This window comes from Streptomyces sp. NBC_00400 (assembly GCF_036048035.1).
In the GTDB taxonomy this organism is placed as follows: Bacteria; Actinomycetota; Actinomycetes; order Streptomycetales; family Streptomycetaceae; genus Streptomyces.
Window position 1 is genome coordinate 7128175 of the sequence record NZ_CP107940.1, and the last position, 110944, is coordinate 7239118.

The 110944-nt window shown below is 71.7% G+C and carries 110 protein-coding genes and 4 pseudogenes (2 of these 114 running past the window's edge); 58 read left to right on the top strand and 56 right to left on the bottom strand.

Annotated elements, in window-relative coordinates; all coding sequences use genetic code 11:
* The 5 genes from OHS81_RS31275 to OHS81_RS31295 all read left to right on the top strand — a co-directional run.
* Positions 1 to 80, top strand: the end of a protein-coding gene (locus OHS81_RS31275) for a DUF6421 family protein (RefSeq protein ID WP_328388792.1). Its footprint begins 1318 nt before the window's first position; the window shows 80 of its 1398 coding nt (coding positions 1319–1398); its start codon lies beyond the left edge, outside the window; the stop codon is at positions 78 to 80.
* Between the two features lie 59 nt (positions 81 to 139).
* A complete protein-coding gene (locus tag OHS81_RS31280; RefSeq protein ID WP_328391539.1) occupies positions 140 to 901 on the top strand; it encodes an SDR family NAD(P)-dependent oxidoreductase in 762 nt (253 codons plus the stop codon).
* Complete coding sequence (locus OHS81_RS31285; protein ID WP_443033716.1) at positions 898 to 1968, top strand: threonine aldolase family protein; 1071 nt, start codon at positions 898 to 900, stop codon at positions 1966 to 1968. The genes OHS81_RS31280 and OHS81_RS31285 overlap by 4 nt, the downstream gene beginning before the upstream one ends.
* An 87-nt stretch (positions 1969 to 2055) precedes the next feature.
* Positions 2056 to 2634 carry a transglutaminase-like domain-containing protein gene (locus OHS81_RS31290; protein WP_328388796.1) on the top strand — a complete coding sequence of 193 codons (579 nt, stop codon included), beginning with the start codon at positions 2056 to 2058 and terminating at the stop codon, positions 2632 to 2634.
* 12 nt (positions 2635 to 2646) lie between these two features.
* A complete protein-coding gene (locus OHS81_RS31295; protein ID WP_328388798.1) occupies positions 2647 to 3372 on the top strand; it encodes a B3/B4 domain-containing protein in 726 nt (241 codons plus the stop codon).
* Positions 3373 to 3438: 66 nt separating this feature from the next.
* On the opposite strand, the gene OHS81_RS31300 is transcribed toward OHS81_RS31295, so the two are convergent.
* Both OHS81_RS31300 and OHS81_RS31305 read right to left on the bottom strand, forming a co-directional pair.
* Positions 3439 to 4155, bottom strand: a complete 717-nt coding sequence (locus OHS81_RS31300; protein ID WP_328388799.1) for a lysophospholipid acyltransferase family protein — start codon at positions 4153 to 4155, stop codon at positions 3439 to 3441.
* A gap of 158 nt (positions 4156 to 4313) precedes the next feature.
* A pseudogene (locus OHS81_RS31305) lies at positions 4314 to 4538 on the bottom strand (DUF4395 family protein); the annotation flags it as partial.
* Between the two features lie 48 nt (positions 4539 to 4586).
* Here OHS81_RS31305 and OHS81_RS31310 point away from each other — a divergent pair.
* The 4 genes from OHS81_RS31310 (at position 4587) to OHS81_RS31325 (ending at position 7748) form a co-directional block, all read left to right on the top strand.
* The gene (locus OHS81_RS31310) at positions 4587 to 5006 is read left to right on the top strand and encodes a TlpA family protein disulfide reductase (RefSeq protein ID WP_328388801.1); all 420 of its coding nucleotides are present in this window, start codon (positions 4587 to 4589) and stop codon (positions 5004 to 5006) included.
* Between the two features lie 225 nt (positions 5007 to 5231).
* The gene (locus tag OHS81_RS31315) at positions 5232 to 5738 is read left to right on the top strand and encodes a flavin reductase family protein (protein ID WP_328388803.1); all 507 of its coding nucleotides are present in this window, start codon (positions 5232 to 5234) and stop codon (positions 5736 to 5738) included.
* A 212-nt stretch (positions 5739 to 5950) separates the two neighbouring features.
* Positions 5951 to 6736, top strand: a complete 786-nt coding sequence (locus tag OHS81_RS31320; RefSeq protein ID WP_086716699.1) for an electron transfer flavoprotein subunit beta/FixA family protein — start codon at positions 5951 to 5953, stop codon at positions 6734 to 6736.
* Positions 6737 to 6785: 49 nt separating this feature from the next.
* Complete coding sequence (locus OHS81_RS31325) at positions 6786 to 7748, top strand: electron transfer flavoprotein subunit alpha/FixB family protein (RefSeq protein ID WP_328388806.1); 963 nt, start codon at positions 6786 to 6788, stop codon at positions 7746 to 7748.
* A gap of 106 nt (positions 7749 to 7854) precedes the next feature.
* Here the strand turns inward: OHS81_RS31325 and OHS81_RS31330 are convergent, their stop codons facing one another.
* On the bottom strand, positions 7855 to 8373 hold the full coding sequence (locus tag OHS81_RS31330; protein WP_328388808.1) for a DinB family protein: 519 nt from the start codon (positions 8371 to 8373) through the stop codon (positions 7855 to 7857).
* 196 nt (positions 8374 to 8569) lie between these two features.
* Between OHS81_RS31330 and OHS81_RS31335 the strand changes: the two genes are divergently transcribed.
* A complete protein-coding gene (locus tag OHS81_RS31335; RefSeq protein ID WP_328388810.1) occupies positions 8570 to 9853 on the top strand; it encodes a DUF6986 family protein in 1284 nt (427 codons plus the stop codon).
* A 134-nt stretch (positions 9854 to 9987) separates the two neighbouring features.
* Here the strand turns inward: OHS81_RS31335 and OHS81_RS31340 are convergent, their stop codons facing one another.
* Positions 9988 to 10614 (bottom strand): TetR/AcrR family transcriptional regulator, encoded by a 627-nt coding sequence (locus tag OHS81_RS31340; RefSeq protein WP_328388812.1) that lies wholly within the window; start codon positions 10612 to 10614, stop codon positions 9988 to 9990.
* Between the two features lie 72 nt (positions 10615 to 10686).
* Between OHS81_RS31340 and OHS81_RS31345 the strand changes: the two genes are divergently transcribed.
* Positions 10687 to 11010 (top strand): hypothetical protein, encoded by a 324-nt coding sequence (locus OHS81_RS31345; RefSeq protein WP_328388814.1) that lies wholly within the window; start codon positions 10687 to 10689, stop codon positions 11008 to 11010.
* Positions 11007 to 11291 (top strand): hypothetical protein, encoded by a 285-nt coding sequence (locus OHS81_RS31350; RefSeq protein WP_328388816.1) that lies wholly within the window; start codon positions 11007 to 11009, stop codon positions 11289 to 11291. The genes OHS81_RS31345 and OHS81_RS31350 overlap by 4 nt, the downstream gene beginning before the upstream one ends.
* Before the next feature lie 170 nt (positions 11292 to 11461).
* Here OHS81_RS31350 and OHS81_RS31355 read toward each other — a convergent pair whose 3' ends face one another.
* The gene (locus OHS81_RS31355; protein WP_328388818.1) at positions 11462 to 12502 is read right to left on the bottom strand and encodes a LacI family DNA-binding transcriptional regulator; all 1041 of its coding nucleotides are present in this window, start codon (positions 12500 to 12502) and stop codon (positions 11462 to 11464) included.
* A gap of 141 nt (positions 12503 to 12643) precedes the next feature.
* Between OHS81_RS31355 and OHS81_RS31360 the strand changes: the two genes are divergently transcribed.
* Complete coding sequence (locus tag OHS81_RS31360; protein ID WP_328388820.1) at positions 12644 to 13600, top strand: ROK family protein; 957 nt, start codon at positions 12644 to 12646, stop codon at positions 13598 to 13600.
* Between the two features lie 99 nt (positions 13601 to 13699).
* On the opposite strand, the gene OHS81_RS31365 is transcribed toward OHS81_RS31360, so the two are convergent.
* The gene (locus tag OHS81_RS31365; protein WP_328388822.1) at positions 13700 to 15757 is read right to left on the bottom strand and encodes an NPCBM/NEW2 domain-containing protein; all 2058 of its coding nucleotides are present in this window, start codon (positions 15755 to 15757) and stop codon (positions 13700 to 13702) included.
* A 292-nt stretch (positions 15758 to 16049) separates the two neighbouring features.
* Here OHS81_RS31365 and OHS81_RS31370 point away from each other — a divergent pair.
* Positions 16050 to 16187: pseudogene (locus tag OHS81_RS31370) on the top strand (carbohydrate ABC transporter substrate-binding protein); the annotation flags it as partial.
* A gap of 720 nt (positions 16188 to 16907) precedes the next feature.
* Positions 16908 to 17942 carry an NUDIX hydrolase gene (locus OHS81_RS31380; protein WP_328388824.1) on the top strand — a complete coding sequence of 345 codons (1035 nt, stop codon included), beginning with the start codon at positions 16908 to 16910 and terminating at the stop codon, positions 17940 to 17942.
* Positions 17943 to 18604: 662 nt separating this feature from the next.
* Here OHS81_RS31380 and OHS81_RS31385 read toward each other — a convergent pair.
* Positions 18605 to 19957 carry a dipeptidase gene (locus OHS81_RS31385; RefSeq protein ID WP_328388826.1) on the bottom strand — a complete coding sequence of 451 codons (1353 nt, stop codon included), beginning with the start codon at positions 19955 to 19957 and terminating at the stop codon, positions 18605 to 18607.
* 178 nt (positions 19958 to 20135) lie between these two features.
* Here OHS81_RS31385 and OHS81_RS31390 point away from each other — a divergent pair, with 178 nt between their 5' ends.
* Together OHS81_RS31390 and OHS81_RS31395 are read left to right on the top strand one after the other, a co-directional pair.
* Positions 20136 to 21341 (top strand): geranylgeranyl reductase family protein, encoded by a 1206-nt coding sequence (locus OHS81_RS31390; protein WP_328388827.1) that lies wholly within the window; start codon positions 20136 to 20138, stop codon positions 21339 to 21341.
* A 107-nt stretch (positions 21342 to 21448) separates the two neighbouring features.
* A pseudogene (locus OHS81_RS31395) lies at positions 21449 to 21838 on the top strand (LuxR C-terminal-related transcriptional regulator); the annotation flags it as partial.
* Here OHS81_RS31395 and OHS81_RS31400 read toward each other — a convergent pair.
* The 3 genes from OHS81_RS31400 to OHS81_RS31410 form a co-directional block, all read right to left on the bottom strand.
* Positions 21799 to 22110, bottom strand: coding sequence for a DUF6332 family protein (locus OHS81_RS31400; RefSeq protein WP_328388828.1), 312 nt, complete (start codon positions 22108 to 22110; stop codon positions 21799 to 21801). The pseudogene OHS81_RS31395 and the gene OHS81_RS31400 sit on opposite strands and share 40 nt — an antisense overlap.
* Before the next feature lie 372 nt (positions 22111 to 22482).
* A complete protein-coding gene (locus OHS81_RS31405; protein WP_328388830.1) occupies positions 22483 to 23250 on the bottom strand; it encodes a maleylpyruvate isomerase family mycothiol-dependent enzyme in 768 nt (255 codons plus the stop codon).
* A 117-nt stretch (positions 23251 to 23367) separates the two neighbouring features.
* Complete coding sequence (locus OHS81_RS31410; RefSeq protein ID WP_328388831.1) at positions 23368 to 24603, bottom strand: MFS transporter; 1236 nt, start codon at positions 24601 to 24603, stop codon at positions 23368 to 23370.
* 17 nt (positions 24604 to 24620) lie between these two features.
* On the opposite strand from OHS81_RS31410, the gene OHS81_RS31415 reads away from it, so the two are divergent.
* Positions 24621 to 25841 (top strand): ROK family protein, encoded by a 1221-nt coding sequence (locus OHS81_RS31415; RefSeq protein WP_328388833.1) that lies wholly within the window; start codon positions 24621 to 24623, stop codon positions 25839 to 25841.
* Between the two features lie 803 nt (positions 25842 to 26644).
* Entirely contained in the window at positions 26645 to 27640 is a 996-nt protein-coding gene (locus tag OHS81_RS31420) for a serine hydrolase (protein ID WP_328388835.1), read from the top strand.
* A gap of 296 nt (positions 27641 to 27936) precedes the next feature.
* Here OHS81_RS31420 and OHS81_RS31425 read toward each other — a convergent pair whose 3' ends face one another.
* The 5 genes from OHS81_RS31425 to OHS81_RS31445 all read right to left on the bottom strand — a co-directional run bounded on the left by OHS81_RS31425 (position 27937) and on the right by OHS81_RS31445 (position 31505).
* A complete protein-coding gene (locus tag OHS81_RS31425) occupies positions 27937 to 28935 on the bottom strand; it encodes a phosphotriesterase family protein (protein ID WP_328388837.1) in 999 nt (332 codons plus the stop codon).
* Complete coding sequence (locus OHS81_RS31430) at positions 28932 to 29543, bottom strand: DUF4865 family protein (protein ID WP_328388838.1); 612 nt, start codon at positions 29541 to 29543, stop codon at positions 28932 to 28934. The genes OHS81_RS31425 and OHS81_RS31430 overlap by 4 nt, the downstream gene beginning before the upstream one ends.
* 32 nt (positions 29544 to 29575) lie before the next feature.
* Positions 29576 to 30286, bottom strand: a complete 711-nt coding sequence (locus tag OHS81_RS31435) for a TetR/AcrR family transcriptional regulator (RefSeq protein ID WP_443058791.1) — start codon at positions 30284 to 30286, stop codon at positions 29576 to 29578.
* Positions 30287 to 30511: 225 nt separating this feature from the next.
* Positions 30512 to 31042 (bottom strand): ATP-binding protein, encoded by a 531-nt coding sequence (locus OHS81_RS31440; RefSeq protein ID WP_328388840.1) that lies wholly within the window; start codon positions 31040 to 31042, stop codon positions 30512 to 30514.
* Positions 31043 to 31217: 175 nt separating this feature from the next.
* On the bottom strand, positions 31218 to 31505 hold the full coding sequence (locus OHS81_RS31445) for a hypothetical protein (RefSeq protein WP_088796612.1): 288 nt from the start codon (positions 31503 to 31505) through the stop codon (positions 31218 to 31220).
* Positions 31506 to 31897: 392 nt separating this feature from the next.
* On the opposite strand from OHS81_RS31445, the gene OHS81_RS31450 reads away from it, so the two are divergent.
* Positions 31898 to 32995 carry a PLP-dependent cysteine synthase family protein gene (locus OHS81_RS31450; RefSeq protein WP_328391543.1) on the top strand — a complete coding sequence of 366 codons (1098 nt, stop codon included), beginning with the start codon at positions 31898 to 31900 and terminating at the stop codon, positions 32993 to 32995.
* 109 nt (positions 32996 to 33104) lie between these two features.
* Here OHS81_RS31450 and OHS81_RS31455 read toward each other — a convergent pair whose 3' ends face one another.
* Positions 33105 to 33578: an SRPBCC family protein gene (locus OHS81_RS31455; protein ID WP_328388844.1), complete on the bottom strand. Its 474-nt coding sequence runs from the start codon at positions 33576 to 33578 to the stop codon at positions 33105 to 33107.
* Positions 33579 to 33641: 63 nt separating this feature from the next.
* Positions 33642 to 34487 (bottom strand): DeoR/GlpR family DNA-binding transcription regulator, encoded by an 846-nt coding sequence (locus OHS81_RS31460; protein ID WP_328388846.1) that lies wholly within the window; start codon positions 34485 to 34487, stop codon positions 33642 to 33644.
* 321 nt (positions 34488 to 34808) lie between these two features.
* Here OHS81_RS31460 and OHS81_RS31465 point away from each other — a divergent pair, with 321 nt between their 5' ends.
* Positions 34809 to 37367 carry a hypothetical protein gene (locus OHS81_RS31465; RefSeq protein ID WP_443058792.1) on the top strand — a complete coding sequence of 853 codons (2559 nt, stop codon included), beginning with the start codon at positions 34809 to 34811 and terminating at the stop codon, positions 37365 to 37367.
* Here the strand turns inward: OHS81_RS31465 and OHS81_RS31470 are convergent.
* The 4 genes from OHS81_RS31470 to OHS81_RS31485 form a co-directional block, all read right to left on the bottom strand.
* A complete protein-coding gene (locus tag OHS81_RS31470) occupies positions 37337 to 39772 on the bottom strand; it encodes a right-handed parallel beta-helix repeat-containing protein (RefSeq protein ID WP_328388848.1) in 2436 nt (811 codons plus the stop codon). The genes OHS81_RS31465 and OHS81_RS31470 overlap by 31 nt on opposite strands.
* Positions 39773 to 39940: 168 nt before the next feature.
* Positions 39941 to 40534, bottom strand: a complete 594-nt coding sequence (locus OHS81_RS31475; RefSeq protein WP_328388850.1) for an Rv1733c family protein — start codon at positions 40532 to 40534, stop codon at positions 39941 to 39943.
* Positions 40535 to 40706: 172 nt separating this feature from the next.
* The gene (locus OHS81_RS31480; RefSeq protein ID WP_328388852.1) at positions 40707 to 41531 is read right to left on the bottom strand and encodes an MOSC domain-containing protein; all 825 of its coding nucleotides are present in this window, start codon (positions 41529 to 41531) and stop codon (positions 40707 to 40709) included.
* A gap of 47 nt (positions 41532 to 41578) precedes the next feature.
* Positions 41579 to 42061 carry a DUF6643 family protein gene (locus OHS81_RS31485; protein WP_328388854.1) on the bottom strand — a complete coding sequence of 161 codons (483 nt, stop codon included), beginning with the start codon at positions 42059 to 42061 and terminating at the stop codon, positions 41579 to 41581.
* A 246-nt stretch (positions 42062 to 42307) separates the two neighbouring features.
* Between OHS81_RS31485 and OHS81_RS31490 the strand changes: the two genes are divergently transcribed.
* Entirely contained in the window at positions 42308 to 43123 is an 816-nt protein-coding gene (locus OHS81_RS31490) for a TerD family protein (protein WP_328388856.1), read from the top strand.
* A gap of 21 nt (positions 43124 to 43144) precedes the next feature.
* On the opposite strand, the gene OHS81_RS31495 is transcribed toward OHS81_RS31490, so the two are convergent.
* Complete coding sequence (locus tag OHS81_RS31495) at positions 43145 to 44293, bottom strand: glycosyltransferase (protein WP_328391547.1); 1149 nt, start codon at positions 44291 to 44293, stop codon at positions 43145 to 43147.
* A 191-nt stretch (positions 44294 to 44484) separates the two neighbouring features.
* Between OHS81_RS31495 and OHS81_RS31500 the strand changes: the two genes are divergently transcribed.
* The 3 genes from OHS81_RS31500 (at position 44485) to OHS81_RS31510 (ending at position 46701) form a co-directional block, all read left to right on the top strand.
* The gene (locus OHS81_RS31500) at positions 44485 to 45333 is read left to right on the top strand and encodes a glutamate racemase (protein ID WP_328388858.1); all 849 of its coding nucleotides are present in this window, start codon (positions 44485 to 44487) and stop codon (positions 45331 to 45333) included.
* A gap of 104 nt (positions 45334 to 45437) precedes the next feature.
* Positions 45438 to 46055: a hypothetical protein gene (locus OHS81_RS31505; RefSeq protein WP_328388860.1), complete on the top strand. Its 618-nt coding sequence runs from the start codon at positions 45438 to 45440 to the stop codon at positions 46053 to 46055.
* Positions 46056 to 46179: 124 nt separating this feature from the next.
* Positions 46180 to 46701, top strand: coding sequence for an NUDIX hydrolase (locus tag OHS81_RS31510; RefSeq protein WP_328388862.1), 522 nt, complete (start codon positions 46180 to 46182; stop codon positions 46699 to 46701).
* Between the two features lie 94 nt (positions 46702 to 46795).
* Here OHS81_RS31510 and OHS81_RS31515 read toward each other — a convergent pair whose 3' ends face one another.
* Positions 46796 to 47374, bottom strand: a complete 579-nt coding sequence (locus OHS81_RS31515; RefSeq protein ID WP_328388864.1) for a hypothetical protein — start codon at positions 47372 to 47374, stop codon at positions 46796 to 46798.
* A 278-nt stretch (positions 47375 to 47652) separates the two neighbouring features.
* Between OHS81_RS31515 and OHS81_RS31520 the strand changes: the two genes are divergently transcribed.
* From OHS81_RS31520 to OHS81_RS31530, 3 genes are all read left to right on the top strand, one after another.
* Complete coding sequence (locus OHS81_RS31520; RefSeq protein WP_328388866.1) at positions 47653 to 48447, top strand: 3-hydroxybutyrate dehydrogenase; 795 nt, start codon at positions 47653 to 47655, stop codon at positions 48445 to 48447.
* Between the two features lie 115 nt (positions 48448 to 48562).
* On the top strand, positions 48563 to 50755 hold the full coding sequence (locus OHS81_RS31525) for a helix-turn-helix domain-containing protein (RefSeq protein WP_328388868.1): 2193 nt from the start codon (positions 48563 to 48565) through the stop codon (positions 50753 to 50755).
* Between the two features lie 132 nt (positions 50756 to 50887).
* Entirely contained in the window at positions 50888 to 51082 is a 195-nt protein-coding gene (locus OHS81_RS31530) for a CsbD family protein (RefSeq protein ID WP_328388870.1), read from the top strand.
* Positions 51083 to 51253: 171 nt separating this feature from the next.
* On the opposite strand, the gene OHS81_RS31535 is transcribed toward OHS81_RS31530, so the two are convergent.
* The gene (locus tag OHS81_RS31535; RefSeq protein WP_443058793.1) at positions 51254 to 52666 is read right to left on the bottom strand and encodes an MFS transporter; all 1413 of its coding nucleotides are present in this window, start codon (positions 52664 to 52666) and stop codon (positions 51254 to 51256) included.
* 877 nt (positions 52667 to 53543) lie between these two features.
* On the opposite strand from OHS81_RS31535, the gene OHS81_RS31540 reads away from it, so the two are divergent.
* The 3 genes and pseudogenes from OHS81_RS31540 to OHS81_RS37520 all read left to right on the top strand — a co-directional run.
* Entirely contained in the window at positions 53544 to 53798 is a 255-nt protein-coding gene (locus OHS81_RS31540) for a hypothetical protein (protein ID WP_328388874.1), read from the top strand.
* A 335-nt stretch (positions 53799 to 54133) separates the two neighbouring features.
* Positions 54134 to 55147: a DUF4331 family protein gene (locus tag OHS81_RS31545; RefSeq protein ID WP_328388876.1), complete on the top strand. Its 1014-nt coding sequence runs from the start codon at positions 54134 to 54136 to the stop codon at positions 55145 to 55147.
* A 36-nt stretch (positions 55148 to 55183) separates the two neighbouring features.
* Positions 55184 to 55465: pseudogene (locus tag OHS81_RS37520) on the top strand (hypothetical protein); the annotation flags it as partial.
* On the opposite strand, the gene OHS81_RS31550 reads toward OHS81_RS37520, so the two are convergent.
* Positions 55387 to 55824 carry a hypothetical protein gene (locus OHS81_RS31550; RefSeq protein ID WP_328388878.1) on the bottom strand — a complete coding sequence of 146 codons (438 nt, stop codon included), beginning with the start codon at positions 55822 to 55824 and terminating at the stop codon, positions 55387 to 55389. The pseudogene OHS81_RS37520 and the gene OHS81_RS31550 sit on opposite strands and share 79 nt — an antisense overlap.
* 411 nt (positions 55825 to 56235) lie before the next feature.
* Here OHS81_RS31550 and OHS81_RS31555 point away from each other — a divergent pair, with 411 nt between their 5' ends.
* From OHS81_RS31555 to OHS81_RS37525, 5 genes are all read left to right on the top strand, one after another.
* Positions 56236 to 56745 carry a hypothetical protein gene (locus OHS81_RS31555; protein ID WP_328388880.1) on the top strand — a complete coding sequence of 170 codons (510 nt, stop codon included), beginning with the start codon at positions 56236 to 56238 and terminating at the stop codon, positions 56743 to 56745.
* Between the two features lie 286 nt (positions 56746 to 57031).
* Positions 57032 to 57856 carry a hypothetical protein gene (locus tag OHS81_RS31560; RefSeq protein WP_328388882.1) on the top strand — a complete coding sequence of 275 codons (825 nt, stop codon included), beginning with the start codon at positions 57032 to 57034 and terminating at the stop codon, positions 57854 to 57856.
* Positions 57857 to 58098: 242 nt separating this feature from the next.
* On the top strand, positions 58099 to 58554 hold the full coding sequence (locus tag OHS81_RS31565) for a class F sortase (RefSeq protein ID WP_328388884.1): 456 nt from the start codon (positions 58099 to 58101) through the stop codon (positions 58552 to 58554).
* Positions 58555 to 58683: 129 nt separating this feature from the next.
* Entirely contained in the window at positions 58684 to 59892 is a 1209-nt protein-coding gene (locus tag OHS81_RS31570; protein ID WP_328388886.1) for a 4-hydroxybenzoate 3-monooxygenase, read from the top strand.
* 250 nt (positions 59893 to 60142) lie between these two features.
* Positions 60143 to 60220, top strand: coding sequence for a 50S ribosomal protein bL37 (locus OHS81_RS37525; RefSeq protein ID WP_370454205.1), 78 nt, complete (start codon positions 60143 to 60145; stop codon positions 60218 to 60220).
* Positions 60221 to 60323: 103 nt separating this feature from the next.
* On the opposite strand, the gene OHS81_RS31575 is transcribed toward OHS81_RS37525, so the two are convergent.
* Positions 60324 to 61361 (bottom strand): serine hydrolase domain-containing protein, encoded by a 1038-nt coding sequence (locus OHS81_RS31575; RefSeq protein ID WP_328388888.1) that lies wholly within the window; start codon positions 61359 to 61361, stop codon positions 60324 to 60326.
* Positions 61362 to 61692: 331 nt separating this feature from the next.
* Here OHS81_RS31575 and OHS81_RS31580 point away from each other — a divergent pair, with 331 nt between their 5' ends.
* Complete coding sequence (locus OHS81_RS31580; RefSeq protein ID WP_328388890.1) at positions 61693 to 62052, top strand: hypothetical protein; 360 nt, start codon at positions 61693 to 61695, stop codon at positions 62050 to 62052.
* 98 nt (positions 62053 to 62150) lie between these two features.
* Here the strand turns inward: OHS81_RS31580 and OHS81_RS31585 are convergent, their stop codons facing one another.
* On the bottom strand, positions 62151 to 62966 hold the full coding sequence (locus tag OHS81_RS31585; RefSeq protein WP_328388892.1) for a DUF899 family protein: 816 nt from the start codon (positions 62964 to 62966) through the stop codon (positions 62151 to 62153).
* Between the two features lie 173 nt (positions 62967 to 63139).
* On the opposite strand from OHS81_RS31585, the gene OHS81_RS31590 reads away from it, so the two are divergent.
* A complete protein-coding gene (locus OHS81_RS31590) occupies positions 63140 to 63463 on the top strand; it encodes a putative quinol monooxygenase (RefSeq protein ID WP_328388894.1) in 324 nt (107 codons plus the stop codon).
* Between the two features lie 38 nt (positions 63464 to 63501).
* On the opposite strand, the gene OHS81_RS31595 is transcribed toward OHS81_RS31590, so the two are convergent.
* Complete coding sequence (locus OHS81_RS31595) at positions 63502 to 64887, bottom strand: phosphoribosyltransferase family protein (RefSeq protein ID WP_328388896.1); 1386 nt, start codon at positions 64885 to 64887, stop codon at positions 63502 to 63504.
* Positions 64888 to 65144: 257 nt separating this feature from the next.
* On the opposite strand from OHS81_RS31595, the gene OHS81_RS31600 reads away from it, so the two are divergent.
* The gene (locus OHS81_RS31600) at positions 65145 to 65945 is read left to right on the top strand and encodes a TIGR01458 family HAD-type hydrolase (RefSeq protein WP_328388898.1); all 801 of its coding nucleotides are present in this window, start codon (positions 65145 to 65147) and stop codon (positions 65943 to 65945) included.
* Between the two features lie 141 nt (positions 65946 to 66086).
* Here the strand turns inward: OHS81_RS31600 and OHS81_RS31605 are convergent, their stop codons facing one another.
* Both OHS81_RS31605 and OHS81_RS31610 read right to left on the bottom strand, forming a co-directional pair.
* Positions 66087 to 66671, bottom strand: coding sequence for a dihydrofolate reductase family protein (locus OHS81_RS31605; protein WP_328388900.1), 585 nt, complete (start codon positions 66669 to 66671; stop codon positions 66087 to 66089).
* Between the two features lie 153 nt (positions 66672 to 66824).
* The gene (locus tag OHS81_RS31610) at positions 66825 to 67535 is read right to left on the bottom strand and encodes a histone deacetylase (protein ID WP_328388901.1); all 711 of its coding nucleotides are present in this window, start codon (positions 67533 to 67535) and stop codon (positions 66825 to 66827) included.
* Positions 67536 to 68139: 604 nt separating this feature from the next.
* Between OHS81_RS31610 and OHS81_RS31615 the strand changes: the two genes are divergently transcribed.
* Positions 68140 to 68907 (top strand): hypothetical protein, encoded by a 768-nt coding sequence (locus OHS81_RS31615; RefSeq protein WP_328388903.1) that lies wholly within the window; start codon positions 68140 to 68142, stop codon positions 68905 to 68907.
* A 197-nt stretch (positions 68908 to 69104) separates the two neighbouring features.
* Here OHS81_RS31615 and OHS81_RS31620 read toward each other — a convergent pair whose 3' ends face one another.
* Positions 69105 to 69671 carry a nucleoside deaminase gene (locus OHS81_RS31620; RefSeq protein ID WP_129297513.1) on the bottom strand — a complete coding sequence of 189 codons (567 nt, stop codon included), beginning with the start codon at positions 69669 to 69671 and terminating at the stop codon, positions 69105 to 69107.
* A 94-nt stretch (positions 69672 to 69765) separates the two neighbouring features.
* Between OHS81_RS31620 and OHS81_RS31625 the strand changes: the two genes are divergently transcribed.
* The 5 genes from OHS81_RS31625 to OHS81_RS31645 all read left to right on the top strand — a co-directional run bounded on the left by OHS81_RS31625 (position 69766) and on the right by OHS81_RS31645 (position 75504).
* On the top strand, positions 69766 to 70746 hold the full coding sequence (locus OHS81_RS31625) for an antibiotic biosynthesis monooxygenase (protein ID WP_328388906.1): 981 nt from the start codon (positions 69766 to 69768) through the stop codon (positions 70744 to 70746).
* A gap of 10 nt (positions 70747 to 70756) precedes the next feature.
* On the top strand, positions 70757 to 72157 hold the full coding sequence (locus tag OHS81_RS31630) for an FAD-binding oxidoreductase (protein WP_328388908.1): 1401 nt from the start codon (positions 70757 to 70759) through the stop codon (positions 72155 to 72157).
* Positions 72158 to 72250: 93 nt separating this feature from the next.
* Entirely contained in the window at positions 72251 to 73798 is a 1548-nt protein-coding gene (locus OHS81_RS31635) for an ATP-dependent DNA ligase (RefSeq protein WP_328388910.1), read from the top strand.
* Between the two features lie 5 nt (positions 73799 to 73803).
* On the top strand, positions 73804 to 74280 hold the full coding sequence (locus OHS81_RS31640) for an NUDIX domain-containing protein (RefSeq protein ID WP_328388914.1): 477 nt from the start codon (positions 73804 to 73806) through the stop codon (positions 74278 to 74280).
* Between the two features lie 210 nt (positions 74281 to 74490).
* Complete coding sequence (locus OHS81_RS31645) at positions 74491 to 75504, top strand: winged helix-turn-helix domain-containing protein (protein ID WP_328388916.1); 1014 nt, start codon at positions 74491 to 74493, stop codon at positions 75502 to 75504.
* 27 nt (positions 75505 to 75531) lie between these two features.
* On the opposite strand, the gene OHS81_RS31650 is transcribed toward OHS81_RS31645, so the two are convergent.
* The 5 genes from OHS81_RS31650 to OHS81_RS31670 all read right to left on the bottom strand — a co-directional run bounded on the left by OHS81_RS31650 (position 75532) and on the right by OHS81_RS31670 (position 80761).
* Positions 75532 to 76524, bottom strand: coding sequence for a zinc-dependent alcohol dehydrogenase family protein (locus OHS81_RS31650; RefSeq protein WP_328388918.1), 993 nt, complete (start codon positions 76522 to 76524; stop codon positions 75532 to 75534).
* Entirely contained in the window at positions 76521 to 77399 is an 879-nt protein-coding gene (locus tag OHS81_RS31655; RefSeq protein WP_328388920.1) for a carbohydrate ABC transporter permease, read from the bottom strand. The genes OHS81_RS31650 and OHS81_RS31655 overlap by 4 nt, the downstream gene beginning before the upstream one ends.
* Positions 77396 to 78379, bottom strand: a complete 984-nt coding sequence (locus OHS81_RS31660) for a carbohydrate ABC transporter permease (protein ID WP_328388922.1) — start codon at positions 78377 to 78379, stop codon at positions 77396 to 77398. Before OHS81_RS31660 ends, OHS81_RS31655 begins: the two co-directional genes overlap by 4 nt.
* Positions 78360 to 79739 (bottom strand): ABC transporter substrate-binding protein, encoded by a 1380-nt coding sequence (locus tag OHS81_RS31665; RefSeq protein ID WP_443058794.1) that lies wholly within the window; start codon positions 79737 to 79739, stop codon positions 78360 to 78362. Before OHS81_RS31665 ends, OHS81_RS31660 begins: the two co-directional genes overlap by 20 nt.
* 260 nt (positions 79740 to 79999) lie before the next feature.
* Positions 80000 to 80761 carry a DeoR/GlpR family DNA-binding transcription regulator gene (locus OHS81_RS31670; RefSeq protein WP_328388923.1) on the bottom strand — a complete coding sequence of 254 codons (762 nt, stop codon included), beginning with the start codon at positions 80759 to 80761 and terminating at the stop codon, positions 80000 to 80002.
* 320 nt (positions 80762 to 81081) lie between these two features.
* Here OHS81_RS31670 and OHS81_RS31675 point away from each other — a divergent pair, with 320 nt between their 5' ends.
* Complete coding sequence (locus tag OHS81_RS31675; RefSeq protein WP_328388925.1) at positions 81082 to 81507, top strand: STAS domain-containing protein; 426 nt, start codon at positions 81082 to 81084, stop codon at positions 81505 to 81507.
* A gap of 58 nt (positions 81508 to 81565) precedes the next feature.
* Here OHS81_RS31675 and OHS81_RS31680 read toward each other — a convergent pair whose 3' ends face one another.
* Together OHS81_RS31680 and OHS81_RS31685 are read right to left on the bottom strand one after the other, a co-directional pair.
* Positions 81566 to 82318 (bottom strand): hypothetical protein, encoded by a 753-nt coding sequence (locus OHS81_RS31680; RefSeq protein WP_328388927.1) that lies wholly within the window; start codon positions 82316 to 82318, stop codon positions 81566 to 81568.
* 2 nt (positions 82319 to 82320) lie between these two features.
* Positions 82321 to 82965 (bottom strand): RNA polymerase sigma factor, encoded by a 645-nt coding sequence (locus OHS81_RS31685; protein WP_328388929.1) that lies wholly within the window; start codon positions 82963 to 82965, stop codon positions 82321 to 82323.
* 478 nt (positions 82966 to 83443) lie between these two features.
* Here OHS81_RS31685 and OHS81_RS31690 point away from each other — a divergent pair, with 478 nt between their 5' ends.
* On the top strand, positions 83444 to 84262 hold the full coding sequence (locus tag OHS81_RS31690; RefSeq protein ID WP_328388931.1) for an SAM-dependent methyltransferase: 819 nt from the start codon (positions 83444 to 83446) through the stop codon (positions 84260 to 84262).
* A 208-nt stretch (positions 84263 to 84470) separates the two neighbouring features.
* On the opposite strand, the gene OHS81_RS31695 is transcribed toward OHS81_RS31690, so the two are convergent.
* From OHS81_RS31695 to OHS81_RS31715, 5 genes are all read right to left on the bottom strand, one after another.
* Positions 84471 to 85901, bottom strand: a complete 1431-nt coding sequence (locus tag OHS81_RS31695) for a cellulase family glycosylhydrolase (RefSeq protein ID WP_328388933.1) — start codon at positions 85899 to 85901, stop codon at positions 84471 to 84473.
* A 532-nt stretch (positions 85902 to 86433) separates the two neighbouring features.
* Positions 86434 to 86874, bottom strand: a complete 441-nt coding sequence (locus OHS81_RS31700; RefSeq protein WP_328388935.1) for a PTS-dependent dihydroxyacetone kinase phosphotransferase subunit DhaM — start codon at positions 86872 to 86874, stop codon at positions 86434 to 86436.
* Entirely contained in the window at positions 86871 to 87467 is a 597-nt protein-coding gene (gene dhaL, locus OHS81_RS31705) for a dihydroxyacetone kinase subunit DhaL (protein WP_328391551.1), read from the bottom strand. The genes OHS81_RS31700 and dhaL overlap by 4 nt, the downstream gene beginning before the upstream one ends.
* 170 nt (positions 87468 to 87637) lie before the next feature.
* Positions 87638 to 88630 carry a dihydroxyacetone kinase subunit DhaK gene (gene dhaK / locus OHS81_RS31710; RefSeq protein ID WP_328388937.1) on the bottom strand — a complete coding sequence of 331 codons (993 nt, stop codon included), beginning with the start codon at positions 88628 to 88630 and terminating at the stop codon, positions 87638 to 87640.
* Positions 88631 to 89071: 441 nt separating this feature from the next.
* On the bottom strand, positions 89072 to 90580 hold the full coding sequence (locus OHS81_RS31715; RefSeq protein ID WP_328388939.1) for a glutamate synthase subunit beta: 1509 nt from the start codon (positions 90578 to 90580) through the stop codon (positions 89072 to 89074).
* Positions 90581 to 90895: 315 nt separating this feature from the next.
* Here OHS81_RS31715 and OHS81_RS31720 point away from each other — a divergent pair, with 315 nt between their 5' ends.
* A complete protein-coding gene (locus OHS81_RS31720; protein ID WP_443058795.1) occupies positions 90896 to 92023 on the top strand; it encodes a PP2C family protein-serine/threonine phosphatase in 1128 nt (375 codons plus the stop codon).
* A 56-nt stretch (positions 92024 to 92079) separates the two neighbouring features.
* Here OHS81_RS31720 and OHS81_RS31725 read toward each other — a convergent pair whose 3' ends face one another.
* A complete protein-coding gene (locus OHS81_RS31725; RefSeq protein ID WP_328388941.1) occupies positions 92080 to 94269 on the bottom strand; it encodes a SpoIIE family protein phosphatase in 2190 nt (729 codons plus the stop codon).
* Between the two features lie 281 nt (positions 94270 to 94550).
* Here OHS81_RS31725 and OHS81_RS31730 point away from each other — a divergent pair, with 281 nt between their 5' ends.
* The 9 genes from OHS81_RS31730 (at position 94551) to OHS81_RS31770 (ending at position 98759) form a co-directional block, all read left to right on the top strand.
* Positions 94551 to 94931, top strand: coding sequence for a gas vesicle protein GvpO (locus OHS81_RS31730; RefSeq protein ID WP_328388943.1), 381 nt, complete (start codon positions 94551 to 94553; stop codon positions 94929 to 94931).
* 92 nt (positions 94932 to 95023) lie between these two features.
* Positions 95024 to 95473, top strand: a complete 450-nt coding sequence (locus tag OHS81_RS31735; RefSeq protein ID WP_328388945.1) for a gas vesicle structural protein GvpA — start codon at positions 95024 to 95026, stop codon at positions 95471 to 95473.
* 3 nt (positions 95474 to 95476) lie between these two features.
* On the top strand, positions 95477 to 96190 hold the full coding sequence (locus OHS81_RS31740; protein WP_328388947.1) for a GvpL/GvpF family gas vesicle protein: 714 nt from the start codon (positions 95477 to 95479) through the stop codon (positions 96188 to 96190).
* 9 nt (positions 96191 to 96199) lie between these two features.
* On the top strand, positions 96200 to 96454 hold the full coding sequence (locus tag OHS81_RS31745; RefSeq protein ID WP_328388949.1) for a gas vesicle protein GvpG: 255 nt from the start codon (positions 96200 to 96202) through the stop codon (positions 96452 to 96454).
* Positions 96455 to 96538: 84 nt separating this feature from the next.
* On the top strand, positions 96539 to 97111 hold the full coding sequence (locus OHS81_RS31750) for a gas vesicle protein (protein ID WP_443058796.1): 573 nt from the start codon (positions 96539 to 96541) through the stop codon (positions 97109 to 97111).
* Positions 97108 to 97926, top strand: coding sequence for a GvpL/GvpF family gas vesicle protein (locus OHS81_RS31755; protein WP_328388951.1), 819 nt, complete (start codon positions 97108 to 97110; stop codon positions 97924 to 97926). Before OHS81_RS31750 ends, OHS81_RS31755 begins: the two co-directional genes overlap by 4 nt.
* Positions 97923 to 98174, top strand: a complete 252-nt coding sequence (locus OHS81_RS31760) for a gas vesicle protein (RefSeq protein WP_328388952.1) — start codon at positions 97923 to 97925, stop codon at positions 98172 to 98174. The genes OHS81_RS31755 and OHS81_RS31760 overlap by 4 nt, the downstream gene beginning before the upstream one ends.
* Complete coding sequence (locus OHS81_RS31765; RefSeq protein ID WP_328388953.1) at positions 98161 to 98568, top strand: gas vesicle protein K; 408 nt, start codon at positions 98161 to 98163, stop codon at positions 98566 to 98568. The genes OHS81_RS31760 and OHS81_RS31765 overlap by 14 nt, the downstream gene beginning before the upstream one ends.
* 17 nt (positions 98569 to 98585) lie before the next feature.
* Entirely contained in the window at positions 98586 to 98759 is a 174-nt protein-coding gene (locus OHS81_RS31770; RefSeq protein ID WP_328388954.1) for a CsbD family protein, read from the top strand.
* 41 nt (positions 98760 to 98800) lie between these two features.
* Here OHS81_RS31770 and OHS81_RS31775 read toward each other — a convergent pair whose 3' ends face one another.
* From OHS81_RS31775 to OHS81_RS31795, 5 genes are all read right to left on the bottom strand, one after another.
* Positions 98801 to 99037: a hypothetical protein gene (locus OHS81_RS31775; protein ID WP_443058797.1), complete on the bottom strand. Its 237-nt coding sequence runs from the start codon at positions 99035 to 99037 to the stop codon at positions 98801 to 98803.
* A 148-nt stretch (positions 99038 to 99185) separates the two neighbouring features.
* The gene (locus tag OHS81_RS31780) at positions 99186 to 100154 is read right to left on the bottom strand and encodes an SDR family NAD(P)-dependent oxidoreductase (RefSeq protein WP_328388955.1); all 969 of its coding nucleotides are present in this window, start codon (positions 100152 to 100154) and stop codon (positions 99186 to 99188) included.
* 30 nt (positions 100155 to 100184) lie between these two features.
* Positions 100185 to 101114 (bottom strand): Rieske (2Fe-2S) protein, encoded by a 930-nt coding sequence (locus tag OHS81_RS31785; RefSeq protein ID WP_328388956.1) that lies wholly within the window; start codon positions 101112 to 101114, stop codon positions 100185 to 100187.
* Positions 101111 to 102112, bottom strand: coding sequence for an SRPBCC family protein (locus OHS81_RS31790; protein WP_328388957.1), 1002 nt, complete (start codon positions 102110 to 102112; stop codon positions 101111 to 101113). The genes OHS81_RS31785 and OHS81_RS31790 overlap by 4 nt, the downstream gene beginning before the upstream one ends.
* 6 nt (positions 102113 to 102118) lie before the next feature.
* The gene (locus OHS81_RS31795) at positions 102119 to 103096 is read right to left on the bottom strand and encodes a histone H1-like repetitive region-containing protein (RefSeq protein WP_328388959.1); all 978 of its coding nucleotides are present in this window, start codon (positions 103094 to 103096) and stop codon (positions 102119 to 102121) included.
* 352 nt (positions 103097 to 103448) lie between these two features.
* Here OHS81_RS31795 and OHS81_RS31800 point away from each other — a divergent pair, with 352 nt between their 5' ends.
* Positions 103449 to 104969, top strand: a complete 1521-nt coding sequence (locus OHS81_RS31800) for an alpha/beta hydrolase (RefSeq protein WP_328388961.1) — start codon at positions 103449 to 103451, stop codon at positions 104967 to 104969.
* A gap of 72 nt (positions 104970 to 105041) precedes the next feature.
* Here OHS81_RS31800 and OHS81_RS31805 read toward each other — a convergent pair whose 3' ends face one another.
* From OHS81_RS31805 to OHS81_RS31835, 7 genes are all read right to left on the bottom strand, one after another.
* Positions 105042 to 105269, bottom strand: a complete 228-nt coding sequence (locus OHS81_RS31805) for a DUF6458 family protein (protein WP_328388963.1) — start codon at positions 105267 to 105269, stop codon at positions 105042 to 105044.
* A gap of 121 nt (positions 105270 to 105390) precedes the next feature.
* On the bottom strand, positions 105391 to 106380 hold the full coding sequence (ku, locus tag OHS81_RS31810) for a non-homologous end joining protein Ku (protein WP_328391557.1): 990 nt from the start codon (positions 106378 to 106380) through the stop codon (positions 105391 to 105393).
* A 217-nt stretch (positions 106381 to 106597) separates the two neighbouring features.
* The gene (locus tag OHS81_RS31815; RefSeq protein ID WP_328388965.1) at positions 106598 to 107989 is read right to left on the bottom strand and encodes a DUF2252 domain-containing protein; all 1392 of its coding nucleotides are present in this window, start codon (positions 107987 to 107989) and stop codon (positions 106598 to 106600) included.
* Between the two features lie 28 nt (positions 107990 to 108017).
* Positions 108018 to 108419: a DUF7144 family membrane protein gene (locus OHS81_RS31820; RefSeq protein WP_328388967.1), complete on the bottom strand. Its 402-nt coding sequence runs from the start codon at positions 108417 to 108419 to the stop codon at positions 108018 to 108020.
* Between the two features lie 99 nt (positions 108420 to 108518).
* Entirely contained in the window at positions 108519 to 109358 is an 840-nt protein-coding gene (locus tag OHS81_RS31825; RefSeq protein ID WP_328388969.1) for a hypothetical protein, read from the bottom strand.
* A 389-nt stretch (positions 109359 to 109747) separates the two neighbouring features.
* Positions 109748 to 109942, bottom strand: a complete 195-nt coding sequence (locus OHS81_RS31830; RefSeq protein WP_328388971.1) for a hypothetical protein — start codon at positions 109940 to 109942, stop codon at positions 109748 to 109750.
* A gap of 162 nt (positions 109943 to 110104) precedes the next feature.
* A protein-coding gene (locus OHS81_RS31835; RefSeq protein ID WP_328388973.1) for a bifunctional nitrate reductase/sulfite reductase flavoprotein subunit alpha crosses the window boundary here: on the bottom strand, positions 110105 to 110944 show its 3' end. The gene runs 3432 nt beyond the window's last position; 840 of the gene's 4272 nt are visible here — the last part of the coding sequence; its start codon lies beyond the right edge, outside the window; it ends in the stop codon at positions 110105 to 110107.

The window sequence follows — 110944 nt, forward strand, 5'->3', positions numbered from 1 at the left end:
CGCTCGCCAAGAAGCTGCGCACTGTGATCGCATCCACCAAGGGCATCACGGCCCACAGCGATGAATTGGCGGCGGCATGACGAACGACCGGAACACCCGGCCGAAGGCCGTCCAGGAGCAGGACGAGGAGGCGACGGAGATGGTTACTTCGACGGGCGGCCAGGGGCCGCTGGAGGGTGCGGTCATCGCGGTGGCGGGAGCGGCCGGACCGGCCGGCCGCGCGACCCTGCTGCGACTGGCCGAAGCGGGTGCGGTGGTGGTCGGCTCGGACTCCCACCCCGAGCGGCTGGCGGAGGCCGTGGACGCGGCCCGCTACGCCCACGGCGGCGCCACGGTCATAGGGGACACCGTCGACCTCCTCGACCTCGACCAGACCCGCGAGTGGGCGGCTCGTACGGAGAAGGAGTTCGGCCGGATCGACGGCCTGGTGCACCTCGTCGGCGGCTGGCGCGGCTCCTCCACCTTCGCGGAGACCGACCTCGCCGACTGGGACATGCTGCACAAGCTGCTGGTCCGCACCGTCCAGCACACCTCGCTCGCCTTCCACGAAGCCCTCGAACGCAGCGGCAACGGCCGCTTCCTCCTCACCAGCGCGGCCGGCGCCAGCAAGCCCACCGGGGGCAACGCCGCCTACGCCGCCTCCAAGGCCGCCGCCGAGGCCTGGACGCTCGCCATGGCGGACGGCTTCCGCAAGTCGGGGGGTGAGGCGGGACCGCGCGCCGCTGCTGCGATCCTGATCGTGAAGGCGCTCGTCAACGACCAGATGCGCGCCGAGCGACCGAACGCCAAGTTCGCGGGCTTCACGGATGTCACGGAGCTGGCCGAGGCCATCGCCGGGGTCTGGAGCCGGCCCGCCCAGGAAGTGAATGGACAGCGTCTGTGGCTGACCCCCGAGCCGTGACCGGAGCGAAGACCGACGCCCGGCGGCATCACGACCCCGAGATACGCGGCTTCGCCAGCGACAACTACGCCGGCGCGCACCCCGAGGTGCTTGCCGCGCTCGCCCTTGCCAACGGCGGCCATCAGGTCGCCTACGGCGAGGACGAGTACACCGAGCACCTGCAGCGTGTCTTCCGCAGCCACTTCGGGCAGCGCGCCGAGGCGTTCCCGGTGTTCAACGGCACCGGCGCCAATGTCGTCGCCCTGCAGGCCGTGACCGACCGCTGGGGGGCGGTGATCGCCGCCGAGTCCGCGCACATCCATGTCGACGAGTGCGGTGCACCCGAGCGGATCGGCGGGCTCAAGCTGCTCACCGTGCCCACCGAGGACGGCAAGCTCACCCCTGAGCTGATCGACCGCGAGGCGTACGGCTGGGACGACGAGCACCGCGCCATGCCGCAGGTCGTCTCGATCACCCAGAGCACGGAGCTCGGCACGGTCTACACGCCCGACGAGATCCGGGCGATCTGTGAACACGCGCATGAGCGCAACATGGTGGTGCACCTCGACGGCTCGCGGATCGCCAATGCCGCGGCGACGCTCGATGTCCCGATGCGGGCGTTCACCAACGCCGTGGGCGTCGACATCCTCTCCTTCGGCGGCACGAAGAACGGCGCCGTCTTCGGCGAGGCCGTGGTCGTGCTCAACCCCGACCGGGTGCGCGCCATGAAGCACCTGCGCAAGCTGTCCATGCAGCTGGCCTCCAAGATGCGCTTTGTCTCCGTCCAGCTGGAGGCACTGCTCGCCAAGGATCTGTGGCTGCGCAACGCCCGGCATGCCAACACCATGGCGCAGCGGCTGGCGGCCGGGGTGCGGGGGATCGACGGGGTGGAGATCCTTTACCCCGTGCAGTCCAACGGCGTGTTCGCCCGGCTGCCGCACGATGTGAGCGAGCGGCTGCAGAAGCGCTATCGCTTCTACTTCTGGGACGAAGCGGCCGGTGTGGTGCGCTGGATGTGCGCGTTCGACACCGCCGAGGAGGACGTCGACGGCTTCCTCGCCGCACTCCGCGAGGAGATGGGCCGCTAGCTCCGGCGCCACCGCGAACTGAATAGCTATGCGCTCGGACGAAAAGTCATTGACTCTCGACCGGGCGCATCGCTACGTTCCCCGGGTATGGAGCTGATCCAGAACACCCCGGAAATCGCTGCCTACTTGGCGGCCGACGAGGTCATCGACCACGATCATCCGCATGTCGCGGCCACCGCCGCCGCCCTCGCCGCCGAAGCCCGCAGCGCATATGCATACGCCAAGGCCGCCTTCGAGTTCGTCCGCGACACCATTCCGCACAGCGCGGACTCCGGTGACCTGCGTGTCACCTGGCGCGCCTCGGACGTGCTCGCACAGCGCACCGGCATCTGCTACGCCAAGGCGCATGCGCTGGTGGCCCTGCTGCGTGCGAGGGGCATCCCTGCCGGGCTGTGCTACCAGAAGCTCGACACCGTCCACGGCCTGATCGCCGTCCGGCTGCCGGGCGAGGACCGCTGGGCGCGGCAGGATCCACGGGGCAACAAGCCGGGTGTCGACGCGCAGTTCCGTCTGGACCGTGAGCAGCTGGCCTTCCCCGTACGGCCCAGGTCCAATGAAGTGGACCACCCGGTGCTATTTGCTGAACCGCACCCGGCCGTGCTGCAATGCCTCCAGGAGGCCGTCGACCGGCCTCACCTCTGGCAGATGCTCCCCACCGATCTCTGAGGAACGGCCCCGATGCCCAGCCCTTCGCACGTCTCCGGCACGACCTGTCGCCTGCACGTTTCCGACGAGGTGCGGGACCTGGCGCCCGGTTTCGGCTATCTCGCCGTCGAAGCCCACGGTCTGACCAACGGGCCCAGCGACGAGGCCGGCGCGGCGCTCCTGGACGAGGCCACCCGCCGCCTCGCCGGGCGTCTGGACGGACGCGCCCCGCAGGACGATCCGCACCTCGCCGCCTGGCGCGCCGCGTACACCGCCTTCGGCAGCAAGCCGTCGCGCACCCGCAACTCCGCCGAGGCGCTGGCCAGGCGGGCGCTCGCGGACGGCGGCCTGCCCCGCATCAACCGCCTCGTCGACCTCTACAACGCCCTGAGCGTCGCCCACCTCATCCCCGTGGGCGGCGAGGACCTGGACCGCATCCAGGGCGGTATGCGGCTCGTGCGGGCCACCGGCGACGAGCCCTTCCAGACCGCGGCCGGCGGCGCCGAGACCGTCGAGCACCCCGATGCGGGCGAGGTGGTCTGGTGTGACGACGAGGGCGTCACCTGCCGCCGCTGGAACTGGCGGCAGGGGGTACGCACCCGCCTGACCGAGGACTCGGTCAGCGCCCTCTTCCTGCTGGAGCGGATGGCTCCCCTGCCCCTCGACGCACTGAGCGCCGCGGGCGCCGAGCTGGCCGAGACGCTGCAGAAGGCCTGCCCCGGCGCCCGTATCGAGATCGGCGACATCTGGACCCCGTGAGCGGGCCCGCCGGACCGGCCGCCCCGGGTACGGGGCGGCGACGGTGTGCTCCGGCCGCCGGGTCCGCTATCCGGCGGACCCGGGCGCGGCGGGTGCCGTGCCGCCGAGGTGGGCCGGCATCCACCAGGTGTCCTCGGCGTCCTTGGGGCGTACGGGGTAGGCGCGCTGCGCCGCCTCCAGCAGGTCCTGCACACGGGCCCGCAGCCGGTCGGTGATCTTCTCGGCCTGCTCGGCCGGATCGGCCTCCATCGGCTCGCCCACCCGGATCGTTATCGGCAGGTGGTTCCGGCCCAGATCGCGCTTGTGGCCCTTGGTCCACAGCCGCTGGGTGCCCCACAGTGCCACCGGCAGCAGCGGCACCCCGGCCTCCTGGGCCAGCCGCACCGCACCCGACTTGAAGGTCTTGAGGGTGAAGGACTCGGAGATCGTCGCCTCGGGGAACACCCCGATGATTTCGCCCGAACGAAGGGCGGACAGCGCGTGCTTGTAGGCGTGCATCCCCTGCGCACGGTCCACGGGAATGTGCTTCATGGCGCGCATCAGCGGCCCCGACACCTTGTGCCGGAACACCGATTCCTTCGCCATGAAGCGCACCAGCCGCTTGGCGGGCCGCGCCGTCAGTCCGGCGAAGACGAAGTCCAGGTACCCGATGTGATTGCTCACCAGAACCGCCCCGCCGCGGCGCGGAATGTGGTCCGTCCCGGCGATGTCGAATTGCAGATCGAGCGCCTTGAAGAGGGTGCGGGCGGCGCCGATCACCGGCGGATAGACGAGCTCTGCCATTGTCCGGAGGACCCCTTTTCCACGCCTGGGGAGGGTTCTCCCGGCGGAAACCTACGCAGCCGTAACTGCGACTTTCGGGAGATCGTGCCCGATGTCGGCCGTGGCGGCCAGCGCGGCGGCCGTCAGGACCGGGAGATTCTCGTCACGTGGCGACCCGCTCAGCCGGCCGCTCTCCGCAGCAGAAGATACCTCTCGCGCCCCAGGCAGCAGCCGAAGGCGGCGTGGAGAAAGGCCGCCGCGAGCGCACAGCCGGTGGCCGCGAGCCCCGGCCACTGCGGCCCCACGACGTAACCGGCCGGCCCCGCCACCGCGAAGAACAGCCCGACGCGCTGGGCGAAGCGCGGCGGGGCGGCATCCTCGAACTCGGCTGCCGCGGACAGCCGCCCGAGGACCGGGGAATCTTTGCGGTCTCGTGAACGCTGCACCCGTCGATGACTGGACTCATGGTGTGCATCGCGGTGCTCGCGGCGGCGAGCGCCTTCGGCATGTGGCACCGACGCCGTAAGGGGAGGCCGATGGTGCACGAGCGGGACGACGGGGCGCGGCTCGATGCCGCCGGGATCGGCGCGGAGCTGGGGGAGCGGGCCACCCTGCTGCAGTTCTCCAGCGCCTTCTGCCAGCCCTGCCGGGCCACCCGGCGCACCCTGGCCGAGGTCGCCGGGATGGTCGCGGGGGTGGCCCATGTCGAGATCGACGCGGAGGACCACCTGGACCTCGTACGGCGGCTGGAGGTGGAGCGCACTCCCACCGTGCTGGTGCTCGACGCGGACGGCGCGATCGTGCGCCGCGCCGCCGGACAGCCCAGGAAGGCGGACGTCATCGCGGCGCTGGGCGCGGCCGTCCGTGATTGATCTCCCAGATGGCGGGCGCCCCTTGACGCTGTGGGTCACACATCGTCACTCTGACGTGATGCGGCCAGGAACCCTTCTGTACGGACGCGCCCACGTCGATCTTCTGCGGACCGCCAGCGCCCGCTGTCCGGGCGTGTGAGCAGCGACGACACCACCGCCGCCGACCGCTGCACGGCCGTCGGCGGCTCTTTTCGGGCTCGTACACCACAGCAGAAGGACAATTCCATGACGGCCTCGCCCGGCCTCGGTACGCCTCGCACCGCCTCCCCCGAGCTGCTGCGCTCGGTCTTCCGGCAGCACGCCGCCGGCGTTGCGGTGATCACCGCGCACGGCTCCCGCCCCGTCGGCTTCACCGCCACGTCCCTCACCTCCGTCGCCGCCGACCCGCCGCTGCTGTCGTTCGGCATCGGCACCGGTGCCTCCAGCTGGCCGGCCGTCTCGGAGGCCGAGCACATCGGTGTCCACATACTCGGCGAGCACCAGCAGGAACTGGCCGCCACCTTCGCGCGCAGCGGCGCCGACCGCTTCGGTCCGGCCACCTCCTGGCGCGCAGGCCCCGAGGGGGTGCCCCTCCTCGACGGCGTACTGGCCTGGCTGGTGTGCCAGGTCGTGGCGCGGGTGCCGGCCGGTGACCACCGCATCGTCCTCGCCCGGCCCGTCGTCGGCGACCCCGCGGGACCCGGCCGTCCGCTGCTCTACCACCAGGGACGCTTCAACGCGCTGAGGGACTGACGGGTTCCCGTTCCGATGCTTCGTCCGCCGGTCGGGTCCGTTGGCAAGGTCACATTTCGACGGCCTTGCTTCGGGGCACGAGAGTCGATGTACTGGCGAGTAATATGACGGTCGGCGTGGGGAACCGCAACCGACCGGGAGCCGCCCCGACAGGCGCCTATGCTGCCAGCACAAGGCAGTTCTGAAGAGACGAAGCAGGTAGGAGAGCCGGCGTGAGCCTGAGGATCGTTGTCTGTGTGAAGTACGTGCCCGACGCCACCGGCGACCGGCACTTCGCCGAGGACCTGACCGTCGACCGTGACGATGTGGACGGTCTGCTCTCGGAGCTCGACGAGTACGCCGTGGAGCAGGCCCTGCAGATCAAGGAAGCCGCCGACGACGCGGAGATCACGGTTCTCACGGTCGGCCCCGAGGACGCCAACGACGCGCTGCGCAAGGCGCTGTCGATGGGCGCCGACAAGGCCGTCCACGTCGAGGACGACGACCTGCACGGCACCGACGCGCTCGGCACCTCGCTGGTGCTGGCCAAGGCCATCGAGAAGACCGGTTACGACCTGGTCGTCTGCGGTATGGCCTCCACCGACGGCACGATGGGTGTGCTGCCCGCGCTGCTCGCCGAGCGTCTGAACGTTCCTCAGGTCACCCAGCTCTCCGAGGTGTCCGTCGACGGTGGCAAGGTCACCGGCCGCCGGGACGGTGACACCGCCACCGAGCAGCTGGAGGCCGCGCTGCCGGCCGTCGTGTCCGTCACCGACCAGTCGGGCGAGGCGCGTTACCCCTCCTTCAAGGGCATCATGGCCGCCAAGAAGAAGCCGGTGGAGTCCCTGGACCTGGAGGACCTGGAGATCGAGGCGGACGAGGTCGGCCTCGAGGGCGCCTGGACCAAGGTCGACGGCGCCGCCGAGCGTCCGGCCCGCACCGCGGGCACGATCGTCAAGGACGAGGGCGAGGGCGGCAAGCAGCTCGCCGAGTTCCTCGCGGGCCAGAAGTTCATCTGAGCCGCAGTCCTTTCCACCGCCCTCATTCTTCCCGCAGGAGAGCAATCCCATGGCTGAAGTCCTTGTCTACGTCGACCACGTGGACGGCGCCGTCCGCAAGCCCACCCTCGAACTGCTCACCCTCGCCCGCCGCATCGGCGAGCCGGTAGCCGTGCACCTCGGTGCGAAGGCCGAGGACGCCGCGAAGATCCTCGGTGCGCACGGCGCCGTGAAGGTGCTGGCCGCCGACGCGCCCGAGTTCGCCGCATACCTCGTCGCCCCCAAGGTCGACGCGCTGCAGGCCGCCTATGACGCGGTCTCCCCGGCGGCCGTGCTGCTGCCGTCCTCCGCGGAGGGCAAGGAGATCGCTGCCCGCCTCGCGCTGCGCATCGGCTCCGGCATCATCACCGACGCCGTTGACGTCGAGGCCGGCGACGAGGGCCCGGTGGCCACGCAGTCCGTCTTCGCGGCCTCGTACACCACCAAGTCCCGCATCACCAAGGGCACCCCGGTCATCACCGTCAAGCCCAACTCGGCCGCCCCGGAGGCCGCCCCGGCCGCCGGCACCGTCGAGCAGCTTGCGGTGACCGTCGCCGACTCCTCCAAGGGCACCAAGATCGTCTCGCGCACCCCGCGCGAGTCGACCGGCCGCCCGGACCTGACCGAGGCCGCGATCGTGGTCTCCGGTGGCCGCGGGGTCAACGGCGCCGAGAACTTCCCGGTCATCGAGGCGCTTGCCGACTCGCTCGGTGCGGCCGTCGGCGCCTCGCGTGCCGCGGTGGACGCCGGCTGGTACCCGCACACCAACCAGGTCGGCCAGACCGGTAAGTCGGTCTCGCCGCAGCTGTACATCGCGGCGGGCATCTCCGGTGCGATCCAGCACCGCGCCGGTATGCAGACCTCGAAGACGATCGTCGCCATCAACAAGGACGAAGAGGCGCCGATCTTCGAGCTGGTCGACTACGGCGTGGTCGGCGACCTCTTCGACGTCGTGCCGGCCCTCACCGACGAGGTCAAGACCCGCAAGGGCTGACCACCGTCCCGCCGGAGCCCGGCTCCGGACCTCGCACGAGGCCCCGTACGCACCGCGTGTACGGGGCCTCGTGCCGTGGCGGCACCCGCGGCCGGGCGCCGCGCCGTCAGCTGCCGGTGACCCCGTCGATCCGCTCGCGCAGCAGGTCCGCGTGGCCGTTGTGCCGGGCGTACTCCTCGATCATGTGGACGTAGATCCAGCGCAGGTTGAGGGTGCGCCCCGGGCGCGGGGAGAAGGTCTCGTCCAGCCCGTGGTCCGCCACCGCCTTGTCGCAGGTCTCGATCTCGGCGCGGAACGCGGCGACATCGCGCTCGGCGCCGGCCGGGTCGGCGTCGTGGAAGTCGGCGTCCGGGTTGCCGTCGGTGAAGTACAGGTCGCCGATCCGCTGCCCCAGGAAGCGCACCCGGAACCAGGTGCGTTCGACGTCGGCCATATGGCGCACCAGGCCGAGCAGGGTGAGGGCGGACGGCGGTGCGCTCGCCTCGACGAGCTGGTCGGACGTCAGGCCCGCACACTTGGCGAGCAGGGTGTCACGGTGGTGGTCGAGCCAGCCTTGCAGCATCTCCCGTTCGCCGGCCGTGGTCGGGAGTGCTCTGCGTTCGATGGGGGGTGCGATCCAGGTCATGAGGGCGAGTCTGGCGGCGCCGCGGTCGCCTCGCCACGGAGTTTCCGAAGTCCTGCCGTACGCCCGTGACCTGCGCCGCCGTGGGGGAGGGTGTTGACCTCGGCAAACCGACCCAGTTAACTTCGCTATACGGATTGTTGATTCCGTTGAGCGGAAAGCGCTCGATCGGCGGGCGTGCGCACCGGGAGGGTATCGAATGGGGCAGCAGGAGACCGTGGCGACGAGCCTCGCGGACACCGTACGCGAGGGAATCGGAGCCGCCCTCGCCCAGGTGGACGCGGATCTGGCGCGGCGCTACCCGGGCGACCCCGGCACCCGCCAGCCGGTCCACACGGTCTACGTCCCCGGCGACGTCTTCGCCGCCGGCACCCTGCGCTCCTGGGGGGATCAGGCGCTCGCCGCCCTCGACGAGCACGCCCCCGACGCCGGTACGCTCGCCGCCGTCCTCGGTATTCCCGACCCGCTCGCCGCGGACGTCCACGACCGCGTCCGCGCCAAGCTGGCCCGTGAGCCGATCGAGGACCTGCGCATCGACTTCGAGGACGGCTACGGCCCCCGCCCGGACGCCGAGGAGGACGAGGCCGCGGCCCGTGCCGCCGCCCTGGTGGCCGCCGCCTACCGGGAAGGCACTGCCGCCCCCTCCATGGGCATCCGGATGAAGTGCATGGAGGCCGCCGTCCGCGACCGCGGTATCCGCACCCTCGACATCTTCCTCACCGGCCTCATGGAGGCCGGCGGCCTGCCCGACGGCCTGGTGCTGACCCTCCCGAAGGTGACTTACGCCGAGCAGGTCACCGCCATGGTCCGGCTGCTGGAGGCCTTCGAGGGGGCGCACGGCCTGGAGAGCGGCCGGATCGGCTTCGAGATCCAGATCGAGACCACTCAGTCGATCCTGGGCGCCGACGGCCGCGCCACCGTCGCCCGCATGATCGAGGCCGCCGAGGGCCGCGCCACCTCCCTGCACTACGGCACCTTCGACTACAGCGCCTCCTGCGGTGTCAGCGCCGCCCACCAGTCCCTCGACCACCCGGTGGCCGACCACGCCAAGGCCGTGATGCAGGTCGCCGCCGCGGGCACCGGCGTCCGTCTCTCCGACGGGTCCACCAACGTCCTGCCGGTCGGCCCGACGGAGCAGGTGCACGCCGCCTGGCGCCTGCACCACGGCCTGGTGCGCCGCTCGCTGGCCCGTGCGTACTACCAGGGCTGGGACATGCACCCGGCTCACCTGCCCACCCGTTACGCGGCGGTCTACACCTTCTACCGCGAGGGCCTGGAGCAGGCCGCGGCCCGGCTCGCGGCCTATGTCGCCAAGGCCGGCGGCGATGTCATGGACGAGCCCGCCACCGCCAAGGCGCTCAGCGGCTATCTGCTGCGCGGTCTGGACTGCGGCGCCGTGGACACCGCCGAGGTCGCCCGGCTGACCGGGCTGACCCGCGCCGACCTGGACGCGCTCGCCGGGCGCCCGGCCGCCACGGTCTGAGCGCACGGCCCGTTGCCTCGGGCGGCCCAACGGGCCGCGCGGCGCAGGCAGTTGGCCGGTTGGCCGCCGCGACCGCTTGTGGCCCCGTACGCCCCATGAGGCCCCCGCCCGACCGGCGGGGGCCTCGTCGTACGTCAGCCCGCAGCCGGCGCCAGGTCGTCGAGATGGGCGCGCAGGACCGTGGCGCAGGTCTGTGCGTCCAGCACGTCGGGCCGTAGTACGGCGGTGAAAGCGAGGCCGTCCAGGAGGGACGTCAGCCGCTCGGTCTCGGTGTCGAGGGTGAGCCCCGCACGCAGTCCGCCCGCCGTGTCGAGGCGGGCGAGGATGCGGCGGACGAGGGTCCGGGTGGCGGTGGCGGTCTCCTGGGCGAGGTCGTCGATCTCGGGGTGCGTCCGGGCGGCGGTGGTGAAATCGACGAGGACGGTGACCTCGGCGCGCCGGCTGTCGTCCAGGGGCAGCAGCTCGGAGAGCAGTTCCACCGCGCAGCGGCGGATCTCGGGCCCCGAAAGCCCGTCCAGATCGCCCAACTCGTCGATACGGCGCTGGAGTCGGTCGCCGACCCGGTCGACCATCGACCGCATCGCAAAGCGCATCAGCTCTTCCTGGCCGGCGAAGTAGTGCCGGACCGAACCGATGTTGAGCCCGGCCTCGTCGGCGACGGTGCGCAGCGAGGCGCGCTGGAGGCCGTCGCGTACCACGACGCGGAAGAGGGCGTCGACGACCTCGCGGCGCCGGGCTTCTCGGTCCACCTGTTTGGGCATGGCCCCTTTGTATCACGGCTGTGATAAATTGTTTTGTATCACACCCGTGATACAAAGAATGGAGGGGTAGCCGTGGAGCGGGTTCTGAACCTTCTTCTCATCCGATTCGGCCTGATCGCGGGCGGCCTGGTGGTGCTGGCGCTGCTGGTTTTCGCCGTGGCGCTCGTCCTCAAGCGCCGGGGGAAGCTCGGTGCGGCCCGGCGGTGTGCGGCACCCGCCGCGCAGGCCGTGAGCCGCTATCTGGACGACCGGGGCGCCGCGCGGGGCCGTGGCGGGGCGTCCCGGGGCGGCGCATCGGTGGCCGGTGCGGTGGTGCGGGCGGCGGCCCGTCACCTGGACGACGACGGGCGCGGGCGGCGGCACGAACGGGAGCCGGGGCGCGGTGAGGCCCGGTGACCGGCCTCGGCCCGGTGACCGGCCTCGGCCCGGTGACCGGCCTCGGCCCGGTGACCGGCCTCGGCCCGGTGGCCGGCGGCGGCCCGGCATGCGCCGCCCTCGCCCGGGGTGGAGCAGGCGGCGAGGGCGACGGGGGATCCGACCTCCTCGCCCACCTGTTGGCCGACGCCGCGATCAAGGGCGTCATCGTGATCGTCGCGCTGATCGTGCTCGCGCTGGGGATGGTGCTCATCTGGAAGAAAGCGGGCCGGGCAGGGGACCCGCAGCGGGACGACCGGTGATCCCCTGTCCGGAACCTCCCCGGGGCCGCCGCGGAGCCGACCCGGGGCTTCCCGGACCCGACCCGGAACATCCCCTTGGGCGCGGAGCTTCCCCGGCCCGGCCCAGGCCAGCCCACCCCAGCCCGCCCCGCCGTGTCCGCAGGGCGTCCGGCCCCCGGCCGCCGGGGAGTTCAGCTCTCCGCGGGCGGGATCTCGCCCGAGCCGCGGGCGATCAGGCGGGTGGGGATCTCCCTGTGCTGCGGCGGGTCCTCGATGCCCTCCAGGCGGCGGAAGAGCAGACCGGCGGCCGTCCGGCCCATGCGGGCGGGGTCCTGGGCGACGACCGTGATCGCGGGCCGGACGAGATCGGCCAGCTCGAAGTCGTCGAAGCCCACCAGCGCGACGGGGCGCGGGCGTTCACCGAGGACGCGTACGGCGGTGACGGTGACCCGGTTGTTGCCCGCGAAGAGGGCGGTGACCGGCTCGGGGGCGTCCAGCATCGCGGTGGCGGCGGCGCGTACGCACTCGGGTGCGGTGGAGCCGAGCGACACCCAGGAGTCGTGGGCGGGCAGTCCCGCCGCGGCCATTGCGGTGCGGTAGCCGCGCAGGCGTTCGCGCGCGGTGTGGATCCGCGGCTGGTCACCGATGAAGCCGATCCGGCGGTGGCCGTGCGCGATGAGATGGGCCACCGCGTCCTGGGCACCGCCGAAGTTGTCGGAGACCACCACATCGGCATCGATCCGGCCGGGCGGGCGGTCCACGAACACGGTCGCTATCCCGGCCGCGATTTCGGGTTCCAGATAGCGGTGGTCGTCGGCGGCCGGGATGATGACCAGCCCGTCGACCCGCCGTGCGCACAGCGCCAGCACCAACTCCTGTTCGCGCGCCGGGTCCTCGGCGCTGGAGCCGTTGATCAGCAGTGCGCCGTGACCGCGGGCGACTTCCTCGATGGTGCGGTTGAGCGGGCCGTAGAACGGGTCCGCCAGATCCTCCAGCACCAGGCCGATGCTGGCGGTACGCCCCTTGCGCAGGATCCGGGCCGAGTCGTTGCGGCGGAACCCCAGGGCCGTGATCGATTCCTGGACGCGTCGTTCGGTGTCCGGGGTGACGCCCGGTTCGCCGTTGACCACGCGGGAGACCGTCTTGAGGCCGACCCCGGCGCGCGCCGCGACATCCTTCATCGTGGGCCGGGTGCCATAGCGGCGGGAGGTGCCCCGCGCGGTGTCGGTCACGGTGTGCGGTCCTGATTCTGTCGGCGCCAGGTGTGGCGTCGAGCATAGCCTCTAGACAACGTTGTCAATCGACGGAAGACTGGCGTTCTCACGCCGGGCCGGTACGCTCGGCCCCCGGGCCCACCAGGAGAATCCACACCGATGCAGACCGACCTCAGCGCAGCGTTGGACATTGGCGGCACCAAGATCGCCGGCGCTCTGGTGGATGCCCACGGCAGACTCGTCGAGCGGGCCGCCCGGCCCACTCCCGCCGACAAGGACGGGGCCACGGTGATGCGTGCGGTGGCCGAGGTGGTCGCCGAGCTGGCCGCGGGACCCGGCTGGGCGCGGGTGGCGGCCGTCGGTATCGGCAGTGCGGGCCCGGTCGACGCGTCGTCCGGCACCGTCAGCCCGGTCAACATCCCCGGCTGGCGCGACTTCCCGCTGGTCGCGGGGGTGCGGGCGCTCGTCGGGGAGCGCCCGGTCGTGCTGGTCGGCGACGGTGTCGCGATGACCGCGGCCGAACACTGGCAGGGTGCCGCGCGCGGTCACGCCAATGCGCTGTGCATGGTGGTCTCCACCGGCGTCGGCGGCGGACTCGTGCTGGGCGGCCGCCTCCACCCGGGCCCCACGGGGAACGCCGGGCACATCGGTCACATCAGTGTCGAGGTCGACGGTGACCCCTGCCCGTGCGGTTCCCGGGGCTGCGTCGAACGGATCGCCAGCGGCCCCAACATCGCCCGCCGGGCGTTGGCCAACGGCTGGCAGCCCGGCCCCGACGGTGACACCAGCGCGGCGGCCGTCGCCGCCGCGGCGCACGCCGGAGACCCGGTCGCCCTGCGCTCCTTCGAGCGGGCCGCCCGGGCGCTGGCCGCCGGGATCGCCGCCACCGCCACGCTCGTGGAGATAGACATCGCGGTGATCGGCGGGGGAGTCGCCGGCGCGGGTGACGTCCTCTTCGCCCCCTTGCGTGCGGCCTTGCGGGAGTATGCGACGTTGTCGTTCGTGTCGGGCCTGAGGGTTGTACCCGCCCAAATGGGGACGGACGCCGGGGTGGTGGGCGCCGCCGCTGCCGCCGGGCAACGGGCCCGTCCCGATGCCTTCGTCCCCACGCCCTGACACCTGTCAGGGACCCCTGCGCCCGCGACCGGCCTGACCGGGCGGGCCGAGGGCCCGCCCGGCGGCATCAACTCCGCCTGTATGAGCGGAAGATGACGCTCAGCACTGGAACTTGGCGTCCGCCCAGTCGGCGTGGTCGTAGTCGATACCGTCCCCGCCATCGGTCACGACGAGCCGGACGGTCTGCGCTCCGGTGACCGGGGCGCTGACGGCCTTGGGGGCATCCGCCCCGGTCACCGCGGGGCTCGCGGCGACCTGTTTGCCGTCGGCCCACACCTCGAAGCCCACCGACCCCCGGTCACCGGACTCGTCGTCGATGCCGACCTGGGCGGTGAACGCCGAGCACCGCCCGCCGGTGTAGAAGCTCACCTCGCTGGGCGCATGCACCCCGAGGCCCTTCGCGAAGCCGGTGCCACCGATGCTGATCGGCCGGCCGTCCCCGGCGTCGCGTTCCCCGACGCTGGTGTTCCTCTCGACCGGTCCCCAGCCGTTGGCGGCGGTGAGCCAGGGGAGTTCGGCGGCGTACGCGGTTCCGGACGGCGGTGGCACCACGACATGGGCGGTGCCGGGCAGGGTGGCGGTGATCCGTTCGCCGCGGGGTGAGCGGTAGTCGGCGGAGAGCGGCAGATCGTAGGCCCCGGGCGCGGTGCCGGCCGGTGCGGTGATCTGCCAGCCGGTGGTGAGCGTCCGGCCGCCGGGCAGCGCGCGGGACGTCGCCGGGGAGGTGGCCCGCACCCGCCACCCCTGTGGGGCCTTCAGCGTGACGGCGACGTGCCGGGCGGGGGTGCCGCCCAGGTTGCGGACGGTGGAGCGGAGGGCGGCGGGGGAGCCGGCCTCGACCAGCGGCGTACGGTCGGTGCCGGTCTCGACGGCCGGTGGGTAGGTGGCCCAGCGGTTGTCGGCGGATATGCGGTAGACGGTGGTGCCGTGCGCCGGGACGGTCGCCGAGATGGTGCCCGTGGTGTGCGTGTCCTGGTGCCGCCACAGGTCGCGCAGCCGGTAGCCGTCGGCCTGCGCGAGGCCCAATTCCTTGGCCGTGGTGGTGATCCGCTGTGGTCGGCCGGTCTCGTTGAACAGCGCCACCGCGCGGGCGCCGTCGGCCAGTTGCCGCACCAGCGTCCAGCGGCCGGACTCCGACTTCACCACCGTGGCCTGCTTGCCCAGCCGGTCCTGGTCGACGGCGATGAGGTCCTTGTTGGCCAGGATCTCGAACGTCTCCGGGCCGGCCTTGCGCAGGTCGGAGCCGATCAGCAGCGGGGCGGCCATCATCGACCACAGGGAGAAGTGGCTGCGGTACTCGGTGTCGGTCATGCCGCCGTTGCCGACCTCCAGCATGTCCGGGTCGTTCCAGTGGCCCGGCCCGGCGTGCGGGGCGAGCGGCAGATTCTGCTTCGCGATCCCGAGCATGCTGGACCACGAGTCACTGATGTCGCCGGTGGTACGCCACAGATGTCCTACGTCCGACGCCCACTCCCAAGGCTTGTTCTCGCCCCATTCGCAGATGCTGTAGATGATGGGCCGCCCGGTGGCCTTGAGTGCGTCCCGCATCGCGCGGTACCGCTGCTTGGCGTCCACACCGAGGTTATTGCAGTTGTCGTACTTGAGGTAGTCCACGCCCCAGTCGGCGAACTGCTGGGCGTCGGACTTCTCATGGCCCAGGCCGCCGGGGAATCCGGCCGGGTTGCAGGTTTTGATACCGGCACTCGTGTAGATGCCGAATTTCAGGCCTTTGGCGTGGACGTAGTCGGCCACCGCCTTGATGCCGTGGGGGAAGCGCTGTGGATCCGGCACGAGCTTGCCGTTCCCGTCGCGGGTGGGCAGCGCCCAGCAGTCGTCGAGATTGACGTACTGATAACCGGCGTCCTTGAGGCCTTTGGCGACGAAGAGATCGGCGATGCCCTTGACCATCTCTTCGTTGAACTCGGCCCGGCAGTTGGTGGAGTTCCAGTTGTTGAAGCCCATCGGGGGCGTCTTGGCGAGTCCGTCGGGGAGCCGGGGGGCGGGGGCGGTGCGGGAAGGGCCGGCTTCCGGGGCGCCGGGTGTACGGGCCGCGGCGGGCAGGGCGGTCACTCCTGCCGTACACAGCAGCGCGGCGGACAGCGCTCCGACGATTCTTCGGTGACCTCGCCGGTGGGTGGTGCGGATCTGAACGCGCATGATTCGCGTCCTCCGTCTTCGCGAGAGGCGTGGGTGGGGTCGTGTACCGGTCGCGTGCGAGTGTTTACGGTAGGGCTTGTTGGAGTCTGTTGGAAGAGGGGCGGTGCGGTTCCGGTATCGCCCGCCAAGACCCGTGACCGCGCCTGCAGTTCGGAGAGGGATCCCGCCACTCGCGTTCGGTTCTGTTTGGTTCCGCCCCTGAGGCGGTGGGACATGAGTCCGGTCAACGGGCGGCGGCTCGGGTACGTACGGGGAGCGGCAGGACGTGGGATGTCCCGCACGGTGCTGAGGAGTGAGCGCGGCGCTCGGCGCGGGGACCGTGGCCCTCCCGTCCCTGCTCACCGTGTGCGGCAGCGGCCCGAACGGCGTCACGACGGGTGCGAATGCCTCGGACGCCGTACCGAGAAAGGCCTTCGCCGCGGCCTTCAAGGTCTCGTTCACGCCATCAACAAGGGCCGCAGAGCCCCTTACGAAGAGACCGCGGCATACGGCTACTTCTCCCTCCCGCGTCATCTCTCCTTCGCCTACTACCACCAGGCCTTCACCGACTCCGGGATGAGCGGACACTTTCTCCACTCGCTCCTCATCGCCGTTCCCGGCGTCCTGCTCACCCTTTTCCTGGCCTCCTTTCCTGGTCTCCTTTCCTGGCCTTCACCGCCGGCCCGCTGCCCGCCGCCCCGGGCACTCTGCAATTCATCTGGAGGTACCACGGCTTCCCGTGGGGCCTGGTCTTCCGTTCCGGCGGCGAAAAATTCCCCGTCACTTCATCGCCGGACTGACCCTCGGCGCGAGCAAGGGGTAGCCGACCGGCCGCGCGGAACACGCCGCAGGCCGCACGGTGGGCCGCCGTCATATGCGGTGACTCCGGACCGATGGCGGCCCGGAAACTCGGTATGCGGGTGAGGGTTTCGGTACTGGAGGGGCGGGGGAGCGCTTGTTTGCCGGGGACTCGCGGCGGCGGATGCACTGACCGGCATCCTCCGCGCGAGGCATTTCGCGACCGGCGTGCCCACGGGGGCGGAAACCTCCCTGGCCACGCCGATGGTCGAATGCGCAACGTTCCCGGTCGTGCGCGCGGCCCGTGACCCCGAGCGTTTCCGTGGCAGGGTGTGGCGGGCAACTCACCTGGGTCTAGGGAAGAGGGGAAACCGTGATCGTCTGGCTGAACGGCACGTTCGGTGCGGGCAAGACCACTACGGCTCATGAATTGCTCGACCTGCTTCCCGGAAGCACGCTCTACGACCCCGAACTCCTCGGCAGCGGACTGCGCATGATGCTGCCGGCCAAGCGGTTCGAGGAGATCGACGATTATCAGGACATCCCGGCCTGGCGGCGGATGGTCGTCGACACCGCCGCGGCACTGCTCACCGAGGTGCCGGGCCCGCTGGTGACGCCGATGACGTTGCTGCGCCAGGAGTACCGCGACGAGATATTCGGCGCCCTCGCCGCCCGCCGGATACCCGTACGGCACGTCCTGCTGCACGCCGACGAAACGATCCTGCGAGCCCGGACGGCCGACCGGGAGGACACCTCCGGGGACGCCGGAGCCGCCGCGTCGACGCGCCGCTGGAGCCTGGAACACCTGGGCCCGTACGCCGACGCACTGCCCTGGCTCCAAGACGACGCCCATGTCGTCGACACCACCCGGCTCACCCCCCGGCAGACCGCCGAGCGGGTCGCCGAGGCCGTCCGCACCGGCGCCGGCGCCTGCGACATCGTGCAGACCCCCGAACCGACCGCCGAAACGCTCGCCGCCGGCGTACTGCTCTTCGACGACCAGGACCGGGTACTGCTCGTCGACCCGACCTACAAGGCCGGTTGGGAATTCCCCGGCGGGGTCGTGGAACGCGGCGAGGCACCCGCCCGTGCCGGCGTACGGGAGGTCGCCGAGGAACTGGGAATCGAACTGCCCCGCGCACTCCGGCTGCTGGTGCTGGACTGGGAAGCTCCCAAACCACCCGGCTTCGGCGGTCTGCGGCTGCTCTACGACGGCGGCACCCTGACCGACGACCGGATCAGCAAACTGCTGCTGCCCGGCGCGGAACTGCGCGACTGGCGCTTCGCCACCGAAGCCGAGGCCGAGAAGATGCTGCCACCGGTGCGGTGGAACCGCCTGCGGTGGGCGCTTCGCGCCCGGGAGCGGGGGTGTCCGCTTCACCTGGAGGCGGGGGTTCCCGCGGGGTAGCCGCACGCTTTCGGCTTTCCCGCCGGTCCGCTGCGATGTGCTTGTGCCCCACGTTTTCGGCTGTCCCGCCGTGGGGGTTTCTCTTTGTTGCGCCTGGCGGCGGGCCGGTTCGCTGCGCTTTGCCTCGGCCCGTTTTTGGCTTTCTCGCCGTTGCGCCTGCGCCTGGCGGCGGGCGGGTCCGCTGCGCGGGGCGGGGTCCGCTGCGCGGGGCTGTCGGGGTGCGGTGACGGGCCTGCGCGGGTGGGTGTCCGGACTGCTTCGCTTTACGTCCGGACACCCACCCGCTCCGGCCCGTCCCCTCCCGTTGGGGGTGGGAAGAAGGCCGGTGGGGGTGAGCGTGGGTGGTCCGGTGCTGCTCGTGGAACACGTGGAAATGCCTACGGCCGTGGCCCGCCCCCACCCACGTTCACTTACTCACCCACGGGAGGGGACGGGTCGGAGGGGCAGGGGTGTGGGACGTAAAGCGAAGCAGTCCCACACCCCTGCCCCGCAGGCCCGTCACCGCACCCACAGCCCCGCGCAGCGGACCCGCCCGCCGCAGGCGCAACGGCGGGAAAGCCAAAAACGGGGCGGAGGCAAAGCGCAGCGGAACGGCGGGAAAGCCGAAAACGGGGCGGAGGCAAAGCGCAGCGGAACGGCGGGAAAGCCGAAAACGCAGGGAATCAATTCGCATACCGACGGAGGAACAACGCCTCCGCCAGAGAAAGCCGCTCCAGCTCCTGTGGCGAAACGCTTTCGTTGACCGCGTGGATCTGCGCCTCCGGCTCGCTCAGGCCGATGAGCAGCATCTCCGCGTCCGGGTAGAGGCCGGCCAGCGTGTTGCACAGGGGGATCGAGCCGCCCATGCCGGCGCTCTGCATTTCCTCGCCGTCGTACGCCTCGCGCAGCGCCGCCGCCATCGAGGCGTACGCGGGGCTGGTGGTGTCCGCGCGGAACGGCTGGCCCTGGCCGGTCTGCTCGACCGCGACCCGCGCGCCCCACGGGGCGGCGCTCTCCAGATGCGCGGTCAGCAGCTTCGTCGCCTCGGCCGCGTCCGTGCCCGGCGGCACCCGCAGGCTGACCAGCGCCCGTGCGCCGGCCTGCACGGACGGGGTGGCGCCGACCACCGGCGGGCAGTCGATGCCGAGCACCGTGACGGCCGGACGCGCCCAGATCCGGTCCGCGACCGAACCGCTGCCCACCAGCCCGACGCCGTCGAGCACCTTGGCGTCCTTGCGGAAGTCCTCCTCCGGGTACTGCAGGCCCTCCCACGAAGCGTCCGCGGCCAGCCCGTTCACGGTGGTCGAACCGTCCTCGGCGCGCAGCGAGTCCAGGATCCGGATCAGTGCGGCCAGCGCGTCGGGGGCCGCGCCGCCGAACTGGCCGGAGTGGAGGTTGCCCTCCAGGGTGTCGACCTGGACCCGTACGAGTGTCATCCCGCGCAGCGTCGCGGTCACCGTCGGCAGCCCGACCCGGAAGTTGCCGGTGTCGCCGATGACGATGGCGTCGGCCGCCAGCAGCTCGGGGTGGGCCTCGGCGTAGCGTTCCAGGCCGCCGGTGCCCTGCTCCTCCGAACCCTCCACGATCACCTTGACGTTGACCGGCACCCCGCCGTGCTCCTTGAGGGCACGCAGCGCCGTCAGATGCATGATCAGGCCGCCCTTGCAGTCCGCCGCGCCGCGCCCGTACCAGCGGCCGTCGCGCTCGGTCAGTTCGAACGGCGGGGAGAGCCAGGCGGTCTCGTCCAGCGGCGGCTGCACGTCGTAGTGCGCGTACAGCAGCACCGTCGGTGCGCCGGCCGGGCCGGGCAGGAAGCCGTACACGGACTGGGTGCCGTCCGGGGTGTCCAGCAGCGCCACGTCCTCGAAGCCGTCCGCCCGCAGCGTCTCGACGAGCCAGCCGGCGGCCGCCTCGCACTCGCTCTTGGGGAACTGGGCCGGATCCGCCACCGACTTGAAGGCCACCAGCTCGGCCAGCTCGGCCCTGGCACGGGGCTGCAGTGCGGCGACGGTACGTGCGAGCGGGCTGTCAGACATGGAACGCTCCTGGTGGGCGCGACGTTGTGCGTACGGGTCGTCCGGCCTCGTGAGCCGGACGGGCCGGACGTACGGGCAGCAATGCCCCCGATCTTCCCACAGGCCCCTTGTGCAACAGCGGCCCGTAGGATGCGGGCGGTACGCGTAGCCAAGGCATCGGACGGGAGCAGAAGCACAGGTGAGCAGCGAGCACGCAGCCGAGGACAACCAGCAGGTGTGGGACGTCGTGGTGGTGGGTGCGGGGCCTGCGGGCGCCTCGGCCGCGCATGCCGCGGCCTGTACAGGGCGCCGGGTGCTGCTCCTGGAGAAGGCGGAGCTCCCGCGCTACAAGACCTGCGGCGGCGGCATCATCGGGCCCTCGCGGGACGCACTGCCGCCGGGCTTCGAGCTGCCGCTGCGGGACCGGGTGCATGCGGTGACGTTCTCGCTGAACGGCCGGCTGACCCGCACCCGCCGTTCCAGGAACATGCTGTTCGGGCTGATCAACCGCCCGGACTTCGATGCGCAGCTGGTCGAGTCGGCCAAGGACGCGGGCGCGACGGTCCGAACGGGCGTCACGGTCTCGCGGGTGGAGCAGCACGGCGCCGAGGTGCCGGACCGGCGGACCGTCGCGGTGGTGCTGGGCGACGGCGAGGTGGTGCTGGCCCGCGCCGTGGTGGGTGCGGACGGCAGCGCCGGACGGATAGGAGCTCATGTCGGGGTCAAGGTCGACCAGGTCGACCTCGGTCTGGAGGCGGAGATTCCGGTACCGGCGCCGGTCGCCGAGGACTGGGCGGGCCGGGTGCTCATCGACTGGGGCCCGATCCCCGGCAGCTACGGCTGGGTCTTCCCCAAGGGCGACACGCTGACCGTCGGCGTCATCTCCGCGCGGGGCGAGGGGGCCGCGACCAAGCGCTATCTGGAGGACTTCATCGGCCGGCTGGGCCTCGCCGGTTTCGAGCCGAGCATTTCGTCCGGGCACCTGACGCGCTGCCGCGCCGAGGACTCCCCGCTGTCCCGGGGCCGGGTGCTGGTGTGCGGTGACGCGGCCGGGCTGCTGGAGCCGTGGACGCGGGAGGGCATCTCCTTCGCGCTGCGGTCGGGGCGGCTCGCGGGGGAGTGGGCGGTGCGCGTCTCCGAGGCCCATGACGCGGTGGACGCCCGCCGTCAGGCGCTCAATTACGCCTTCGCCATCAAGGCGGGCCTCGGCGTGGAGATGGGGGTGGGGCGCCAGATGCTCAAGGTCTTCTCGCGCCGCCCCGGCCTGCTGCACGCCGCGGTCACCGGCTTCCGCCCGGCCTGGCAGGCCTTTGCGAAGATCACCCGCGGGACGACCACGCTGGCCGAGATCGTCCGCGCCCACTCGGTGGCGCGCCGCGCGCTGGAGGCGATGAACCGGGGGTGAGGCGGGGACGGGGCTGAGGCGGGGCCCGGTCGTCCGCAGGTGGCGGCGCGGAGGGGGTGCGGAGGGAGGGGATCGGCCCATGACAGGGGCCGGTTCCCGGACGCGGATACGAGGCGATCCGCTCCGGTGCGTCCGGCTTCTGGGCAAGGACACCGAACCGGAGGAGCTGGTGCGGGCCGTGCGCGCGGTCGTGGGCGGCGACGCGCTGCTCTCGCCCGGTGTCACCCGCGGCCTCGTCGCCGAGTTCGCGGCCCGCTCCAAGGAGCCGGCCGCGGCCGATGCCCTGTCCGCACCGACCGGCCGGAAGCGCGAGGTGATGGCGCTGGTCGGCACCGGTCTCTCCCCCGAGGAGATCGCCCGCCGGCTGGTGGTCAGCCCGCTCACCGCCAAGACGCATGTGCGCCGCACCATGGTCGAACCGGGCGCCCCGCGACCGTGCCCCACTGGTCGTGCCGGCCTATGGGTCGGGGTGGGTGCGGCCCGGCCGGCCGGGCTGAATCCAGACGACGTCCTGCGGGGACGGGCCGGCCCCCGGCCGGTGGGGCAGACGCCGGAGCACGCGCACCACGTGGACGCAGAACAGCACCCCGCCGAGGGCACCGCTCACCGCGAGCCACGGTCCGCGCCACGAGGCCGGCACCGGGCCCCACAGGACCGCGCTGCCCAGCACCCCGAAACCCGCGGCACCCACGAAGGCGCCGCCGACCAGGGCAAACATGATCTCGACGGTGACCGCGTCGCGCTCGGCCTGCGTACGGCTGGGTGACATGCCGACAGTCTCCCAGGGGCCATCCCACTCCGGTCCGTTTCCGGGGGAACGTGCCCTGGCAGCTTGCCGGTTGGGCCTGCCCTTGCCTCACGTGCCCATAAACCCGTGTGCCATCGAGCGGCTATGGGGCGCCTGTGTGCCTATGCTCCTCGGGCGCACTGATCACCAACGGCTCCACCGGAGGGGCTGGGCAGTAAGAACCGGCTCGGCCGGATGGCCGTGGAAGGCGTGGGCGCTGCCGGCGGGCAGATCGCTGCTGACGGGGCGGCAGACCCCCGTCGCCGGCCGTACGGCGACGGCCTCAGCCCGATCAGACGGATGACTGACCGTGCCGCCGGTGGCAGCAGCCGGGTGACCGGGTGAGGACAACTGTCAGAGCCCAGCGCGCTCCCGCCACAGCCGGGGCAGCGTCTCATCGCCGGTGATCGTCAACGCGTCCCACGGCAGACGGTTCCACAGGGCGAGATACAGCTCCTCGGCCGGGCCCTCGATCGTGCAGTCCGCCGGCTTGTCGTTGTCCGGTCCGTCGTCGCCGGCCTCCGCGGCGGTACGCACCGTGTGCGGCGGGGCGTCGGAGAGCCGGACGGTCCAGTCGGCGCCGGGCGCGTTCGTCGCGCGCAGCCGCAACGTCCGGGGGACGTCCGTCCGGACCTGGCTGCGGTCACGGCCGTGAAAGCCCGTCAGGAGTTCATCGATCCCGTCGGCCGCGAAGGCGGACGGAAGGGGGGTGAGGGAGGCGCCGAGCGCCTGCTGTGCGTCCACGCGGTGCACCGAGGTCTCGTGCGCCTGCCGGCGGGCCCAGAACGCCAGCGGGGAGGGTGCGGGGAGGAAGGTCCAGGCCGCCAGGTCCTGCGGGGCGGAGTGCAGCGCCAGGACGAGGTGGTGATGGCCTTCGCGCAGCCAGGCCACGAGGTCGTCGTCGGACAGGTCCGGAGCCTCGGGGGGACGGCTGGGCTGCTGCACGCCCTGCGTCACGAACTCCGTCGCCCAGCGGTGGACCCGGCCGATGTGGGTGACCAGATCCCGCATCTGCCACTCGGGACAGGCCGGAATACGGGCATCCGGCCCCGCCTCCTCGGCGGCGTCGGCGAGCAGGCTTCCGTCCAGTCGCAGCGATTCGACGAACTCAGTGATCTCCATGGTCAGAAGTGTGCCAGCCGCCACTGACAACGGCCCCGCGCGGGTCCGGGCCGTGGCTGCACGCACGCTGGGGAGCGGGCGGGCGGCGTGTCTGCCCGCGCGGGTGCGACGGCCGGTTCACGGCCGTCCGGTGCGGTGCGCCCCGCGGGTGGCGTACGCGATGACCGCGGCGACCGCGGCCAGCAGCGCCACCGTCGTCAGGGCGGCCGGCAGGCCGGCCGTCTCGGCGAGGAAGCCGATGGCGGGCGGTCCGAGCAGCATGCCGCCGTAGCCGACCGTGGAGGCCACGGCGACCCCGTCCGGGCCGCCGCTCTCGCCGGCCCGGGCAATGGCGATCGGGAAGATGTTGGCGAGCCCCAGGCCCGCCACGGCGAAGCCGGCGCAGGCCGCCCCCGCCGAGGGGGCGAGCGCGCCGAGCAGCATGCCGGCGGTCGCCGTCGTCCCGCCCGCGATCAGCGCCCGCGCCGCGCCGAAGCGCTGCACGAGCGCGGTCCCGGACAGCCGTCCCACGGTCATCGCCAGTGCGAACACGGCATATCCGGCGGCGGCCGTACCCGGTCCGGCACCCAGGTCCTGGGAGAGGTGCAGCGCACCCCAGTCGGCCATGGCCCCCTCGCCGTACGCGGTGCACAGCGCGATCACCCCGAAGACCAGCACCAGGCGGCGGCCGCGGCCCGCCCGGCCGTGCCGCGGCCGGCCCTCCTGCGCCACCGGCAGCCGCTCGGGGACGGCCGGGGCCGGGTGTGCGCGCAGCGAGCTCCCCGCAACGGCCGTCACCAGCAGGCCGATCGCGGCGAGCAGCAGCAGGTGAACGGTGGGGGAGAGGCTGCCCGCGATCAGCCCGCCGAGGCCCGCGCCGAGCATGCCGCCGAGGCTGAAGGCGGCGTGGAAGCTGGGCATCACGGGACGCCGCAGAGCGCTGATGAGGTCGACCGCGGCACTGTTCATCGCCACGTTGAGCGAGCCGTACGCGGCGCCGAAGACCAGCAGGACCAGGCCCAGCGCGGTCGCCGAGTGGGTGAGCGGCGGCAGCGTGATGCTCAGCGCGAGGGCGGCCGCGGAGGCGGTCGTGACGGTGTGGCTGCCGAACCGCCGGCACAGCCTGCCGGTGATCATCATGAAGGCGACCGCGCCGGCCGACACGCCGAGCAGCGCGAGTCCCAGGGCGCCCGCACCGGCGCCGGTCTGTGCCTTGATCGCGGGGATCCGGACGACCCAGCCGGCGAAGAGAAAGCCGTCCATGGCGAAGAAGGCCGTGACGGCGATGCGGAGGCGGGTCAGGTGCGGATCGGCGGGAGGAGTGCGGCCCCGGTCCTTCGTCAGAACCGCCCGTATTTTGTTTAGTGTCGGCACAAAGCCAGAATAGGGGGGTGACCCAGACTCGGACAACCAGGCTGGAGCGGGGCCGTGGCGCCCTCGGACCCGCACTGGAGCTCGTACACACCGGACGCGCACCCACCCGCGCGGTCCTGACCTCCGAACTCGGCGTGACCCGCGCGACCGCGGGGGCGGTGGCCGCCGAGCTCGAAGCGCTCGGCCTGATCACCGTCGACTCCCGGCCGACCGCCTCGGCCGGCTCCCAGGGGCGCCCCTCCCACCGGCTGTCCGTCGCCGAGAACGGACCGGTCGTGCTCGCCGCGCAGATCCACGCCGACGGCTTCCGGGTCGCGCTGGTGGGCCTGGGGGGCCGCATCGTGGCGACCTCGACGGGCTGCGGCACCATCCCCGCCGACCCGGCGCATGTCCTCGCCGATGTGGTCGCGGCCGGCTCGGACCTGCTGCGCGAGACCGGGAGGCGCTGCCTCGGCGCCGGACTCGCGGTGCCCTCCGCGGTCGCCGAACCGGACGGTGAGGCCCTTGCGCCGCTCCACCTCGCCTGGCCCTCCGGTGCCCCCGTCCGCGCACTCTTCCTGCGCGCGCTGGCCGACGCCGGCATCCCGGGAGTCGCCGCGGCGATCGGCTTCACCGGTAACGACGTCAACCTCATGGCGCTCGCCGAACACCGGCACGGCGTCGGCCGGGGCGCCCGCGATCTGCTCTGTGTGGCATCCGGCCACCGGGGCGTCGGCGGGGCCCTGGTGCTCGACGGCCGTCTGCACAGCGGCAGTTCGGGCCTGGCACTGGAGGTCGGGCACCTGACGGTCAACCCCGAGGGGGCGCCCTGCCACTGCGGCAGCCGCGGCTGCCTGGACGTCGAGGCGGACCCGCTCGCCTTCCTCGGCGCCGCGGGCCGCGAACCGGGCCCCGAGGTCTCCCTGCTCCAGCAAGCCGTCGACCTGCTGCGGGACGAGTACGCCGATCCGGGCGTCCGCTCCGCCGCCGATCTCCTCATCGACCGCCTCGGGCTCGGCCTGGCCGGACTCGTCAACATCCTCAACCCCGACCTCATCGTCCTCGGCGGACTGCACCGCGCCCTGCTGGAGGCCGATCCGGAGCGGTTGCGCGCGGTGGTCGCCGACCGCAGTCTGTGGGGCCGCAGCGGCGGGGTGCCGATCCTGCCCTGCAGCCTCGACCACAACAGCCTGGTCGGCGCGGCGGAGTTGGCCTGGCAGCCGGTTCTGGACGATCCGCTGGTCGTCCTCGAGCGGTAACGGACGGCGGCCTGTTGTGCCTTGGGGCGGGGGACCGGTGGGAGCCGGGGCGGGGGCCCGTCCGATGGGCCTGCCGCGGAACGGCCGAGCGTGTGGCCGGAAAGCATCAGCCGGAGGGGCCTTCGCGGTGAGGGCTGCCCGTGTGCTTGGCCGGCAGTGCTTTCCCTGAGCATTTCTGTTGCCGGGTCCACGGACTCTGCGTTCCTTCCGCGAAGAGCAGCCGGTCCTGCCACCGGAGGGCCGGGCCGGTCGGCAAGGCCCCGGAAAGGGGCTTCCTCGCCGGCGGAACCCCTGCTCGGGACGCTGTTACAGCACGGTTCCTCCATCGACGGATCACTGTCATCGCTTCGTCATGAGATGGGTGACGTCATGTCACACGGTCCCGGCAGTATGGCCCCGCACCGACATGGACGTACTCCGGGATCACCCGCCCGGTTACGTGGTTCGAGCGGCTGACGTCCGCGCAGAGCGCCCCGCTCGGCGCCCCTGCACACCCCCGCAGTCGGGCGCCTTGCGGCACCCATGTGGCGCAGAGGCGCAGTCGGCCGGTCCAGGCGTCAGGGATAAGTTCGCTCTGCCCTCGCTCTTCACGGCCCCAACAGGGAGTCGCGGGCAGCTATTTCGGCCACCGATCACGCTGTGAGGCGCGGCGGCGTGCACCGTCTGCCGGTCACCAGAGCTGATGTGGCATCAGCCGTCCGGCAGCGCTCTCCGTGCGTCCTGCCCGGCCGACGAGGAACAGCGTCGACTACCGCATCCCGCAAGCCAATTGTTCAGGCACATGAAAAGGGCAGTGAGCAGAAATGAGATGGGTTTCCACCGTCACCGCGGCGGCCATAGGGGCCGGAGCGGTTGCCGGAACCATTGCGGCGGCCACACCTTCCGTCGCGGCACCGCAGAGCGCACAGGCAGTCACCTCGACGGTGCATTGCACGTCCGAGGACCAAGCGCTGGCCAAGAAGCTGTCGAGCGATATATCCAGGGCACTGGAAGGCCGGAAGAGCGCGGTCTCGCTCTCCTTCTATGACCGGCCCACCGGAATCACGTGCACCTCCGACGCCGCCAAGAAGTACGACTCGGCCAGCGTGGTAAAGACGATCATTCTCGGGGCCCTGCTGTATCAGAAGGGCGGCACCCTCACCGAGGCGGAAGATGCGCTTGCGCGTAAGATGATCACCGATTCCGACAACGCATCCGCGACCACGCTGTGGAAGCAGTTGTCCGATCTGAAGGATCCCGCGAAGCCGAACCCGGTCCGGATCCAGGAATTCCTTGACAAGGCCGGGATGGACGACACCGTCCTCGACAAGGAAGGGTCCTGGGGCCTCACCCAGGTCACCGCGGGCGACCAGGAAAAGCTGCTGCGCATATTCTCGGGTGACGACGACTCGGTCCTGGGGAGCAAGGCTCGCTCCTACGCACTCGACCTCATGAACCACGTGCAGAGCAGCCAGCGATGGGGGGCCACAGCCGGCGCTCCGCTCGACTCCGTGATCCATGTGAAGAACGGCTGGCTGCAGCGTAGCCAGAACCCTGACGTCGAACCCTTCGACAGGGGGGATTGGAAGGTGAACAGCATGGCGGCCCTCACGGGGACCGGCTACGACTCCGGTCTGGTCGTACTCACCGAAAACAACAGAGTTCCCGAAGGGCGTCCCGCCGAAGAAGGGTTGGATTACGGGATCGAAACGATAGAGACCGTTTCTCGGGCCATTTACCGGGACGTTTACCCCGATGCTGAAGGCAACGTCCCCAGCAGGCCGGCTCTTCAGGCGGCCAAGCTCCCCGCAGGAGGGTAAAACGCCGGGGCGAAGCCCTCGCCGCCCGTCCGGCCCGGTTTCCGTGACTCATTTCCCGGAGCTTGACGCAAGCGCACCGGGCTGCACGCCGCCCTCGCCGCCGCGGTGACCGGCGCTGCCCTCGCCGTACCGGCCGGCGCGGCGGTCGCCATGCCCAAGGCCGTCTGCAAGTACGACGGGAAAACGTGAAGACGGGCAAAACGGTGAAGGCCTTCACCACGGGCTGCGGTTCCGGCTGATGGACGGCGTCGGTGCGCTGGTGCGCGGCGGAAAGCGGCCGCATGTGGGGATCTCGGTCACGCTGTGGGCGCCCGCCGCGTGTCCCGGCTCCTGTGCGGGGCCGGGGTCCGCGGCGCCCGCGTCCAGTCGGCGGCGAAGGCGCGGGCCGGGTTCACCGTCAGGAACCGTGTCACCAGGTCCTTTCCCAGGGCGACTTCGAGACGTTCCCGGTGACGGCGCAGCAGATGGGGCATGCCGGGGCCGCCGTTCACCGACCGGGCGCCGGCCGTCGTGGTGTCGCCGCCCAGCAGGATCCGGTCGCCGAAGCCCGCCTCGGCGAGGGCGGCCAGCGCCTCGGGGAGGCGCCAGTCGGTCGCGTGATGGGCCCGCGAGGGGCCGTCGAAGGCCAGATACGCCCCGGCCTCGGCGGCCGTCCGGTGGACGACGAGGTCCGGTGAGCGGTTGAGGTGGCCGAGAATCACCCGGTCCGGCGGGACCGCCAACTCGCCGCAGAGCAGGTCGAGTACGGCCGTCGCCCCGGTGCCCAGCTCCAGATGGACGCCGATGACCGCACCGGTCGCCCGCTGGGCCTCGGCGGCCGCGGCCATGGTGTGCCGGGCGTGCGCGTCCAGACCGTGGAACCCGCCGGCAACCTTGATCATCCCGGCGCGCGGGCCGGTGCCGCCGATTCCTTCGGTCAGTTCGGCGACGAATAGTTCGGCCAGCCCTGAGCGAAGGTGCTCCAGCACCTCGGGTGTGTAGTGCGCCGCCTGGTGCAGCCCGGTGGCGGCGACGATGTGCACTCCCGATTCCCGTGCCAGCCGGGGGAGTTCGGCTGCGCCCCGGCCCATGCCGTACGGCGTCCACTGGATCACCGCCGTACCGCCGGCCGCGCGGAAGGCGCGCAGCTCGGCGGCCGCGGCCGCGGGGTCGTCCAGCTCTTGGCCCGGCAACTGCGGGCTGCGCAGGAAGAGATGGTCGTGTGCGTCACAGACGCCGAGGCCGGCGGGGACGAGGTCGCCGAGGACTGTACGGATGGTGGGGTCGGCCGGTGTGTCCGACGGGGTCCGGTTCACCACTGCCGTCCCGTGCCGAGCCGGCCGGTGCCCGGGGCGGACAGATGCAGCACCTCGTAACGGTCCCCGGCGGACCATGGGGAGGCCTGGGAGGCGTGGGAGGCGTGGGAGGTGTGCGCCCAGAGGGTGAAGTGGACCAGCTCCCAGTGCCGTGGGTCCAGGGCCAGCGCGGTGGTGTGCACCCCGTCCGTCGTGGCCAGCTCCTCGTGTCCGGCCACCGCGCGGGCGATGACGGTGGCGGCGTCGGCGTTCTCGGCGAGTGTCTCCGTCCGCCGGGTGAAGGCGCGGGGCGGGGCGTCGGCGGCCGGGCCGGGATGGTGGTACAGCCCCTGCCAGTGCTGGACGACCGGCCGTCCGAAGTCGCGGACCACCCCGCGGAATCCGTCACCGAGGAGGAAGCGGTTCATGGCCTCCGGACCGGCCCAGAGGTAGAACGGCGCGTACTGGTTGACCGGTGAGCCGTCGACCCCGCGCTCCCGGACTCCGTACGCCTTGAGGCCGAGTCCGGCGAAGTCGTCCAGGAGGTGGCCCCTGGACTTCACCCGGTGCCGGATGATCTGCATGTCGTAGTCGGCGGGCAAGGTGATCGCGTACTGCATGGCGTGCATGGCGGACTCCGTACGGTGCGGGGGAGGGGTGCTCAGCGGGTGGTGCCCGTGCCGGGCGTGACCTGTGTGGCGAGCAGGGACAGCACGCCCCGTACGGCCGCGTCGAACGGCGCGGTGTCATCGGCGGCGCGGGCCAGGACGTAGCCGCCCTGGACGACGGCCGCGACGGTCGCCGCAGTGGCCGACGGGTCCAGTCCGGGGGCCAGTTCGCCACGCTGCTGCCCCTCGGTGAGGACTTCGCCGATCCGGCCCCGGAGCCAGCCGAACATCTCGTCCAGAGGCTGCCGCAGCTCGGCGCTGCGCACCACATCGCGGTCCTGCGTCATCCGGCCGACCGGGCAGCCGCGCAGCACCTCCCGCTCGCGCAGCAGATAGCCGGCGACCCGGTCGTACGCCGTGCCGGGGGCGCTCAGGCACTCCTCGGCGGCCGCCTTCATGCCCTCTGCGGTGCGCCGGATCGCCGCCAGTGCGAGGCCGGACTTGCCGGTGAAGTGGTGGTACATGCTGCCCTGGCCGACGCCCGCGCGCTCCAGGACCGCCTTGGGGCTGGTGCCGACGTACCCGCGCTCCCACAGCAGCTCCTGGGTGCTCCGCACGAGGCGTTCCTGAGTGCTGGGGGCGTGATGGGTGCCGGGCAGCTTCTGTGTGCCGGGTGATGCCTGCGCCCCGGGGGATGCCTGCGCGTCGGGCGGTACCTGTGTGCCCGGTGACGCCTGCTCGCCGAGTGAATCCTGAGTGCCCATGAGGGCACTGTACATACCAGTAGTTACAGAGCCAAGAGTCAAGAGCCAAGAGTTAAGAGGGGGAGGCCGCGCCCGGAGCGGGGCACGCACGACTGAGTGGCCGGAGCGGGTGGGGCGGGCGGGTGGGGGCGCCCCGTGTACTCCCCGCGTCGTGCGTCGTACGGGAGGAGCTGCCGGCCGCTGCGCCGCACCGGCCCGCGCCACGCCCGTCATGGGCCCGCCTCGTCAGCCGACCTTCGTACCCCGTACCCGCGAGCGCGGACCGGTTGCCGTACCGGCCGCCATGCCGGTCGCCGTGCCGGTGTCCTCCAGCGGCAGGGGCTCCAGATAGTCACGGACCGTAAGAGCCTCTTCGGGGGCGGCGGTCAGGGCCGGAAGAGTGAACCACACGACCTTGCCGCCGCCGTCCGGACGCGTTCCCCAGCTCTCGCTGAGCGCGGCGATCAGCGCCAGGCCGCGACCGCAGGTCTCCCAGCTCTCCGCGACCCGGATCCGCGGCAGCCGGGGGTCCTCGTCATGCACCGAGACCGTCAACTGATCAAGAAGAACGCGCAGGTCCACGGTGCACTGTTTGCTGGGGCGGGCATGCCGGTGGACATTGGCGAGGAGTTCGGTCACTCCGAGCGCCGCCGGGTCTATCAAGGCGTCGAGATGCCAGTACCGCAGCTGCGCGGAGACGATTCTGCGCACATGTCCGATGCGAGCCGGAACGGCTTGGAGCTCCACCGTGCAGTGCCTGCTGGGCTGCCTGATCACGACCGCGACTCCCTGATGAGGCCGGGCGCCCCTCTCACCGGGCAGGGGCGAAGATCGGATCCAGCGATGCCGGCTGCACCACAGCGTCACCGCTGGTGAACCCTCAGTGATACGAGTCCAGGGTCGGTCAGCCGGTGCGCTCCCGCAACCGCACCTCCGCGTCCGGAAGACGCCGTCAGGTGCGTTGCGGCCGCGCCGCCTCCAGGGCCTTGAAGAACAGTTCCGGGGTGCCCAGGGTGAGCGAATAGCGGTGGCCGTTGAGGGTGGCGAGCGCCCGGTCCCGCGCCGCGAACAGCGGTTTATGGGCCTGTACGGCCTGCAGCGGGGCGCTGTCGATCTCCGTGCCGTAGCTGGTCAGCAGCACCAGCCTGCCGTCCGAGATCACGACCTGTCCGGCGCGGGTCAGGGACCGCAGCCATCGCTCGATCCGTACGCCGGTCGCGTTGAACTCAGGTTCCGCCATGCCGGCACCTCCTCGGTGAGACGGGCAGTTGCCCTCCACCGCCCCTTGAGGGGAAGTCTGCCGGTGCGGCGCCCGTCGCACCAGTGCCCCTGGCGCGCACGGCGCGCGACGGCCTCGCCCCACGGCCTCCTTGGGGTATCCCAAAGTGATGTTTATGCAGGTGGGAAGGGTGTGGGCGGTGGTTATAGTCGAAGTCTGCCCGCCGTTGTGCGCGGGCCTTCGAACCCCAGAGGAGCGCGCCGGTGAGCACCGCACAGCAGCCGCAGAGCCGGCCCGGCCAGGAGGCCGTGGCCGGTACCCCGATGCCGACCGAGGCCGTGGCCGGTACCCCGATGCCGACCGAGGCCGTGGCCGGTTCCCCGGTGTCCACCGAGCCCGTCGCCGGTACCCCGATGCCGACCGTGGACGGCGACCGCACGGATCCGGCCTACCGGAGCTGGCTCAAAGAAGCCGTCCGCAAGGTCCAGGCGGACGCCAACCGCACCGCCGACACCCACCTCCTGCGCTTCCCGCTGCCGGAGGAGTGGGGCATCGACCTCTACCTCAAGGACGAGTCGACACACCCCACCGGAAGCCTCAAGCACCGGCTGGCCCGCTCGCTGTTCCTCTACGGGTTGTGCAACGGCTGGATCCGGCCGGGGAAGCCCGTCATCGAGTCCTCCAGTGGCTCCACGGCCGTGTCCGAGGCGTACTTCGCCTCACTCATCGGCGTGCCGTTCATCGCGGTGATGCCGGCCACCACCAGCCGTGAGAAGACCCGGCTGATCGAGTTCCACGGCGGCACCTGCCATCTGGTGCAGGACCCGCGGACCGTGTACGAGGTCTCCGCCCGGCTCGCCGCGGAATCCGGCGGGCATTACATGGACCAGTTCACCTACGCGGAACGGGCCACGGACTGGCGCGGCAACAACAACATCGCCGAGTCGATCTACCAGCAGCTGCGGCTCGAACGCTATCCCGAGCCCGCCTGGATCGTGGCGACCGCGGGCACCGGCGGCACCTCCGCGACCATCGCCCGCTATGTCCACTACATGCAGTACGACACCCGCGTCTGCGTCCCCGATCCGGAGAACTCCTGTTTCTTCGACGGCTGGCTCACCGGCGATGCGGAGACCGACTGCGCCACCGCCTCCCGCATCGAGGGCATCGGGCGGCCCCGTATGGAACCGAGCTTCGTGCCCGGTGCGATAGACCGGATGATGAAGGTGCCGGACGCGGCCAGCATCGCCGCCGTACGCGCCCTGGAGACCGCGATCGGCCGCAAGGCCGGCGGCTCGACCGGCACGGGGCTGTGGAGCGCTCTGAAGATCGTCGCGGAGATGGTCGCCGAGGGCCAACGGGGGTCGGTCGTCACCCTGCTGTGCGACCCCGGTGACCGCTACCTCGACAAGTACTACTCCGACGACTGGCTGGCCTCCCAGGGGCTGGACATCACGCCCTACGCACGTACCCTCGACACGTTTCTGGCCACCGGTTCCTGGCCCGTCTGAGGGGAGGGGCCGGCGGCCCGTCCGGGGGCGGGGCGGCGGCCCGTCCGGGGGTGGGGCGGCGGCATCGGCCGGTCCGGGCCCGTTGCGCGGAATCCGCGCCGGGGCCGCGTCAGGTTCCGGCGAGCCTGCGGTCCAGGGCCCGCGCCGATTCCCTGAAGGCGCGGCCCAGGCCGGGCCTGGCCAGCGTCAGCAGAAAGCGGAACGGCGCCGGGCCGTCCGCCGCGAACATCCACCGCAGCCGGGTGCCGCCGTCCGCGGGCGTCAGCCGCCAGTCCTCCAGCAGGGCCCGCAGGCCAGGGGCGTTGGTGGTGTCGACCCGGTAGGCGTAATGCGCGTCGGGCTCGGCCGCCAGGACCGTCTCCGTGAAGCGGGTGCCGCCGGTCAGCCGCACCTCCCGGCCCTTGCCGCCGTGCGTCGGCGCCGACCGTGCCACGCCGGTGAACCAGCGTGACCAGCCCGCCACATCGTCCGCCAGCGCCGCATACACCGCCTCCGGCGGCGCGGCCACCTCCGCGGTGAACACCAGCCGCAGCGGGGCGGATGCGGTGAAGTCCAGCTCGACGGGGCGGAGTCGGCGTGCCATGGGACGAGCACCCCCTACGGGACGGTCGGCGGGTCTGCGTCGCTCACCATAGCTGACAGGTCATCAGATGTCTGTGCCGGTCAGTGGCTCGCCCGCCACCACCAGCTCGGGCGGCAGCTCGGCGAACTCCGCGCGCGCCTCGGCGGACAGCCCGGCATCCGTCACCAGCACCTCCACCTGATCCAGCGTCGCGAACGAACTCAGGCCGACCGTGCCCCACTTGGTGTGATCGGCGACCACCACCACCCGGCGCGCGGACCGCACGAAATGGCGGTTGGTCTCCGCCTCCGCCAGATTCGGCGTCGACAGCCCCGCCTCCACCGATATGCCGTGCACCCCGAGGAAGAGCACATCGAAGTGCAGGGACCGGATCGCGGCATCGGCCACCGGGCCCACCAGGGTGTCCGACGGCGTACGCACCCCGCCGGTCAGCACCACGGTCGCGGCGCCCGCGCGGGGGCCCGCGCCGCCGCCGGCCGCCGCCCGCTGCGCGCCGTAGAACACATCGGCCACCCGCACCGAATTCGTCACCACCGTCAGATCCGGCACGTCCAGCAACTGCTGTGCCAGCGCGAACGCGGTCGTGCCGCCCGCCAGCGCGATCGCGCTGCCCGGTGCCGCCATCTCGGCCGCCGCCTTGGCGATGTCCTCCTTGGCGCTCAGCTCCAGCGCCGACTTCACCTCGAAACCGGGCTCGTGCGCGCTCGGCTCGCTGACCGGTACCGCACCGCCGTGCACCTTCTCCACCATGCCCTGGCGGGCCAGGGCGTCCAGATCACGGCGGACCGTCATGTCCGAGACGTTCAGCTTGCGGGTGAGTTCATTGACCCGCACCCCTCCGCGCCGCCTGATCTCGTCGAGAATCAGGGCACGCCGCTGCTCCGCGAGGAGGTTCTGGTTGTCGTTCACCCCGGCCCGTCCCTTCCGCTCCGGCGCGTTGCGTCGGGTCGTACGCGCTGGCTGCCGCCCGCGATCACTGGTGCCCTCATCCTCGCACGAGGTACTGACAGTGATGCCGATGACGGGGGAAGCGAGGGCCGGTGGCCGGAGTGGGTGCTGGATGTGCTGCGCGGGGGAAGACACAATCGGGGGGGGCGCGTATCCGGCGCCGCGCCGCATGGCACACCGCCGCACTGCACCGCGCTCCGCCGCACCGCACCGCACGGCGCCGCACCGCACCGCATACGGGGCACGACCTCGGAGCACGATCTCCGAGCACGACGTCCGAGCATGACGTCCGAGCGCGACGTCCGAGCACGACTACGGGGGACAACAGTGGAGACCGCGGACCCGACACCGCACGCGCGTCCAACGGACCGTGAGAGCACCGCAGACGGACCGCCGCCCGCCGCACCACCGCACCTCTCCCTGGAGCTGCTGGTGCACGGCGTCGGCGGCACCACCGCACAGGAGATGCTCGGCGACCCACGCGTCCAGCTGATCACCGGCGACGACACCGCCGCCTGCTACCGCCGCACGGACGACGCGGACGCCGAGCAGCGGCCCGACGACTACCGCGGCGAGCCGGTCCGTGAGGCGTACTGCTGGTCCAACCTCACCTCGGGCAACGGAGCCCGTGCCCTGTGGCTGCTCCTGGTGCCCTTCATGGTCGCCAACCTCGCCCACTGGATGCGCCCGGCCGCCCCGCCCGAGCACCCGGCCCAGCGGCTCTACGACCTGCTGGTCCGCATCCTCGCCCTCACCCTCACCGTCCTGCTCGCCGCCGCGGCCTGTGAGGTCGCCCTCGACCTCACGGCCTGGCAGTGCGCCGGCACCACCGTCTGCGCCGCCGGCAAATCCTGGATGGGCTTCCTCAGCCCGGACAACTCCGGCTGGTGGAGCGCCCCGGGCCGCCGTCTCGCGCTCGCCTCCATGGTGCCGCTGCTCGTCATCGGCTTCCTGTGGTGGCTCTCGCGCCGCACCTGGAGCGCCTACGAGTCCGCCTCGCCGCCGCCCCGGATGCCCGGCACCTCCCGCGACACCCCGGTCGGCGAACGCACCGCGCTCAGCCTCGACGGCTTCTGGTACGGCCGTCGGCTGGTCGCCCGGCTGCGCGCCGCCCACACCACGGCCGGCGTGCTGACCATCGCCGCGGTACTCCTCGCCGCCGGCGCACAGGCCGACGGGCACGAGGGCGGCGGCACCGCCCTCGCGGTCACCGGCCGGACCCTGACCGCTGTGGTCATTCTGCTCGCGGCCGCCACCGTCGTGGTCGTGTGGCGCACCGCCCGCAGCGAGGCCGTACCGGACGACGAGTCCGACCATCTGGTCGTGCGGGCGCTGCCGTTCGCCTCCCTCGGCGTGCTGGCGCTGATCGTGGTGCACACCGGCTGGGCGCGCCCCGCATCCCACAGCCACGGCGCGCTGCCCGGCGCCGCCGCCTTCGGCGGTATCGCCGTCCTCCAGGGCCTGTTGGTCCTCGCGCTGGCGCTGACCGCCTGGGTCCTGCAGCGTGCCGTCCGCGACGACACGCGCAGCGCCCTGCGCGGCATGGGCGGGCCCGCCGTCGCCCTGCTGGCCTGTGCGGTCGGCGGGGTGCTGTCCGGGGGAGTGGCCCAGCGCTTCGCGGACTGGCTGGACGGCGGGGCGACCCCCGGCCAGGACCACGCGCCCATCCCCGGACCGCCGGTGCTGCTGTCCTGGCAGGCCTCGGTCATCCCCGTACTGCTGGTCGTCGTCGCGATCGTCGTCGTGCTCGCCGCCGTCCGCGTGGTGATCGTCGGCGGCCGGGTGGCCAAGGACGTCCCCGGGCTCTACGACCCGGGCGAGCATCCCGACGAGCGCCGTACGAAGCGGATCGCGGGCACCATCGCCGGCGCCGGACTCACCGACTCCGCACCGGTCCTGGTCGCGGCCACCGCCGCCGTCACCCTCGTCCTCGGCGCCGGCGCGGTGGCCGGCGCCTGGCTCAGCGACCGGGCGCCGGGCCGGGCCACCGAAGGCTGGCCGCCGGTCGTGCACGCCGCCGCCGAGACCGCGGAATCCCTGGGCTCCTGGCTGATGAGCGCCGGCGTCATACTGCTGATCACCATGGGCCGGCGCGCCTACCGCGACCACTCGGCGCGCCGCACCATCGGCATCCTCTGGGACGTCGGTACGTTCTGGCCGCGCGCCGCCCACCCCTTCGCACCGCCCTGCTACGCCGAGCGCGCCGTCCCCGACCTCACCTGGCGGATGGCCACCTGGACCGAGCGGTTCGACGGCCGGCTGGTGCTCTCCGGGCACTCCCAGGGGAGCGTGCTGGCGGCCGCCGCCGTCTGGCAGCTGGACCTGGTCACCCGCAGCCGGGTCGCGCTGCTGACGTACGGCAGTCCCCTGGAACGGCTCTACGGACGCTGGTTCCCCGCCTTCTTCGGGCCGCCCGCACTGACCGGGCTGCACCGCCAGATGGACGACTGGCGCAACCTGTGGCGCTTCACCGACCCCATCGGCGGCCCGATCCGGCTCACCTGCGACGACGGCCGCCGGATCGACGAGGGGCCGCTGCGCGACCCGCTGGCCTTCGGCCGGACCCTGCAGAACCCGCTGCCCGCCCAGATCCTGGGCCACGGCGACTACCAGGCGGACCCGGTCTTCGGCCGGGTGCGCGCCGAGCTGATCGCCCGGCTCGGTCCCGACCTGCCGGGGCAGCGGCCCGCCGACGACTGCACGGGACGCGGCAGTGCCGAAGACAGCACGGGACGCGGCGGCACCGACGACTGCCCGGGCCGTCACGCTGCCGGCGACTCCCCCGGCGACCGTGCCGACGGCCGTCCCGCTCAGGGGAGTTCGGGCAGATCGTCCGGGTAGAGCAGGGAGAGGTCGTCGGTGCTCGGGGCGGCCAGCTCCGCCACCCGCCCCGCGTGCCGCTCGACCATCGCCTCGAAGGTCTGCCGTGCGGTTCGGCCGTTGCCGAACGACGGCCCCTTGGGCAGCGCCGTGAAGTACTTCAGCAACGCCTCGCCGGTCCCCTCGGCGAGGCGGTACTCCTGCTCCTCGCCCTGCTGCTCGACGATCCGCAGCAATTCCTCGGGCGCGTAGTCGCCGAAGGTGACGGTGCGGGAGAAACGGGACGCCACGCCGGGGTTGACCGCCAGGAAGCGCTCCATCTCGGCGGTGTAGCCCGCCACGATGACCACCACGGCCTCCCGGTGGTCCTCCATCAGCTTCACCAGGGTGTCGATGGCCTCCCGCCCGAAGTCCCGTCCGGAGTCCTCGGGGGAGAGGGCGTAGGCCTCGTCGATGAACAGCACTCCGCCGCGCGCCCGGTCGAACGCCTCCTGGGTGCGGATCGCCGTCGACCCGATGTGCTCGCCGACCAGGTCCACCCGGGACACCTCGACCAGATGCCCGCGTTCCAGCACCGCCAGGGACGCCAGGATCTCGCCGTACAGCCGCGCCACGGTGGTCTTGCCGGTGCCGGGGGAGCCGGTGAACACCAGATGGCGGCGGACGGATGCGGCCTTCAGGCCCGCCTCCTGCCTCCGGCGTCCCACCTCGATCATGTTGATCAGGCTGCGCACCTCACGCTTGACGCTCTCCAGCCCCACCAGGGTGTCCAGCTCACCCAGCACCTCGTCGGAGGGCCGGCTGCTGACGGCCGGTTCCGGGGCGGCCGGGGCAGCGGGCGGCGGGAGCTGTGCCGGGACGTTGCCCAGCAGCCCTGCCGTCTGCGTGGTCTGCTGCACCGCGGGGGGCGTCACCGCCCCGGCGGCCGGCGTCTGCACGGCGCGGCTCTCGTCGCTGGTGCAGTCCTGGACCGTCGGCCCGTCGCCCGCTCCCGCGCCGCCCTCGGCGAACTCGTAGCCGCCGCGCGCACACCGCTCCGTACGGCACCGGGTCAGCGCCGTACGGCAGCCGTCGATCACATGGAAGCCGAACCCCGAACTCCCGGTGACCCGGCAGCCGTGGAAGGTGCCGCGGCCCTCCGCGGAGACGTAGAAGCCGGCCTCGGCCGGTGAACTGACCGTGCAGCCCTCGATGGTGGGGTCCGCGCCCTTGGTGACGATCACCCCGGTCTGCGCCCCGTCGATGGTGCAGTTGGCGAGCGTGCCGCCGCTGCCGTGGTCGCGGAACCACGCACCGGTCGCCGCGTCCCGGATCCGGCAGTCGTCCAGCTGCACGGTCGCCCCGTCGCTCACCGACACCGCGGTGTTGCGGACCTGGGCGAGGTCGCAGTCCACGACATCGGCGCGGGAACCCCGGTCCAGCACGAACAGGGCGTCCGGCACATCGTGCACCCGGGTCGAGTCCAGCAGGGCGGTGGCGCCGTCACTGACCCATACCGCCGGATAGTCGCCCGTACTGTCATGGATCTCGCACTGGTTGGCGTCCACCCGCGTGCCCGGGTCCCATACGGACAGACCGTTGCGTCCGAAGTGCCGCACCGTGCTGCGGGTCAGCGTCAGCACCGAACGCGACCGCAGATCGACCGCGTTCTCCGGGACGTCGTGGATGTCGCAGTCGGCGAGCGTGAGCACCGCATCGGTGTCCAGGGTGACGCCGTCGGCGGAGGTGCGGTGCACCGTGCAGTCGGTGAGGTGGCCGGTGGCCCGCGAGGCCACCTGGATCCCGGCGCCCTTGATCTCGTACAGCTCGCAGCCCACCGCCTCGACCGCGCTGCCCTCGCCGTTGACCGACAGGCCGGCGCCCGAGGCATGGTGGATTCGGCAGTTCTCCAGCCGCGGATGGGCCCCGCCGCGCACCGCCACCCCGGTCTGCCCGGCGGCCATCACCTCGCACTCCTCGAAGAGGCCGCCCGCGCCGTCCAGGACGCTGATGCCCACCCCGCCCGCGTTGTCGACCGTGCAGCGCCGCACCGTCGGGCGGGCACCCCCGCGGACCTCGATCCCGGACGCCGAGCGGGTCACCACCCGCAGACCGGTCAGCTCCGGGGCGCCGTCCTCCACCAGCAGCGCGGGCGAGGCGGAGTCCGTCGCCTCCAGATGCAGATCGTGGACGGTGGCCGAGGCGCGCACCGTCAGCGCCACGCCGTCGGCCGGGGCGATCCGCACCGACCCGCGTGCCCCGTCCGGGCCGCGCAGGGTCACCGCGCGCACCAGCACCAGATTCTCGCGGTAGGTACCGGCCGGGACGGTCAGCACATCACCGTCCCCGGCGGCCTCCAGGGCGGCGGCGAGCGAGCTGTACTCCCCCGTGCGGCGTCGCCAACGCGACGTTCCGGAGTGCGTCACCTGGACCGAGCCCTGTGCCATGGCGCTGTCGTGCCCCCACCTCGTGTGGCTGTTGTCGGCCCGGCACCATCCGTCCGCGGATGTCCGCTTTCCGGTCTGCGGGGCCCCAGCCGAGAGGCTGGCGCCACCACCGTAGCGCGCCCGGCGGGCGGCAGTTGACACGGTCAGGCGCCCCGGAAGGCGACCTGGTCAACTCCCCGCGCCGGCCCGGCCCCAGTCCTGTCCGGCGCGCTCCCACTCCTCGTCCCAGCGGCGGAAGCGACGCACCATCAGCTGCCAGACGACCATCCGCCGGGCACCCTCGATCATCATGCCGACACCGGCCGCGGTGCCCAGACCGGCCAGCACCGCATGCGTAGCCGCCGTGTCGGCGTCCATCGGCCGCGGCACCACCCGGCCGCGGCCGTCCGTCCAGATCCGGAACCGCTCACCGGTCTCCACCGGGCGCGGAGCGGCGAGCTGCCCGAGGTGCGCACTGCCGTCCGGGGCCGTCCAGCGGGCGAGGACCCGGCGGTGCGCATCGCGCTGCGACGAGGTCTCGGGATCGGGGTCCAGCGGGGTCCGGGAGATCAGCCGGTCGACCGTGACCCACTCCAGATGCCGCTGCTGGTGCTGTATCCGTACGGTCGTCAGCAGCGCGCCGTGTGCGGTCCGTCCGGCGGACCAGCCCACGGAGGTCGCCCCGAGGACGATCAGCACGGCGGCGGCCAGCGCCACCCAGGCCTCGATCCGATCGGTCCGGCGCCGCAGCGGATTGCGCCGCCAGCGCCATACACCACTCATCGCTCGCATCGTGCCCCCTCTCCGTGTCCGTGGATACCTCATCAGGGGTGGTCCACGCGAGAGTTCTGCGAAGAGCGAGCAATTTCACCCCGTACAAAGAGCGACAACCGGACGTATGGCGCATGTCCGGGGGCTGCCCGGCGCGGCTACGGCGAACGGCCGTACGAGCCCGTCAGCCGAGGATTTCGAACGGGTCGCCGACACGGATCGTGCCGACCCCGCGGGGGATCAGATTGCGGCCGAAGACCAGCCGGTCGCCGAAGCGGCGATGCCGGGCGAGGGTGCGCAGCGGCTCCTTGCCGCGCTCGGCGGTGCACTGGTCGGTGGTGGTGACCACGCAGCGGGCGCTGGGCTCGGCCGCCTCGAAGACCACCGTGCCGATGCGGACCCGCCGCCAGTCGTCCTCCGCCCAGGGGGCGGTGCCGTCCACCACCACATTGGGCCGGAAACGGTTCATGGGCAGCGGCCCCTCGTCGGCGTGATCACCCTGCGCGACAAGGGAGTTGAGGGCGTCCAGCGACGAGGTGGTCGTCAGCAGCAGCGGGAAACCGTCGGCGAAAGTGACCGTGTCACCGGGCGCTCCCCAGTCCGGGGTGAGGGGGCGGCGCTTCTCCGGGGCGTCCAGATACACCAGCCGGCACTCGGCGCCGAGATACCCGCCGAACCACGCGGCCGCCGCCGGGCCGGCGGGCACCGCCTCGACCTCGTCCTTCCAGACCTCGACCGGGACCGTCTCCCCGGAGACGGGCACCTCGACCGTCAGCGGCTCCCTTCCGGGCGCGGTGCACCGCAGGCCGCCGCCCGGCAGTGCCTCGGCGTGCGCCAACGCGAGCGTCCGCTGCTGCCGTTGGGTGATCATCCTGCCTGCCGCGTCCACCAGCATCCAGCGTCGGTCCCCGGCGAGCCCCCACGGCTCCACGACCGCCTCGCCGGGACCGGGCCCCGCCAGCGCTTTGACCGGGTAGAGACGGATCGACTGGAGCGCAGGCTTCGGCATGCCGTCCATCCTGCCAGCGGCCTGGGACGGTTGACCGACCGGCCGGGTCAGTACCCGCGCGGATACTGCCGGCCGTACGGGTCGTCGTACGGCGAGGCAGGCCGGGGCGCGACCGGAGCGGCCGGCCGCATCGCCTCGTACCCCGTGCCCATGGGCGGGCGCTGGGGCTGCTGCTGTTGCTGTGACGGGTAGCCGCGGCCGCCCGTCTGCTGCTGGGACTGATAGCCGCGGCCGCCCGCCTGCTGCGGGATGTACGGCGCCGGAGTCTGCTGCAGCGGAGCGACCGGCTGCGCGGCAGCACCCGGATAGCCCTGCGCGGGCGACGGGTGGGAGGGCGCGGCCGGAAGGGCCGGCAGCGACGACGGGAGCGCCGGCAAATAGGACGAACCCGTCTCGTAAGGGGAGGGGTTCACCCGGATCGGGGCGATCTGCGGCGTACCACGTTCGGCGACGAGGCTGTCGTAGATCGGGGTGTCCGGGAAGGAGGGCGAAGCGTAGTAGCCGCCGTAGGTAGAGCGGGGGGAGGTCATACCTCATAAGTTAAGCCCACGATGTGCCGATTGGGGAGCCTGGAAAGAGGGTTGTTTTGCGTGTTCGGAGCGGCTCTGGAGCACCAATGGGAGCGAACTTGCGGAAATCGGTCGCGATCGCCCGTAGGGATCGTGTAAAGACCCCGCTTCTCGCAGGTGAACAAGGGGCGTTCGGAGCGGTTCGGGCCAAGTAGGTTGGCGAGGCCACCGGAGAGGGGGCGCGGCGGACGAGCGGAAGGCGCGGCGATGTCGATGCTCAAGGGCGGCAATGTTCCGGTCCCGGCCCCGGAGGTCCGGGTGGAACTGGGCCGGGAGAGCGCCCCGGGGACACCGGACGTGGACGCCTCCGCCCTGCTTCTGGTGTCCGGAAAGGTCCGCGACGACGGAGACTTCGTCTTCTGCCACCAGGCCGCGCACGCCTCCGGCGCCGTACGCCATGAGGGCAAGCGCCCGGCCGGCGGCGCGATGACCGCCTCCCTCACCGTCGCCCTGGCCTCGGTCGAACCCTCCGTCGACACGGTGGTGCTGGCCGCCTCCGCCGACGGCGGCCCCTTCGGGAGCGTCCCCGGGCTGCACATCCGGGTGCTGGACGCGGCGAGCGGCGCCGAGATCGCCCGGTACCCGCCTGTGACGCCCGCGTCCCCGATGGCACTGCCGCCCATGTCCCCGCCTTTGGCCCCCGCGCCGCCGTTGCCGACGGGGCAGCCGGCGGCGTCCGTTCCGCCCCCGCCGGGGCAGCCCGCGCCTGCACCGCCGGCCCCTCCCGTTCGTCTGACAAAAGTCACCCTCACGAAGGACGCCCCCGCGGTCTTCTTGACGAAGCAGGGCGGCACCTCCGGGGCGATGCGGGTGAACCTCAACTGGAGCGGCGGCTCGGCGGGCAAGCGGCTCGGCAAGACGCTCGGCCGCAAGGCGGTGCAGGCCATGGGCGCCCACACCGGCAGCGAACGCGTCGTCCAGCGCGAGTCCCGCTACCTCGTCCCCGAGCCCGGCGTCAGCTCGCAGCGCACCGTCGATCACGCCTACGGCTGGGGCCTGGACTGGTCACCGGCCCGCAAATGACGGCGGCACCCGGGGCGCCGCTCAGGGCGCCGGATACGTCCGCCCCTTCCAGGCCGCACCGCGCCCCCGGTAGTGCTGAACCGCCGAGTCCACGGTCATCAGCAGATACAGCAGCGCGGTGAAGGGCAGCAGCGGTGCCCACCACGGCCGCTGCCCGTAGTAGCGCAGCATCGGCAGATACGTCCCGCACATCACCGCCCAGGCCGCCCCGCCGAGCGCGGCGGCCGTCGTATCGCCGTCGGCCAGTCCGGCCACCAGCGTGCCGGGCGGCGCCAGATACACCAGCGCAAGACCGAGGACCGTGCCGAGCAGCAGCAGCGGCCGGTGCAGCAGTTGGGCGTAGGCGCTGCGCGAGACCATCCGCCACAGCCCGGCCAACCGCGGATACGGCCGCACGCTCTCCACCCGGTCCGCAAGCCCCAGCCATACCGTGCCGCCGGAGCGCTGCACCGCACAGGCCAGCGCCACATCGTCGATCACCGCATGCCGGATCGCCTCCGGGATGCCGGCCCGCTCCGCCGCCTCCCGCCGCAGCAGCACACAGCCACCGGCCGCCGCCGCGGTCCGTGTCCCGGGCCGGTTGACCCACCGGAAGGGGTACAGCTGCCCGAAGAAGTACACGAAGGCCGGCACGATCAGCCGCTCCCAGAAGGTCACCACCCGCAGCCGCGCCATCTGTGACACCACATCCAGGTCCGCCGACCGCGCCGCCGCCACCAACTCCCGCAGACTGTCCGGCTCGTGCGCGATATCCGCATCGGTCAGCAGCAGGTACTCCGGCGCGACACGCTCCCGCGCCAGTGCGATCCCCTGGCGTACGGCCCACAGCTTCCCCGTCCACCCGGGCTCGGGCTCGCCGGGCGAGGACACCGTGAGCGGCAGCCCCCCGCGCGCGGCGGCCAGCTCCCGGGCCAGTGCGCCGGTCCCGTCCGTACTGCCGTCGTCGACCAGGAACACTTCCGCCCGGCCCGGGTACTTCTGCCCGAGCAGCGACGGCAGGCTGTCCGGCAGCACCGCGGCCTCGTCCCGCGCCGGGACCACCACCGCGACCGACGGCCAGCGCTGTGGATCCCGGCGTTCCGGGAGCCGGACGTCCGTCCGCCAGAAGAAGCCCTGCCCCAGCGGCAGCCACACCCAGGCCAGCAGCGACCCGGCACCGATCCACTCCATCGCGCTCACGGCCGCAGTCTGCCGCACCCCGACCGGCGCGCACCGGTGATCGGGACGGTGTCACGGAACCCGGTCCGGGCCGGAGGACCCGGCGGGCCGCCCGCCCGGGCCTCCGCCCGCCCGATGCCCCGGCGTGCCGCCCGCCGCGCCCGGTATGACAAGCCGGACGCGCGACTGAGTAAAGTGTCCGGGTGAAGATCGCGCTGATGGACTCCGGGACCGGGCTGCTCGCGGCGGCCGCCGCCATGCGGCGACTGCGGCCGGACGCCGATCTGGTCCTCTCCTCCGATCCCGACGGTATGCCCTGGGGCCCCCGCACCCCCGAGGACGTCACCGCACACGCACTGGCGGTGGCCCGCTCCGCCGCCGCCCACCGCCCCGACGCCCTGATCGTCGCCTGCAACACCGCCTCCGTGCACGCGTTGCCGGCGCTCCGCGCCGAACTGGAACCCCATGTCCCGGTCATCGGCACCGTCCCGGCCATCAAGCCCGCGGCAGCCGGCGGCGGCCCGGTCGCCATCTGGGCCACCCCCGCGACCACCGGCAGCCCCTACCAGCGGGATCTGATCGAGCGGTTCGGGCAGGGCGTGGAGGTCACCGGGGTGCCGTGCCCGGGGCTCGCCGACGCGGTCCAGGCCGCCGACGAGGCCGCGATCGACGACGCCATCGCGGCCGCCGCGCAGCGCACCCCGCGCGACGTGCGCAGCGTCGTCCTGGGCTGCACCCACTACGAACTGGTCGCCGAGCGGATCCGCGCCGCGCTCCAGCAGCCCGCTGCCCCCGCTCTCGTCCTGCACGGCTCCGCCGAGGCGGTCGCCGCCCAGGCGCTGCGCCGCATCGGTGCCGAGCCGGCGCCGGCGGCCGCCCCGACCGGCGCCCTGAGCGTGATCCTCAGCGGCCGCCCCGCCGGACTGCCGGCCGAGGCGCTCACCTTCGCCGAGGGCCGGCTGCTCGCCCAGGGCCGTACGGACATCGCCCCGGGGACCCCGGACGAGGGCGTCCCGGCCGCCGACGGGGTCGCCGCGGCCGCCCGCCGCTGACGCCGGCATGGCGCCGGCCACGATGTCGGCGGCACCGCAATCCGGGCCGTGAACGGCCGTCCGACGCGCTGCCGTAGCGTGCAAAGACGCGTACGCTGCGTCTCATGAGGGACCACCCCCACGAGGGGGCAGCAGCCCCCGACGACTCCGGCACGGCCGAGGGCGCCGACAGCGGAGCGCGCCCCACCGGCGGCTCCCACGCGGAGATCCCCGAGGTCTGGCACGGCAGTGCCACCAACCGCATCCAGTGGCTGCTGGCCGCGGTCGGTGCGGGCTGTCTCGCGCTGGGCATCGAGCTCGCCGTCGACAGCAACTGGACCGCGGGCCTCGCGCCCCTGGTGATGTCGGTGGTCGGCTGTGTCGCGGTCGGCCTGCTGGTGCTCTTCGGCACGCTCGCCTACGTCCATGTCGCGGTGCGCATCGACAAGGACTGCCTGGAGGTGCGGTGCGGCCATATAGGGGTGCCCCGCCGCCGGATCCCCCTCGACACCGTCGTCGGCGCCGATTTCACCCCCCAGGTCACCCCACGCCACTGGGGCGGCTGGGGCTACCGCTGGCGCCCCGAGCAGGGCACGGCGGTGGTCGTCCGCCGCGGAGAGGGGGTGGTGGTGCGGCTCGGCGACGGACGCGACTTCACCGTCACCGTCGATGACGCGGAAGGCGCCGTCCGGGCCATCCGGGGCCGGCTGCGGCCGCGCAAGGGGACCCCGGCGGGCGCCTGAACACCGAGCGGGCCGGGCACGCGGTCCCGTCCCTCCCCGGCACTGCACGCGGCTCGCCCCGGGACCGCACCTGAGGCGTCCCCGGGACCAGGGGACCGTCAGGGACGTCCCGTAGGGTCGGAGCATGGCTACCCCCGAATTCATCCGTGACCTCCGGAACTCCATCGGCCGGCAGCTGCTCTGGCTGCCCGGGGTGAGCGCCGTCGTCTTCGACGACCAGGGCCGCGTCCTGCTGGGCAAGCGGGTCGACACCGGTGGCTGGTCGGTGATCGGCGGCATCCCCGAGCCCGGCGAACAGCCCGCCGAGACCGCGATGCGTGAGGTCTACGAAGAGACCGCGGTGCGGGTCGTGGCCGAGGGCGTCGTCCTCGTCGAGACCATGCCGCCCACCCGGTACCCCAATGGCGATGTCTGCCAGTTCATGGACGTGACGCTGCGCTGCCGGGCGGTCGGCGGCGAGGCGAAGGTCAATGACGACGAGTCGCTGGACGTGGGCTGGTTCGCCGTGGACGCCCTGCCGGAGCTCGAGGAGTACGCACTGACCCGCATCAAGCGGGCGCTGGAGGCCGGGCCGACGTGGTTCCACACGATGGAGTCGGCGGCGGAACCGGAGACGGCGGCGGAGCCGGAGAAGCCCCAGCCCTGAGGAATCCGGCTCCGGTCCGTCTCGGGTCAGGGGTCCCTGGATTCCTTCCTCCGGCGGGGAGAGCCCGACAGCGGCTCCGGTGGCCGGAGGGGGCCTACAGCTCCTCCGTCGACGGATCGTCCATCGGAGCGGAGGGTTCACCGGGAATCGACGGCAGCTGGGATCCGTCGGGGCCGTCCGGTCCGCCGGGTTCCCGGGAGTGCCCCGGGGCGGAGGGCTGATCGGCCGGCTCCTCGGTGTGCATCTCCCGCTTGTCCTTGCGGCAGGTCGTGATCCAGGTGCCGGTGGGGCCGCTCTCGTACTGGCAGAACCAGCCCCGGACGGCCAGGGTGCCCCGGTCGTCCCGGGCCTCGTGTGGCGCCCGCACGAAGAACTCGGACATCACCCGGCGGGCCTCGTCGCAGCCCACGGTGCCGCCGGCCCCGGGATCCGCATAGAGGACGACGTCTCCTGCCTTGCCCAGCGCGTCGGGGAGCTCGCCGCAGTCCATCGGCTGCCCGGGGATGGTGGGGGAGGCGGAGCCGGCGCCCTCGTCCGGAGTTCCGCCCGGTGCCGGACCGTTGCCCGCGGCGGACGATGCCGCGGCCGTCGGGCTCCGGTCGTTCTCCGCGTCACCGCAGCCCGCCGCGGCCAGGGCGAGCAGCACCGTCGGCACGGCGATGAGCCTCCGCATGTCGGTCTCCCTCGGGGCGGCGGTGCGCGGATGGGGCGGCGGTGCGCAGACGGCACGCTGCGTCGTACGACGCTAGGGTCCCACCGGGGGTCCGGCGATCCGGGGCGGCCGATCGGGTGAAGCGGGCGGGCGCCGGGAACGGCGACGCGCGGCCCGTCATGCCGGGTGCGGGCGGTGGCGGGCACCAGGTCTGACGTGGACCGCCGCCACTTCAGTCCCGCGAAGTATGGCGCCGGGCCACATCGGAGGCGGACCCGTCCGCTGCCTAGGGTGCGGACATGACCGTGATCGGCACCCCAGGCCCGGTATCCCTCGACCTCGACGGCCGCACCGCGCTCGTCACCGGCGCGGCCAGCGGCATCGGACGCGCCTGCGCCCTGCGGCTGGCGGCGGCCGGCGCCACGGTTCGCGCGCTCGACCGGGACGCCGACGGCCTGGCCGGCCTCGTGGCGGCCCACCCGGACGGCGCCCGCGGCAGCATCGAACCCCGGCCGCTGGACCTCACCGATCTGGACGCGGCCGAACGGGCCGCGGCCGGCACCGATCTGCTCGTCAACAACGCGGGCCTCCAGCTCGTCCGACCCATCGAAGAGTTCCCGCCCGAGGTCTTCCGCCAGGTGCTGACCGTCATGCTGGAGGCGCCCTTCCGGCTGCTGCGGGGCGCGCTGCCCCATATGTACGCGCAGGGCTGGGGCCGTGTCGTCAACATCTCGTCCGTGCACGGCCTGCGGGCGTCCCCGTTCAAGTCCGCTTACGTCGCGGCCAAACACGGCCTTGAGGGGCTGTCCAAGACCGCCGCCCTGGAGGGCGCCGCACACGGCGTCACCAGCAACTGCCTCAACCCCGGCTATGTCCGCACCCCCCTCGTCGAGCGGCAGCTCGCCGACCAGGCCGCGGCGCACGGCATCCCCGAGGAACGCGTACTGGCCGGCCTCCTGCTCGCCGACTCCGCCCTCAAGCGGCTGCTCGAACCGGAGGAGGTCGCCGAGGCCGTCGCCTACCTCTGCACCCCGCAGGCCTCCTTCATGACGGGCACCTCACTGGTGATGGACGGGGGCTGGACCGCGCACTGAGCGGCCCGCCCGGCCGGTACCCGGATGCCCGGCTCGCGGTTCCCGGCGCGCGGCTCCCGGTTCCCGGGCCGCGGAGGCTGGCGCACCGTGACGCACCGAAGGTATCCCTGTGACCATGCCCACCGATCAGCCTGCGTCCGAGCCGCCCCCCGGGCCCGTGGACGCGCCCCCGCCGGCACCCGGCCCCGTAAACGCACGTCCGCAAGCGCCCGGTCCCTACGGCCACGGCCACGCCGCACCCGGCCCGCTCGCCCCCGCCCCGGCCGAGAACCCCTTCCTCGAACTCCTGGCCACCGGCGCCCCCGCCGAGGACTACGAACGGCCGGTGCTGCGCGCCCGGGCCGAGGGCGCGTCGGCCGGCCGGCTCGCCGCACTGGAGCGGGCCAAGCTCCTCGCGCTGCGGGTACGCGCCGAGCTGGAGGACCGCCGGCGGCGCGAGGCCGAGCTGTCCGCGCTCTACGCCACCGCGCACGACCTGGCCGGGCTGCGCGACCTCGACGCGGTGCTGCGTGCGATCGTGCGCCGGGCCCGGTCCCTGCTGGGCACCGAGGTCGCCTACCTCACCCTCCACGACACCGCCGCCGGTGACACCTATATGCGGGTCACCGACGGCTCGGTCTCCGCGCGGTTCCAGCAGCTGCGGCTCGGGATGGGCGAAGGCCTGGGCGGGCTGGTCGCGCAGACCGCCCGCCCGTACGTCACCGACAGCTACTTCCACGACGAGCGGTTCCGGCACACCCGCACCATCGACTCGGGCGTCCACGACGAGGGCCTGGTGGCGATCCTCGGGGTGCCGCTGATGCTCGGCAGCGGCGTGATCGGTGTCCTCTTCGCCGCCGACCGCCGCGAGCGGGTCTTCGAACACGGTCAGATCGCCCTGCTCGCCGCCCATGCGGCGCATGCCGCCGTCGCGATCGACACCGCCAACCTCCTCGCCGGGACCCGTAAGACCCTCACCGAACTGGAGGCCGCCAACGAGATCATCCGCGACCGCAGTTCGGCCATCGAGCGCGCCTCGGACATCCACGACCGGCTGACCGAACTGGTGCTGCGCGGCGGCGGGGTCGTGGACGTGGCGGACGCGGTGGCGGAAGTCCTGCACGGCGAGGTCGAGTTCGCCGATCCCGGCCGGGCACCGGCCGCGGCACTGGACCGCTCGCGCGCCGACGGCCACGCCGTACGGGAGGGCACCGAATGGGTCGCGGCGGTCGGGGCGGGCGGCGAGGTCCTGGGCGCCCTCGTCCTGCGCGGTCACCCGGCCCTCGACCCGGTCGACCAGCGCACCCTGGAGCGGGCCGCCATGGTCACCTCGCTGCTCCTGCTCGCCCGGCGGACCGCCGGCGAGGCCGAACAGCGCGTGCGCGGCGAACTGCTGGACGACATGCTGGACGCCGCCGACCGCGATCCCCGTCTGCTCGGCGAGCGCGCGGCCCGGGTCGGCGCGGACCTCGGTGCGCCGCATGTCGTCCTGGCGGCCCGGACCGACGGTGCACCACCGGGGCACGGCGACGCTGCACCCCCGGCGCACGGAGACAGCGCACCCCCGGCGCACGGAGCGGCGATACCCGACCGCGACGCCGCCTCCCTTTCCCAGGCCGCCTCCCCGCCCGGCGCTGCCTCCCCGCCCGATGCCGCCTCGCCACCCCACCGGGCCTCCCCGCCCGACGGTGCCGACCGCCGCCGCCTGTGGTCGGCGGCCTCCCATCTCGCTGCCACCCGCCATGGACTGGCCGCCGAACGGGACGGCGGCGCCGTTCTGCTGCTGCCGCTCGGCCCCGACGGGGACCCGGCGCACACCGCCCGCGAGATCGCCGCCCGGCTCGGGGCCGCGCTGCACCAGCCCGTCACGGTCGGCGCCTCGGCCCCGGTCCCGGCCCCCGCCGCCCGCCCCGCGGCGGTCGCGGACGCCTACGCCGAGGCCCGGCGCTGCCGGGAGGCACTGCGCGTACTGGGCCGGGCGGGCCAGGGCGCAGCCGCTGCCGACTTCGGCTTCCTCGGCCTGCTGCTCGCCGACACCCGCGATGTGGACGGCTTCGTCCACCGCACCCTGGGCGCGGTCGCCGACTACGACGCCCGCCGCGGGACGGAGCTGCTGCGCACCCTCGACGCCTACTTCGCCTGCGGGATGAGCCCGGCCCGTACCAAGGACGCCCTGCATGTCCATGTGAACACCGTCGCCCAGCGTCTGGAGCGGGTGAGCCGGCTGCTGGGCCCCGAATGGCAGACCCCGGCACGCGCCCTGGAAATCCAGCTGGCGCTGAGGCTGCACCAGCTGTCCTCCGCCGTGGCGCGCGATACCGGCGGGTAGACGGGCACGGTGCTCCGCGCCGTGCCCGCGGCCGGTCCGTACCGGTAGCCGCCTCCGGGTGCGCGCCGCCGCGACCTGCGGCAGCGTGGTGGCCGAAGCTGTCCCCCTTCCCACCGCACAGAGGAGTTCGTCATGGGTGACAAAGGCGCCATGGACAAGATGAAGGGCAAGGCCAAGCAGAAGGCCGGCAAGATCACGGGCGACGAGCGCCTGAAGAGCGAAGGCCGTACGGACGAGGCCAAGGGCAAGGCCAAGGGCGCGATGGGCAACGCCAAGGAGAACATGCAGGGGATGAAGGACTCCCTGAAGGGCAAGAACCACTCCTGACGCCCGGCGGGGGCGTGGCGGACCTGCTGCCCCGTCTCCCGGAGCGTCCCCGGGCCCGCCACGCCCCCGCCGAACATCAGGTTCCCGGCCCCTGGGGCCTGTCTTCACGGTCCCGTCTGCCTTACGGGCGAACGAGGGGACCGTGAAGACAGGCCCCAGGGGCCGGCCCCCTCAGGACGGTACGGCCGACGACGCCCCGCCTTCCGCCGCTCCCGTGCCCGTGCCCGTGCCCGTCGCACGGAGCGCACCGGCCGTCGCCCTGCCGTCCACCGCAGTGAGATCCCGGCTGCGGGTCTCGCGCGCCACGCCCACCGCGAGCAGCGTCAGCAGGGCGGCGGCGATGACATACAGGGCGATCGGCGTCGGGCTGTCGAAGTCGGCGAGCAGCGCGGTCGCGATCAGCGGGGCGGGCGCGCCGGCCGCGACCGAGGAGAACTGGGCTCCGATCGAGGCGCCCGAGTACCGCATCCGGGTCGCGAACATCTCCGCGAAGAAGGCCGCCTGCGGCGCATACATGGCACCGTGGAAGACCAGCCCGACGCTCACCGCGAGCAGCAGCGGCCCGAACTGGCGGGAGTCCACCAGCGCGAAGAACGGGAACGCCCAGACGGCGACACCGACCGCGCCCAGGAGGTAGACGGGCCGGCGCCCGATCCGGTCCGAGAGCGCGCCCCAGGCAGGGATGACCGCGAAGTGCAGCGCGGAAGCGATCAATACGGCGTGGAGGGCGGTCTGCTGCGACAGCCCGGTGTGCACGGTGGCATAGACGAGCACAAACGCCGTGATCACGTAGTACGAGATGTTCTCGGCCATCCGTGCGCCCATCGCGATCAGCACATCCCGCCAGTGGTGGACGAGCACCGCCACCAACGGCAGCTTCTCCACCGCTGCACCCTCCGCCCGCCGTTCCTCGGCGCTCGCCAACGCGGCCTTGAACACCGGCGATTCATCCACCGAGAGCCGGACCCACAGCCCCACGACCACCAGCACCCCCGAGAGCAGGAACGGCACCCGCCACCCCCAGGACGCGAACGCCGCATCCGACAACACCGCCGTCATGACCGACAGCACGCCGGTGGCCAGCAACTGCCCTGCGGGTGCGCCGGTTTGCGGCCAGGACGCCCAGAATCCGCGCCGCCGTGCGTCACCGTGCTCCGACACCAGCAGCACCGCGCCGCCCCACTCACCGCCCAGCGCGAATCCCTGGACCAGCCGCAGCACGGTCAGCAGCACCGGCGCCGCGGTGCCGACCGTCGCATGCGTCGGCAGCAACCCGATCCCGAACGTCGCGCCACCCATCATCAGCAGGCTCAGCACCAGCAGTTTCTTACGCCCCAGCCGGTCCCCGTAATGCCCGAACACCAAGGCCCCGAGGGGCCGCGCCGCAAAGCCCACCGCGTAGGTCAAAAACGACAACAGGGTCCCGACGAGCGGATCGGAACCGGGAAAGAACAGCTTGTTGAACACCAGCGCCGCGGCAGACCCGTAGAGAAAGAAGTCGTACCACTCAACGGTGGTACCGATCAGGCTCGCAGCGACGATGCGCTTGAGGTCGGCGGGTGGCGGGGGAGCGGTTGCGGGCATCGACACCACTTCCTGACGTTGGACGGCCACGTTTTCGTGTCGCCACACCGTAGGAATGCCCAGGTCAGAGGCGTATGTGGTGGGGCACCATAGTTCTGGGCGTTGACGTACGCGTGCCCACCATGGAGGCGCCGCGTGCTGACTGAGCAGGTCGAACTCGGCCGTGGGCTGCAGATCGGGCGTCGTAGTGCCGGGGTGTCTGCGGGTACGCAGCTCCCGGGCCGCCGTTCACGCAAAGTGCAGGTGTTGCACGGGTGGCCCCCCCGGCCCGGCCCCGTACGCCCTGAACTGGCCTACGACGCACGCGCCCCGGAGCTGCACACCTCGCCGCTCACCACGTGAAGGAGCAGAACACGTCCCGCTCCTTCAGGCTCTGCCGGCCCTGCCTTTGACCACCTTCGCCCGGAACCGGCAAGCCCTCGGCAGATATATGGACACCTGCGCAAAAGACAGTTGATGCAGAGAAATTGACCTTTGGTATCTGCCACCTGCCGTCAAGTCCTGGGCAGGAAATCCTTGGCCACTGTGGCGCTGGGGATACAGAACTGATTGCAGGACAATTACCTTCCGAAATGTGGATGTTGACTGCCTCTGACATCATGCGCATAGATGGCGACAGGAGAAGCTGTTGGGTTGTACGGGCGAAGTGGTGGGGCGACTTCGATCCCTCGTTGCCGCCCCAGCTTGGTGAACCTGGTCTACCCGGATGGCGGGAACCGGAACGACAAGGTCGACAGCTTCGAAGGCCGTCGCAGCTGACCTGACCTGCCCACAAACGGTTCGCGGCGCTCGCGCAGCGGCATGGTGTGCGAGCGCCCGGGGCCGGGAGGCGTCAGACCCGACCTCACCTCCTGTCATCGCGTCATAGGCTCCTGCCATGGGAATCTTGCTTGCAGTGGTGTACATAGCCGTGGGGGCCACCGTGCTGTTCGATGTCGGCGGTCTGATTCGCCGCAGATGCGAGCGACTGCAAAAGAAGGCGGCTGAGCGCCACCGCGAAATGCTCTGGGCGAACGGGCGCCTCGAGACGCCTTACGTACCCGTGCCATTCGCCCGACCCGGTTTCCTCCGTGCTCTGGGGCTTCCCATCGCTCTCGTGGGTTGCCTGCTCCTCCTGCTGCATCTCGACTGATCTGTTCATCAACAGGGGCGTGGGGGCGGAACAGTGGCGTCGACCACTCCATGATTCAAGGAACGCAGCCAGTCCCTGAGCATTCACCCTCATGGGATGACCCTGCCCATCCCCAGCCGACACCCGCGCCCCTTGAGCTCACTCACTTCGGCCGTGCGGAAATCAAAGAGCCCGGCCGCATGCCATGAATCCAATCGATTCGGCAGCATTCATGCTCCAATGTCCGGGTCATACCTGGCAGCCCGCCTTGGCAGGGAAAGGGCACGCGCGTTCCGCAGCGCCGGCTCTTGTCCTCGCCGTGGCGGTAGGCCCGTCCCGGCGAAAGGACATGCAGGATGTCGAATCACTTCACCGGCCTCAGTCTTGGCCCACCGCTCGGGGACCAAAGGCTCGACCTCTGTGACCTCTACGCGTTTCAGTCCCCCGCTGACCCGGCGCGGACGGTGCTCATCCTCAACGCGAACCCGAATGCCGATGCTTTGCATCCTGATGCCGTCTATCGCCTCAACATCGACAATGACGGGGACTGTCTCGCCGACATGGCGATCAGTTACGTGTTCTCTCCACCGCAGGACGGCCGTCAGACCTTCAGTGTCTTCGTGGCGACAGGCGAGGAGGCCCGCTCGGCCGAAGCCGTCGGGCAGAAAGTCGTCACTGACGCGGAGGTGTCGTTCGGCACCATGGCGAACCGCGTCACCTCCGGTCCCTACACGTTCTTCGCCGGTAGTCGAAGCGACGCGTTCTTCTTCGACTACGACGGGATCAAGAATCTCTTCGACACCACCGGAGGCAGAAACTTCACCGCGCCTCATCTCGGTGGCACCTCACCGTGGACCGGTGTCGACTCGAACACGGAAGCCAATGTGTTCTCGACGGTGATGGAACTGCCGACGAGTGAGCTCCGCGCCGACCCCGAGATCCGTATCTGGGGCCGGTGCAGTGTCCGGAAGGACGGCCGGCTCGTCCACGCCGACCGTGCGGCCCACCCTTCGGTCAGCAGCTTCTTCAACACCGACGAGACGAAGGAGGAGTACAACGCCGGCGAACCGGTGAACGACCGTGAGCGTTGGACCGATCTGTTCGTCCACCTCATGGGACACACCGGCAATTACACACGCGAAGAAGCCGTCGCGGCGATTGACGCCGACCGCATTCTGCCCGACATGCTGGCATTTGATCCCTCGAAGCCCGCGCAATATCCCAACGGCCGCGTCTTCACCGACGACGTCATCAACTACCGGCTCTCCTTCCTCTCGAAGGGCGACATCCCTCCCACCGGGCTCGCACCGCACACGGACCTTCTGAACGAATTTCCCTACCTCGGAAATCCGCACTCCAAGGGGAACTGACCCCGCGGCGGTTCGGTTCGACCCGGACGCGGACTCGCGGTCGAACTCGCTCCTATACGGGTCAACGTGATCTCCCCGGGCACCGTCGACGGCAACCTCTGGGCACAGCGACCGGCTCACGAGCGTGACGCCGGCTTCACGCAGTACCGCAACGACACCCTGCTGCACCAGCTCGGAACCGAGGGCGAGAACGGCCCGGAAACCCGCAGGGGAAGACGCCGGGCCGTGCGGGCTTGGGGTCAGAACTTTGGGCAGAGGTTTGTGTGCACGGCCACGACGATCTGGGCGGCCTTGACCTTGCCGAAGCCCTGGGGGTGACGGGGCGAGGTGAACCGCATCTCCGCCATTCTCGCCTGCTTCGACGTGTCCTTGGGGAAGCTGTGGATCGTTTGGCACTGATTGCGTCCGCGGTCGACGGCTTTGGCCTCCTTGCCGTGCACGATGTCCGGGTCGATGCCGGTCAGTGCACGGATGTAGGCAAGTCGCATGGCGGCGTCCGGCTCGGGCGGGATGCCTGCGGAGGCTTCGGCGCCCGCAATGTCCTTGGCGGAGGGGGCACTCGGCGCCGTGGTGGGTGTCTTCTTCGGCGCCGCGTTGGTGCTGTCGTCGCTGCTGCACGCGGTGAGCGCGGCGGCCAGGACGAGTGCGGTCAGTGCGGTGGCGGCGGTGCGCTTCACGTGTTCCGGCTCCCGAGTGGGTGACTGATGGCACCGGTGTGACCGCCGAGGCTGGGCGAAGGTTGTGTGGTGGCCCCGCGTCGCTGCTGGCGGGAGGCGCTGTGCGTTTTGCCTGTCTCGGTCACGAGACGGTCTACGTTGGTGTCCGCCAGTCAAAGGACCTCCGCGACATTCTGGACGACACGGCAGGCGGCATCGCCACTACCGCCGACCACTACGACGACAACGAGAGTCACACGGACTCCTCCATGAAGGGAATCCGACCGTGACGGCGACAGCCGCACAGGCCGGCAGTCCGAGTGCCGCGTACGACTGGACCCACAACGCGCACCAGACGGAGTTCCCCGAGGTCCCGCACGCCCGGAGTCCGGACCGGAGCGCCATCAGCGGAGCCGTGGACGAGGCGGTCCAGTGGACGCTGGAGAAGACCGGCACACTCCGATCCGCTGGGCGGTCGGTGCGACACCCCTGCCCTGGCTCATCCCGGACTCCTGGAAGCGGCTGCAGTGGCTCGTTGAGGGCGATGACTTCTCCGATCATGTCGAGCGTGGCTGGAGCAGGTTCTACCGGTGTCTGCGCCGCTCGTTTCACGGGTGGTCCTGGGGTGGCGGGTACCGCAGTATGGCCGGAAGCCTGCTCATCGCCGTGCGCAACGCGTACGACTCGGACGGCGAGAACGACGATTTTCTGCTGGTGGTCACCAGCCGGCGGCTGCTCGTGCTGAGCGAGCCGATGACGCTCTCACGGCACCTGCCCGCCCGTCTGCTCGCGGAATTCCCGCGGGAGGCGTTTGCCCAGCGGCAGCAGCCCCACCCGGCGCGGCAGGAGTTCCGGGCCGATATCGCCTTCGGCGACGGTTCGTGGATCGCCTTGAAGACCGGCAGGATCGCGCAGACGAAGACCTTGAAGAAGGTGCTGTAACGGCGGGGGAGTGCAGCTCCTGTAGTAGCGGTAGCGGGCGGGCGGGTCGGCTGCGCCGGTTCCCGGGTGTGCGGCCGGCTGCACGGTAACCACTCCGGCCGCCGGTGCGACGCCGGCTCCGTCGGGGGCCCGGGAGAAGGTCGTCAAAAGTTTTTCAACGCTCCACCAATCCGTGGGCGTTGCGGTTCCGAATCACGGCAGACACCTCGCCGAGGTGTCTGTCTCGAACCCGGACGACGTGCGGCCTCCCCCCTTCCCCGCGGAGGCCGCCGGAAAAGGATCGAACGTGATAGCCAAGCGCACCAGCCGCCTCGCCGCACTCGTCGCTCTGCCCGCCGCCATGGCCCTCACCGTGGGCGCCTCGTCCCAGGCCGCCGCCGAGGGCACCGGAGCGTTCCAGATCAATCTGGCGCAGCTGAACGACTCCGGTTCCAAGGGCACGGCGATGCTCAGCCTCCAGGGCAACCGGCTGACGGTGAAGATCGAGTCCGAGGGTCTCGTACCCGGACAGCCCCACGCCCAGCACCTCCACGGCTCCACCGATGGTCATGACTTCCACTGCCCGGATGCGAGCGCCGACACGAACGGCGACGGAGTCATCGACAACACCGAAGCGACGGTCGACTACGGCAACATCAACATCTCCCTCACCACCAAGGGACCCACGGACATGATGAGCGGTCTCGCCGTCGACCGTATGCCCATGGCGGACGCGCAGGGCAAGCTCTCCTACCAGCGCACACTCACCGTCTCCCAGGCCGTGGTCGACCACATCAAGGACCTGCACATCGTGCAGCACGGCATCGACCGCAACAACAACCAGAAATACGACTTCGACGGTGCGGGCAAGAGCGAACTCGATCCCAAGCTCCCCCAGGAGGCCACCGCTCCGACCAACTGCGGTGAGGTCAAAGGCGCTGCGGTGGGGTCCATACCGGTCGGCGGGGTCGAGACCGGAACCGGGCCCTCCGAGGAGGAAGGGGTGCCGTTCGCGGTGCTGGGGGCCGGAGGCGTCGCCTTCGTGGCGTTGACCGGTGTGCTGGCCGTCATGCGGCGGCGGAAGACCGTGCTCGCCGCCGGGCGGCCCGGGAGCAACGGGAGCGTCGCATGAGCCGCCGGAGCGAGGACAGCGTGATCACTGTACGGCGCCGGGGCCACCGAGTCCTCGGCTGCGCGATCGCCGCGGCACTGGCGAGCGTGCTCGTCGCCGGGTGCGGAGGACAGGAAACGGCGTCGCCCCCGTCGGCTCCCGTGGGGCAGCCGCCGGCCCAGGGAGGGGACTCGTCCCAGGGCGGGGGCTCGGCCCAGGACGGAGCGACGGGTGAAGGATCCGGGAGCCAGGCTGCCGCGAGCATGCCGAAGTCCGCTCCGCAACGGCTCTCCATCCCGTCGCTCCAGGTCTCCTCCACGCTGGAGACGCTGGGACAGCACAAGAACGGAGCCATGGAGACCCCGCGCGATCCCGACAAGGCGGGCTGGTACCGGCCGGGGCCGACGCCCGGCTCCCAGGGACCCGCCGTGATCGCAGGTCATGTCTCCTGGAACGGCAAGCCGTCGGTGTTCGAGAAGCTGTCGACGATGAAGGCCGGTGACACCATCGAGGTCGCCCGGCAGGACGGGAAGACCGCGAAATTCACGGTGGACCGTGTCGCCCAGTACCCGAAGAACAAGTTCCCCACGGTCGAGGTGTACAAGAACATCGACCATGCCGGCCTCCGCCTGATCACCTGCGGCGGCCGGTACGACGAGGGCCGGCACTACTTCCCCGACAATGTGGTGGTGTTCGCCAGCCTCACGGGCAGTGCGTAAGCCGAATCCCTGAGAACGGGCCGACGGTCCGGCGCCCCTTACGGGAAGCCGGGCCGCCGGATCGTCCGCGGTCAGCAACCGCCATACTGCGTGCGATCTTTCTGCTCGCCCTGAAGGGAACCCCGCGACGTGTCCTCCACCCCCTCCCTGCCCCTCACGCGCACCCGTGTCGTCATCGTCGGCGCCGGGCCCGCCGGACTCACCGTGGCAAATCTGCTGCGCGCCGCCGGAGTCGACTGTGTGGTGCTGGAGACGGAGAGCAGGGAATTCATCGAGCAGCGGCCGCGCGCCGGGTTCATGGAGGAGTGGGCGGTGCATGCGCTGGCCCGGCACGGGCTGGCCGACCGGCTGCTCGAACGCGCCGAAACCCAGGGGGAGTTCGAGTTCCGCTTCGACGGCGAGCGGCACCTCGTACCGACGGCACAGCTGTCGGGGCGGCGCCACTACGTCTATCCACAGCCGCTGCTGGTCACCGACCTGGTGGCGTCGTATGCGGACACGGCGGGCGGTGAGGTGCGCTTCGGTGTACGCGAGGTGGAGTTGCACGACATCGGCGGGGACCGGCCGGCCGTCTCCTACACCGACCCGGTGACCGGCGCCCGGCACCGTATCGCGTGCGACTTCATCGCGGGCTGCGACGGTGCGCGCGGGGTGAGCCGGGCGGCCATACCCGCCGGCCGGGCGGTCCTCACCCGCCATGACCACGGCGTCGCCTGGCTCGCGCTCCTCGCCGAGGCGCCGCCGTCCGCCGACGGTGTGGTCTTCGGTATCCACGAGCGCGGATTCGGTGCCCATATGGCCCGTAGTCCCCAGGTCACCCGCTACTACCTCCAGGTCGAGCCGGGCGAGGACGCCGGGAACTGGTCGCACAGCAGGGTGTGGAACGAGCTGCACACCCGGCTCGCCGCCGCCGGCGCCCCGCCGCTGACCGAAGGGCCGCTGATCGAGAAGGCGGTCCTGGACATGCACGACTACGTGGTGGAGCCGATGGCGTACGGCCGCCTCTACCTGGCGGGTGACTCGGCGCACCTGGTGGCGCCGATCGCCGCAAAGGGCATGAACCTGGCGCTCCACGACGCCCTGCTGCTCAGCGAGGCGCTGATCGCGCACTACCAGGGCGACGACAGCGGCCTCGAAGGCTATGGCCAGGCCTGTCTTCGGCGGGTCTGGCAGTACCTGGAGTTCTCGCAGTGGCTCTCCTATGTGCTGCACGGTGCCTCGTCCGGCGACCGCATGCAGGCGGGCACGGCCTCCGCGCGGCTGCGGCGGCTGCTGGGGTCCCCGTCCGCGGCGAAGGCGTTCGCCGGCTTGTACCTCGGAGAGGAGGCGGATCTGTAGTCCCGGCGGGCTGTACCCCGGCGGGGACGCGGATCCGTAGCCCGGGCTGTATCTCGGCGGGGACGCGGATCTGTAGTGTCGTGACCGACGCACCCGAAACCGCACGTCCGTGGGGTGATTCACATCCCGGAGTGGGGTGGGCTCCCGGCGGGCCGGGTACGCGGCCACGTGATCGCCGGGCGAGATACCGTTGTGAAGTGGTAGAAATTCGGCGAAAAGCATCGCTGAAACTCCGAGGAAGGGAGACGCCATGTCGTCGAAGCGCCGTCGCAAGAAGAAGGCCCGTCGCAAGAACGGGGCCAACCACGGCAAGCGGCCGCAGTCCTGAATCAAGGACGGTGACCTGAGGGACCTCCCCGAGGGGGTTTCTGTGGGCTCCTCGCCTCCATTTCGGCGGACGCGAGGAGCCCACAGTGGTCACCGCACCCTGGTCAGGGCCTGGTCAGGGCCTCGGCTATGCGCTGGGTGGCCTGTGCCTGGGTGGCGTCGCGACGGGTCGGGTTGAACGAGATGACCACGCGCCGCTGTTGGTCGCGGGTGGCGAACAAGGCCGAGGAATAGCCGTACCGTTCACCGGTCTTGCCCCACAGCGTGATGCCGTTGACCGTGACGGTCTGCAGGCCGGCGGAGTAGCGCGCAGGGCTGCCGTCCAGCATGAGCACCTCGTCGGGCGGCAGGGTGAACATCCGCTCCAGTTGACGAGGCGGCAGAAGTTCGCCCGAGAATAGGGCCGTCAGGAAGCGGTCCAGATCGCCGGTGTGGGAGATCATCTCGCCCTCACCCCAGGCGAGCGACTGGTCGAACGCGGTGATGTCCAGCAGGGATCCGTCCGTCATCTTCATATAGCCGTGCACATGGGGCCCGTGGAGGTACGGGTCGTTGCCCGGCACGGAGGTGTGCCGCAGGTCCAGTGGGCGCAGAATGCGACGGGCGATCACCTCGCCGTAGGGGCGCCCCGTCAGCTCCTCGATCAGCAGTGCCAGAAGGACGTAGTTGATGCCCCGGTACTCCTGCCTGGTGCCCGGGGTGAATTTCATGGAACCGTGCGAAACCAGCGCCACGATCTGGTGGGGCGTCCACCGGTCGTAGCGGTGCCGGGCAATCGACTCCGGGGTGGACAGGTCATAGGGCGGGGCCTGCTCGTCGGGCAGCCCGCTGGTGTGCTGCAGCAGCTGCAACACCGTGACCGGCGGGAAATGCGTCGGCAGCAGACCCGGGAGACACCGCTGGACCGGCGTCTCCAGCGGGAGCCGGTGTTCGGCCGCGAGCTGCAGCACCACCGTCGCCACGAACACCTTGGTGATACTGCCGATCCGGAAGGTGTCCCGCTCATGGATCTCCCGCCCGGTGTCCCGGTCGGCGACGCCGGCGGTGCCGTACCACCGCCCGGCAGAGCCGCTCACCCGCAGCTGGCAGCCGGTCAGCTGCGGATGCGCGAGGTCACCGACGGCGGCCCGCAGTGCCGGCACATTCAGCGGAGGAACGGGCGCGGGTGCCGGGCCGGGCCGAGGCGGCGGACCGTCCGACGAGCGGGGTGCGGGCGGACGGGAGGAGGCTCGCGCCGGCCCCGCTGTCGCGGCCGCCACCGCACCGGACAGCGCGGCGCCCACAACCACCCTGCGGGTTAAGGGGGAAGGGCTCGTGAAGGAAGAAGGGCTCATGCCGGACAGCTTTCCGTGTGCCGCCCGCGCTGCCTTCAGGGATCTCCCTGATCCGCCCCTGAGCTGGCCCTGAGCAGCATCGGGACGTGCCCTTGCCCCGGCTTACTACATCACCGGCGTATGGGGTGCCGCTTTCGGGGTGGCGGCGATAGTGGGGGCCTTCGGCGACCTCGTGCTGCACAATTCCCATGATCTGTGGACGGGGTGGATCATCCAGATCGCGGCCGTCATCGTCGCGCTGCAGTTCACACGGTGGTATCCGGATGTCGTGCGTGCGCGTGCCCGGCGGGAACAGGGCCTGCCGGGACCGCCGGAACCACCGGTCAGCGACCTGCTCCTGCCGCTCGCCGGCTATCCGACCCCGGTGGGGATCCTGGTGCTCGCCTTCAACGCGGGGCCGGTATGGCTCGGCGCAGGGCTGATCGTGGTGGGAGTGCTGCTGGTCAAGTCGTTGAACCGCCCCTCGCCGGCCGAGCCCGGTACGGACGGCCGCGCGTGACGGCGGCGGGTATGCCCTGGTCGCCCGACGCCGACGCCGACGCCGACGCCGACGCCGACGCCGACGCCGACGCCGACGCCGACGCCGACCAAGGCGCGTCAGTGGTGGGGACCCTGCCGGCCCAGGGTCTCCACGGGGGCCGCGCCGGGGCGGGTCCACTGGGGTACGGGCCGGCTGGTCGGACCCCAGGTGGCGACGCCGTCGGCATCCGAGCGCCAGTACCAGCAGGCCTGCCGGCCCCCGGACGGGTACCCCTCGCGGACATCGCCGATCACGGGCCGGCCCTCGGGGTTGTCCTCCCACGCCTCGCCGCGGCCGTAGGGCGTCATGTCGAGCAGGCCGAGGGACCCGTTGACCGGCTCATTGCCGCGGCCCGTCGTGGAGTAGGTGAGGAACACGCGGTCGCCGTCGCGCAGGAAGCAGAGGAGGTGGCCCATTTCCCCGCCGATCGGCGCCGCCACGCCCCGCACCGAGTACCAGGGCTGGGTGTAGCCCATGAACGCGACGTAGGGAGCCACCTCGTCCCACGGGCCCGAGGTCAGGACGGCGGACGAGACGCCCCGGGCGTTGAGGTAGACGGCGTCCTTCATGTGCCAGGCCGTGGTGGTGCAGCCCTCGCACTGCCCCTGGTGCGGGGCGCCGTCGTACCACATGTGCTGGTAGACCACGAGCTCGTCGCGCCCCTGGAACAGGTCGAGGAACGGGACCGGCCCGTCAGCGCCGGTGACCTCGACGGTGCCGTCGAGCTCGACCATCGGCAGCCGCCGCCGGGCCGCGGCGATCGCGTCGCCCTCATGGGTGTGCGCCTTCTCGCGGACCAGCAGCTCCTCGCGCGCCGCCTGCCAGGTGGCCAGGCCGACGACCGGCGGCTTGCCGGGGAGGTCGCTGCTCGCGCTGCCGGGCGTGGTCGTCATGGTGTCCTCCGTGGTGTCTCGTGCCGGGCGGCGTCGTACGGCGTCCCACGACGCTCACCGGAACAGACTCGCGACGCGGCCCAAACTCATCGCGGCAATGGGGCGCCCTCCGCCGAGCCTGCACGGACCACCTCGGGCTGACAAGTTCACGGCCGCGCTCTTAGACTCGGTGGATGATCTTCATTGTCGTCAAGTTCCCCGTGAAACCCGAGTACGCCGAAGAGTGGCCGCAGCACGTCGCATCCTTCACCGGCGCCACCCGCGCCGAGCCCGGCAATCTGTGGTTCGAATGGTCCCGCAGCGTCGAGGACCCGAACACCTATGTCCTGGTCGAGGCATTCCAGGACGATGCTGCCGAAGCGCATGTCAATTCCGACCACTTCCGCGCCGGGATCGAGACGATGCGCCCGCTGCTGCGTCGTACCCCGGACATCGTGAGCACCACCATCGAGGGTGCGAACGGCTGGAGCGCGATGGGCGAGATCACCATCGACTGAGGGGCGAGATCACCATCGACTGAGGAGGGCCCCACCCGCTACGGCCGGGCCGGTGCCACCAAGTGGCTGACAAACCAGTCCCGGGCAAGGTCGGCGACCTGCTGGAGGGCTCCGCGTTCCTCGAAGAGATGGGTGGCGCCGGGAACGATCTCCAGGCGGGTCTCCGCGCGCAGCGCCGCCTCGGCCTCGCGGTTGAGGTCGATGACCACGGGGTCGTTGCCGCCCACGATGAGCAGCGTCGGCGCCCGCACGGCGGGGAGCAGCGGTCCGGCGAGGTCGGGGCGGCCGCCGCGGGAGACCACGGCACCGATGTCCGCGTCGGGGGTCGCGGCGGCCCGTAGTGCCGCCGCGGCTCCGGTGCTGGCGCCGAAGTAACCGATCGGGCCCGCGAAGCGGCCGCGCAGCCACCCGGTGGCGTCCGCCAGCCGCTCGGCGAGGGTTTCGGTGTCGAAGACGTTCGACCGGTGGGCTTCCTCCGCCGGTGTGAGCAGATCGAAGAGCAGGGTGCCCAGGCCCGCTTCGTTCAGGGCTGCGGCGACCAGCCGGTTACGCGGGCTGTGCCGGCTGCTGCCCGAGCCATGGGCGAACATCACCACCGCCAGGGCCCCCGCCGGCACGGCGAGGTCGCCGGTGAGCCGGACCCCGGCGGCGTCGATCGCCACTTCCTCGGCCACATCCGTTTCCTTCGCCGCGTCCGTTTCCTCCGCTACATCCGTCTCCGCCGTCGTTCGCGCACCCGTTGTCCCGTCAGGGGCCTCGGTGGCCGGCTCGGGCCCGGCCGCGGCCGGTGCCTGCGAGGCCTGTGCCAGCAAGGAGACGACCTCGTCGTCCGGGGTCTGGGAGAAGTCCTGGTACCACTCGCCGACGGCGGAGAAGGCGAACGGGGTGGAGAGGCAGACGAATTCATCGGTCGAGCCGCGCAGCCGCTCGGCCGCGTCCGGAGGCGCCACGGGTACCGCAAGCACCACCCGGGCCGCGCCCTGCGCGCGTACCACCTCGCAGGCGGCGGCCGCGGTGGCGCCGGTCGCGATCCCGTCGTCCACGACGATCGCCGTACGGCCCGCGAGGTCGAGCCGTCGCCGTCCGGCGCGGAAGCGCTCCGCCTGGCGGGTGAGCTCCGCCGCCTCGGCGTGCTCCACGGATGCCAGGTCCGCCTGGTCGAGCCGGCCGCGGCGGACGATGTCGTCGCTGATCACCCGTACGCCGCCTTCGCCGATGGCGCCGAAACCCAGCTCGCGCTGGTAGGGGACTCCCAGCTTGCGGACCACGATCACATCGAGCGGGGCGCCGAGCGCCCGGGCCACTTCGAAGGCCACCGGGACCCCGCCACGCGGCAGGCCCAGCACGACGGGCTCTTCCCTCTGCAGGTGCCCCAGCGATTCGGCGAGGCGGTGCCCTGCATCCGCACGGTCAGTGAACAGCACAGTGTGCACCCCCTAGCCAGGGGAGACGGTAGCTGCGTTCACACCTCACTTCGAAATAACCCCATCAGCGGGGGCTTCGCAAGTCGGGCCGCGGCGGTGCCCGGCCATCGGCGGCGCTCAATCACCGTCGGCGCCCGGCCACCGGAGGCGTCCGTTCACCGGCAGTGCCCGTCCACCGGCAGTGCCCGTCCACCGGCAGTGCCTGGGCGGCGCCCGCTCACCGCCCGGCCAGGCCGGATGATGGTTACCGTCGGCGTATGAAGGGAATCGGAGCGGTCCTGATCGATATCGACGGCGTGCTCACCGTGTCCTGGAAGGCGCTGCCCGGCGCGGTGGTGGCCATGGAGCGGCTGCGTGCCGCGGGACTCCCGCTGGTGCTGGTCACCAACACCACCTCGCGGACCCGTGCCGCGGTCGCCGGGCGGCTGGCCGAGGAGGGATTTCCCGTCGGTGCCGACGACATCCTGACCGCGCCCGCCGTCACGGCGGCCTACCTGCGCGCACACCATCCGCACGCACGCTGCCGGCTGATCAACAGCGGTGAGGTCCGGGCGGATCTGGCCGGCGTGACGCTCGTGGCGGAGGAGGCCGGCGACGAGGGCAGGGAGGCACCGGAGGTGATCGTGTTCGGCGGCGCGGGCGAGGCTTTCAGCTACCCGGCCCTCAACAGCGCCTTCCGGCAGCTGCAACGCGGTGCCCGGCTGGTCGCCATGCACCGCAATCTGTACTGGCGTACGGCGGACGGGCTCGATCTGGACACCGGGGCCTTCCTGGCGGGGCTGGAACGGGCGGCGGGGGTCGAGGCAACGGTCACCGGCAAGCCGGCCGAGGCCTTCTTCGCCACCGCCTTGGCGCACGTCGGTGCCCCGGCCGCACAGGCGCTGATGGTGGGCGACGATATCGAGTCCGATGTGCTGGCGGCCCAGCGCTGCGGGATCACCGGTGTGCTCGTCAAGACCGGCAAGTACCTGCCGGAGACGCACCGGGCGGTCGATGGCACACCTGACCATGTGCTCGATTCCTTCGCCGATCTGCCCGGTCTGCTGGGCCTGGCGTGATGGTGCGGTGGTGGTGCGTGCAGTGGCGGTGCGGGTGTGGCGCGTGCCGTGACGGTGCGTGCCGTGACGGTGCGTGCTTGACGGTTCGGGCCGGCGAACCGTCGAACCGGTGAACCCGTGGACCGGTGCCGCCACGGGCGGTCATCCCGTGGCGGGGTCCTCGGCGCGCCGGTAGTGGAGGAGGACGACGCCGTTGCCGAAGGACCGGGTCCCGGCGAGCCGCAGAAAGGTCAAGGTTGTGGTGTCCGTGGTCCGGAAGAGGGGTTTGCCCCGGCCGATGAGGACCGGATGGACATAGACGTGGTACTCGTCGATCAGGTCGTGCGCCATGAACGCCGCGGCGAGATCGGCGCCACTGAGCGCCAGGTCTCCGCCCGGCTGCGCCTTGAGCGCCTTGATCTCCTCGGGGATGACCTCGCGCATGAGGGTGGTGTTCCAGTCGGCCCGTTCCAGGGTCCGGGAGAACACGATCTTGGGAGTGTCCCGCCAGATCCCGGCAAATTCGGCCATGGGGCCGGTAATTGAGGGATCGGCGTCCGCGGTCGGCCAGAAATCCGCCATGAGCTCATGGGTGACCCGGCCGCTCATGAAGGCGCCCATCTGCCGCAGCTGCTCGTTGAGGTAGCGGTGGAGCTCGTCGTCGACCTGATGCCAGTCGATCTGGCGGTCCGGTCCCTCGATGAAGCCGTCAAGGGATACCGACATCGACAAGATGATCTTTCTCATCACGGTCCTCGCTGGAGTCCTCGGGGCCGGGGTCCACCGTCGTCCACCAGGGTCCACGGGGTCCACCGGCCGGGCCGGCACCAGTGTGCCGGGGGCGGGCGCGGCGGTGGCGGGTGTCCGCTGCGCCGGGCGCGCCGGGAGGGCGTGCGCCGGTCACCGCGGGTCGCCGAGCAGCGCCGCGATCTCCGTGGCCGTCCAGTGCCCCTCGGCTCCCGGGCAGCCGGCAAGGTACTCGGCGGCCCGGCGCGCGCTCCATCGGTGGGAGGCGACGATGCCGGCCGCGATGTGCCGCAGGTAGGCCGCCGAGGGCGGGTTCATGGCGATGTCCTGGCTGTTCCACGGGGAGGTGAAGGTCAGCACCGGGTAACCGTCCAGCAGTCCGGCGCACACCAGGGTTTCGTACCGGCCGGGTCCGGTCCGGGCCCGGCCGCGGATCAGGACCTCCGTCAGGTCGAGATCCCGGCCGGGCTCCCGGCACATCTCCTGAGCGGCGATATCGGAGAACTGAGACAGCGTCAGCAGATAGCCCTGGGCGGGAAGTTCCGCGCGGCCGGATCGCAGCCGGCCGGCGCCAGGGCCGGGGTCGTAGAAGGCCCTGCCGCCGGTCCACACCTGCGATTCCGTGGCGAAGTACAGCAGACCGGGCAGCATCAGCGGTGCCGTACGCGCGGGCGGGCGGGGGTCCCGGCAGCCCGGGTAGGCGCGCAGGCCGCCCGGGGGTTGTCCGCCGGCCAGATAGCAGGCCAGCCGCTCGGCGTGCATGTTGGAGCCGTATGCGGCGTACCAGAGGCGGCGGACGGGGGTGAGGCGGCGAACGGCTTCGGGGGAGTGGTCGAGGGCTTCGAGGCGTTGGGGCCTGATCACGTCCTCACGCTACGCGGCCGGGCCGTGCGTCCGTAGCGCCGGCGCCGCGACGCGGTGAAGCGCAGGTGAACGGACCGGACGGCCGGTGTGACGTGGCTTGATCGTTTCCCCTGCGGGTTTTGCCGCGAGTGGTCTGGAGATGCGCACTGCACGGACAGGACCGGTCGGACGGGACCGGTCCAGCAGGGCCGGACGGACAGGACCGACGGACAGGACCGGTCCGAAGGACAGCCGGTGCCCGGTCATCGGCCGGGCGCCGGGGGACGGAGGCAGTGTGGCGGACGAGGTGTCAGGGCGAGAGGATGCCGGGATACGCGGGGCAGGGGTGGCCGGCCGCCGTCCCGCAGTGCCCTCTCCACCGCCGGATGCGAGCCGGCGTCACCTGCTCGCGGCCACCGCAGCGGCGGGGCTGGGACTGCTCACGGCGTGCGGGCAGTCTTCCTCCCGCGCGGACTCCGCGCCCAAGGCCTCGCCACCCGGCGGCTCGCCGGCCTCCCCGTCCGCCGGTTCCGGCACCCCGGGCCCGTCCGGATCCGCGACGGCGCCCCCGTCGGCCCGCCCGGGGAAGCGGCGCCGCCCCGAACTTCCCCGTGGTGGACGGGAATTGTTCCCGCGCTACCGGCTGGTCGGGTTCTGCGGTCTGCCCGGGGCGGCGGCGCTCGGCCGGCTGGGGACCGGTGACCCGGAACAGCGGGCCGCCCAGGCGGAGAAGGTGGCGCACTCGTACGCCGCGGGTCGCGAACCACTCCCCGTACTCGAACTTCTGGCGACGGTGGCCAACGCCACGGCCGGCCCGGACGGCGCCTACCGTTCCCGGACACCCGCGGCCACCATCCGCCGCTTCCACCGCCTGGCACGCAACCGGCGGGCGCTCCTGCTGCTGAACATCCAGCCGGGCCGCGCCTCGGTGCTCGACGAGGTCAAGGCGCTGCGCGACTGGCTCGTCCACCCCGATGTGGGGATTGCGCTCGACCCGGAATGGGAGATGGGCTCCGGTGAGGTGCCGGGTGACACCTACGGGCACACCGACGGCCATGAGCTGACCAAGGTGGCCCGCTATCTGTCCGGACTGGTGCGGGAGCACGATCTGCCGGAGAAGCCGCTGGTGTTCCACCAGGTCGCCACGTCCGTCGTGGGCGACCAGTCCGCCCTGTGCCCCCAGCCCGGCGTGGCGCTCATCAAGAGCGCCGACGGCATCGGTTCGCCGGGCCTGAAGCGCGGGACCTGGAACCAACTGGTCAAGGGTCTGCCCGGCGGCCTCCACACCGGTTTCAAGCTGTTCTACGAGGAGGACGCGAAGGGCAGCCGCCTGATGACGCCGAAGGAGGTCCTGGCGCTGCGGCCGCAGCCGGAGTACGTGATGTACGAGTGAGCCGCCCGGCCCGCTGCGCGCCCTGCCGGCGGGCCCGTGCACGAGTACCGGACGCGCCCCGGGCCGGGCCGGGCGCCGCGCACGCCCGTCCCGGCGCGCGTCCCGCGAAGGGGCGGCCGCCCGGCGCTGCGGGCGCCGGGCGGCCGTCACGGGCCGTGCCGTGTTCCGCCGGTGCGGTGCTGGTCGGTGACCCTCCGTCAGTACGGGTGCTTGTCGGGCCGGTTCATCCAGGTCGCGTACGACTCGGCGCCCATCTCGGGGTAGATCTGTTCGATCTTGATCCGGCGCTCGTCGAGCGGCCTCTTGAAGTCCTCGTACTGGAACGTGTCGTCGAAGCCGATCTTCGCGGTGTCCTCGAGGTCGCAGCTGTAGTAGACGGCGTCGATCCGCGACCAGTAGATGGCGCTCATGCACATGGGGCAGGGCGCGCCGCTGATGTAGATCGAAGTGCCCTGGAGCATCCGGGCCCGTTCCGGGACCGGGTCCGGTGAGCCGGGCGGCCGCGGGACGTACTCCAGCGTGCTCTCGTTCTGATGCTCCACGGCGATGCTCGGAGCTTCGGGGTTGAGGATCTGTATGGCCTTCCGGATCGTCTCCATCTCGGCATGCGCGGTGGGGTCCCCGGTCAGCAGTACACGGTTCTGCCCGCGGGCGACGATGTTCCCGTCCCGCGTGAGTACCGCACCGAACGGGCCGCCCCAACCGTTCTCCACGGATTCCGTGGCGAGCCGCACAGCCTCTGCGAGAAGTTCTTTGTGTTCCATTACGGAGTCTCCGATCGGCATCGATTCCTCTGCGGAACGGTTAGGGAAATGCCCCATTTGCCGGGTAAATCTCTTCTGTACTAGGCTACTCAAGGTGAGTGCCCGTGCAAGCCGTGATTCCGCGGCAGACATCGCCACCGTGGTGACCTCGCAGAAGGTGCGCGAAGGCCGCACCGACGAGTACCGGCGTTGGCAGGACAGAGCGAATCAGGCCGCCCGTGAATTCGAGGGTTTCGTGGACGCCGAGGTGTATCCGCCCGGCGCCGGCGAAGAAAACGAATGGGTGGCCGTATTTCGCTTTTCCGGAATGGACGGTCTGACCGCGTGGCTGGAGTCGGGGCGGCGTCAGGACTTGCTCTACGAGGCGCGCGGACTCTTCGAAAACCCTCCGACGCAGGAGGTGCTGCGGGGCGGCAGTCCCGCGCGGCCGGCTGCCGACGTGGTCACGGCCGTCATCTCCCACGAGGTCAAACCGGGACGGGAGCAGCAGTTTCTGCGCTGGCAGGAGAAGACGCTCACGGCGCAGGAGAAGGCGCCGGGCTTCATGGGGTCCGAGCTGTTCAAGCCCGTGGAGGGCGTGCAGGAGCACTGGGTCGTCGTCTTCCGGTTCGACTCCCGCGAACACCTCGACGACTGGCTCCACTCCGAGGTACGCGCAAAACTGCTGGCGGAGGGGAGCAAGTACTTCACCTCGTACGACGTGCGCAAGGTCGATTCGGCATTCAGCGGGTGGTTCCGGTTCGACCGCAGGGGCGGTGCGCCGCCCAACTGGAAACAGGCGATGTCCGTCGTCCTGGCGCTCTATCCGACGGTGATGGTGCTCAACCTGACCGTGGGAGTAGGGCTGGAGAAGCTCACCATCCGTGAGTACATCGGCCTGTTCCTGTCCAACGTCCTGAGTGTCAGCGCGCTGACCTGGCTGCTGATGCCGCTCGTCAACAGGGCACTCGCCTTCTGGCTGGTGCCCTCCCGGGCCACCGGCCGCAAGGAACAGGTGCTGGGTGTCGGGCTGGTGCTGCTCGGCTACCTGGTGTCCATCGCCGTCTTCGGTCTGATCACCCACCAGATCTGGTGAGGAGGCCACGATGTGCCCACGGGAACCGGCAGCGACGGAGGAGGATTTCCAGGGCACGCTGGTGACGCGGGGCGAGGCCGGCTACGAAGCCGCCCGGTCCGCTGCCGTGTGGAACGCGCGTCGGCCCCAGCGGTTCCCCGAAATCATCGTGCGCGCCGCCACGGAGGCGGACGTGGCACACGCCGTCACCTACGCCCGCACCCGGGGACTGCGGATCTCGATGTACTCCGGCGGGCACAACTGGTCCGGCTCGCCGCTGCGCGACCGGGGGCTGCTGCTCGACCTCTCCGCGCTCCGGGAGTGCCATATCGCGCCCGCGGCCGGCGACGCCCCGGCGACGGCCACGGTGGGGCCCGCCGCCACCGGCCGGGAACTCGTCGCGGCTCTCACCCCGCGGGATCTGGCGTTCCCCGTCGGCCACTGCCCCACCGTGGCGGTCGGCGGATTCCTGCTCAGCGGCGGCCTGGGCTGGAACTCCCGGGCCTGGGGCGCGTCCTGCGCCGACGTCCTGGAGATCCGGGCCGTCACCGCCGACGGCCGGACGGTCACCTGCAGCGATACCGAGAACCCCGACCTCTTCTGGGCCGCGCGGGGCGCCGGACCCGGTTTCTGTGCGGTCGTCACCCGCTTCCGCCTCGCCCTGCACCCCCACCCCGCCTCGATCATGACGACCTCCCTGACCTTCCCGCTGACCGAGGTCGCCCGGGTGACCAAGTGGGCGGAGCGGACCGCGCGCGGGCTCCCGCCGTACGTCGAAACGGCCTTCGCCTTGATGCCCCCCGGTCCGCGGGCCGGCACGGCGCCGGCGGGCCCCCGGATCACGGTCACCGCGACCGCGTTCGCCACGGCACACAGCGAGGCCCTGCAGGCGCTGGAGCCGTTCGCCGGCTGCCCCTTCGGCGAGCTCGCTGTCGACCGGCAGCCGGCCGCACCGACCTCCTTCGCCGCACTCCACGAGGGCGCGATGTCCGCCTGGCCACCGGCCCACCGGTATGCGGCGGACACCCTGTGGTCACCGGAGAGCTACGCCACCCAGCTGACCCGTATCGCCGGTGCGGTGGCCGACGCCCCCTCCGGGAAGTCCCTGGTGCTCTCCCCGGTGCTGCCGGTCTCCGAGCACCCCCCTCTGCTGCGGAACATGGCCTTCGCCCCGCTCGGCGAGTCCTACCTCGTCTGCTACGCGATCTGGGAGGACCCGGCCGAGGACGAGGCCCAGGCACGCTGGCTGCGCGAGGCGATGGCCGCCGCGGACCCGCAGGGCAACGGTTTCCGTTACATCGCCGAAACGGACCTGGAAGCCGACGCCGCACGGGCCCGGCGCTCGTACACCCCCGCCGCCTGGGACCGCCTGCAGGAGATCAAGGCGCAGTGGGACCCGGACAACCTCTTCCACTCGTATCTCGCCCCCTGATGCGGGGCCGGCCCGCCCCGGGCGCGGGACCCGTGCCGGTGCGGCACCGCGCCCGGAGGAGCGGCCCCGGCGCCGCGGGGGCACCATGGCCCTATGCTGCTGGCCGCTCTCGCACAGGTCTCCGCCGATGTCGCGGCAACATCGGCGCGTTCGCAGAAGATCGCGCTGCTGGCCGGGCTGTTCCGGGCCGCCGCACCACAGGACGTCCCGGTGGTCATCCCGTATCTGGCCGGGCGGCTGCCCCAGGGGCGGATCGGGGTCGGCTGGAGCGTGCTGCGCGAGCCGGTGGCGGCCGCGGAGCGCGCGACGCTGACCGTGGGCGAGGTGGATACCGCGCTGACCGGGCTGGCGCGGGTCTCCGGCGCCGGGGCGCAGGACGAGCGGCGCCGGCTGGTCCGGGAGCTGCTGGCCGCGGCGACACGGGAGGAGCAGCGCTTCCTGGTCGGCCTGCTCACCGGCGAGGTGCGGCAGGGCGCGCTGGACGCCCTCGCGGTCGAAGGGCTCGCCGCCGCCACCGGGGTGCCCGCGGCCGACGTCCGCCGGGCCGTGATGCTGGCGGGATCCCTGCAGGACGTGGCGCGGGCGCTGCTCGCCGGGGGGCCGTCGGCGCTCGCGGAGTTCCGGCTCACCGTCGGGCGTCCCGTGGGACCGATGCTGGCGCACAGCGCCAAGACGGTGGCCGAGGCGGTGGACAAGCTCGGTGCCTGCGCGGTGGAGGAGAAGCTCGACGGCATCCGCGTCCAGGTGCACCGGCACGGGCCGGACGTCCGGATCCACACCCGCACCCTGGACGAGGTCACCGACCGGCTCCCCGAGGTCACCGCCGTCGCCCGGGAGCTGCCGGCCGACCGCTTCATCCTCGACGGCGAGGTGATCGCGCTGGACGGCGAGGGCCGCCCGCTGCCCTTCCAGCGGGTCGCGGGACGGTTCGGCTCGCGGGTGGACGTCGCCGCGGCGCAGGCCGCACTGCCGCTGTCCCCGGTCTTCTTCGACCTCCTCTCGGTCGACGGCCGCGACCTGCTGGAACTGCCCGGTGAGCAGCGGCACGCGGAACTGGCCCGGCTGGTGCCCGAGCGCCTTCGGGTGCGCCGCCAGGTGGTCGCCGACCCGTCCGACGCCGCGGCCCGCGCGGCCGCCGAGGACTTCTGGTCCCGGACCCTGCGCCGGGGCCACGAGGGCGTCGTGGTCAAGGCGTTGGACGCCCCCTACAGCGCGGGCCGCCGGGGCGCCGCCTGGCTGAAGGTGAAGCCCGTGCACACCCTGGACCTGGTGGTGCTCGCGGCGGAGTGGGGCCACGGCCGGCGTACCGGGAAGCTGTCCAACCTCCACCTCGGGGCGCGCGGGCCGGACGGCGGATTCGTGATGCTGGGCAAGACCTTCAAGGGGCTCACCGACGCCACCCTCGGCTGGCAGACCGAGCGGCTGCGGGAACTCGCCGTGGCGGACGACGGCCACGTGGTGACGGTGCGTCCGGAACTCGTTGTCGAGATCGCCTACGACGGCCTGCAGACGTCCACGCGCTACCCGGCGGGCGTGACCCTGCGCTTCGCCCGGGTGGTGCGCTACCGGGAGGACAAGACGGCGGCCGAGGCGGACACCGTGGAGACGGTGCGCACCGCGCACGACGGCGGGGAGAGGTAGCCGCCATGGCGGGGAAGCGCAGCGCCGGGCTGCTGCTGTACCGGCGCACCGCGGACGGGGGCGTCGAGGTGCTGCTGGCGCACATGGGCGGGCCGTTGTGGGAACGGCGGGACGCCGCGGCGTGGTCGGTGCCCAAGGGCGAGTACCTGCCGCCGGAGGAGGCGCGGGACGCGGCCCGGCGGGAGTTCGAGGAGGAGCTGGGGCTGCCGCCCCCCGACGGACCCGGTGTCCTGCTGGGCGAGGCCCGCCAGGCGAGCGGCAAGGTGGTGACCGTGTGGGCCGTCGAGAGCGATCTCGACCCGGAGCGGATCGTGCCCGGCACCTTCGACATGGAATGGCCGCGCGGATCCGGGGTGAGGGGCACCTTCCCCGAGATCGACCGGGTCGCCTGGTTCACCCCGCACGAGGCGCACCGGCGCCTGGTGGCGGGCCAGCGGGTGTTCCTGGAGCGGCTGGCGGAACGGCTCGCGGGCGAGGTCTGAGCGGGACGAGGCCCGAGCGGGGCGAGGCCTGAGCCGGGCGAGGCCTGAGCCGGGCGCGCCGCGCTCCCGGCCTCCACCACCCGCGCACCCTACGGGCCACAAGCCGCCCTGGACACCGCCGTTGCCGCCGGGCAGGCTTGCGGCGGGGCCGTACCACGGGCCCCGCACGGGGCCCTGGCAACGGGGTCATGAGCATGCAGCGGGGGCCGCATGTTGCGTCTGCACTTCGACGACCGGGACATCGCGCGGATACAGATCGCCGCCGAACCCGATCCACTGTGGGAAACGGTGCTCGCCCTGCACCAGCTGGTGCCGCCGGGACGCGGGGCGCCGGTGTTCGGGGCCTGGCGGGCCCGGGCACGCCGCGAGCTGGACGAGCGGGGCCTGACCCGTGCCGCACGGCTGATCAGCACCCTGGCCCCGGCCGACGCCCGCTACTTCCCGGACTTCCTCACCCCCGATGCCGCCCGCGACGGACTCGCCGCGGGGCTGGAGGCGCTGCGGGACACCCCCCGGGTGCGGCTGACCGCGGAGTGCACCCGGGCGGGGCTGCCGGCCCGGCTCCCGCGCTGGACCGCCGCGCTGGCCGGGGGAGACCGGCAGCCGCTCGACGAACTGGCCGTCGCTTTCGGGCAGGTGCACCGCGCGCTGGTCGCCCCCGACTGGACGGGCGCGGCCGCCACCGTCGACTGTGACCGGGGCGGCCGCACCCGCATACTCTGCCGCGACGGCGTAGACGGCATGCTCAACACTTTCCGGCCCGCGATCCGCTGGGAGCCGCCGGTCCTGCACGTCGACTACCCGCGGGACCGCGATCTGCGCCTGGGCGGCCGCGGACTGCGGCTGATCCCCTCTCACTTCTGCTGGCGCAGACCCATCGCGCTCGCCGACCCCGGCCTCCCGCCGGTCCTGGTCTATCCCGTCCAGCACGCCACGGACTGGGCGCCGGCCACCACCCGCAGCTGCCGGCCGCAGGCGCTGTCCGCCCTCCTCGGCCGGACCAGGGCCCGGATCCTCGCCGCCCTGGACGCCCCGGCCACCACCGGTGAACTGGCCCGCCGCTTACGGGTTTCCGCCCCCTCGGCCAGCGAGCACGTGAGCGCACTGCGCGAGGCGAACCTGGCCCGCAGCCGGCGCGACGGAGGCTCGGTCATCCACGCCCTCACCCCGCTCGGCACGGCGCTCCTGCACGGTGAGCTCGCCCCCGTACGCCGTCCGCGGTGAGCGGACCGGTGGTGGCCGGCGGCCGGTTCACGGCCGTACCTGGATCTTCCTCCCCTCGCCGGCCCGGAAGCGGGCCAGCGCCTCGGCATAGTGGTCCAGCGGAAGGCGGTCGCTGATGAAGACCTCCGGGTCCAGGACGCCGGCCGCGAAGAGCTCCGCGGCGCGTTCATAGCTGTGCAGCACGGCCATCGAGCCGGTGATGGTGATCTCCTGGTTGTAGATGCGGTAGGGCTCGATGGTGGCGCGCGCCGCGTAGTCGGCGACGCCGAACTGGAGGAAGGTACCGCCCTTGCCGACCCGTCCCAGGGCGTCCTGGATGGCGTGTTCGTTGCCGGTGGCGTCGATGACCACGTCCCAGCCGCGCGGGCGGTCCAGCTCGTCGGCGGAACCGGCCGCGTTGCTGCAGCCCAGGGTGCGGGCGGTGGCCAGCCGCGCGGGGTTGATGTCGACGACATCGACCCCGGCCGCGCCGGTGCGCTTGGCGAGTTCGAGCATCATCAGGCCCATGGTGCCCGAGCCGTAGATGAGGACGCTGGTGCCCAGTTGTGCCGAGCGCAGGATGTCGTAGCCGCGTACGGCGCAGGACAGCGGCTCGATCAGGGCCGCGTCCTCGGTACGGACATGATCGGGCAGCTTGACGCAGTTCGCGACCGGGGCGACGGCGAACTCGGCGGCGCCGCCCGCCGTGGTCACCCCGATGGCGGCCCACCGCTCACAGAGGTTGTTGCGGCCGATGCGGCAGTAGTGGCACTCATGGCAGTAGAGGGAGGGGTCGACGGCCACCCGGTCGCCCTCGGCGAGTTCGGTGACCGCGCTGCCGGTCGCCACGACGGTGCCGGCGAACTCATGGCCCGGCACGACGGGCAGCGTGGGCGCGAACTCGCCCTGGAGGATGTGCAGATCGGTGCCGCACAGCCCGCAGGCGGCGACGGACACCACGACCTCGCGGGGACCGGGCGTGGGGTCCGCGACCGTGCCGACCTCGACCTTGCCGGGTGCGCTGATCACTGCGGCTTTCATTTCACGGCTCCAAGCGACAGGCCCTGGACCAGTTTGTCCTGGGCGGCGAACCCGGCGATGAGCACCGGGAGGGAGATGACGGTGGCGGCGGCGCACACCTTGGCCAGGAACAGGCCCTGGCTGGTCACGAGTCCGGTCAGGAACACCGGCGCGGTACCGGCCACGACGCCGGTCAGGACCCGGGCGAACAACAGCTCGTTCCAGCTGAAGATGAAGGAGATCAGGGCCGTTGCCGCGATCCCCGGCATCGCGACCGGTGCGACGATCCGGGTCAGGGTGGTGGTCAGCCCCGCCCCGTCGATCGAGGCGGCCTCCAGCATCTCCACCGGGACCTCGGCAAGGAACGAGCGCATCATCCACACCGCGATCGGCAGGTTCATCGAGGTGTAGAGGATGACCAGCAGCCAGATGCTGTCGAGCATCCCGGTGTTCTGCGCGACGAGGTAGACCGGCAGCAGCCCGGCCACCAGCGGCAGCATCTTGGTGGAGAGGAAGAAGAAGAGGACGTCGCTCCACTTGCGCACCGGTTTGATGGCCAGCGCGTAGGCGGCGGGCACCGCCAGCAGCAGCACCAGCAGGGTGGAGACGACGGAGGCGGTCAGCGAGTTGACCAGCGGGGGCCAGGGGCTGACGCCGCCACCCGTCGCCCCGAAGAACTCGCGGTAGCCGTGCAGGCTGATTCCGGCGCCGACGCTCGGCGGGTTGGTCGCCGCGTCCGTCTCGCTGTGGAAGGACGTCAGCACCATCCAGGCGACGGGCAGGAAGAAGGCGACACCGCACAGCCAGGCCGCCAGGCCCAGCAGGCTGCCGGTGCGCCGCCGGCGCCGCGCGGCGGGGGATCCGGCGCGGCCGCGGACCGTGGACAGGGTGGTCATGACGTGACCTCCTCGCGCAGCAGGGACGACACGGTGCGCAGTGCGAAGGTCGCCACCAGCAGCGAACACAGCACCACGACCACGCCCTGCGCGGACGCCCGTCCGTAGTCATGGGACTGGTAGACGGTCTGGTAGATGGTGTACGGAAGGTTGGCCGTGCCCAGGCCGCCGGACGTGATGGTGAACACCGCGTCGAAGTTCTGCACCACGTACACCGTGCCCAGCAGCGCGGCCAGTTCGAGGTAGCGGCGCAGATGCGGCAGGGTCAGGTAGCGGAAGATGTCGAAGGCGGAGGCACCGTCCATCCGGGCCGCCTCGACGGCGTCCGACGCCCGGCTCTGCAGCCCGGCCAGCAGGATCAGCATCATGAACGGCGTCCACTGCCAGATCAGTGACGCCTCCACCGCGGCCAGCGGCGAGTCGGTCATCCAGTCCGGCTGCGGCGGATGCTCGCTGCCGAACAGCCGCCATATCCAGGTCAGCGAGCCGTTGAGCAGCCCGTACGAGGCGTTGTACAGCGCATGCTTCCACAGCAGCGCGGAGGCGACGGGCACGACGAGGAACGGCGTGATGAGCAGGGTGCGGACGATGCCGCGCCCACGGAAGCCACGGTCGAGCAGCAGCGCCAGACCGAGCCCGAGCAGCAGGCTGACCAGCACCACCGTCACGGTCAGCAGCACCGTCGTGCCCACCGACGCCCGCATCGCCGGGTCGGTGAACACGGCGCGGTAGTTGTCGAGGGCGGCGAAGCCGCGGTTGTCGGGGGCCAGCGCGTTCCAGCGGGTGAACGAGATCACCACCGTGGCCAGGAACGGGAGTTGGGTGACGACGACGAGGAAGACCAGCGCGGGGAGCAGCGGCGCGCGGCGGGCCCAGTTCTTCGCCCGCTCGGTGCGGCGGGCGCGGGCGTCCGTACCGCCGGCGCGGAGCGCGACGGACGCGGGGGCCGCGGGGGCCGGCTCAGTGGTGCGTGTAGGCATCGGACACCTCCTGTGCCAGTCGCCGGCTCTTCTTCAGGGCCGCCGGCACGCTCTGCTTGCCGGCGATGGCCGCACTGATCTCGGTCGAGACCTTGGTCCCCAGGTCGGCGAACTCGGGGATCCCGACGAACTGGATGCCGGGGGCCGGCCGCGGCTGTACGCCGGGGTCGTCTGGCCGGGCCGAGCTGATCGCCCGCTCGGTCGGGCCGGCGAACGCCCCGGCCTCCTTGGCGTATGCGGGGTTGCGGTAGAGGGAGGCCCGCTTGCCGCCCGGCACCCTTGACCAGCCCAGTTCCCGGCCCACCAGCCGCTCGTAGCCCTTGCCCGAGGCCCAGCGGACGAACTTCCAGGCCGCGTCCTGGTGCGTACTGGCCTTCTGCACGCCCCACGCCCAGGTGAAGAGCCAGCCCGCCTCACGGGTTTGCTCCACCGGCGCCGGTGCGTAGCCGACCTTGCCCGCGACCTTGGACTCGCCGCTCTCCAGCGACCCGGCGCCGGCCGTCGCGTCGTACCACATGGCGACCTTGCCCTGCTGCATGTCGTTGAGGCATTCGGTGTAGCCGGCCTGCGGGGCGCCCGCCTGGCCGTGCCGGCGCACCAGATCGACGTAGAACCGGGTGGCCTTGGTGAACTCGGGGCTGTCGACCCGCTGCTGCCAGTTCTTGGCGAACCAGGTACCGCCGAAGGTGTTGACGACGGTGGTCAGCGGGGCCGCCAGCTGGCCCCAGCCGGGCTGGCCGCGCAGACAGATGCCCTTCAGGCCCTTGCGGGAGCCGTCCAGCTTGGCGGCGAGTGCGGCGACCTGGTGCCAGGTGGGCCGGGCGGGCATGGTCAGCCCGGCGGCCTTGAGGAGGTCCTTGCGGTACATCAGGAAGGACGACTCGCCGTAGAAGGGCTCCGCGTAGACCTTGCCGTCCGCGGCGGTGAGGGAGGAGCGGACCGGCTTCAGGATGTCGCCCTGGTCGAAGGTGCGGTCCTTGGCGGCCCGTTCACCGAGCGGGGCGAGCCAGCCGTTGCGGGCGTAGATGGGTGTCTCGTAGTTGCTGACGCTGGCCACGTCGTACTGCCCGGCCTGGCTGGAGAAGTCCTGGCTCATCTTGTCGCGCAGGTCGTCCTCCGGCAGCACGGTGAAGTGGACCTTGATGCCGGTCTCCTTGGTGAAGTGCTCGGCGGTGAGCCGCTGCAGATCCACCATCTGCGGGTTGTTGACCATCAGGACGTTGATGCTGTGACGGCTGTCGTTGCCCGCATCGCCGGCGCCGCGGTAGCAGCCGGTGGTGGTGAGTGCCAGGGCGGCGGCGAGGGCGGTCAGCCCTAGGGAGCGGCCGCCGCGGCCTGGTCCGGGGGATCTTGCTCTCACGGCTCGTGCCTTTCGGGGGACGGGAATGAGGGAGGGGACGGGGGAGGGACAGGGACGGGGGGACGGGGACGAGGGGCGGTGACGGCGGACGGGGATGTCCGGCGAGGGCCGCACCCGTGGCGGTTTCGGGGCGTACGACGCCGTCCTGCGGGTACGCCGGGGAGCCGTCCGCCGGCCGGGGCGGCCGTCGGCGGTCAGCCTGTGGGGGATGTGGTGTGCCGGGCTGCGGGGGCCGGAACGTCCCGGTGGCCCCGCCCCGGTCAGACCCGGATCACCTGCGGCCCCAGGAGCGAATAGCGATGTGCCTCCGGCGCGGACAGCCCCACGTCGGTGACGATCGCGTCAAAGTCACGCACCTCGGCGAACCGGCAGAAACTGCTGGCGCCGAACTTGCTGTGCACCCCGACCAGCACCCGCCGCCGTGAGGAGCGGACGGCCTGCTCCTTCACCTCCGCGACCGCCGGGTCCGGGGTGGTCAGGCCGTGCTCCCGGGAGATGCCGTTCGCCCCCAGGAACGCCAGGTCGATCACGAACCGGGCGAGCATGTCCCGGGCCCAGGACCCGACCGTCGCCTGGGTCCCGGAGCGCACCCGCCCGCCGGCCAGCAGGACGGTGGTCGACTCGGACGCCGCGACCAGCGACGCGGTGCGCAGCGACGCGGTGATCACGGTCAGCGGACGGTCGGTGGGCAGCAGCGTGGCGACCAGCTCGGGGGTGTAGCCCTCGTCGACGAATACCGTCTCGGCCTCGCCCACCAGCGCGGCGGCGGCCGCCGCGATCCGGCGTTTCTCCTCCACCTGCTGGGTCTCCCGCCGGGCCAGCGTGGTCTCGAAGCCGGCGCTCTCGACCGGATAGGCCGCTCCGTGCGTACGCCGGATCAGGCCCCGGCGCTCCAGCTCGCTCAGATCGCGCCGTACGGTCTCGCGGGCGACCCCGAACTCCGCCGCGGCATCGGCGACCTCGACCCGGCCGGACTGCCGGGCGAGCGCGAGGATGCGGTGCTGGCGTTCCTCAGCCCTCATGGCTCACTCCTGCCCGAATTCTGACTGCTTCCGGATCTGACGGTTTCCGGATCCGTTCGGTCACGGGACTGCCCGTTTTCGCCCGCATCAGGTTTATAGCAACCGGAGAGGCGCGAAAGGCTGCCCGCGGCGGTGGAAAACTTGACCGTTTCTGTCCGCCTGCGGGCGCTGTCACCTTGGTCACCTGCACGAACGGGTGCCCGTAACGGCCTGGCAGCGGGTCCGTACGGGCCCCAGGGCCGGGGAGCGCGGGGCGGCCCGTTGTGCGCCGGAGGGCCGCAGCGGTGGTGCCGCGGAGCACGGCGCTTAGTCTGGACGGCATGAGCTCGGAGATGCGGTCGTTGGCGGTCACTGCGATCGTGCAGGCGGAGGAGTGCGCGGTCCTGCGCGTCAGCGGAGACCTGGACCTCCGTACCGAGCAGGCGTTTCTCGCCGAGGCACGCTCGGTGGTGTCGGCCGGGCACCGCTTCCTGGTGCTCGACCTGACCGCGCTGCGCTTCTGCGACTCCCGCGGGCTGAGCTGCCTGCTCGCCCTGGAATGGCTGTGCCGGCGCCTGGAGGGCAGGCTGCTGCTGGCCTCGCTCGGAGTGCGGATGCTGCGGCTGCTGGTCGGCACCCAGTCCCTCAGTGTCTTCTCGTGCTTCCCCACCGTCGGCCATGCGCTGGCCACGGTTCCCGACGCCAGCCGTCCGGCGTGGCCGCCGGTGGCGGAGGACCCGAAGGAGGGACCGGCCGACGACGCGTGAGCCCGGCGGCCGGAGACGGGCCGGTGGCGTGGCGCCGCTGCCCGGTGGCGTGGCGTCGCTACTGGGCCCGGCCGAGGTCCCGGACGAGTGTGGGGGAGGGGCGGGGGATCTCACCGAAATCCTCGTCGTCGCTGTCCACCACGAGCCGGTTGATCACATTCTCCAGGGCGCTCGGCAGGGTCGGGGCGAGTCCGCTGTGCCACTGGACGAGAAGGTTGTGGCGGGCCGCGTCCGGCAGCAGCTGCTTCTCGTCGAACGCGGCCGCCGACCCGCGCCCCTCGTCGGGCGCATGCGCGGCCTGTTCGCGCCAGTAGGCGGCGTCGCGGTACTCACCGTTGCGGCGGTGGGAGAGGTACAGACAGTAGGCGGCGGTCCGGCTCCCGGCGCCGGCGCCGAAGTGCCACCAGAAATGGGCCGCGTCCTGGCGGCCGGTGATGTGCAGCAGACAGGCGAAGACCAGTGCGCCTTCGGGGTCGATGTGGTGGTCGTTGACCAGCCGTTCCAGGCTCGCCGCGGCCGCCGCCGCATTGACGACCAGCGCGCAGGCCAGCTGGAGCTCATGGGTGGCCTCGTCACGGGCGCTGGCGTAGGTGCTGGGCGCGCCCTGGCCGGCCCGGACCGGCCGTTCGGGTTCCGGCGGACCGTCCGGCGCCGCTGCCGAGGCCCGCAGGCAGGCGCCGAGGCCGCCGGGCACCCCCGCGTCATCGAGGTCACCCAGCCGTGCCGGACCATCGAGACCGGATACCGCCGCGGCGGCGCTGAGCAGTGTCTCGACGGTTTCCCGGCGGCCCGCGGGGCAGATGTGCGACATGGTCAGTTCCCCCTGGAATATCCCTGGTCGATACCGAGCGCGGCGGCGAGCTTGCGTTTGCCGCGGCTTGCGTAGGAGCGGACGGTGACTTCGTCGACGCCGAGCAAGGAGCCGATCTGTGCGTCGCTGTACCCGATGACATGGCGCAGCACGATCACATCGCACTGCCGCTCCGGCAGCCGGGCGATGGCCGCATACAGCCCCAACTGGCTCTCCAGCATGGCGAACTGCTGCTGGCACTCGCGCAGCAGGGCGTGGGTGACGACGGCGAACGCGGCGGTCTCGGTGAGGGCGGTGGGCTGCTGGTGGTCGTACAGCCACTCCACCACCCGTTCCTTGAGGACCGACCAGGCGTACGCCTCCACCGACGCCTGCCGCAGCGCATGCGGCCACAGCCGGCCGAGCCGGCCGTACGCCGCCCGGGTCACCTCACGGGCCGCGGCCTCGCTGCCGGTGTGCAGATAGGCGTACGTCAGCCATTTACGCGCATGCGTGGCCAGGAAGGCCTCGAAGGTGATCGAGAGCTGGCGGTCGAACGGGTCCGGCGCGACGTCCGGGAGCGAACCGCGGGGGAGTGGAGCTAACTCCGCGGTATGGACATGCGCTGGAGCGCACGCCGGTCGCAGTCGGTCCCGGTCTGCGCTCACGGGCAGTCCTCGTTCCGGTTCGCCGTGCACCGAGCCGGGCGCCGAAGCGCCGCCGGCCGCGGGAGGGGGGTTGGCCCTCACCCTCCAATGAACCGGAAAGGGCGGCCGTTTGTGGCATCGGCCGGGCAAAAATCTGCCGCTGCGTATTCATATGACTACGCGTGACCGTGGCATGTGACCACCGACGGCGCCGTGCGCCCGCGGCGCTGATGAGCGAATGCCTTCTGCCCGACGCGCTCGGGCCGGACCGGGCCGCCCGTCAGGAAGCGCCGGGTGTGCCCCGGCATGATCCGGCACGTACGGGGCAGTGCTCCAACAGCCGGGCGCACGGCGGCGGTTGATGCGCCGCCCGGAGTGCGCGGCGCGCTAAGGGCTTGCAGGGAAGCACGGTGTTGCTTCCCTGCAAACCCTTAGGGGGTGTCACCGCACGCCGAGGAGGCGTGCCGGGGCGGGTGCCGTACTGGGGAGGCAGCAGACGATGAGTGAGCACGGATCCGTGGTGGATCTTCAGCTGGACCGGGCCCATTCGTCCCGGATCTATGACTACCTCCTGGGCGGCAAGACCAACTTCCTGGCCGACCGGATGGCCGCCGGGGAGGTGTTGAGCGCCTTCCCCGCCGCGCTGGTCGCCGCCCGCATCAACCGCGAGTTCATGCACCGCGCCACCCGCGCCCTCGCCGAATCCGGCATGCGGCAGTTCCTCGACATCGGCACCGGCATCCCCACCCCGCCGAACCTCCACGAGGTCGCCCAGGGCATCGCCGCCGACGCCCGGGCCGTCTACACCGACAACGACCCGATCGTCCTCGCGCACGCGGCGGCCCTCCTGCTCAGCACCCCCGAGGGACGCACCGCCTACGTCCAGGCCGATGTCACCGACCCGGCCGGCATCCTCAAGGCGCCCCAGCTCCTCGACACCCTCGACCTGGACCGTCCGGTCGCGCTCAGCCTGAACGCCCTGATGCACTTCGTCCCGGACGACGACCGGGACCACGCCCACACCATCGTCGAGACCCTGAAGGCCGCACTTCCGTCCGGCAGCACCCTCGCCATGAGCCATGCGACGGCGGACTTCGACCCCGGGGCGATGGGCAAGATCATCAAGATCTACGGTGCCGCGGGCACCCGGCTCGAGTTCCGCTCCCGCGCCGCCTTCCTGCGTTTCTTCGACGGCTGGGAGCTACTGGAACCGGGCGTCACCCTCTCCCACCAGTGGCGCCCCGACCACCCCGAGGACGCCACCCATGTCACGGACGCGGAGGCCGCCTGCTACGCGGGCGTGGCCCGCAAACCCTGAACCCGCGGGAGCGGACGGCCCGGTGAAGGACCGGGTGCCCCCGTCGTTTCAGACGAAGGCCGGTTCGCGGAAGGTGTTGCAGATGTCCGTCGGGGCAGCCGATCGTGGGTGTAGTAAAGCTGGCAACGCCCGAACGGTGGTCGCGCACCGCGGCGCGCATTGCCGCGATGGAAGGCGTGATACACGCAGCGCGAGGACCACGACCGGGCTACCTCGGGCTGATCGTGACCCTGTAGGTGGCTCCGGCCCTGCCGTGGGTGCTCACGGTGACGGTCTGGCCGTGGTCGTCCCAACTGGCTTTGTTGCCTTGGATATCGACGCGGTAGCCGCCTGGGTACGTGTCCCTGGGCACGGTGATCCGGGTGGGCCCCGCCGCGTTGTCGCGGGTGCGGAAGGTGAGCGTGTAGGTGCGTGTGGCCGGGGCGTACGCGAACGTGAGCGGGTCGCCCGCGACGGCCTGCGCGTACGGCTGGACGAGCAGCCGGGCGTTGGGCTTCGCGGCGCCCGTCCGGTCGAGGAAGCAGTAGCCGCCGCCCCGGCACCACTGCCACCACGTCCAGCCACTGGAGAAGCGGTCCAGGGAGGCGGTCATGTCGGTGACGAACTGGCTTGCGTGCGGAACGTAGGGGTTGCCGCCCCACTCCCCCACGATCACCGGCATGCGGTGACGGGTCGGGTAGTCGCTGATCGCTGCCTCGTAGGCGGGGATGAAGGTGCCGTTGGGGTCGTAGTCGGCGCCGGTTTCCATCGCGGTCTCGTAGAAGTGCGGCGCGTAGGCGGCGTGCGGGTCGTCGATGTGGCCCATCCGGGTGGGGACGCCGACACCGACGATGACGGTGGGTTCGACCAATACCCACGACCTGTGGTCGACCAGGCGGATCGCCTGGGCAAGGCGGTTCCACAGCTCGGTGAGCCCGGTGGCCTCGAAGCGGGCCGCGGCGGTGGGGAGGTCTTCGCCTTCGAGGAACTTCGCGAACGGCTCGTTCATCAGGTCGTAGCCGAGCAGCGCCGGGTGCCTGCCCAGGGCGGAGGCGACCGTCATCCACATGCGAGCGTGCGCGGCGCGGAGGTCGGCGTCCTTGTACAGGTGGTCAAAGGCGGTCTGTACGGAGGGCTCGAAGTACTCGGAGAACCAGTCGTCGGGTATCGGCCAGAACGGTAACCCCTCGTCGCGGGTGGCCCAGTCGGGGACGCCGCGGGAGCCGAAGTGGGGGCCGTAAACGTCCTGGTGGGCGTCGAGGATGACCTTGATGTGGGAGCGGTCGGCCCAGTCCAGGATGCGGCGCATCTTGGTGAGGTAGCCGCGGTCGTAGTGCCCGGGGGTGGGTTCGAGGTCGTCCCAGAAGAACGCGAGGCGCGCGAGGTTGAAGCCCCGGGCGGCCATGTCCTTGAGGTCGCTCTCGTGGATGTCGGCGAACGCGTTGGCGCCTCGGCTGCTCTTGTCGGCGAGGTTGAAGCCGCGCCACTGGAGCGCGCGGCCTTGGCCGTCGGTGATGAAGGTGCGGCCCCCGACCGTGACCCGGTCGGGGGCGCGGCCGGGGGCGTGGCCGGGGCCGGCCTGGGCCTGCGGGGGGAGGACGCCGAGCAGGAGAGCGGCCACGGCGAGGGCGGCGGGCGCGACGCGGGAGGTCAGGCGCATGCAGGAGACCCTTTCGAGGACGGCTGCTTGGGCGGCGTGCTACTGGCCGGCCGGATGCTACTGGCGGGTGGGTGAAGTTCCCAGGAGTTCGCGGGAGTTGGCGGGGATTCCTTCTTCAAGGGCTTCCCCGGCGTCATCGCCGGGAGCCTCGGGCTCTTCGCGGCGCCCCGCCCTCGCCAACCACCTCAAAGCCGGCTACCTGCACGGCTTCGTCACCGGCTCGCCGAACCGGTTCGGCACAATCCGCCTCGAACGTCTCGCGCTCCTGGCCGGACACCCGCCCGCCCGCCAGAACTCCTGCCACGAGGCCTGACCCGTACGCGTGCGTCTCACCGGCGCCGCAAGCCGGGGCCTGGCCTCCGCACATCCCAGGAGCCCGGCAGGAGACGCACTCGTCGAGCGTGAACCGGGCCTCCTGAGAACGGGGGAGATGCCGCAGTCCCCGCCGGTCCCAGAAGGCCCTCACCCGTTCAAGCACCACCAGGGTGCATATCGCCTGTTACCGGCTTCCGGGAGCAACGCACCCGGCGCTTCACTCCTTGCGGTATCCGTACGCCTCGCCGGCCGCCGCCGCGACCGCGTCCAGGTCCGCCCCGGCCGATGCGGCGACCACGGCGGCCACCGCGCCCTCGACCAACGGTGCGTCCACCAGCCGGGCGCCCTCGGGGAGTTCGTCGCCCTCGGCGATCAGGGCCTTGACGGTCAGTACGGCGCTGCCCAGGTCGACCAGGATCGCCACGCCCGCTCCGCGGTCCACCGTCCGCGCCGCCTTGGTGATCAGCTCCGCACTCGTCCCCAGCCCGCCGTCCGGTGTACCGCCCGCGCCGGCCACCGGCACCGTGACCCCGTTGCCGGCCAGTCCGAGGGCCAGCGTCGCCACGGAATCGGCGACCGGCCCGCTGTGCGACACCAGCACCACCCCGACCGGAGCGCCCTCACCGCCTGCCGTACCGCCTGCCGTCTGCGCGCTCACTTGGCCACCTCCGCAAGCGCCGCGAACAGCAGCGCCGAGGAGGTCGCCCCCGGGTCCTGATGCCCGATGCTGCGTTCCCCCAGGTAGCTCGCCCTGCCCTTCCTGGCCTGCAACGGTACGGTCGCCAGTGCACCCTGCTCGGCCGCCTCCGCCGCCGCGTCGAAGGAGGCCGACAGTGCCGTGACCCCCGGAACCAGCGCATCGAGCATCGTCTTGTCCCCCGGCGCCGATCCGCCGAGCTGCCCCACCGCATCCACGCCGGCGGCCAGCCCCGACCGCAACTCCTCGGCCGACACGCGCGCCGCCTCGCCCAGCGCCTTGCCGGCGCGCCGCAGCAGCGTCCCGTACAGCGGCCCGGACGCCCCGCCCACACTGGAGATCAGCTGCCGTCCGGCGGTGGTCAGCACCGCACCGGGCGTCGCCGGCGGCTCCGCCTCCAGAGTCTTGACCACGGCCGTGAAGCCGCGCTGCATATTCCTTCCGTGGTCGGCGTCACCGATGGGCGAGTCCAGCTCGGTGAGCCGGTCGGCCTCCCGGTCGATGACGGCGGCGGCCGCCGTCATCCAGCGTACGAAGAACGCGGCATCCAGCACCGTTTCGGACACGGACTACTCTCCTTGGTTGTTCGGGCACGGAGTGAAGAAAGCGGAAGCCGTACGGCCACGCGCAGCGGATACGGACCTGCGGCCCCATACGGACAGAAGAGATACGGAGACGGATGCCGTCCCGCCCCAGACCCCTGCGGAGCGGTGCGGCTGTGGCGTCACCGCCCCCAGCGAAGCCCGGGCGTCTGCACCGGCGCGTCCCACAGCCGCAGCAGTTCCCCGTCGACCTGGCACAGCGTCACCGAGCAGCCGGCCATGTCCAGCGACGTCACATAGTTCCCCACGAGCGTGCGGGCCACCGCCACCCCCCGCTCGTCGAGCACCCGGCGGACCTCGGCGTTGAATCCGTACAGTTCCAGCAGCGGGGTCGCCCCCATGCCGTTGACCAGCACCAGTACCGGCAGCCTCGGATCCAGGTCCTCCAGGATCGCGTCCACGCTGAAGTCCGCGATCTCGCGCGAGGTCATCATCGCGCGGCGCTCCCGCCCCGGCTCACCATGGATCCCGACGCCCAACTCCAGCTCCCCGGACGGGAGATCGAACGTCGGGCTGCCCTTGGCCGGGGTCGTACAGGCACCCAGCGCCACACCGAAGCTGCGCGACGACGCCACGACCTGCCGGGCCAGCGCCTCCACCCGCCCCAGCGGCATGCCCTCCTCCGCCGCGGCACCGGCGATCTTCTCCACGAAGAGCGTCGCCCCGGTGCCGCGCCGCCCCGCCGTGAACGTCGAGTCGGTCACCGCGACATCGTCATTGACGAGCACGCTGGCCACCTGCACCCCTTCGTCCTCCGCCAGCTCCGCCGCCATCTGGAAGTTGAGTACGTCCCCGGTGTAGTTCTTGACGATGAACAGCACCCCGTTGCCGCTGTCCACGGCCGCGGCGGCCCGCACCATCTGATCGGGCACCGGCGAGGTGAAGACCTCGCCCGGACAGGCGGCGTCCAGCATCCCGGGCCCGACGAACCCCCCGTGCAGCGGCTCGTGCCCGCTGCCGCCCCCGGACAACAGCGCCACCTTCCCCTCCACCGGCGCGTCCCGCCGTACGATCACCCGGTTCTCGGCGTCCACCACCAATTCGGGGTGCGCCGCGGCCATCCCGCGCAGCGCATCGGCGACGACGGTCTCGGCGACGTTGATCAGCATCTTCATGGGTACCTCCCGGTGACTTGAGCAGGCGAGCTTTGAGTGGCGTTCTTCCAGGTCAGGTGGGGTGTCGAGCTGTGCTGATCTTGACATGCTCCGGCGTTTTCCGACAGGGGTGAAGGGGGGCGGAGCCCGCAGGGCCGAGGCCGGGTCCGGCGGACCTCACACCCTGCTGACGGGCCGTCAGTCATGTTCGCTTCGGCCTCCGACGTGCCGGGACTCGGTGGTGCAAGTATCGGGCGAGGTGGGCGCTGGTGGCACTGTTGCGTGCTGGTGTCGTTGTGATCGGTGTGGCGTGGTGACTGCGCTGCTTCCCTGGTCCGGTGCCGGGTAAAACCATCGATCCGCATGCCGGGCCTCTCGTCAACCCCCGCGGGCACGGGAGCGGGCGCGCAGGCGCCGCGAGGCAGGCGGGACTGTGAAGGCAGGTCCTGGGGCCCCGCGGTGTTACGCCACCAGTGGCCGGTCGCGGGGGCCGATCGGGGCGGGAAGCGCGGTGGAGCCGGTCAGATACCGGTCCGCGGCCGCCGCGGTGGCCCGTCCCTCGGCGATGGCCCACACCACCAGGGACTGGCCGCGCCCCGCGTCGCCCGCGACGAAGACCCCGTCCGGACCGGTGGGGGCGGCCTGCCCGGCAGACCCTGCCGCCTCGGCCGCGAAGCCGCCGTCACGGGCGAAGTTCCCCCGGTCGTCCCGCGTGAGCCCCAGCTGCCGGATCAGACCGCTGCCCCGCTCGGGACCGGAGAAACCCAGGGCGAGCAGCACCAGCTCCGCCGGGATCACCCGCTCGGTCTCCGGGCGCGGCCTTCGGGCCGTGGGCTCCACCTCCGTCAGGCGCAGCGCGCACACCCGGCCGGTCGTGGTCCCTTCGAAGTGGAGGGTGGCGGAGGAGAAGACCCTCGGATCCGTGCCTTCCCGGCCCCGGGCCTCTTCATGGGCGTGGGAGATCCGGTAGACCTTCGGGTAGACGGGCCAGGGCTCGCGGTCCGGCCGGGCATCGCCCGGCTCCGGGTTGATGTCCAGCTGTACGACGGAGGCCGCGCCCTGGCGCAGGGCGGTGCCCAGGCAGTCCGAGCCGGTGTCCCCGCCTCCGACGATCACCACATGCTTGCCCTCCGCGGTGACCGGCGGCGCGGCGTAATCGCCCTCCACGACCCGGTTGGCGAGGGGCAGGTAGTCCATGGCCTGGTGGATGCCGCGCAGCTCGCGGCCGGGCACGGGCAGCTCCCGCTGCTCGGTGGCTCCGACGGCGATGACCACCGCGTCATGGCGCCTGCGGAGCTCGGTGGCGTCGATATCGCTGCCGACGTTCACGCCCGTGCGGAACTTGGTGCCCTCCGCCCGCATCTGCTCGATGCGGCGGTCCAGATGCCGCTTGGCCATCTTGAACGCGGGGATGCCGTAGCGCAGCAGTCCGCCGACGCGGTCGGCGCGCTCGTAGACCACGACGGTATGGCCGATGCGGGTGAGCTGTTGGGCCGCCGCCAGCCCGGCGGGACCGGAGCCGATGACGGCGACGGTCTTGCCGCTCAGCCGCTCCGGCGGATGCGGCGCCGCATAGCCGCGCTCCCATATCTGGTCGGCGATGGCCTCCTCGACATTTTTGATCGTCACCGGATCGGCGTTGAGGGCCAGTACACAGGCGGCCTCGCACGGCGCCGGGCACAGCCGGCCGGTGAACTCGGGGAAGTTGTTCGTCGCGTGCAGCCGCTCGGCCGCGGCCCGCCAGTCGCCCCGCGCCGCGTACGCGTTCCACTCGGGGATGAGGTTCCCCAGCGGGCAGCCGCTGTGACAGAACGGTATGCCGCAGTCCATACAGCGGTCCGCCTGCTCGGACACCAGCGGGAGCAGCGCCTGCCCGGCGTAGACCTCGTCCCAGTCGTCCAGCCGTTCCTCGACGGGGCGCGGCGGGACGGGCCGGCGGGGGAACTTGAGGAAGCCGCGAGGATCGGTCATGCCCCGCCTCCCTCGCTCACTCGCGGTGCAATACGGCGGTCCAGGTCAGCCTACGCCTGCTTTGTCCCGGTTTCATCGGTCGACGGGCACGGCGAGGGGGTACATCCCGCTGAGGGGACCGCATCCCGGCCGGGGAGCCGTGTCCCGGTCAGGGGCCGCGTCGGCTCCCCTCCCGGTACCCGCGGCACAGCAGCGGGCGCATCCGTCCCACAGGGCGTATATGTGAATCCATCGGGAGGTCCCGACTGTGTGAATCCATCGGGAGGTCTCGCGTATCTTCCGCGTCGCGCGCGGCCCGGCAGTGAGAGGGGCACGGTGAAGAGCTTGCAGCCCACGCCGGCGAAGGGGGCGTGGACGCTCGTGACGCTGGCCCTCCTGGCCGGCGTCCTGCTGGACCTCTTCGCGCCGCAGCCGTACATGGGTCTCCCGCTGCTGGCGGCCGCACCGCTGGTCGCGGGTGCCATGCTCTCCTTCCGTTCCGCGTGCGTCGTCGTGGGTGTCGTCTGTGTGGTCTCGGTGGGACTGGATCTCGAGCGCGGACGTCCGGCGACGCCACGGTATGTCGATCTGGCCGTGGTCGGCCTGATCGGTGTGCTGGCGCTCGCGGTCAACCGGCTCCTGCTGCGCCAAGGGCGCGATCTCGCGCTGGCCAGGGATGTCGCGGAGGCGGTCCAGCGGGCGGTGCTCCCCGATCCGCCCAGGGAGGTCGGGCCGCTGGCGGTGGCCGCCGGGTACACCGCGGCGCAGGCCGAGGCGCGGATCGGCGGTGATCTGTATGCCGTGCAGGAGACGCCGTTCGGGGTGCGAATGATCATCGGGGATGTGCGGGGCAAAGGGATGGAGGCCGTCGCCGCCGTGTCCGTCGCCATCGGTGCCTTCCGTCAGGAGGCCGAGTACGCTCCTACCCTGGCCACACTGGTCCAGCGACTGGATGAGGCCATGGCCAGGGCCGCGGCCAGGAGCGGCCCGGTGGCCTCCACCGAAGGGTTCACCACCGCCGTACTGGCCGAGGTGTCCGACGACGGCGGGGCGCTGAGCCTGGTCAACCGAGGGCATCCGCCGCCGTACCTGGTCCATGGCGGGCAGCTCGTACGGCTCGACCCGACCCTCCCGCAGCTGCCCCTCGGCATGGGGCTGGGGGACGCCACGCCGGCCGGCTCCGCTCCCGTCGACATGGTGCGGCTGCCCCTGGGTGCCTCACTGCTGCTGGTCACCGACGGCGTCACCGAGGCCCGGGACGCGGCGGGCACCTTCTACGATCCGGTCTCCTCGCGCCGCATGGGCAGACGGTTCGCCGAACCGGAGGCGCTGGTGGCGGCCCTGACCAGGGACGTCGGCCGCTGGACCGGGGAGCATCACCAGGACGACATGGCCATCCTGGCCGTCACCCGGCGTGGTGCTTCTTTGCCGTCTTCATCGGCAACGCCCCCTGAGTGCACCTGAAGTGACGCAACGTCATGAATCGCCTTCCCCTGGGGCGGGCAGGTGCACCCGGCGGGTCAGACGGGTGTGACCGGCCCGGCCGGCAAGGCGGCGAGCAGCATCAGGGCCACGTCGTCCTGCCGGTCCGTATCGTCCTGCCGGTACTCCAGGAGGGCGTCGGCGAGACGTTCCGGACCCACCGGCGGCGCGTCGTTGAGGCGCCGGGCGAGGTCGGCGACGGAGTGCTCCGGATCCGTTCCCGGCGTTTCGACCAGGCCGTCGGTGTACAGGGCCAGTACGGACTTCGGCGGCAGGGTGATCTCCGTGGCGGTGTACCGGGCACCGGGCTCGATGCCCAGGAGCAGCCCCGGAGGGAGGTGCAGCACGGTGGTGTGCCGGTCGGGGTGGCGGAGCAGGGGCGGCGGATGGCCGGCGCCGGCCAGGCACGCCCGCCGCGTCCGCAGGTCGATATGGACGTACAGGCAGCTGGTGAACAGATCCGGGTCCAGGTCGGCCAGCAGCCGGTTCGTCCGTGCCAGTACTTCGGCGGGGGAGGCCCCGGCGGTCGCATAGGCGCGGACGGCGGTGCGGGCCTGCCCCATGAAGGCGGCGGCGGCCGCGTTGTGGCCCTGCACATCGCCGATGACGGCAGCGATGCTGTCGTCATCGAGGCGGATCAGATCGTAGAAGTCGCCGCCGATGTCCATACCGCGGGTCGCCGGCAGATAGCGGGCGGCGACGGCGAAGCCCGGTACGCGGGGCAGGCCGTGCGGCAGCAGGGCGGCCTGCAGATCGTGCGCCAGTTGCTGCTTGGTGTCGTACAGGCGGGCACGGTCGAGCGCCTGGGCAATCAGGCCCGCGAGTGAGGTGAGGACCTGGCGCTCGTCCTGGCTGAACGTACGGGGCCGGGTGTACGAGAGGATGCAGCAGCCGACCGGGCGGCCGGACACGATCAGCGGCAGCACCGCCCGGGCCGCCTTGCCGGTCAGATGCGGCAGTCCCGGGTAGTCGCGTTCCATCTCCTCGCAGGTGGTGTAGAAGCTGGGTTCCCCGGTGGCGAGGGCATGGACGGCGGGGCTGACGGCGGCGCCTAGGGCGACGCCTTCGAAGGTGGCGACGGCCTCGGCGGAGTAGCCGCGGTGGCCGATGGTCCGCAGCCGGCCCGCCTCGGCGGCGTACATGATCATCCCTTGGGCCCCGAACGCCGGCACGATCTGGTCGGCGACGAGATCGACGACGTCCTGGACCCCCACGGCCTCGGTGAGGGCGGCCGAAAGATGCAGCACGTGGTAGATCTGGCCGGCCCGTGCGGGCAGGACGTCCGCCGGTGTGGGATACGGCTCCACCGGGCTGTGGTCCTTGCCCGAGGGGCTGATCCACACGCTCAGGCCCCTGCCGTCCGGGAACAGCCGGAAGGTGAGCCACTGATCCGGTGGCCGGCAGGCGGTGAACGACATCGGCCGACGGCTGATCACCGCGGCGCGGTAGCGGTCCTCGAAGGCCGGGTCGCGCAGCCACGGCAGGATCTCCCAGGGGTGCGCACCGAGCAGCCGGGCGTCCGGCTCACCGAGCAGCCCGGCCGCGCCGGTTGTCACGAAGGTGATGCGTCCTTCCAGGTCGAGGGCGCAGCAGCCGCCGGGCAGCCGCTCCAGACAGTCGGCCGCTGCCAGCGCCTCGTCCGGGCCCACGGTCCGCGCCGGCGGGATGGTCAGCACCCGCGGCGCATCGGACGGGGGAGCGGAGCCGTCGGACGGGGGAGCGGAGCCATCGGGCTGGTGAGCGGAGCCTGCGGACGGGGGAGCGGGGTCTTCGGGCCGGGGATGTTTCCGCAGCAGCGCCGCCAGGTGCCGGCACGAGGCCTCCATCGCCGTGCGCTCGTCCGCCGAGAGCCGTGGTGCGTGGCCGGCCGGCCACAGCAACAGCAGTGCGCCCCGGGGGCCGGTGGTGCCGCCGACCGGCGCGGCCGCCAGCGAGAACTCGTAGGGCACGGCCACCGCGGTACGGGGGAAGTCACGGGACAGCTGCCGTTGGCCGCCGACCCACACCAGGCGCCGTTCGCGCGAGGCGACGGCGACCGGGATCGGCGCGGCCAGCGCCACCCGGCTCCAGGGCGCCAGGAAGGGCGCCGGGAGCCCGCTCATGACGGTCAGCTGCAGGACCGGCTCGTCGTCCGCCAGCACATACAGCCCGCCGGCCGACGCTCCGGTCTCCCGCAGCGCGCACAGCAGCGCCCCGCCCACCGGGTCGGCTCCGGCGCCGCCGGTCATCGCACACCCGCACACAGCTGTCGTGCCATCGAGGCTCACTCCGGCGCGCCGGTTCTCCCTGTGCCGAGATCGTCGGGACGTCGTCGTTCCGGCGTCTCTTACGGGACAGTCATGACGTTACGCCGCCGACCGGGCCGCGGCACTCGCTACCGGTCCAACCGATACCTCCCGGTAACGCCCTGACCAGCCCAAGATGCGGTGTGCTGAGCCCGTATATCATGTAATGGCGTTGCCTAGCAGCGACGCGGGCAGCATGTCGCCTCCGATTCCGGAGAGGGAACATGGCCGCAGACGAAGAGGGCGAGGCCGGAGAAACCCGGCGTCCGTCCGGTAAGAAGACCGCCAGGAAAACCAGCAGCGTTCGGGCCGGCAGCCGCGAGAGGGAAACGGAGCGCACGGCCCGCCGTGTCTCCGCGCCACGTGCGATGCGCTACGCGGCCGGGCAGCTGGAAGAGCTGCTGGGCCGGGCGCCCGAGTCCGTCTCCTCGGTGCAGCCGACGGAGGACGGCTGGCAGGCGGACGTGGAAGTCCTGGAGCTGGAACGTGTCCCCGCGACCACCAGCGTGATGGCGACCTACCGAGTGGTGCTGGACAAGGAAGGCGAGCTGGTGGCGTACGAACGCACCCGCCGCTACACCCGAGGCCAGATCGACCGGCGTTGAGGCCCGGCCCCGGTTGCCGTGGCAGAACGTTCGCCAGGCGAATGACACGGCCACTCCGCACCAGACGGGGTGAGCCGGTGAAGGGAGGCACCGTGACTGTGGTGCCGCAAGGCGGAGGGCCCGTCGCCACCGGCGGCGGAGGGGGCTCCGGAAATCTTTACGACATCCTCGATCTGATCCTGGACCGCGGGCTGGTCATCGACGTTTTCGTGCGCGTGTCGCTGGTGGGTATCGAAATCCTCAAGATCGATGCCCGCATCGTCGTGGCGAGCGTCGACACCTACCTGCGCTTCGCCGAGGCCTGCAACCGCCTCGACCTGGAGGAGGGGCGCAAGGCGCCCTCCCAGCTGACCGACATCGTCGGCGAGGTCACCGAGGGCGGTTCGCACGGCAAGGCCAAGGGCGCGCTGTCCGGGGCCGCGGAAGCGGTGACCGACGCCCTCAAGGGCGGCGGGGACGAGGAGCGCGAGGAGAGGCACAAGGAGCCCGCCGAGCGGCGCGAGCGCCCGGCTCGCCGGCCGGCCCGGCGCCGAAAGGAATGAGCGATGGCCGTCTACGTCTACTCCATTGTCGCGACCACCCACCCACAGCAACTGGAGGGTCTGGAGGGGGTGGGAAAACCGCCGTCCACCCTGCGCACGGTGCAGACCGAGGAGCTCTCCGCGGTCGTCAGCGACGCTCCCGAGGAGTTGCGTCCCAAACGCCGCGACCTCGCCGCCCACCAGGTGGTCCAGGAACAGCTGATGGCCGACGGTACGGTCCTGCCGCTGCAGTTCGGCTTCACGACCACCGACGACGACGCCGTGCGGGACGTGCTGGAGGAGCGTGCGGAGGAATTCGCCGAGCGGCTGGAGGCGCTGGAAGGCTGCACGGAATACCACCTGAAGGCCGCCCAGGAGGAGGAGTCGATGCTGCGGCAGATCCTCAGGGAGTCGGATGAGGCCCGTGCGCTCAACGAGCAGATCAAAAGCGGCACCGGAAGTCCGGATCTGCCGCTCGCCCTCGGTGAACTGATTTCCCAGGAAGTGCAGGCACGGCAGGACCGGCTGGCCGGCCAAGTCCTCGATGCGCTGCGCGGGTTCGCCCGGGAGGAAAGCGGTTTCCAGCCGAACGGGAACGACTTCCTGAGCGTGTCTTTCCTGGTGGAACGGGACAACGAGAAGAGTTTCCTCGCCGCTGAGCAGGATCTCGCCAAGGAGCTGGGGGAGGACTTCGGCCTCCGGCTGCTCGGCCCGCTTCCCGCCTACAGCTTCGTCTAGGGAGGCCTCATGGGCCTGTTGAGTCAAATCGCCACCTTTCCGCTGGCGCCGGTGCGCGGCGTGGCATGGGTCATGGAACGCGCCCTGGAGGCCGCGGAGAACGAGTACTACGACCCCGAACCCATCGAGCGGGAACTCGCCGAGCTGGAACGGGCGCTGCTGGCAGGAGAGATCTCCGAGGAGGCGTTCGACCGGCGCGAGGACGAACTCCTGGACCGGCTGGACGAGATCAGGGCCCATGCCCAGGGCACCGACACCACCTGACCACGGCGGCCGGCGCGGCGGCGGGACGCGGGAACGCGCACCCGTCGCCACGCCGGGAGATGAGGGAATCGAGGTGCAGCGGCCGTGAACGAACCCGTCGCCCGGAGGATGGGTGACTCCCCGTCCAGGGCCGGCCCGTACAGCGGCCAGGGCTCGTCGGCCAATCTCGCCGACATCCTGGAGCGGGTCCTGGACAAGGGCATCGTCATCGCGGGTGACATCCAGATCAATCTGCTGGACATCGAACTGCTCACCATCAAGCTGCGTCTGCTGATCGCCTCGGTGGACAAGGCGAAGGAGATGGGCATCGACTGGTGGGAGCACGACCCGTCACTCTCCTCCCGCGCCGCCGACGGCCACCATTCGCTCGCGGAGGAGAACAAGCGGTTGCGCGCGGAGATCGAGGCCCTGCGCGAGAGCACCGAGCTGTCACCGGCGGAGTACGAGGAGGCGGACGAGGCCGAGGACGAGGAGGAAGCCGAAGAGGTAGCCGGGGACGGAGCCGGGGAGTACGAGGAAGAGGGCGAGGAGTACGAGGAGGCGGAGGAGGCAGACCGCCCGGCCGCCACCCGCCGCACCTCTCGCCCCTCACGCCCCACGCGCACGTCGCGCGCCAAACGGGCCGCGCCCCGTAGCAAGCGGCGGGACGAGTCATGACGACCGAGACCGTCACCTACGCCTACGCCGTCGCGCAGGACCCCGACGGCTCGCTGGAGGAGGCCCTGACCGGACTGCCGGGAGTCGCGGACGGGCCGGTGCGCCTGGTGCGCGCGGGAGACCGCGGCGAGGTGGTGGTCGCCGTGGGCGCCGTACCCGAGCAGGACTTCGAGGAGACCGCACTGCGCGCGCATCTGGAGGACCTGGACTGGCTGGAGTCGGTGGCCCGCGCCCACCACCGGGTGATCGAGGCGCTGGCCGCCCGCACCACCGTCCTGCCGCTCCGTCTGGCGACGGTGTACCTCGACGACGCGCGGGTGCGGCAGATGCTCGACACCCGCCAGGAGGCCTTCGCCGAGCGGCTGTCCGACCTCGCCGCGCACACGGAGTGGGGCGTCAAGATCTATGTCGAGGCGTCCGCGGCCGCCGCCCGGCCCGCCGAGCCGCCCGCGGACGCGGACCTGAGCCCCGGACGGGCCTACCTCAGCCACCGCAAGGCGCAGCGGCACGCCCGCGAGGACGCCTACCGGGACGCCGAAGAGGTCGCCCGGCGCGTCGAGGACGCGGCCCGCGGCCATGCGGTGGACCGGGTCCAGCACCGGGTGCAGCAGGGCGAACTCGCCCGCGGCCCGGGGGAGAACGTCATCAACGACGCCTACCTCGTACCGCTGGAGCACGGCGAAGGCTTCCGGTCCGATGTCGTCCGGGCCGGCGAAGGGCTGCCCGGGGTGCGCGTCGAGGTCACCGGGCCCTGGGCCCCGTACTCCTTCGCCACACCCCCCGAAGCCGAACCACTGAAGCGAGCCGCCCCGTGAGGCCGGCGGGCGGACCGCCGGCCAAGGCGGACGAGCCCCTGCCGGACCGGCAGATCGCCCTGATCGACCTGCTGGACCGGTTGCTCAGCGGCGGCGTGGTCCTCACCGGAGACATCGTCCTGTCCATCGCCGATATCGACCTCGTACGCGTCTCGCTGCGCGCCCTGATCGTCTCCATCAGCGAACAGAACCCCTCCCCGTGGCGCTCCACCGCGCCCCTGGTACGGGACGACGATGACAGCCGGTGACCGCCGCCCCGGCAGCCGCTTCGACGATGTCGCCGATGCGGCCGCCCGTGCCTTCGAGCTGCTGCCCTCGACCCCGCAGGACGTCCGGCCCCCGGCCGGGCCGGGACCACGAAGGCCGGCACACCGGGTCAGCGCCGACCCCGACACGGTCGAGCGGGACCTGATCAAGCTCGTCCTCACCCTGGTCGAGCTGCTGCGCCAGCTCATGGAACGCCAGGCCCTGCAACGGGTCGACGCCGGAGATCTCACCGAGGAACAGGAGGAACGCCTGGGAGCGACGCTGATGATCCTCCACAACCGGATGGTGGAACTCTGCGCGCAGTACGACCTTTCGATGCAGGACCTGAATTTGGATCTCGGTCCGCTCGGGACGCTGCTGCCACCCGCCGAATGACCTCGAAGGAGTACGACATGGGTATCGGAAAGAAGGCCAGGAACATCGGCCATATCGTCGAGGGAAAGGCCATGGAAGCGACCGGAAAGGCTCTCGGTAACAAAAGCATGCAGCGGAGAGGGAAAACGGAACAGGCCATGGGGAAAATGCGGCAGGCAGTGGAAAAGGGCAGGGACACGTTCAAGCACTGATGCCGGCCCCGGTCCACGTCCTGTCGGTTGCGGCGCCGCCGTCACACCTTGTGCATCGGCGGGGCCGCCGGGCCCGGTGACCGGCCCGGCGGCCGGGGCCCGCCCCGGTGCGGCTCAGGGCCGGCGCCCGCGCCTGGTCGACGGCCGCGCCCGGCCGCGATCTCCCCGTCGGCGGAGCCGGTACTCAGCTTGCCGCCGGCGCTCTCCAGGTGCGCCCGGACGAACCACTGGAACAGTTCCAGCGACCGCAGATGCTCGATCAGCAGGTCCTGCGTCACCGGGTCGGTCTGTGGTGAAAATCCGCGTGCCCGGCAACTCCGTACGAAAACACGCACCCGCCCCGGGATTTCCCTTTCCGCCCCCGCGCCCGCCCCTGCGCCCGCCTCCGCGGGCGGGCCACGGACCGCGCGGCCGCACCGGACGCGGTCAGCGCTGGTTGTAGCGGTCGGCCGCCCGTTCGTTGAGGGCGCCGAGCACACTGCGCAGCCGCCGGGCCGGCGGCTGCTCCCCGGCCGCGACCGCCCGGCCGTCGACGGTGCCGCGGGCGCCGTCGCGGGGCAGCACCCGGGCGACGGCCGACACCAGCCGGGTGGTCGTCACCGGCGCCAGCCCGTGTGCCCTGGCACCGAGCCTGGCGGCCGGTGTCAGCACGATGCGGGGACGCCGCCGTTGCAGCGCGCCGACGATGCGTTCCGCGGCCCGTTCGGCACTCATGGACAGCACCGGGGCCCCGGCCAGTGCCGAGAACCAGGCGTACTCCCGGCGCCGGTCGCCGCCGAAGAGGGCATGGAGATGCGACCCGGTGCGCATCAGGCCGGGGTGGACCGCGGTCACCGTGACGCCGTGCGCGCCCTCCTCCGCGCGCAGCCCCTCGGCCAGCGCGGCCACCGCCGACTTGGCGCAGGAGTACGGCAGCAGATGCGGCACCGCCAGCAGCCCCCCGACGGACCCGATGAGCGCCAGCCGGCCGCCGGCCGGGCTGCGCCGGAGATGGGGGAGCGCGGCGAGGGCGGTGTTCAGGGCACCGTGGAAGATGGAGTCCATCGCCTCCTGGAACCCGTCCGGGCCGAGCGCGTCGGCCGGACCGACCTGGATGATGCCGGCGTTGGCGATGACGATGTCCAGCCCGTTGTGGGCCCTGGCGATCTCCGCGAGGCGGTCCTGCAGCGCGGCCCGGTCCCGCACATCGCACACCACCCCGCGCACCGTGCCGCCGCGCCACTGGGCCAGTCTGCCGACGGCCCTGCCGAGTTCGGCCTCGTCCCGGGCCAGCAGCACGACATCACAGCCGCGCCGCAGCAGTTGGCGGGCCAGGAGCAGCCCGAGCCCCCGCGAGCCACCGGTGACGACGGCGGTGAGCCCTTCGATCGAGGGAGCGGCCGGAAGCACACGCATGACGATCCCTTCCCTTGGGCGCCGGCCGGCTCAGCCGGCGCCGGGCAGCCGTACCCGGACGGTGCCCGCACTGTCCACACTCACCTGGAAGGACGGCTGGGGAGCGGTGGCCGGGCCACGGACATTCGCGCCGTCCGACAGCCGGAAGGCGCTCCCGTGCCAAGGGCACACCACGCAGCCATCGGTGACCGTGCCCTCCGTCAGGGGCCCCGAGAGATGGCTGCACCGCCCGGCGAGGACGTGGATGTGTCCGCCCGCCAGGCGGACCACCAGCAACGGGATTTCGCCCAGCTCCCGGCGCACCGCCTGGCCGACCGGGAAGTCCTCGACCCTGCCCACGGGGTGCCAGCCCTCGTCCAGCAGATGCGGCACCGGCTCCGCCTTGTTGGCACCCGCGGCCTGCCGGTAGGCGAGGTGCCCGCCGAGCATGCCGCCGGTCCCGGCCGCGCACAGTCCCGCGAACCCGAGCACCTTGCCCCGCACCGTATGGCCGCGGCCGCGATGCACCCAGGACCGCGTGTACAGTCCGACGGCCACGGCGATCGACGCCGCGTGCACCAGCCCCGTACGCATCTGGTCCTCGTGCTGCTCGGCCCAGTCCACCCAGCCGGCCCACGCGGCCGGCGCGGCCGCAAGGACGCCCACCCCCACCAGGAGGCGGGCGCTGCGCCGGGTCCCCGGGACGGCGTCCAGCACCGCGGCGGACAGCCAGGCGCCCATGGGCACCTGTACCAGGGCGGGGTGCAGCGGATGGCCGATCGGCAGGCCGTGCAGCACATCGCGGTAGCGGCCCAGGGGCAGGCCGCGCACCACCCGCTGCAACGGGCCGATCAGCGCATCCAGCTTCTCCAGGCGGCCCAGCGCGTCCAGGGACGCCACACAGGATTCCGCAGCCCGGGCGGCGGCCCCTGTTGCGGTGGCGCCGCCCGCCGCGAGAGCCGCGAAGGACGCCGCTCTCATTCCTCTTCCTCCTCTTCGTCTTCCTCCTCCGCTTCGCCGACTTCGTCCTCGTACTCCTCCTCGGGCTCTTCCACTTCCTCCTCGTCGCCCTCTTCGCCTTCGGCCTCTTCGTCCTCGTACTCCTCCTCGCCGTCCTCGCCCGCGTAGCCCTCGGCTTCTTCGTCCTCGGTCTCTTCGCCCTCGGCCTCTTCCTCTTCGACGGCCTCTTCATGGGTCCGTACGACCTCGCCGTCGCGGATTTCCCCGCGCCAGCCCTCGGGCTCCTCATCGGTGAGGGTGACGTAGCGCTGGAAGTGCTTGAAGTCCAGCCGCAGCCGGCGCCCCTGGACCCGCCAGACATTGCCGGTCTTCTCGAAGAATCCCGAGGCGTAGTACTCGACGACCAGCACGATGCGGGTCAGATTGGGCGCCAGCTCGTGAAAACTGACGGCACCGCGGGTCGATCCCTTGGCGCCTTCGGACGTCCAGATGATGCGTTCGTCGGGAACTTGCTCCTGAACGGTCGCCTTCCACCCCCGGGTGGACGGGCCGACCTTGGCCTTCCAGTCACTGGTCGTCTCGTCGTGCAGCGACACATTGCGTACGCCCTTGGTGAAGCTGCTGAACTTCTCGTACTGCGTCCAGTGGTCGTAGGCGGTGCGGAGGGGTACTCCGATGTCGAGGACCTCGATGATGTTGGTGACCTTCTGGTCTCCCGATTTACGCTTCTTGCCGCCGCCGAAGAGGCCCTTGGCCTTGTCCACCACGGTGTCCTTGACGTTCTCCGCCGTCCCCTTCACGGCGGCTTTGACGGGGGAGTCGCCGCCGAGGAGATTGCCCGCGATCTTGGACAGTGAGCCGCCGTTCTCGGCGACATCGGTGAGCTGGCCCGTCACATCCGTCAGCTTGTCGCCGGCCTTCTCGGCCAGGTTCCCCACCCATTTCGTCGCGTAGCCGCCGAGTTCGCTGCGCAGTCGATCGAGTCCCGAGTCCGCGTTGTCCTGTCCCGTCTTGGCCATGACCGGTTACCTCCGGCGCTCGGTGCGCGATGATGTCTTCTTGGCGGTCTTCTTCGCAGCGGGGGTTGCCTTCTTTCCTGCGGCGGTCTTCTTCGCAGGGGCTTTCCTGGCGGGCGCCGTCTTCTTCGCGGCAGTCTTCTTGGCTGCCGTCTTCTTCGCCGCGGTCTTCTTCGCGGCGGCTTTCTTGGCCGGAGCCGCCTTCTTGGCCGGGGTCTTTTCGGCGGCCTTCTTCGCCGTCGTCTTCTTCGCCGCAGTCTTCTTGGCGGCGGTCTTCTTCGCGGGTGCCGTCTTCTTCGCGGCCGTCCGTCCCGCGGCGGCCTTCTTGGCTGCCGTCTTCTTCGCCGCGGCCTTCCCGGCGGACTTCTTGGCCGGCGGCCGCTGTGCGCCCTTCTTCGCCGGGGCGCCCCGTTTCGCCTCCGACACACGCCTACGCGGCTCCGGCTTCGCCGCGGCCCGCGGGGTGCGCCGGGCCGGCCGCTCCTCGGGCTCTTCCTCCGGCTCTTCTTCCTCTTCTTCCTCTTCTTCTTCGTCGTCCTCGTACTCCTCCTCCGGTTCTTCCTCCTCCGGCTCTTCCTCGTACTCGTCCTCCTCGTACTCGTCTTCGGGCCCCTCGCCCTCTTCTTCCTCGTCGTACTCGTACTCCTCCTCTTCCTCCTCCGGCTCCAGCCCGAGGGCATCGAGCTTGAGGGACCGGTCGTGGAGGGTGTCGGCGAGCGTCGTCAGGCGGCGGTTCGCGGCCGTCGTCAAGGCCTTCCGGCCGGCGTCCATGACTTCCCCGCGCAGTTGGTCACCCAGCTCCGCGACCTGGGGGATCTCGCCGAGCTTGCGCATCCCCTGGACCACGAGCTGGCGTGGTTCAAGCCCGAATTGCCGTCCGGCGATATAGGACGCCACCGTGAGCGCGAACCGGCCCTTCTTCGTACGGCCCAGCACGTAGCCGCCGGCAAGCGCGGCGGCCAGCAGGACCTTGGATGTGTCATTCATGGGTGCGTCACCCTTCCCGGACTTGCGGCGGATCGGCGTTCGTGCAGGGGCCGTCGCCACGGTGCGGCACGGTTCTGCCCTGTCTCCAGAGTGATCGGTGTCCGGACCGGCGCATCTCGAGCGGCCCGAAAGGATCTGTGCGGTCACCCTGAGGAGGCGTCCGGTCCTGCTGCGTGGCGAGGCGCACGCGGCCACGGCGCACGGCGGCAGCGGCGTCACGGGCAGGTGTGCGGGCGCCGGGCAACCGACCTACGCTCGGACTATGCCGGGAACACGCCGTGCGCCGTCTCGTATGGGAGTAGGGGGAGCGTGGTGTGTTCGCCGGCGCCGGGCGTCGGCGCGCCTGTCGGCGGTGGCCGCGGTGGCGGCGCTGCTCGGCGGGTTCGCGGGAACCCCGGCCGCGGCGGCAGCCGATGATCCGGACCTGACGTCCTTCTACCAGCAGAAACTGTCCTGGGAACCCTGCGGCAAGGATCTGCAGAACGGTGCGCAGAGCGACGGCACCGGCCGGCCGGCCGGCTTCCGCGAGCGTCTGGAGTGCGCCCGGCTGGAGGTCCCACGGGACTACCGCAACCCCGGACGGAACACGACGCAGGTCCAGCTGATCCGGCTGAAGGCGACCGGGCCCGGCAAACGGATCGGCTCCCTGGTGCTCAACCCTGGTGGACCGGGTGCTTCCGGCGTCAACTACCTGACCGACAGCGGGAGCGCCTTCGCCCGGCTGGGGCAGCGCTACGACATCGTGAGCTTCGATCCGCGCGGCACCGGCCATACCGACCCGGTCTCCTGCGGCAGCAAGCTCGCTCCACCCGGCAAGGGCGCCGACGACAGCCTTGCCGCGAAAGAGAAGCGCATCAACGAGGCCTGCGGCCGCTACTCCGGTGGTCTGCTGCGGTGGGTCGGCACGCCGGATGTCGCCCGGGACATGGACGTCCTGCGCGCCGCGGTCCATGACGACAAGCTCAACTACCTGGGGTTCTCGTACGGCACCAAGCTCGGGGCGGTCTACGCCCACGAGTTCCCGCACAAGGTCGGCCGGATGGTCCTGGACAGCGTCGAGGACCCGACCAAGAACCAATGGCAGATCGCGCTGTCCCAGGCCCGGGGGTTCCAGCGGGCGCTGGACGACTTCGCCGCCGACTGCACCCGTCGGCCGGACTGCTCGCTGGGCACCGACGAGCACAAGGCGCAGGATCAACTGCGGGCCTGGTACCGGGAGTTGAGCGATCAGCCGATGAAGGCGAAGGGGGAGACGGTGGACGAGACCACCTATGTGTACGCCTTGCGCGAGGCCCTGTACAGCAGGAGCGACTGGCCGGCGCTGCGGCAGGCCCTGTCGCAGCTGCGGAGCGGGGACGCCTCGGGGATTCTCCGCCTGAGTGACGCGGGGGGCAGCAGTGCCGCCCGTGCCGGCAGCGTCCCGGCACGGCGGGTCGGCCAGGACGACCTACCGTCGCAGGATCAGCTGGCCCTGCGGGCGATCTCCTGCCGGGACACCTCGGAACGCTACGGCGAACGCGATTACCCCCGGGCGGAGCGCGAACTCACCAAGGCTTCCCCGCTCTTCGGCCCGGACATCGCCCCGACCCTGCTGGACTGCTACTCCTGGCCCGTGGCGGGCGACGACGCCTCCCGGGATGTCGCGGCGCCCGATGCGCCGCCGATTCTGCTCGTCGCGACCACCAACGATCCGGCGACCCCCTACCAGGGTGCCTTCAACATGGCCCGTGAGCTGGACAATTCCAGCACCGTGCTGACCTTCCGCGGCGAGGGGCACGCCGCCTACACCACCGGCGACCCCTGCGTGCAACGCCATGTGGACGACTTCCTGCTGAACGGCACCCTGCCGAAGGGGAAGATCTCCTGCGGCTGAGGGCCGTACCGGCTGAGGGCCGTACCGGCGGAGGGCCGTACCGGCGGAGGTGAAGCGCCCCTCCGTCAGCGGCTACCTGTAGTAGCGGTTGTCCTCGACGTCGACGACGGGTGCGCCGGGGGACGGCGGCTGGGTACGCCGCCGCTTGAGGATGCTCACATACGTGGCGATGCCGATGATGCCGACGATCATCATGATGATCCCCACCAGGTCGACGTTGATCCCCGCTATGTGCCAGTCCACCGCGAACGTGAGGATGGCCCCCACCGCGAGCAGAACGATGCACCCGCCGATACCCATGGCGTCAGCCTCCATAACTGTCCGGCCGGGAAGTCCTGTTGAGGGAGCGCGTACCCCGGGGCGGGCGCCGTATGTGCGCTGCGGGGCGGGGCGGCCGGTGGGCCCGGGTCCCGAGCGGGGCTCAGCCGGCCCGCCGCCCGCCCCCGCTCGCCTTCTTGGCAGTGGCCTTCTTGGCGGCGGTCTTGGTGGCAGCGGACTTCTTCGCCGCCACCTTCTTCCCTGCGGCCTTCTTGGCCGCCGTCTTCTTCGCCGTGCTCTTCTTCGTGGTGCGCCCCGGTCCGGCACCGCCGCCCGACGAGCCCCCGGCGGCCTCGTCCTCGTCCTCGCCGCGGGACTTCCTGGCCGCGCGGACGCTGTCCTGAAGGGCCGCCATCAGGTCCATCACCTGCCCGGTCGGCTGCTCCTCGCCGGCCGGGAACTCCGGCTCGCGATGCGCCAGCTTCGCCGCCACGATCTCTTCGAGCGCTTCACGGTAGTGATCGTGCACATCGTCCTCCGACAGCTCGCCGAAGGAATCCATCAGCGTCTCGGCGGCCGCCACCTCGGCAGGGGCGACCTCCGTCTGCCGCTCGGGCAGCACCCCGTCCAGCGAGCGGATCTGGTGCGGCCACAGCAGCACCTGCATGACCAGCGCGTCCTCCACCGGGCGGATCATGGCCAGCGTCTCCCGCCCGTGCAACGCGATCTTGCCGAGCCCGACGCGCTGATGCCGCTCCATCGCCTCGCGCAGCAGGACGTAGGGCTTGGCCGCGGCAGGACTGTCGATACCCAGGTAGTACCCCTTGCCCATCTGCAGCGGGTCGATGTCGCCGCCGGCGACGAAGGCCAGGATCGTCAGCGTCTTCGCGGTCGGCAGCGGCAGTGCGTCCAGATCGTCGTCGCTCAGCGGTACGACGGTGTCGCCGCCGTCGGGCTTGTAGCCCCGGCCGATCTCGTCCGGGGTGATCTCGATGCCTTCCAGCGAGCAGACGGGCTGATTGCGCACCCGGCCGCCGTCCGCCGTATGGATCCGCACAAAGCTGACCGACGTGGAGCTGTCCGTGGCGTTGTATGCGGCGACCGGGATCGTGACCAGGCCGAAGCTGATGGAGAACTTCGCCGTGGGGCGCATGGGGGCCGCCTTCATCGGAGCCATTCGGCACCATGCTAGGCGGGGCGGACAGAGGTGACATCCCGGGCAAATCCGGATACGCCCATCCGGTGGCGGCCCGGCCCGGCACGTCCCCCCGGTGCCGTACCCGGACACCTCCCGCCGCCCGGACACCGCCCGCCGCCCGGCTGCCTCCCGCCGCCGTGGCTGCCTCCGCGCCCGGCTGTCTCCCGCCCGCTCAGGAGGGCGCGGCCGCGACCCGGCCGCTCCGGACCGCCTCCCCGAGCGCCTGGTGATCGAGTTCGTTGCGGTCCGCGTAGCGCTCCGCGAACCGCGCCAGCGCCTCCTCGAAGACCGTGCCGCTGCCGAGATAGGCACCGATCGCGATCCGGTCGCCGGACCTGGCGTGCGCGCGGGCCAGGGTGGCCCCGCAGCGTACGGCGAACCGCTGCATACCCGTTGGCACCATCGCATCCGTCGGCATGATGCCTTTCCAGTCACGCAACTGGCGTATATAGAAGTCGCGTTGGCGCCCGTCGATGCCGGTGGTCCGCGCCCAGCCGAGGAAGATGTCGCCGGCGGCCTGCATCAGCCGCTGGCCGGCCGCGACGCGTTCGCCCTGGTGGGTGTAGAGGCTCGGTCCGGCGTGGGCGGCGAGTACGGAATCGTCGGCCTCCTTGGCCTGCAGCAGCAGCGGGTCGTCCGTGTCCTTGCCGAGCAGCAGCACGATCCAGCAACGGGTGCCCACACTGCCGACCCCGACGACCTTGCGTGCCACGTCGACGACCCGGTACTGCTCCAGCAGCCGGCGATGGTCCGAACGCAGCGTGCGGCCGTAGTCCCGGATCAGCCCGCGGATCTGGTCCGTCAGCTGGTCACGTTCGACGTCCGGCAGCAGATCGTCCAGCGGCACGATCAACGGCGGGTCGGCGGCGATCCGCACCTGGCCGCCGCTCCTCCGGGTCAGCTTGCGATACGCCTGCACGGTGTCGTGCGTACGGGCCTCCGCGATGGTGCGGGCCAGCCCGGCGCGGCCTCTGCTGGTCAGCTCATGCGCTTCCTCGGCCTCCACGTCGGCCATATCGGCATGGGCGTACCAGACCTCCAGGGTGCGCATCTCCGCGTAGCGGCGCATCTGCTCGCGGTAGGATGCGCCGGCGGCCCGGACGATGCCGGTCCGCACCTTCTCGGGGAAGCCGTTCTCGCGTCCCGCGATGGCGAAGCTGGCCGCCAGCCGTTTGACGTCCCACTCCCACGGGCCGGGCAAGGTCTCGTCGAAGTCGTTGAGATCGAACATCAGATGGCGTTCGGGGGAGGCCAGCAGCCGGAAATTCAGCAGATGGGCGTCCCCGCACAGCTGGGTCCGCAGCCCCGTGGACGGCGTCGTGGCCAGGTCCGCCGCCATGATGGCGGCGGCGCCGCGGTAGAAGCGGAAGGGTGACTCCAGCATCCGCCCGTAGCGCAGGGGCACCAACTCCGGTACCCGCAGGGCCGACTGCCGTTCGATGATGTCCACCGGATCGGCACGGGAAGCCGAGGGGCTGAACTCCGCATGACACGAGCGGGGCACTTCGGAGCGAAGTGCCCTGCCCTGTTCCGCGCGTTCCTGCGGGGTGGGTACGGAGGTCATGGCCGGGGCCGGCTTTCGGTGGTTCAGGTCACCGGGCGGCCGCGGCGTGATGGTGGTTGTCCGTACACAGCGCCCAGATGATGAAGATGTTGATGGCGACCAGCACGATGGCCCAGAACGGGTAGTGGGGGATCCACAGGAAGTTCGCCAGCGCGCCGAAGCCCGCCAGGATGACACCGATCACCCGCGCCCACATCGCGCCGGTGGCGAGCAGTGCGACACCCGCGAGGAGGATGACGATGCCCAGGATGAGGTGGATCCAGCCCCAGCCCGTGAGGCTGAACGAGAACACATAGTTTTGCGTGGTGACGAAGAGGTGGTCCTTCGCGATGGCGGAGATGCCCTCCAGGAAGGCCATGGCGCCACCGAAGATCATCAGTACTGCGGCGAACGCTGTCCATCCGCTCACGCTGTGCTTCTGCGTGGCCATGGGGCACTCCTTCACTTGAGAAACCTGGCCGTCCGAACCGGACCTGCCGACCGTCGATACAGCAAATCCACGTTTACACAGGTACCGGTGAGCCGCATGTCAGGGACGTTCGAAGGCCTGGAGCACCCCGGCCACCGCGAAGCACAGCGCCCCCGTGAGGGTTCCCCCATTGGCGATACCAACGCTGACCAGGCTTCCGGTCTCAGGCCGGGTGAAAGCGGCCACGGCGGACACCATGAAGAGCACGGAGCCGAACTGATTGACCGCGACGATCCACCAGCCGAGACTGCGCCGGTGGAGGCACAGCAGGCGATGACAGACCTCGACGACCGCCAGCTGCCCGGAAATCAGGAACAGCAGGCAGCCGATCATGTCGGGCGTCCAGACCAGCCGGTCCATCTGCCGGGCCGTGAGTCCCTGCAGGAACGAATCCAGCAGATTGATGCCGAAGACCAGCGTCCCGGCGAACAGCAGGAAGGTGGTCAGCCAGTCGATCCGGCCCGGTTCGTAGCTCCACCAGCGGAAACGGTGCGTGGTCAGCGCACCCGCCGTACTCTCCCGGCGTGGCGCGTTGATGGCCTGGACGAGTGAGGCATAGCCGCCGAGGGTGAAGAACGCGCCGCCGACGAAGTAGATCGTGGCGGTCACGGTCGGTCGCTCGGAGCTGAACTGGGCGAGCGCCGCACCGAGGGCGAACAGCGCCCCGCCGAGAAGGAAGGAGACCGCGGCGATGTTGTTGAGCCTGCGCAGCCGGACCAGCGCCGGGGCGTCGGCGCGCCGCGCGCTGGTGTGGGTGGCCCCGGCGGGCCGCACCGCGAGCGTCCCGCGCTTGCGGGCCGCCCGCGACTCCCAGATGGCGGTGTCGCCTGCGGCGAGGCGCCAGGTCAGCCGGGTGGTGAACGGTCCCGCGCCCTCGGCGCGCTCCTCAAAATGGCCCACCTGCCGAGCCTAACGATCCCGTACGGGAATGCCGGTAGCGCCTCGTCAGGTCGTCGTGCCGGTGCCCGGGGCGGGGACCGGGGCGGGCACCGGGCCCGGTGTGGGCGGCACCGGATCCGGATGGGTGGGTCCTGGCGGTCCTGGTGGCTGTCGCACCGTCATGTGCTCCTCACCCTTCGCTCCTCGGCGGCCGAGCGCCGCACGCTCGCTCCGCGCGGCATGCTGGTCTCCTTGCCGGTCCTGCGCCGACCATGCGAAGCGCTCCCCACAAACGGCGATCACGCGAGGTGCCCCAGTGGCCCAGCAGCCGCGGTTTGATGTGTTCGGGTCGCAGCGGCGCCGTCAGCAGCGGATTGGCCATCATGGCGTGCAGCCGGTGCCATAGCCCTTCAGTCGGGCGGCTCGGGCGCAGGGTGGTCGCCCGGTTCCGCGCCGGGTGGCTCCCCCGGGTCCGGGCCGGGCTCCTCCGGTTCCGGCTCGGCGGGCTCCGGGTCGTGCGGCACCGGGTGCGGGTCACTCGGCACGGGCCCCGGCCCCTTGGGCGACGGCTCGGTGGTCATGGCATGGACGGTCGTCAAGGTCATGGAGTTCTCCTTCCTCCCCATCGTCCGTCCAATGCCTCCGGTCGGCCCGTCCGGCAAAACCCGTGGGTGCATGCGTGAAACGGTCTGTTCACGCGGTGATGCAGTGGTTCGTGCAGTTCATGACGACGAAGGCATGCGCCCCGTGCCCGGCCGGCGGATCCCTCAGTACACGTCGCGGACGTAGCGCTTCTCCGCCGCGAGCTGCTTGACGTAGCCGGCGGCGGCCTCCTCCGCCAGGCCGCCGTGGGCGACGGCGATGTCCCGCAGCGCACGGTCGACGTCCCTGGCCATCCGGGACGCATCGCCGCACACATAGAAATGGGCGCCGTCCTGGAGCCAGGACCACAGCTGGGCGCCGTGTTCGCGCATCCGGTCCTGGACGTAGACCTTGGCGCGCTGATCGCGGGAGAAGGCGGTGTCCAGACGGGTGAGCAGCCCGTCACGGTGCAGCCGGCCCAGTGCCTCCTCGTGGTAGAAGTCCGTGGCCCGGCGCTGCTCGCCGAAGAAGAGCCAGTTGGGGGCGCGGTGGCCGCGGGCCCGCCGCTCGTCGAGGAAGCCGAGGAAGGGCGCGACGCCGGTGCCGGGGCCCACCATCACCATCGGGGTGGCCGGATCGGCCGGCGGCCGGAAGTGGGCGGTGCGCTGGACGAACACCGGCACCGGGCACCCGGGCTCGGCATCGGCCAGAAAGGTGGAGGCGACGCCCTTGCGCGGGCGGCCCTGACGGTTTTCGTAGCGGACCACGGAGACCGTCAGCCGGACCAGGGCGGGATCGGTCAGCGGGCTCGACGAGAGGGAGTACAGCCGCGGCTGCAGGCGGGTGAGGACGCCCGCCCACTCCGCCGCACCGGCCCGCACCGGGTGTTCGGCGAGGACGTCGACGGCCTGCCGGCTCCAGGCCCACTGGGCCAGCTCGCCCTTGTTGTCCGGCCGCAGCAGCTTCTTCAGGACCCGGTCGCCGGTGCGTTCGGCGATCAGCCGGAGGAGCCCGGGGGTGATCCG

Excerpts from the sequence above, each read along its gene's own strand:
- OHS81_RS31635 (WP_328388910.1), top strand. The coding sequence starts at position 72,251 with ATGCTGCTGGCCGCTCTCGCACAGGTCTCCGCCGATGTCGCGGCAACA.
- OHS81_RS31695 (WP_328388933.1), bottom strand. The coding sequence starts at position 85,901 with ATGCGCCTGACCTCCCGCGTCGCGCCCGCCGCCCTCGCCGTGGCCGCT.
- OHS81_RS31450 (WP_328391543.1), top strand. The coding sequence starts at position 31,898 with ATGCCGACCGTGGACGGCGACCGCACGGATCCGGCCTACCGGAGCTGG.
- OHS81_RS31335 (WP_328388810.1), top strand. The coding sequence starts at position 8,570 with ATGGGGCAGCAGGAGACCGTGGCGACGAGCCTCGCGGACACCGTACGC.
- OHS81_RS31780 (WP_328388955.1), bottom strand. The coding sequence starts at position 100,154 with ATGCGTGTGCTTCCGGCCGCTCCCTCGATCGAAGGGCTCACCGCCGTC.
- OHS81_RS31325 (WP_328388806.1), top strand. The coding sequence starts at position 6,786 with ATGGCTGAAGTCCTTGTCTACGTCGACCACGTGGACGGCGCCGTCCGC.
- OHS81_RS31805 (WP_328388963.1), bottom strand. The coding sequence starts at position 105,269 with ATGGGTATCGGCGGGTGCATCGTTCTGCTCGCGGTGGGGGCCATCCTC.
- OHS81_RS31525 (WP_328388868.1), top strand. The coding sequence starts at position 48,563 with ATGCCCACCGATCAGCCTGCGTCCGAGCCGCCCCCCGGGCCCGTGGAC.
- OHS81_RS31730 (WP_328388943.1), top strand. The coding sequence starts at position 94,551 with ATGGCCGCAGACGAAGAGGGCGAGGCCGGAGAAACCCGGCGTCCGTCC.
- OHS81_RS31445 (WP_088796612.1), bottom strand. The coding sequence starts at position 31,505 with ATGGCGGAACCTGAGTTCAACGCGACCGGCGTACGGATCGAGCGATGG.
- OHS81_RS31385 (WP_328388826.1), bottom strand. The coding sequence starts at position 19,957 with ATGTCTGACAGCCCGCTCGCACGTACCGTCGCCGCACTGCAGCCCCGT.
- OHS81_RS31785 (WP_328388956.1), bottom strand. The coding sequence starts at position 101,114 with ATGAGAGCGGCGTCCTTCGCGGCTCTCGCGGCGGGCGGCGCCACCGCA.
- OHS81_RS31725 (WP_328388941.1), bottom strand. The coding sequence starts at position 94,269 with ATGACCGGCGGCGCCGGAGCCGACCCGGTGGGCGGGGCGCTGCTGTGC.
- OHS81_RS31540 (WP_328388874.1), top strand. The coding sequence starts at position 53,544 with ATGGGAATCTTGCTTGCAGTGGTGTACATAGCCGTGGGGGCCACCGTG.
- OHS81_RS31645 (WP_328388916.1), top strand. The coding sequence starts at position 74,491 with ATGTTGCGTCTGCACTTCGACGACCGGGACATCGCGCGGATACAGATC.
- OHS81_RS31795 (WP_328388959.1), bottom strand. The coding sequence starts at position 103,096 with ATGAATGACACATCCAAGGTCCTGCTGGCCGCCGCGCTTGCCGGCGGC.
- OHS81_RS31790 (WP_328388957.1), bottom strand. The coding sequence starts at position 102,112 with ATGGCCAAGACGGGACAGGACAACGCGGACTCGGGACTCGATCGACTG.
- OHS81_RS31815 (WP_328388965.1), bottom strand. The coding sequence starts at position 107,989 with ATGACCTCCGTACCCACCCCGCAGGAACGCGCGGAACAGGGCAGGGCA.
- OHS81_RS31300 (WP_328388799.1), bottom strand. The coding sequence starts at position 4,155 with ATGGCAGAGCTCGTCTATCCGCCGGTGATCGGCGCCGCCCGCACCCTC.
- OHS81_RS31420 (WP_328388835.1), top strand. The coding sequence starts at position 26,645 with ATGAGATGGGTTTCCACCGTCACCGCGGCGGCCATAGGGGCCGGAGCG.
- OHS81_RS31585 (WP_328388892.1), bottom strand. The coding sequence starts at position 62,966 with ATGACGACCACGCCCGGCAGCGCGAGCAGCGACCTCCCCGGCAAGCCG.
- OHS81_RS31290 (WP_328388796.1), top strand. The coding sequence starts at position 2,056 with ATGGAGCTGATCCAGAACACCCCGGAAATCGCTGCCTACTTGGCGGCC.
- OHS81_RS31820 (WP_328388967.1), bottom strand. The coding sequence starts at position 108,419 with ATGGCCACGCAGAAGCACAGCGTGAGCGGATGGACAGCGTTCGCCGCA.
- OHS81_RS31515 (WP_328388864.1), bottom strand. The coding sequence starts at position 47,374 with ATGCGGAGGCTCATCGCCGTGCCGACGGTGCTGCTCGCCCTGGCCGCG.
- OHS81_RS31330 (WP_328388808.1), bottom strand. The coding sequence starts at position 8,373 with ATGACCTGGATCGCACCCCCCATCGAACGCAGAGCACTCCCGACCACG.
- OHS81_RS31755 (WP_328388951.1), top strand. The coding sequence starts at position 97,108 with ATGACGACCGAGACCGTCACCTACGCCTACGCCGTCGCGCAGGACCCC.
- OHS81_RS31430 (WP_328388838.1), bottom strand. The coding sequence starts at position 29,543 with ATGCACGCCATGCAGTACGCGATCACCTTGCCCGCCGACTACGACATG.
- OHS81_RS31505 (WP_328388860.1), top strand. The coding sequence starts at position 45,438 with ATGAGGGACCACCCCCACGAGGGGGCAGCAGCCCCCGACGACTCCGGC.
- OHS81_RS31530 (WP_328388870.1), top strand. The coding sequence starts at position 50,888 with ATGGGTGACAAAGGCGCCATGGACAAGATGAAGGGCAAGGCCAAGCAG.
- OHS81_RS31745 (WP_328388949.1), top strand. The coding sequence starts at position 96,200 with ATGGGCCTGTTGAGTCAAATCGCCACCTTTCCGCTGGCGCCGGTGCGC.
- OHS81_RS31470 (WP_328388848.1), bottom strand. The coding sequence starts at position 39,772 with ATGGCACAGGGCTCGGTCCAGGTGACGCACTCCGGAACGTCGCGTTGG.
- OHS81_RS31565 (WP_328388884.1), top strand. The coding sequence starts at position 58,099 with ATGCCGAAGTCCGCTCCGCAACGGCTCTCCATCCCGTCGCTCCAGGTC.
- OHS81_RS31640 (WP_328388914.1), top strand. The coding sequence starts at position 73,804 with ATGGCGGGGAAGCGCAGCGCCGGGCTGCTGCTGTACCGGCGCACCGCG.
- OHS81_RS31400 (WP_328388828.1), bottom strand. The coding sequence starts at position 22,110 with ATGTCACCCAGCCGTACGCAGGCCGAGCGCGACGCGGTCACCGTCGAG.
- OHS81_RS31315 (WP_328388803.1), top strand. The coding sequence starts at position 5,232 with ATGACGGCCTCGCCCGGCCTCGGTACGCCTCGCACCGCCTCCCCCGAG.
- OHS81_RS31605 (WP_328388900.1), bottom strand. The coding sequence starts at position 66,671 with ATGAGAAAGATCATCTTGTCGATGTCGGTATCCCTTGACGGCTTCATC.
- OHS81_RS31405 (WP_328388830.1), bottom strand. The coding sequence starts at position 23,250 with ATGGAGATCACTGAGTTCGTCGAATCGCTGCGACTGGACGGAAGCCTG.
- OHS81_RS31670 (WP_328388923.1), bottom strand. The coding sequence starts at position 80,761 with ATGAGGGCTGAGGAACGCCAGCACCGCATCCTCGCGCTCGCCCGGCAG.
- OHS81_RS31680 (WP_328388927.1), bottom strand. The coding sequence starts at position 82,318 with ATGTCGCACATCTGCCCCGCGGGCCGCCGGGAAACCGTCGAGACACTG.
- OHS81_RS31280 (WP_328391539.1), top strand. The coding sequence starts at position 140 with ATGGTTACTTCGACGGGCGGCCAGGGGCCGCTGGAGGGTGCGGTCATC.
- OHS81_RS31455 (WP_328388844.1), bottom strand. The coding sequence starts at position 33,578 with ATGGCACGCCGACTCCGCCCCGTCGAGCTGGACTTCACCGCATCCGCC.
- OHS81_RS31360 (WP_328388820.1), top strand. The coding sequence starts at position 12,644 with ATGCAGACCGACCTCAGCGCAGCGTTGGACATTGGCGGCACCAAGATC.
- OHS81_RS31475 (WP_328388850.1), bottom strand. The coding sequence starts at position 40,534 with ATGAGTGGTGTATGGCGCTGGCGGCGCAATCCGCTGCGGCGCCGGACC.
- OHS81_RS31690 (WP_328388931.1), top strand. The coding sequence starts at position 83,444 with ATGAGTGAGCACGGATCCGTGGTGGATCTTCAGCTGGACCGGGCCCAT.
- OHS81_RS31740 (WP_328388947.1), top strand. The coding sequence starts at position 95,477 with ATGGCCGTCTACGTCTACTCCATTGTCGCGACCACCCACCCACAGCAA.
- OHS81_RS31770 (WP_328388954.1), top strand. The coding sequence starts at position 98,586 with ATGGGTATCGGAAAGAAGGCCAGGAACATCGGCCATATCGTCGAGGGA.
- OHS81_RS31520 (WP_328388866.1), top strand. The coding sequence starts at position 47,653 with ATGACCGTGATCGGCACCCCAGGCCCGGTATCCCTCGACCTCGACGGC.
- OHS81_RS31620 (WP_129297513.1), bottom strand. The coding sequence starts at position 69,671 with ATGGAACACAAAGAACTTCTCGCAGAGGCTGTGCGGCTCGCCACGGAA.
- OHS81_RS31435 (WP_443058791.1), bottom strand. The coding sequence starts at position 30,286 with ATGGGCACTCAGGATTCACTCGGCGAGCAGGCGTCACCGGGCACACAG.
- OHS81_RS31295 (WP_328388798.1), top strand. The coding sequence starts at position 2,647 with ATGCCCAGCCCTTCGCACGTCTCCGGCACGACCTGTCGCCTGCACGTT.
- OHS81_RS31365 (WP_328388822.1), bottom strand. The coding sequence starts at position 15,757 with ATGCGCGTTCAGATCCGCACCACCCACCGGCGAGGTCACCGAAGAATC.
- OHS81_RS31830 (WP_328388971.1), bottom strand. The coding sequence starts at position 109,942 with ATGACCTTGACGACCGTCCATGCCATGACCACCGAGCCGTCGCCCAAG.
- OHS81_RS31535 (WP_443058793.1), bottom strand. The coding sequence starts at position 52,666 with ATGCCCGCAACCGCTCCCCCGCCACCCGCCGACCTCAAGCGCATCGTC.
- OHS81_RS31310 (WP_328388801.1), top strand. The coding sequence starts at position 4,587 with ATGACTGGACTCATGGTGTGCATCGCGGTGCTCGCGGCGGCGAGCGCC.
- OHS81_RS31490 (WP_328388856.1), top strand. The coding sequence starts at position 42,308 with ATGTCGATGCTCAAGGGCGGCAATGTTCCGGTCCCGGCCCCGGAGGTC.
- OHS81_RS31485 (WP_328388854.1), bottom strand. The coding sequence starts at position 42,061 with ATGACCTCCCCCCGCTCTACCTACGGCGGCTACTACGCTTCGCCCTCC.
- OHS81_RS31480 (WP_328388852.1), bottom strand. The coding sequence starts at position 41,531 with ATGCCGAAGCCTGCGCTCCAGTCGATCCGTCTCTACCCGGTCAAAGCG.
- OHS81_RS31765 (WP_328388953.1), top strand. The coding sequence starts at position 98,161 with ATGACAGCCGGTGACCGCCGCCCCGGCAGCCGCTTCGACGATGTCGCC.
- OHS81_RS31675 (WP_328388925.1), top strand. The coding sequence starts at position 81,082 with ATGAGCTCGGAGATGCGGTCGTTGGCGGTCACTGCGATCGTGCAGGCG.
- OHS81_RS31340 (WP_328388812.1), bottom strand. The coding sequence starts at position 10,614 with ATGCCCAAACAGGTGGACCGAGAAGCCCGGCGCCGCGAGGTCGTCGAC.
- dhaK (WP_328388937.1), bottom strand. The coding sequence starts at position 88,630 with ATGAAGATGCTGATCAACGTCGCCGAGACCGTCGTCGCCGATGCGCTG.
- ku (WP_328391557.1), bottom strand. The coding sequence starts at position 106,380 with ATGCGCCCCACGGCGAAGTTCTCCATCAGCTTCGGCCTGGTCACGATC.
- OHS81_RS31600 (WP_328388898.1), top strand. The coding sequence starts at position 65,145 with ATGAAGGGAATCGGAGCGGTCCTGATCGATATCGACGGCGTGCTCACC.
- OHS81_RS31715 (WP_328388939.1), bottom strand. The coding sequence starts at position 90,580 with ATGACCGATCCTCGCGGCTTCCTCAAGTTCCCCCGCCGGCCCGTCCCG.
- OHS81_RS31660 (WP_328388922.1), bottom strand. The coding sequence starts at position 78,379 with ATGCCTACACGCACCACTGAGCCGGCCCCCGCGGCCCCCGCGTCCGTC.
- OHS81_RS31545 (WP_328388876.1), top strand. The coding sequence starts at position 54,134 with ATGTCGAATCACTTCACCGGCCTCAGTCTTGGCCCACCGCTCGGGGAC.
- OHS81_RS31465 (WP_443058792.1), top strand. The coding sequence starts at position 34,809 with ATGACGTCCGAGCGCGACGTCCGAGCACGACTACGGGGGACAACAGTG.
- OHS81_RS31655 (WP_328388920.1), bottom strand. The coding sequence starts at position 77,399 with ATGACCACCCTGTCCACGGTCCGCGGCCGCGCCGGATCCCCCGCCGCG.
- OHS81_RS31650 (WP_328388918.1), bottom strand. The coding sequence starts at position 76,524 with ATGAAAGCCGCAGTGATCAGCGCACCCGGCAAGGTCGAGGTCGGCACG.
- OHS81_RS31630 (WP_328388908.1), top strand. The coding sequence starts at position 70,757 with ATGTGCCCACGGGAACCGGCAGCGACGGAGGAGGATTTCCAGGGCACG.
- OHS81_RS31590 (WP_328388894.1), top strand. The coding sequence starts at position 63,140 with ATGATCTTCATTGTCGTCAAGTTCCCCGTGAAACCCGAGTACGCCGAA.
- OHS81_RS37525 (WP_370454205.1), top strand. The coding sequence starts at position 60,143 with ATGTCGTCGAAGCGCCGTCGCAAGAAGAAGGCCCGTCGCAAGAACGGG.
- OHS81_RS31495 (WP_328391547.1), bottom strand. The coding sequence starts at position 44,293 with ATGGAGTGGATCGGTGCCGGGTCGCTGCTGGCCTGGGTGTGGCTGCCG.
- OHS81_RS31510 (WP_328388862.1), top strand. The coding sequence starts at position 46,180 with ATGGCTACCCCCGAATTCATCCGTGACCTCCGGAACTCCATCGGCCGG.